Source organism: Burkholderia sp. MSMB2157WGS, from assembly GCF_001532755.1.
Classification (GTDB): domain Bacteria; phylum Pseudomonadota; class Gammaproteobacteria; order Burkholderiales; family Burkholderiaceae; genus Burkholderia.
The window spans coordinates 114,181-229,523 of sequence record NZ_LPJG01000017.1 but is presented as its reverse complement, the minus strand read 5'-3'; the positions used below and the strand labels follow the sequence as shown (position 1 = coordinate 229,523).

Genomic DNA, 115,343 nt, shown 5'->3' with positions numbered 1-115,343 from the left:
CGGCCGTTGGCCGGATCGCCGAAGCGGTCGGCCAGCGCCGCGCCGTACAACACGTACGCCTGCGGGCCGTCCGCGCAGATCCCCGGCGCGTTGCAGCCGAGATTCGCCTTCAGCGTCTGCACCACGGCCGTGCGCTGGCTGCGGTCGCGCAGCCAGATCAGCCCGACGTCGTCGGTCTGCACGAAGCCCGTGCCGACCAGGCCCGAACCGTCGTTCAGGTTGCCCGTCGCCGTGTTGTTCTGGCCGAAGTTGCCGTTCGGGTCGATGAAGTTGTTCGCTTCGAGCAGTTTCGTCAGCGTGTCGCCGTTCTTCACGAGCTTCGTGTGATCGGTCGGCGACTGGCCGTGCTTCGCCGTGACGATCACCGCCGTCGACGTGTACAGGTTGGCCTGCTTCAGCGCCGCGACGACATGGCCGATCGCGTCGTCGACGTACGTGATCGCGTTCGCGACTTGCCCGTTCGGCGTGAAGTCGGCGTCGAGATAGCCGCCGCCCTTCGCGACCGGCGCCTTCTGCGCGACGCTCAGCGTCTGGAAGTTCGCGCCGAACAGTGTCGGCACCGGCGCGCTCTTCGTGCCGGTCGAATCGCGGCCGCCGATCTGGTTGATCAGCGCCTGCACGTGCAGGTTGTCGAAGCGCGCGGTGTGCGAGTAGACGTCCGTATAGTCGGTGTTGGTCGCCGGGTCGATCGAATTGATCTCGGTGCGCATCAGATCGTCGACGCCGGTGCCCGACGGGCCGTTCAGCCAGTCGTAGCCCCACGCATGCTTGTCGGCCCACGCGGTGCGCGCATTCGGCACGCCGGCCTTCACGGCCTCGAACACCGTGTTGGTCTTCACGTAGTTGTGCGGGTAGACCGGCACGCACTGGCCGTTGACCTTCGCATGCGGGATCGCCTGCGGATTGAACGCGCCGCCGCCGTCGAGGTGCACGAGCGCGCCGCCATTGAACGCATCGATGCCGGTCGTCTCGTCGAACACGACGTTCCAGCCCTGCTTGCCCGAGCACGTCGTGTCGCTCGGCGCGTACAGGTTGCGGTCGTACGACACGTCGTAGAACAGGCCGGCCGTCTTCGGCGAGCCGCCCGTCACGAGCGCGGCGAGGCCCGGGAACGAATCCGACAGGCCCGGCGTGTACGCATTCGCGTACGTCACGCCGCTCTTCGCGAGCACCGCGATGTTCGGGCACGTATTCGCACCGATGCAGCGCGCGAGATCCTGTTCGTGCAGGCCGTCGATGCTCAGCAGCAGCACGTGCTTCACGACGCGGCTCGCCCGCCCGTTGCCCTCGCCGTGATCGTTGCCGTCCTGTTGCGCCGCATGCGCGCCCGCGCTGGCGAGCGCCAGCGCACCCGCCACCATCACCGCCATTTTCCGTTGCTTGATGAACCTGGAAATCATCACCCCACCTCACCGATTGATGTTGAACTACGCGACTTGCCGTCAGGCGCGCAAAATATCGCCGGATCGTGCGGCGGTCGGATGAAGCGGGGCTTTCTGTTCTCTGTCAAACGTAACCAATCGCAAATGACACGAAGCCGTCGCAATACGCGGCCTTCGCGTGCGCCGGCCCGCGCGGCCGGATTTTTTTTCGGCTTGGCCCGCGACTATTGGCGTGTGATAAAGGGTTTTCCCTGACCCGGAGCACGACTATGTCAACCCTGGAAGCTCTCCGGTTCGTGCTGGACGATGCACGTACCCCCGAAATCATTCGCCATCACGTCGTCGACGCGCTGCAGTACGCATTGCGCAACTACGGACAGGTGTTCACCGCGAAGGAAGTCGAATGGCTGACGCAGTGGGACGACGCGCGTCTGCCGCTGGCCGCGAGGAAGGAGCTGGACAAGCGCGAACCGGCGATCGCCGGGCGCTGACAAAACCGCCGCGCCCGGCGGGTGCGGGCGCGGCGGCGGATGGCGGCGACGCTTACTGCAGCCCGAAGTCGACGCGGGTCGTCGCGCCCTTGTCCGAGATGCCCTTCGCGTCGAGCTTCGGTGCGACGACGAACATGCGGCTCGAGTCGATCTTGCCGTCGAGATACTGGCGCACGACCTGCGCACGCTGCTGCGCGAGCGCACGCAGCGCGTTGTCGTCGGCCGGCGCGTGATCGGCGAGCGCCTGCTTCATGTCCGCATCGGGCAACGTCTTCTGCAGGCCGACGAGGTTGCGCGGCTTCTTGAAGTCGGCGGCCTTGTACGCGCGCGTCAGGTACTTCGAGTATTCGGCCTTGTCGACCTTCACCGACATCGGATCGACGCTCTCGCCCTGACCGACCACGTCCTTCAGCTTCTGCTGACGCACCAACCGCTCGACGTACGCGTCGCGCAGCCCCGGCGTGTCCTGCGCCGGGTCGACGCGGCCGATCAGGTCGAGGCGGATCGACGGCTTCTCGGTCAGCATCTTCACGACGGTGTCGAGCTTCTTCTGCTGCGCGTCGGTCAACGCGTACGAACCCGGCGCGAACTCGACGTAGCCGAGATCCTCGCCGCCGCTGCCGCCGAACGCACTCGCGAGCAGCGTGAACGGCGACGTGACGGCCTTCGCGATCAGGTTCAACACCGCGTGCCAGATCAGCCCGCCGACGCTGAACTCCGGATTCGACAGCGAGCCCGACACCGGCAGGTTCACGTCGATCTGGCCGCGCGTATTCTTCAGCAGCGAGATCGCGAGCTTCACCGGCAGCTTCGTCGCCGTGTCGTTCTCGACACGATCGCCGAACGTGAGCTGATCGATGAAGATGTGGTTGTTCGCCGACAGCTGGTCGTTCGCGAGCTGGTAGTGCAGATCGACGTTGAGCTTGCCCTTCGTGATCGGGTAGCCCGCGTACTTCGCCGAATACGGCGTCAGATTGGTCAGCTCGATGTCGTGCGCGATCGCCGTGAGGTCGAGCGCCGGTTTCTCGATCAGCGGGTTCACCGAGCCCTTGATCGAGATCGGCCCGTTGCCCGCGAGGTTCGCGGCGACGTCGACCGGCGCGGACGTCGTCGAATCCGTGCCGAACGCGCCGACCGTGCCCTTGATCGCGACGAGGTTCGCCGTGTAGTTCGGCTTGATGAAGTTGTCCGTGTACGTGACGCGGCCGTTCTGCAGCAGCAGTTCGCCGAAATGCATCCGCACCGGGTTCTGCGGCTGCGGCGCGGCCTTCACGACCACCGTCACCGACGCGGCGGCCGGCACGGACGCCTGCTGCGCGGCCGCGGCCGACGCGGCCTGCGCGGCGGCCGGCGGCGTCACGCCCGGCGACAGCGGCACCGGCTCGCCCTTGCTCGCGTCGCGCGTGAGCGACTGCGCGGGGCCCGTCTCCTTCGCGACCACGTCCTTCAGGTTCAGCCGCCCCTGCGCGTCGAGCAGCACGCGACCGTAGAAGTTCGAGAACGTCACGCGCGCGGCGTCGACGTCGGTGCCCTTCTCGTCGTAGTTCGCCTTCAGGTTCGACAGCGCGAGCGAGCGCCAGCCCGCGAACGGGTCGGAGGTCGCCTTGTCGAGCATCCGCACGTCGACCAGCGCGACGTCGCCGCGATAGGTCGCGCGCGGCGTGTCCTTCACCTGCGCGAACGTCAGGTTGCCTTGCGCGTTGAGCAGCGCGCTCGCGATCGTCGCGTTCAGCGCGCTGCCGAAGTACGGCTCGAACGCGGCCGCATCGAGACGGTTGCCGTTGATCTTCAGGCCGAGCTTCAGCGGCTGCGCGGTCACGTCGCCCGACACGTTCAGCGAGCCCTTGCGGTTCAGCGTCGCCTTCAGTTGCACGGGCAGCGGCTTCGTCAGGTCGTCGCTCACCTTCTGCACCGACAGCTCCAGCGGCTTGATCGCCAGCTTCACCGGACGCGGCGTCGACAGGTCGGTGAAGTTCGCGGACGCGTCCTTCACGTTCAACGCATCGATCCGGTAGTGCCACGACGGCGCGGCGGCCTGGGCCTTGCGCGCGACGGTGCGCTGCGGCACCGCCGCCTGCGCGGGTTCGGCCAGCGCCGCGAGGTCGATCTTGCCGTCCTTCAGGCGCTTCACGTCGAGCGCGAGCCCGCTCGCGTCGACGCTCGCGATCTCCGCGGTGCGCGCGGCGACGTCGACCTTCGCGATCTTCGCGCTCGCGTCGGGCAGCGCGATCGCGGGCGCCTTGTCGTTCGGCGCGGCGACCTTCAGCGACTTCAGGCTGATCGTGCTGTCCGCGACTTCCGCGGCGAGCGGCGTCTTGCCCCAGTCGGTCTTCGCGTTGACGGTCGCGCCGAGCGTGCCGTCGAGCACGCGCGCGCGCGTCGCCTCGCCCAGGTACGGCTGCAGCGCCGGCAGCGCGAGCGCGGCGACCGTCAGCTTCGTGTCGGCCTGCTTCGCGGCGAGATTGAACGCGCCTTCGGCCGTCACGTCGCCGCCGCGCGACAGCGACGTCGACAGCGTGTATTTCGCGGGTGTCTTGCCCTGCAGCGAAAAGCCGTCGAGCGTCGCGGCGAGCTTCGTCAGCGACATCGCGGTCGGCGTCGCCGGCACGCGGTCGTCGACGTTGATCGTGCCGCCGTCGATCGCGAAACGACGGATCGTCAGGTCGAGCGGCGGCGCTGCCTTCGCGGCGGCGCTGCCTTCGGCCTTCGCGCCGCTGGCCGCGGCGACGGTGGCTCCGGAAGCGCCGGCAACGGCGACGGCCGACGCGGCCGGCTTGCCGGCTTCGGCCTTCGGTGCGGCGGCCGGCTGCGCGACGAGCCTCTCGACGTTCAGCACGCCCTGCTTGTCGCGCGACAGGTCGACCACCGGCCGGTCGATCCGGATCTCGTCGAAGTGCATCGCGTTGCGCAGCGGCTCGAGGCCGGCCGCCGCGACGTGCACGCCGCGCGCGGCGAACAGCGGCGCCGACGCGCGGTCGGTCACCTTCGCGTCGTTCAGATCGACGGTGCCCGACACGCGCAGCGCGGGCGTCTCGCCGCTCATCACGAAATTGACCGTGAGGTCGCTGCTCAGCAGGCCGCTCGTTACGATCACCGGCAGCTTCGCCGGCGCGTACGAGATCAGCTTCGGCACGTCGAGGCGGTCGAATTTCAGCGCGATTTCCGATTCGCGCGACTGCGCGAACGGCTTGGTCTTGCCGTCGATCGAGAGCGGGCTGCCGTCGAAGCGCGCGCGCAGCTTCGGCTCGACGAAGATGTCGGTCTTCGAGGCCAGCGTCGCGATGTACGGAATGCCGAGCGTCCAGTTGTCGACGACGTGCTTTTCGTTCAGCAGGCGATCGTCGAAGTCGATCCGGCCGTCGTTGACCTGGATGTTCGACACCGAGAACTGCGCCGGCTTGCTGTCCGGTTGCGGCGACGGCGACGAGAACTTCTCGATCAGGTCGGTGAAATTGAAGCGCTGGGCGTCGTAGCGGACGATGTGAAAACGCGGCGAATCGAGCCGGATTTCGTTGACGATCGGCGCGCCGCGGAACAGCGACGACCACGACGGCCTCACGACGAGCTTGCCGATGTCGATGAAGTCGCCCTGGCCGCCGCGCTCGCCGAGGTGGATGCCGTCGGCTTCGAGGTTCAGCGTGTACGGGTTCAGTGCGATGCGCTGGATCGTGGCCGGACGGTCGAGCTGCTTGCTCAGTTGCTGTTCGGCGACATGGCGGATCAGTGGCGGCGCCGCGAAGAAGCCGAGCAGTCCGAATAAAACGACGAAGATCAGCACGCCGATGCCGATACGCCGGGTCCGGCGCGAGCGTGCAACGCCACCGAGGGCATGGAGGGTCGAGGGTACGGTTTCTTTGTCTGCGCTTGCCATGCTTGAATGTCTCGGAAATGGACGACGGACCGCACCGGAAAACCGGGCGGCCGCGCACGCTATCCCGAAAGTATAGGCTCAGGAAGTGACGGTACGGAGGTCGGGCGCCGCCGCCGCGCCCGCCGGTCGGACAGCGGCGGCGGTCAACCGTTCATTTCCGGACGACGACGGGCGGCATCCACGACCCGTCGCTCGCCTGCGGCTTCGGCGCGTACAGGCGCAACGCGAGCACGAAATCGGTACGCGGCGCCGGCAGCCAGTTGGCCGCATGCGTGCCGCCCGGCGACGCCGACACGACGATGTCGATCGAGCCGTCGCGGTTGCGGCGCAGCCGGTCGCGATCGCCGAGCGAACGACGCGCCGACCCGACGTCGGGCAGCGCGCCGTTGGTCGTGTACGGCGTGAGCGTCCAGAACGCGCGCACCGGCGGCAGCGCGCCCGGCGCGAAATGCAGCACATAGCGGTTCGCGCCGTTCAGCGAATGGCCGTCGCTGTCGACGCGGGTGATCGCGAGCGTCTCGTCGTCACGCGTCGCGGTGCCGAACTGCGTGTAGGCCGCGTACGCGCGCAGCGCGTAGTCCTGGCCATACTTGCCGGCCGTGTCGCCGATCCAGTTCCAGCCGTTCGCGTTCAGCAGGTTCGACGGCGGCGTCGCGAGCCGCGCGCGCGCCTCGGCGATGCCGGCCGTCGCGGCCGTGAGACGGTCGCCCGTCCACAGTACCGGGTAGCCGGCCTTCACGCCGATGTCGGCGAGCGATTCCTGGGCGTGCGCGTCGTCGGCCGGCGCCGGATTGTCCTGCAGCGCCTGCGCGAAGCGCGTGAAGAACGCCTTCGGGTCGAGCGCGGCCACCTGCTCGGCCGGCGTGCCGCCGCCCACCGCTTCGGACGGCGCGCTGCCCGCATGGACCGCGACCGACGCGCCGCGCTCGGCGCCCGTGTAGACCGACAGCGGCACCACGCGGATCGCGCGCTGCAGCTTCTTCACGTTCGTCAGGTCGCGCCCGCCGCTCGTCTGCAGCCGCACCTCGAGCCACGCATTGGCGGACGGCACGTCGACGCGCAGCACACCCTTCGGCAGCGTGCCCTGCCAGTCCTTGGCGGCGAAGGCAATCGTTTGCGACCGTCCGGCGCCACGGGCGCCGCGCGCTGCAACGCTCGACGACGACCACAGCACGTTCGTCCACATGTCGAGCGCGCGCGCGTCCCAGTAGCGGCCGCGCGTGTCGGGCAGCGTGACGATCACGGGTTCGGCGGCGACGTCGAGCCAGCCGGTCGAGTCGAGCGTGTCGACGCCCGGCAGCGGCGGATTGACCGCGCCGACGGGCGGCAGCGCCTGTGCGTGGCGCAGCGTGTTGAGCGGGGCCTGCCCCGGTTGCGCGCCGTCGCCGCCCGTCGCCGCTTCCTTCGCGACGTCCATCAGCACGAGCGGATACGCATAGATATAGGAGTCGGCGACTTCCGCACGCATCCAGCCGGTTTTCCGCTGGATCGCGTCCGGTTGCGACGCGCATCCCGCAAGCAACGCCGCAATGGCCAGCGACGCGCACGCGCGTCGCAGAGAAACTGATTCTCGCTGGTTTTCAATCATCGATTACTGGCCGAATTTCGTTCTTTTCAGTCAACACCCTGTTCGTCTCGCGAACGGCGAAAACAAGGCACCCCAGCGTGCCCGGATGACCGTTTCGCTACGATTCGTAACGGTGGGCGCTGATGTCAGGCCGGTATCATAGCGCCTAAGGGCATCCCCCAATATGCCGAATAACGGGTAGAACGCTAGCCGAACCGTTAAAAAATCCGAAATAGTCCACGGGATTCGGCAAAAATCCGGAACTGCACCGGGAGCATCAACCCGTCAACGCCTCGCGAGCGCCAAGCCTGGCGCCTCGGCGCGCGCCGGCTGTCCGTCTGGAAGCCGGGCGATCGCCTTTTCCGCATGGTGACAATCTGTGTGCATCGACATGCGGCGCATCGTCGCCGGCGCTTGACCTTACCATCATGGGAATGTTGATACTGGCACCATTCGCGGCACAAACCGCGCCTTTGGGGAATCCGACATGACTGAACCACTTGCCTCCGCGGCGCTGCAAACGATCGAACTGAGCGTCGACGGCATGCATTGCGGCGGCTGCACCGGCCGCGTGCAGCGCGCGCTGGTCGCCGTGCCGGGCGTCGTCGGCGTGGCGGTCGATCTCGATGCGCAGGCGGCAACCGTCACCGCGCAGGAAACGGTCGAACCCGGTCGGCTCGTGGACGCCGTCCGCGAGGCCGGCTACCGCGCAGCGGTGCGCGAAGCGGCGGTCGACGCCGTCGCGACCGCGCATTCGGCGCATGCGCCACGCCCCGCCACGCCGCCGGCGCCGGCTGCCGCCGCGACGATCGAACTCGACATCGACGGCATGACCTGCGCGTCCTGCGTGTCGCGCGTCGAGAAGGCGCTCGCGAAGGTGCCGGGCGTCACGCGCGCATCGGTCAACCTCGCGACCGAACGCGCGACGGTCGATGCGTCGGCAGGCGTGTCCGCCGCGCAACTGGCGGATGCCGTGAAGCAGGCCGGCTATGGCGCAACGCCGACGACGTCGGACACCGCCGCCACGGCCGCTGCCACTGCGTTGCCAGCCGCACCCGCAAGCATCGAACTCGACATCGACGGTATGACTTGCGCGTCGTGCGTGTCGCGCGTCGAGAAGGCGCTCGCGAAGGTGCCAGGCGTCACGCGCGCATCGGTCAATCTCGCGACCGAACGCGCGACGGTCGACGCCACGGCCGACGTGTCCGTCGCGCAGCTTGCCGAAGCGGTGAAACAGGCCGGCTATGACGCGACGCCGGCTGCCGTCGCCGCGCCTCCCGCCAGCGCCTCGGTCGCAGACGTCGAACTCGACATCGGCGGCATGACCTGCGCGTCCTGCGCCGGCCGCGTCGAAAAAGCGCTGGCCGCCGTGCCAGGCGTCGCGCGCGCGACGGTCAATCTCGCGACCGAACGCGCGTCGGTACACGGCGCCGGCGCACTCGATCCCGCTACGTTGATCGCGGCAGTCGCCACGGCCGGCTACCGTGCGTCGCTTCCCGCCGCCTCACCCGCAGCCGAAACGACCGGCACCGACTTACGACCGGCCAGTCCCGGGCACGACCCCGACGCACGCAAGCGCCGCGAAGCGATCCGCGAACGCAACCTGGTGATCGCGGCCGCCGTGCTGAGCGCGCCGCTCGTCGCGCCGATGCTCGCCGCACCGTTCGGCATCGACCTGATGCTGCCCGGGTGGTTCCAGCTCGTGCTCGCGTCGATCGTGCAATTCGGCTTCGGCGCGCGCTTCTACCGCGCGGCCTGGCATGCGGTGAAGGCGCGCACCGGCAACATGGATCTGCTCGTCGCGCTCGGCACGTCGGCCGCGTACGGGCTGAGCCTGTGGATGCTGCTGCGCGATCCCGCGCATCCCGGCCATCTGTATTTCGAAGCGTCGGCCGTCATCGTCACGCTCGTGCGCTTCGGCAAATGGCTCGAATCGCGCGCGAAGCGCCAGACCACCGAGGCGATCCGCGCGCTGAACGCGCTGCGCCCCGACCGCGCGCGCGTCGTCGAGCACGGCGTCGAACGCGACGTGCCGCTGTCGCAGGTGCGCGTCGGCACGCGCGTCGGGATTCGGCCCGGCGAGCGCGTGCCCGTCGACGGGCGGATCGTGTCGGGTCGCTCGCACATCGACGAATCGCTGATCACCGGCGAAAGCCTGCCCGTGCCGAAGGACGACGGCGACGCCGTCACGGCCGGCTCGATCAACGGCGAAGGCGCGCTCGTCGTCGAAACCACCGCGATCGGCGCGGAAACGACGCTCGCGCGCATCATCCGCCTCGTCGAATCCGCGCAGGCCGAGAAGGCACCGATCCAGCGGCTCGTCGATCGCGTCAGCGAGGTGTTCGTGCCGGCCATCCTCGGCATCGCCGTGCTGACGCTGGTCGGCTGGCTGATCGCCGGCGCCGGGATGGAGACCGCGATCCTCAACGCGGTCGCGGTGCTCGTGATCGCGTGCCCGTGTGCGCTCGGTCTCGCGACGCCCGCCGCGATCATGGCCGGCACGGGCGTCGCAGCCCGGCACGGCGTGCTGATCAAGGACGCGCAGGCGCTCGAGCTCGCGCAGCGCACGACCGTGATCGCGTTCGACAAGACCGGCACGCTGACCGAAGGCAAACCGTCCGTGACGGCGTTCGACGCCGTCGGCGTGCCGCACGGCGAAGCGCTCGCGCTCGCGGCGGCCGTGCAGCGCCAGAGCGATCATCCGCTCGCGCGTGCGGTGGTCGCCGCGCATGACGCGGACGTGGCCGCACATGGCGGCGGCGCCGGGTCGGTCGTCGCGACCGACGCGCGCGCCGTGGCCGGACGCGGCGTGGAAGCGCACGTCGGCGGGCAGCGGCTCGCGCTCGGCAGCACGCGCTGGCGCGACGAACTCGACATCGCGGTACCGCCGGCGCTCGACGCCCGTGCGGCGGAACTCGAGGGCGCCGGCAACACGATCTCGTGGCTGATGCGTGCCGACGCGCCGCGCGCGGTGCTCGCGCTGATCGCATTCGGCGACACCGTGAAGCCGGGCGCCCGCGACGCGATCGCGGCGTTGTCGGCGCGCGGCGTCGCGAGCGCGCTCGTGACGGGCGACAACCGCGGCAGCGCGGCGGCCGTCGCGGCGGCGCTCGGCATCGGCGAAGTGCACGCGCAGGTATTGCCCGACGACAAGGCGCGCGTCGTCGCCGAGCTGAAGCGCACGCACGGCGGGATCGTCGCGATGGTCGGCGACGGGATCAACGACGCGCCGGCGCTCGCCGCGGCGGACATCGGCATCGCGATGGCGACGGGCACGGACGTCGCGATGCACACGGCCGGCATCACGCTGATGCGCGGCGACCCGGCCCTCGTCGCCGACGCGATCGACATCTCCAGGCGCACGTACCGCAAGATCCAGCAGAACCTGTTCTGGGCGTTCGTGTACAACCTGGTCGGCGTGCCGCTCGCGGCGCTCGGGTTGCTGAACCCGGTGATCGCGGGCGCGGCGATGGCGTTTTCCAGCGTCAGCGTCGTGACCAACGCGTTGCTGCTGCGGAGATGGAAAGGCCGCGCGCGTTGATGCGGCAGGCGGTGAATGTCGGATGAGCGAACAGGTCGGCGCTCGACCTTCGACCGACAGGAACAGTCGGGAAGCGTGCCGACGTTGGTCGGCTACACGGCGTGCGGAACCGGCAGCCCGTCACGACGCATCGCCGCGTCGGCGGATTCAGTCCGACACGACCGGTTTGATCAACGTCGTGGTGATCGGCGCGAAGCCGCACGCGCGATACAGCGCACGCGCCGCCGCGTTGTGATTGAACACCGACAATCCGATCTCGGTGACGCCGTACCGGCGTGCCTCGGCGTCGAGCGCATCGAGCGCGCGCGTGGCCCAGCCCTGGCGACGCCGGGACGGGACGATGTCGAGGTCGTAGATGAACAGTGTGCGGTTCGGCCCTTCGGGGACGATCGCGTACCAGAGGTCGCCCACCGGATCGCCGCTGGCGCCGTCGATGAGCGTGACGAGGGTCTGGCCGGCGGTCAGCAGGCCGTCCGGCAGCAGCGTGTCGAAACAGGCGCGCGCACGATCGGCCGCGTCTTCGACAGCATTTTGCCCGGAGGAAACGAGATCGCTCGCGTAGCCGTCGATGGCTCGCGTGCGGTACGCGTGGAATTCGCCGGCCGTCATCGGCCGCATCTGCAGCATGGCCCGGTCGCCGTGAACGGAATCGAACTTCTAGTGTAGCGGGACGGGCGCACCGGCGCGCAATGCGGCGGTGGAAAGCGGGCAGGCAGGGAGGTGCGGCGGACGCCGCGCCGAATCAGCGAATCAGCGAATCAGCGAATCAGCGAATCAGCGAATCAGCGAATCAGCGAATCAGCGAATCAGCGACGATACAGAACGATCGGCACCAGGTTCGCACGGCGCACGCGCTCGGCCTCGGCGTGACGTGCGGCGTACGAGTATTCGGCGTCGAGCGGCAGGTGCGGGGACACGAACAGGTCGTCGATTTTTTGCAGCAGGGCGAAGATGAAGCTCATGTGAGACTCCTGACAGATATGGCTAGGGTTTTCCCTTAGATGTCGCCATTCTAAGGGTTTTCCCTAGATTCTGCCAGTGGGCTGCATCGGTTTGCCGCACGCGCACGACAGCCGACCGCCGCTGCGGAACGGCGATCCTTGCTCCATCACGCTTCCAGGATAGGGTCGAAACGATCAGCGCGTGCGACGCCCCCGCTTGGCGACGGCCGCGTCGCGGTTCGCGTTGCGCTGAAGCCGGTCGACTTGCGACAGGAGCGCTTCGTGGTGCTCCTCGAGCGTCATCAGCGTGGCCTGCTGCGTCGACAGATCGGCCGCGAGGCGATCGATCCGTTGCTGCTTGGCGGCCACGTCCTGCTTCAGGTGCGCGATCTGCCGCGTTTGCAGCACCAGCGCGACGAGCCCCGCCAGCACGACGACGGCCAGCGCGAGCAGCAAGCGGTTGACGCGGCGCATCTCGCGATCGGCCGAGCGCGTCAAGCCGTCCACGTCGGACTGCAACGCGGCGATCCGGTCGGTCAGCGGGCGCAGGTGCGTGTCCGGATCGAAGGCTGGCGCGGCCGGCTGCGTACGCTCCGATGATGGTTTCGTCACGAAGGACGCGGCGGATGCCACCGCCTGCGCACCCGGCGGCGAAGCGTCGGGCCGCCGGGCCGTGTCGCGCAGCTTCGCGGAATGCGGGGCGATCGCAGGCTCGGGCGAACGTGCCGGTTGTGCCGGCGTCTGCGGCTCGACCGGCGCGGCGGCGACGGGCGGTGGGTCCAATTCAACCGCTTCCGGCTTCGAGTCGACGCTCGTCGCAACCGCTACGGTTTGCGTCGCCGTCGCTTCGTTGACTCCGGCAGCCGCCCGGCGCTTGCCGCTCGACGACGCGCGGCGCTCCTTCGCGGCGTCGCCCGAAGATTTCCCTTCTCGGGATGATTTGACGACCGCCGCCTCGACGACAGGTTGCGCGACTTCGCCATCTACCGCTTGCGATTCGACCGCCTGCGCCGCGACGCCATCGGCGGCTGGCCGCTTCGTCTCCACACTCGCAGCGCCGTCGACCGCGTGCGCATCGATCGTCGTTACGCCGCCATCGCCCGCAGGCGATTCGGCTGCCTTCGTTGCAAGACCTGCCGCAGATGCGCCGTCGACGTTCGCGGCCATATCGTCTTCAGGCGTCGGAACGGCTGCGCTCTCCCCAGCCGTCGTCGCCGTCCCTTCGGTTTCCGCATGCGTTGCCGCATCCGCAGGCGGGATGAAACCGTCGAGCGTGGCTTGTCGTCCGTCGTCGGCGCCGGTCGTCGCATCGGCTTCCACGATCGCTTCATCGCGCGCCGCAACCGACATGCGCTCGCCCGGCTCCAGCACCGGATCGCCGAACAGGTCGAGCGTCCGTTCGTCGCGCGGCGCGTCGCCGGCCGGTGCGCCGCCGGATCGTGTCGTCGCTCTTGCGGACGTGCTGCCTGCGGCAGCAGCCGAGCGGGAGCGAGAACGGGCCGACGAGCGGGTGGAACGGGAGCGTGGCGTGGAAACGGATTCGGTCATGTCTGACAGATTATTCTCTAAAAACATCCATCAAAATCCAATCATCTTCAAACAAATCAATAAATTAAATCATCAACCCATCCAATTTACCCCAACACCGCTCAGCCTCGTCCAGTGACGCTCGATGGACTGCATGATGGGCCGAACGGCGATGCTAACCGAGAAACCAGCCTTCGACGGAAACGTGACAGGGCTACTGCTGGCCGCGATCCGGCCGAGCTGCAAATGGACCTGCGCTTCACCAGCCCCGTAACCGGCACGAGACGTAGCGCCGCCCTAGACGCCCGCCCCGAAATCTCTATCGCCGACGCGCATGAGAAAGCGCCTGCGATGCGCAAGCGCAAACAAATCGATAACGGCGAAGCCCCGATCAAACAGCGCAATCGGGATCGACAAGCCGGTCTTCACGTTCGAGAAAGGCAACGTCGCGGCCACCCGATGACGAGACGGTGACGGTATCGGAATGGACGACCGCGGATGGAGGCGTCAGTGCGCCCCGGCAATTTCCCTGCCCACCACCTGTTCACGAAGAGGGCAGAACATACGCATGCGATTCCGTCAAAGCGCGGCAAGGCCGGACGGCGGGTCGGGGGTTCGAGTTCGTTCGCCTCGGCTACAGAAAACAAGGGGTTACACGTCAAAAACGTGTAACCCCTTTTTCATTTCAGACACCATGCTGACCGGCTCGGTGCGGATCAACCGATCTCGATCCTTCCCGGCCGCTTGAAACTCACATCATCTCGTCATCGCGGCGCCATCCATCGACACCCAGACTTGAAGCCGCCGTAAGCACGTCAGTTCGACTCCGCGACCGCACGCGCGCCGCCCGTGCGTTGCTTCGCGGACCGGCTCAGCCGGCCCTCATCGCCCGGATGACTCACCATGAAAAAAGAACCGCTTTCACGGCGGGCAGCACAGCCGCAGACAGTTCATTTGACGAGCGAATACAACAGCGTCCCGGAGAACAGAACCAGCAGCACCGACGCGGAACGCAGCAGCGCCGTGATATGCCGCGGGCCGGATGCCAGTATGCTGGTCACGCGCCCCAGGCTCGCCCAGCCGGTCCCGATGGGCATGAGGATCAGCAGAAACACACAGAACGCGACGGCGCCGCTGTTGGCATCATGAAACGCGTTAAGCGGAAACGCCGTGCTGGCAAGCAGAAAGGCCTTGGGATTCAACAGAGTCGCGATGAACAGATTCCACCGCGTCACCGCCTTCGGACGCCGATCTTCTTCCAGTCTGCCCCGCGCCCACATTTTTGCGGCCAACAGCAGCAAGTACGACGCACAGGTTGCCTTGATCACGCTCAAAACTTGAGGATGCTGCGCCGCGAATGCCAGCAGCGCAATCCCCCAAATGGAGATGGCAACGACGTAGCCTGTCGCCTCCGCAAGCACGAGCGGCAGTGTTCGCGCCAACCCCACGCTAATTCCCGATGAAAACAGCAGCGTGTTCGTCGGCCCTGGCACGATCAACACCAGCACCGCGTAAAAACACATCGTCATCAATTGATGAGTATCCAACTTAGCCTCGCCCGCGGTAGTAACCAGCCTTCTCAACGTCGTTCGCCATGAAGCGACGCCAGATACGACGACGCATCGGCTTGCTCGCTGAACTCGAACTTCGTCGCCTCCAGTGCACCGTACAGCCGAGCTGCATCGACGCGGCCGCAGCGAATCCCGATCAGTACGCGCCCGTAGTCGAACCCCTCGTTACGATAGTGAAACAGGCTGATATCCCATGCATCCGCGAGTGTCCGCAGGAACTCCAGCAAGGCGCCGCGGCGCTCCGGAAACATCACCTGAAAGAGCTTCTCGTTCTCGAGGCGGAACGCGTCTGCACCGACGAGTTGATGCGCATGGGCCCGCCATAAAGTACTCCCGCCGAGATCCGTGGCATGGTAGCCAGCCGCCTCCAGGTCCCGCACGATCTTTCGGGCCCCTTCGGCACCCGGCGTCTGCACCCCGACAAACACTTGTGCGTCACCGCCTGTCGTGCGGCGGTAGTCGAATGCAGTCACCACACAATCGCCGAGCCGCTCGATGAGTGCGCGAAAGCTTCCGGGACGCTCCGCGATCGAGACGGCGAAACGCGCCTCCCTGTTTTCACCGACCGCCGAACGCTCGGCGATATAGCGCAGTTGATCGAAATTCATGTTGGCCCCGGATGCAATGGCAACCAGCGTCGCGCCCTGTTGCTCGCGCGATTGCCAGGCCTTCAATCCGGCGAGTGCCAGGGCGCCCGACGGCTCGAGAATCGAACGCGTATCGACAAAAACGTCCTTGATCGCCGCGCAGACTTCGTCGTTGTCTACCCGCACGATGCCGTCGAGATACTGCTTGCACAACTCGAAGCTGTACGCCCCGACCTGACGTACTGCCACACCGTCGCAAAAACGGCCCACGTGTGCCAGCCGCACCGGTGCGCCGCCCTCCAGAGCCTCATACATGCTGTCGGCGTCGTTCGGCTCCACGCCGAAAATCCTGATCTGCGGCTTCACCCGCTTGACGTACGCGCAAATGCCGGCGGCCAGCCCGCCACCGCCGATCGGTACGAAAATCGCGTCAAGCCGGGTCGTTTGCTGGAGAATTTCCATCCCGACGGTACCTTGGCCTGCAATCACGTGCGGATGATCGAAAGGCGGCACGAACGTACTCTTGCGATCGCGTGCGTCGGCCAGCGCAGCATCGCAGGCATCGTCAAAATTGTCGCCGTACAGCACCACCTCGGCACCATAGCGCTTGACGGCTTGTATCTTGATCTCGGGCGTCGTGTGGGGCATGAACACTCGCGCATTGCAGTCGAGCGTGTGCGCCGCAAGCGCCACGCCTTGCGCATGATTGCCGGCGGAGGCGGTCACCACCCCGCGGGCCAGCACCTCGCCGGACAGCCGAGCCATGAGCGTATACGCGCCCCGGACCTTGAAACTGAAACTCGGCTGCATGTCCTCGCGCTTGAGCAATATGCGACGATCAAAACGTTCGGAGAGCCGGGACAGGCATTCGAGCGGCGTCTTGACGGCCACGTCGTAGACGGGGGCATTCAGGATACTGGTCAGATAGTTGAAATCTTCGTGCATGGTGTGATCGGTTGTGAACTGAATCACGGCAGCCTCAACGTGCGTCACGCTCTGCTACCGCCGCTGACCACGGAGACGAGACGAACGCTCCCCCCGTCAACTGCCGGGTTCCTGCATCGCGCAGGACAACATTAGGGCACCCGAACAAATTGGGAGCAATCAGGTTAGCGGCGTGTCGGACTTCGCGGGTCGCTCCGATCGCATGCGAAACGGATGCGTCGAGTCGCTCGTCCAACGTCACCCACGGGTCGCCGCTCACATCCAAGCGCGGGAAATGAATCGCGTCTTCGATGGACATCCCGCAATCGATCAGATACGAAATGAGCTGCATAACGGCCGGCATTATCCGCCGGCCGCCGGATGCGCCGAGCGCAAGCACGTCACCTGTTGCGCGCTTGATCACCGTCGGGCACATGTTCGACAGCGGTACCGCACCGGGCTTGATCGAGTTGGCTTTCCCCGGTCGCGGATCGAACCACATGATCGCATTGTTCATGACGATACCCGTATGCGGCAAGGTCACTTTCGAGCCGAACATCGACAAGAGCGTTTGCGTCAACGCTACCGCGTTGCCGTGCCGGTCGACAACACTGATATGTGTCGTGCACGTCCCGCGTCGTGCGTCGGCGGCGGGCGCCGTGCCGTCGATACGCTCGGCATAGGTCTGCGTCAGCGCGTCTGCAATTCGCGAGAAGAATCGCGCGTCCGGGCATGTAACCCCGTCGACGGCCGATTGCCCCGCGAACAGCGACAGCGCGCGCGCCAGCGCCGGCCCTGCCGTGAGCGCCGATGAAGTCAGGATATCTGCATCACGGTAGTGCAGCGCTTCAATCGGCGCGATTTCGGCGCGATAGGCGGCGAGATCGTCACGGCTCAGGCGCGATCCCACGGTCGCGAACCCGACGGCAATCCGGCGGGCAAGCTCGCCCCGGTAAAAGTCGTCGCCGCCACGCTCGGCAAGCAGCTCCAGCGTGGCAGCCTGATCCTCGAGCAGAATGGGCGACGCCGCGCCCGACCAGTCCGATGCGGGCGCATGCCCATCCCGCAAATAACATGCACTGCTCGCCGGATAACGCGCGAGCCCGGCGGCGGCGGACGCGATCTTCAACGTCAGATACCAATCGACTTCGAGTCCCTCCCGGGCGCAGCGAACCGCCGGCTCCAGTAGCCGCCGCCAAGGCAGCGAGCCGAATTCGCGATGTGCCAGCGTCATGCCGGCGACCTGCCCCGGGACACCGATCGAAAACGGGCCTTCGAGATTTCGGTCGTCGATTACCGCGGGCCACCCGAACATGCCGCGCGCGGGCTCGCCGGTCAGGCGATAGTCTTCGGCTTCGAGCGCCAACGGAGCCCGCGCCGCGAAGTCGATGCTGAATGCGGTTCCGTCGGCCGGAGAGACGACCATATGCCCGACGCCACCCAGCCCGCTTTGCCAGGGCTCGAGCACCCCGATTGCGAAACTCGCGGCTATCGCGGCATCGATGGCGTTGCCGCCGTCCTCCAGCACCGCTGCGCCGATCTTCGATGCCTTGTAGTGCTGGCTGACGACGATGCCGCCCGATGCCGAAATCGCGGGCTTGCGGATCTGCCAATTCTCGAAATGACTCACTTCGTACCTCTGTCGTTATCCGTGGCATACATGCTGCACCCCGGCGGCACCACGTTGTCGCGACGAGGCGCCAGTGAACGCTGGACGATCGCGGCCAGATGATCCAGCACGGCCTGCGTTGCCGAATGGATAAAGAAATGTCCGCCGTCGAAGCGTCGGGTCGAAAACTCCACCGACGTGAACACCTGCCAGGCTAGCGCGTCCGTTTCCGATACCAGCGCGTCGTTCGCGCCGGTCAGCACGTGAACAGGTATGCCAAGATCACGTGGCGTGCTCCGCCATGTTTCCCTGCACTGCAGGTCCGCACGAATGGTCGGCATGAAGGTGTCAAGGAAGTCCCTGCGCTCGCGCGCGACTGCCGGCAACCCGTCGAGACGTATCAATGCATCGATCAATGCATCGCGCGGCAGCAAATGCAGTACGTGCTCGCGTCGAATCGGCAGGTGTGGCGCGGCGCATGCCGACGCGACGAGTGCGATTGGACGGCACCCCTGATCGACGAGCCGACGTGCCAGTTCCACCGCAACGACGGCCCCCATGCTGTGGCCGAACAACGCGAACGGCGCGGGTGGACAGTCGCCGACGATGCGAACCAGTTCGTCGACGACCACATCCATGTGCGTCAGCGCGGCTTCGGAAAACCGGCTGCCGCGCCCCGGTAATTCGATCGCGCACACCTCGAGATTCGCAGGCAACGCACGCTGCCAGCCGGCGAAGACCGAAGCACTGCCGCCCGCGTAAGGCAAACAGAAAATCCGTGCGTCCGGGTGCCCGTTGGTGGAGAAAGACACGAGGCCACGGGGAAGCGTGGTGATTTCCGGCATGGCGGACATACTCGATCGAGCCTATTTCCAGAACAGCAACGGCACGCATGCGAGCAGCAGCAACGCCATCGAACGGTTGTAGATCACCCGCGCACGCTCGGTTTGCAGCAGAGCCTGCATCCCGACGCCCAGTGCCGCCCACGCCGACACGGCGGGAAAGTTGATCACGACCATTAATATGCAGATCCCGATCACCGACGAAACAAAGCCTTGGCCATCGACCGAAAACAGAATGATCAGATTCGCGGCCATCAGCCACGTCTTCGGATTGACGAACTGGAACATGGCGGCCTGAATGAACGAAAACGGCTTCGTCTCCGCGTCTTTGGCAGCAGGCCGCCCTGCGTTCGCGATCTTGTAGGCGAGGTACGCCAGATAGAGGGCGCCGACGACGAACAATGCCAGTCTTGCGGCCGGATACTCGATGAACACGACGCCGAGCCCCGTCGCGCTCAACACCACCAGAACGGTTGCACCCACCGTAATGCCGAGCAAATGGGGTAACGTGCGCACGAATCCGAAGTTCGCGCCCGACGCGGCCAGCATGACGTTATTCGGCCCTGGCGTAATCGACAGCGCGAGAATGTACGCAGCGACCGCAAGTGGCTTGAATTGGTCGATTCCTGATGCGAGAGCAAACGACATGGGATTCTCCTGACGGATATTGGCAATGGTGCTCCAGTGACAGCGAACGCTGGCGGCTAATCGTGGTCAGCCCGCTGTCGATTTGATGAACTCCGCGATGCCGTCCAGTTCGTGGCGCAACACGCGATAGCTGACCGTTTTCACGGGATTGCGAAGCATCGGCATGTCGATGACGCCTTCGCCCTGCGGCACGATCCCGAGCTTGCTTTTGACGGCTTGTGCCGACGCATTGTCGGCCGGCGTCTCGAAGCGGATGCTTTGTAAATCGAATCGATCGAAAAAGATGCGCATGGCCGCCAGATACGACACCGGTCCGATGCCGATGCCACGGTAGCGGGCCTGCCAGATATGGGCGTGCATGATGGCACTGAGTCCCGGTTCGAGGTGCGTCAGTTCGTGGACGCCGATCGCATCGCCCATGTGGCGAATCGCCAAGATCGGTGCACGTGCGATGCCGCCGTGTGCCCGCTGCACCAGAATCGTCAGCAACTCCCGCATGCGTTGCTCGCTCGGCAACTTGCCGACGTCGACGTTCATCGACTCCATGAGGGTCGAGGGCGAGCGATACCAGTAGTCAAGACACGGGATGATGTCCTGCTCTGCGAAATCATCCACGTGGATATCCGACAAATGAATCCGGTTCATGATGGCGCCACAATGAAATCGATAATCGATTGATTCACGTCGCCCGACTTTTCAAGGTGCAGGAAATGCCCCGCTCCCTCGACGATCTCGCGCGTCAGCGCCGCGGAAAAATACGCCGGCACGCCGTCGCCCGTAAATGCTTCGAGGCGTCCTTCGCGGTCGTGGGTACCATGCATCAGAAGCGTCGGCACGGTTACCGGCCCGGCGGCAATGCGTGCCTGCTGGTCACGGCGCTCCGGGTCACGCAACTCGACATGACGGCAGCGGTATTGAGCAAGCGCCGCCTCGAGCACGCCCGGCTGGCGAAAAGTGGCCTTGACCGATTCGATCGTGTCCCGCGGCACGTCCCAGTTTCTGGATGCGTCGCGCCACCACGCCTCGATGAAAGCAAAATCGTCATGGGCCAGCACCTGCTCGGCTAATGGCGATTGAAAAAAGAACGTATGCCAAATTCCCTTCAGGTAGTCGTAGTGCAATCGCTGTGCCGCGTCAGGACGACTCCATCCAAGCGCGACGAGCTTGGCGACCCGCTCCGGAAACAGAATGGCCGCTGCGATGGACGCTTGCGCCCCCCAGTCGTGCCCGACCAGAATTGCTTGTTCGAAACCAAGCTCGTCGATCAACGCTTTCAGGTCACACGCCATGTAGCAGGTGTGGTACTGATCCGGCGGAGCGGCGCTCGACGGCGCGTAGCCACGCAAATACGGCGCGACCGCGGTGAACCCTGCTTCCGCCAGTTCGGCGACCAAGGGCAGGAAGGAGCCGGCATGGTCGGGAAAGCCGTGCGAGCAGATGACCAAAGGGCCGCTGCCTTGCCGCAGGTAATGGATCTCGACGCCGTTCGCGTCGAACACGCCGCGCGTCACGTCCATGGTGTTCGATGAGCAGGCGGCACGGTTCATGCGACGTTGCTCAGGCGCTGTTCAACGATACCGGCGAAACCATCGACCGTTGCATGATTCATGAAGTCCAGCAGCGATACTTCGATGCCGCACGCCTGCTCGATCTTCGTCACCAGCACCGCTGCCGCCAGCGATCCGCCACCGAGCACGAAAAAATCCGCATCGGAAGCGACGTGCTCAACACCGAGCGCTTCGGAGAAAAGGCGCTTCACGATTGCCCTGGTTGCTTGCATGTTCACTCCATCGCGTGAATCGGATCGCCACCATCATCGCGCCGTTCGCGGACGGTGACGATCCGGAGATCGCTCGTATCGGACAGTCAGCCGCGGTTGTCGAAATCGAACGGCAGCCCTCTCACATTGCTGTGGACACGCTTGTTGTGCCCGTAATGGTCCTGGCCCGATACCAGCACGACGCCATACTTGTCGAGCGAAATGGAGCTGCCGTACTCCTCGACCACATTCGTATCCGGATACACCTTCACACCGGTCGGAACGTAGCGACTCGCATATCCGAGTCGTGTCGTATCGGTCGTCGTATTCGGAAACGACGAATGCATGAGCGTGGACCAGAAGATCACACACTCCCCTGCCTGCATCGTCAGCGACACCGCCTGCGATTCGTCCGGCTTCCACGACGGATCCTTCTGGAGAGAACGGTAGTCGTAACCGAAAAATCCGCGCTTGATCCCGTCCTTCTCCTGAGTGTTGATCTTCGAAGCGTCGTAGGCCATCTTCTTCGACTCGTCGTAGAACATCTCTTCGTGCGTGCCGGGAATGAAGCGAAGACAACCGTTCTCCTCGGTCGCGTCGGTAAACGCAGTCCAGGCGGTAATCGCCCCGCCGAACCGGCTCTCACCTGGCCAGACGATCTGCGGCGCGCCCGATGCATGCGCGAACGTGTCGGCTTGATGCCAGTCCGTCCCCTCGTCGCCGGGATACTTCGGAAACATCTCCGATCGCCAACACAACAAGTCCGGGCCCAGCATGCTAGCGACGCGTTCGACGATCTCGCGCTTGCAGATATGCTCGCTGAGCAGGTTCACATCGAGGTGGCGATCATAATTGGCGATAGGACTCGTCGCCGGCAGATCGTAGATGGCGTGTTCCCTGTCGAAAAGCTCCGCTCGAATTACCCGGTAGCGTTTGCGCGCCTCTTCGGGCGAATACACGCGAAACGGTCCAAAGAAGCCCTGAGCACGGAATTGGGCGAGTTCGTCTGGAGTCAGTGAAAACTGCGTCATGTCGATCCTCACGGTTGAATCACTTGGTGCTATTTCTCTACGACCGCCGCAACCGCGGCTGCCGCTCGATAAAGTTCTGTCCAGCCGGACAACGTCGGCGCCAGCATCAGCTTGGCCGTGGGTACGGTTACACCCAGGTCCTCTTCGATCTTGACTTGCAGTTCGACGATCGACAGCGAGCTGGCGCCCAGGTCGAAGAAGTCGTCGTCGTCACCGATCTCGCGATCTTTCAATAGCCCCGCCAGCCGTTTCCGAATGGATTCCTTGAATTGCAACGATTCGCTCATGTTCCTCTCCAGTGTTGCGGTTCTCCTGCGAACTCATCAGTTTCTTTCTGTTGACCTTGCCATTGACGGTCAACGGCAGTGCGACCTGCACTTCGATAATGTCGGGGATCATGTAGCTCGCCAGACGCTGCCCGAGGTGCTCCCGAACGCTCACCCGCACCTTGGCGGGTTCCTGCGATGACTGCACAAACGCGACGAGGCGCTTTTCTCCCAGTTCGTCGCGGCCGATCTCGACAACCGCGTCCTCGACGCCATCGGCCGTCGCGAGAACCTGCTGCACTTGTTCTATCGATACGCGATAACCGCGGATCTTCACTTGCCTGTCGAGGCGGCCGATGAATTCATAGGCGCCGTCAGGGCCTTCCAGCACGAGATCGCCCGTTCGATACAGCTTGCTCCCCTCGCAGTGCGGATCGTCGACGAAGGCCGCGCTGGTTTTCTCCGGATCGTTCAGATAGCCGAGTGCGAGGCCGACCCCTCCCGTATACAGTTCACCCGCCTCGCCCCGGCGTACCGGTTGACCGCTCCTGTCGAGGACGCGCACCGTCGTCCCCGTGATCGGTGTGCCGATGGGTACCGTTGCTCCCGGTGGCGTAGCAGCCGTCATCACGTGGCAACAGGTGAACGTCGTGTTTTCGGTCGGCCCGTATCCATTGATGACTGTCAGCGACGGAAAGGCGCCGAGCACGCGCCTGACCGATTCGGGCTGAAGCACATCGCCGCCCGCCAGAAGCACGCGAAGTCCCGACAGCAACGTGAGCCGGTTGCGAACCACGAGGTGGAAAAGCGCAGCCGTCAACCACATGACCGTGACGCGTTCTTCGCGCACGAGGCGGCCCATCGCGTTCAGATCGAGCACGGGCGATTCCTCGATCACCAGCGTCGCGCCGTTGAGCAATGCCCCCCATATTTCGAATGTCGATGCGTCAAACGTAATCGGCGCCATCTGCAGGACGCGATCGCGCGAATTCAGCGCGATGTAGTTCGTTTCGACGACCAGGCGCTGAATTGCCTGATGCGGCACCAGCACGCCTTTGGGCTTGCCGGTGCTGCCCGATGTGAACATTGCATAGGCCACGGAGATCGGCGTCGCCGGCTGCGCGAGCGCGATCATTCCGGCATCATCGTTCCGGGCCGGCAGAACCCCGTCCCGACCGATCTCGACAAGCGCGATGCGTGCGAGATCCGAATCGAACTTCAAGTGCGCGACGTTCTCGGACAACGTCAGTGCAACGCGTGCGCCGAGTTCCTGCAGATGCTCGTTCAGCACCGCTGCCGGGCCGGCCGGGTCGACCGGCACATAGTAGGCGCCGACCTTCAACACACCGATCATCGCGATCACCGCGCCGGGCGATCGCGGCAGAAGCAGCACAACGGGCGAGCCCGCGAGAACGCCCGACCTGACGAGGCGAGCCGCCAACAGATCGGAAAGCTCGTCGAGTTGCGCGTAGGTATACCGCGCGCTGTCCGCGGCGAGCGCCGTATGCGTGGCATGACGCCGGACCATCTGTCCGAATCGCTCGAGTATGCTCATCTCCCACCCCGCTGGATCGACACAAAACGGACGCTCGGATCACCGAGCGCCCTGAAGTGAATCGGAACGCACACCGTCATGCTGCCCCCCTGCCGCCGAAGAACTCGACGATAGAATCGTTCACGGCGTTCCTTCCCCGCAGGATTTCGTAGTGGTCTCCCGGCACCACGACGTGTTGCTCGGCGTTGCGCAACAGCGCGGCAATGACCTGCGAACTGGCGGCACTGACCTGCTCGTCGCGATCGGTCGAGATCAAGCGCGTCGGGTGCGGTACGCCGCCGGCCAGCGCCATGAAGTCGGTACCGCGATAGGATAGGTAGTTCAGCCCGTGGCGGTACAGACGCGCCGCCGACGAAAACGGCATGCGTACCTCGTCATCGAATTCGGTCCTGGGTGACGCACGCACGCGGCTCGCTGCGAGCTTCTCGCATAAGGCGGCCGCGTAGTTGATACCTTCCGCCGCCAACGGCAACAGACTGTCGACCTCCCTTTGAAAATTCGATTGCGGGCACACCGCGGGACTGAGCATGTACTCTCCGCAAACCAGCGCAAGGCGATCGATTCGACTCCCCTCGATGGTCGCGGCTACAAGTGCGATGCCGGCGCCCGAGCAAAATCCGACAACCCCCGTCTTGCGCACACCGAGCGCGTCCAGCACCGAACACATGTCTCGCACATGCGCCTCGGGCGTCAATCCACTCTCGTGCGGACCGGGAGGCTGATCGCATAGCGACCGCCCTTGCCAGGTGACCACGTTGAATTCGCTCGCCAACAGCGAGCAAAGCGTTCGGGCGGCATCGACACGAAGCCCGAACGGAAGTATCAACGTCAGGAACGGATTAGTTTCAAGCCAATCGCCATGAAGCGCGCGCAGCTTCTTTCCGTCAGACGCCGTAACGGACAATTCGTACATAGGCAAGGGTTTCGAACGAAACGGGATGTCTCTCGTGGCCAACGACCAGTGCGATGGATGTCGCCTAGGCTAGTGCAGCAGCTTCCAGCCCGCCTCGTGATACACCAGGAACGTACCGATCGTGCGACGCATCGACGAGCACCGCTCGACCGCGTGCAGATTGCGGCTATTGAATATGCACAGCTGACCGCTCCTTGGCCGCACGGTCAGCGCATCGACGCCATCAAGCACGCCCAGCGTCTTGTTCATCGCATACTCTTCAGCCCACTGGTCGAGCTGCCGACGCGATTCCGGGCGGATGTTCCACAGCACGAAGCCCGCCTCGTTCTCGGCCTTCTGTATCGTGATGAATGCGCCCAGTTGCTCGAGATTGAGCCGAAACGGCCACCGCTCGGCGTCACGCCCGAAGTCGATGCAGTCGCAGTGCGGCGCAAAGCTGAACGGATCGCCTTCAAAAGGAGGATATTCACGCTTCGTGGCCAGCATGAATTGACTCCAGTTCCCGAATTGCAGGGTTTCCGCACCCAGCTCCCGCATGAACAACTGAATGAAGCGCGTCTCGCGCATGTTGATGTTCGCGACACCGGCATGACCGAAGTACTCGGCGACATTGTTCACCAGGGCCTCGGAATTCGAACGCTGAAGCTGACCGAGCGTGATACCCGTGGCATTCAGCGCGCGGTGGTACTGATGATTGCGCAAATCGGGAAAGCCACGATCGTTCCACCATGCATCGATTTCGCCAGGCTCGACCACGTCCAGCAATGCCACGGCAACTTCCCGATCGCGCACGCATTCGGCGGCCTCGCGTAATGTCATGGGCCTGCGGACGTCATACCCGTCAAATGTCATGAATCGGCCACCGAACACCGTTTCCATTTCGCATTTCCAGAATAGTTGAATGACTTTCGCACACCAGCAAACCGGCGGGTCTTGACTTGAAAATCAAAACGCGTCGATGCATACATGCCGGTATAAGCAGCTTTAGTGCTATTGAATCGGACTACTACACAACACGACGATTCATCGATCCGTTTTCAGTCGCATGTCATGCCGGATTCGCCGTGGCAAGGGCAGTGACGGAGAAGCACACTCCGTTGCCCGCCGGCCCGGCACACCCTCTTCGTGGTGGAAATACTCTATCTCGGGCCAGCTGCATGAGTAAAGTGCGGCGACGCCCGCTCAACCACGCAGTTCAGTTGGTATCGCTGCGCGACGGCACGCCATCGATAGGCGTGGTCGACACGCGGCCCGTTCGGCCGCAAACCCATACACGACGGGAATCCAGCGCCTTTCATCACCATTTTTCGTGAGCGGGAACCCGGTCCGATCCACGCTGCTTTTCGACCGGTCTTGCTCACACCGGCCACTCGCAGCTGAGCAAAATTTCGATACTAGTGCGCAATTTTCGTAAAGAAGCGGACGAACGGCCATCGCTATGCTTCACAGCTCGACACCACGATTTGCCTTCATTTTCGAGAGGGGAAAATGGACGTTCTCTCAGAGCAAGACAATGCGCTACGAAACGACGAATTCCTTTCACTCTTTCCGAGAGGCGAATGCCACGGGACATTCGGCGAACTGATGCAAGGTGTCCTGCCGGACAATCGGCACTTTCTGGTCACGTTGCCGGTCAATCTGAAGAGCGTCGTCGAATTCGAGATCACGGGCTCCGATCACGTCGCCGTGGATGTCAGATTCAAGACCAAGGCCTGTCGCGCGGTTCAGGATTACCTGCGCCTTCACGATCTTCCGCCAGGCGGCATGCTGCATTTCAAGTCGATGTTCGCCGTGGGCAAGGGGCTGGCGAGTTCGTCGGCCGACATGGTCGCGGCAGTCCGTGCCGCCGCATACGCGTATGGCCGAACGCCGGCACCCGAGACCATCGAGTCGATCCTTCGTTTCATCGAACCGACGGACGGCGTGATGTACGACGGCATCGTCTCGTTCTTCCACCGTGAAGTGAAACTCGACGAGCGGCTCGGCAAGACTCCCCCGCTCGTGATCGTCAGCGCGGATCGCGGCGGCGAATGCGACACGATCGAATTCAACCGGAAGAGGCGCGATCCGTCCGCGGAAGTGTGCGACGAATACAGCAGAATGCTGGCGCGCATGAAAACGGCGGTTCGCGACCTCGATCTACCCCAGCTCGGCGAGATCGCGACTCGCAGTTGCGAGTTGTCGCAGTCGTTCAATCCCCACCCACACATCGGCATCCTGCGCACGCTGCGCAACGAGACCAACGCGCTCGGTCTAGTCGCCACCCATTCGGGAACGTGCGTGGGGTTGCTCTACGACGCCAACGCCGCCGAGACGGGAGCATCGGCAGCGCATGCACAGGCGCGGCTGCACGCACATCGAATCGAATCCATTCAATACACAACGGTATAGGAATCGCACATGCTTCAATACGAATCGTCGCTCGATGCAATGCAGGACGCCGTGCTGTTTCCAATCGAACGCGCCCTGCACATGTTGTCTTTCAAGGCGATGAAGATCGTGCCGGCCAATTACATCATCAGCAAGGCGCGCACGCGCGGCGAATTGCAGCCGGGAAAAACCGTCGTGGAGACATCGAGCGGTAATTTCGCCCTCGGAATGGCCATCGTATGCAACCGCTTGAATCACCCCTTCGTGGCAATCGGCGATCCCGTGATCGACCCGACATTCAAACGCCAGCTCGAAATGCTGGGCGGCCGGGTGGAAATCGTCACGGACAAGAAAGGCAGCCAAGGATATCAGAAGGCACGACTGGATCGGCTGCATGAAATTCTCGCTGCCGAGCCGGGAGCCTTCTGGTGCCGCCAGTACGACAACGAGAACAACGCGCTCGCTTATGCCAACATCGCGCACGAACTGCTCGACACGATCGGCCCCCGCCTGATTCTCGTCGCACCGGTTGGCTCCGGCGGATCAAGCTGCGGTATCACGACAGCACTGCGCGCGGCAGGCGCCGACTGCACGCTCGTCGGTGTCGACACTTTCAACAGCGTCCTGTTCGGCCAGATCGACGGCCCCCGCAAGCTGCGCGGTCTCGGCAACACGATCATGCCCGGCAATCTGAAGCATGCGCTGTTCGACGACGTGCATTGGGTCAGCGCGGAACTTGCCGATCATTTCACGCGCAAACTCTACAAGTCCACCGGACATTTTCGCGGGCCGACCACCGGCGCCGCATTTGCCGTGGTCCGATTCGTGCGCAACCGATATCCGGACACGCCGATCGTCTTTCTGAGCCCGGACGACGGTTCCCGCTATGTCGACTCGACTTTCGCCAGCAACGACGACAGCCCTGCATACGATCAGCTCCGGCCGGTCCAGATCGAGCAACCGACTGCTTACGACGCCGATACGGAATGGGCGTGGATGAAATGGAATCGCGCGGACATTCACCGGTTTCAATGAATCATGGCGATCGTCTACATCGAATCGAACACCACCGGGTTCGGGCAGAGCTTGCTCGATGTGTCGTTGAACTACGACGAAACCTGTTTCCTCGTGCGCGACCGTGCACGCTATGCTTTTCTCGACCGATTGTCGCCGGACGTTCGCGTGATCGATTGCGACACGCAGTCTGTCGACACGCTCGAGCGTATCGTCGGCGATCTTCCCGACGTGCGTTATGTCGCGTCGACGAGTGATGGATTCATCGAGAACGTCGCACGATTGTCCGAGCGTCTCGGCCTGCCCGGCAATTCGGAGGCGGCCGTCGCCTTGTGCCGGGACAAGTTGCGGCTTCAAGATACGTTACGCGACCATGGCGTCCCGTACCCGTACACCGCGGAAATCGAATCGGCGAATGCTGCGCGCAAGCTAACCTATCCGGTCATCGTGAAGCCCAGACAGGGCACGGGCAGCATCGGCGTGCGCCTGGTCGAACGGGAGCAGGATTTTCCGGACATATCCGATAGCGCGTTCATTTGCCAGCGCTTCGTCCCGGGGGTGGAGTTCTCCGTCGAATCGTTCAGCGACGCCGACGGCCATCATGTGCTCGCGGTGACACGCAAGTTCCTGACCAAGCCGCCGCATTTCCTCGAACTGGCGCACGTCCTGCCGGCGAACCTCGATGCGGCCACCCACGCCCGCATCGTCGATACCGTCCGTCGCGCGCTTCACGCCGTCGGTTATATGTTCGGTCCCGCGCATACGGAACTGAAGGTTCACGGCGACACAATCACCATCATCGAAATCAATGCGCGCCTGGCAGGGGGCATGATTCCCCGTTTGATGGAGCGTGCCTATGGATGGTCGATCGCAGATCTGTACGTACGCAGCCATCTCTCGAGTCGCAGCCAGTTTGTCGTGCCGACACCCGCGCTGCACAGCGCCGTCGCGTTCGTCGTGCCGGAAGTCGGGCGCCGCTATGTTGGTATCGATTTCCCGGACGATTGCGCCGATGCGGGACTGTTTCGCGAGGAAGGCGTCAACGCAGGCAAGTTCGACTTTTCGGATCGCGCCGGCTACGTGATTTCATTCGGACCCAGCGCCGGCTCCGTGCTCCGGAACGCATTGTCGCTACGGAGGCGTTCACGCGTACTGTACGACGATCCGGACCGGGAGATGCCGGACCGCGACACGATTCACGACATCGTCTACGAACACTCCCCCCCATGCTTCGGCAAGCTTACGGTTAATCTTCTCGCGATCGAAAAAGCCCATCTGATCATGCTGCGGGAACAGTCGATCCTGAGCGCGGAGCAGTTCCACTCGCTGCGAGAAGCGGTGATGGCGCTGGAAGCGAATCCGGCGTTGCTGCGGGAACACGTTTCCGGTCGCGGAGATTACTTCGACTACGAGCAGTACGTGATCAGCCGTTGCGGACGAGACACGGGCGGCATGGTTCAGGCGGCGCGCTCGCGCAACGACATCAATGGCACGCACCTTCTGCTGACCATCCGTCAGGCGCTGTCGCAAGTCACGCGCCGGGCCATTGATCTCGGCGAGGCGCTCGCACGACGCGCTGCGGAGTCAGCCGACGTTCCGCTGCCGATCTATAGCCAGTACCAGACCGCCATGCCAGGGTCGGCAGCACACTATCTCGTCGCACAGTGCGATATCTTGCTCGGGACGCTCGACGCGCTGTCCTCGCTGCGCGACGGGTTGACATCCTCTCCGCTTGGCGCCTGCGCGGGTGCGGGCACGACGTTTACCACCGACCCGCGACGCACGGCGAACCTGCTGGGTTTTTCGACGGGGCCGCTCAATTCGCTGAGCGCGATCACCGACAAGAATCCGGCACTGCGCTGCGCCTGTCTGCTAACCGAGCTGAGTAGCAATCTGAACCGTATCGCCACCGACCTGCAGCTCTGGTCGATGCGTGAAATCGGGATTGTCACGTTGCCCGACGGCATGTACGGCGGGTCGTCCAACATGCCGCAAAAGCGCAATCCGTATCTGCTCGAATGGTTGCGCCTTGGTCACGACCGGATCGCCGGACATTGCGCCGGGGCACTGTCATCACTGTCGCATTTGCCGACCGGTAACTCCTATCAGGCAAGTCGCACCGCGGTGGAAGCGGTCAGCGCGATGAGCGGACTCGTCATCGACATGCTGAAGGTGCTCGTCTATGCGATAAACGAAATCCAGTTCGACGCCAACGCCGCGCGCCGCGCAATCGACATGGGCAATGCGGGCGCGACACTCGTTGCAGAATCGCTTGTGCAGCAACACATGGCATCGTTCAGGGACGCCCACGCGGCTGTGAGCCGTGCGCTGTCAAACACGCCTGATGCTACGCAGGATGTGCTCGACACCGCCGCGGGCACAATGCTCGACCGCCTCCATGTCGAACTGGAAAGCGCAACCGTATTCGATCGCCTCGACAGCGGCGGCGGGCCGTCGACGCGGAACACGCGCGCCGCACTGGCGACGCTCGCCACGCGTTTGCTGGATCAGCGTAGACGTCAGCGATTGCGCGAGTCGCGCGCTGCTGCGGCGAAGCAAGCGCTCGATCACCGCTTCATGAGTATCCGCGCATGACCGACATCACACTGCTTTGCTCGGATGGCCCGCATCATTTGTACCTTGCCACGGAAATACTGAACGCGTTCGGACAGGTTCGCGTCATCGTCGAGCCCGGGCGCGAACAGGCATCGCGCCTGCTTCGCAAGGGCCACTATCGCGCGTATTTCTGGACACGTTACCACGAATGGCGACGCAAGCTATTCGGCTATGACACTTACCGCCGCCGCTACTTTCTTCGCGACGACGGGCCGCAAACATGGGACGCGCTTCGACGGCAGGCCGGCGTGCGGTATCTGGAAACGTCGTGGATCAACGACACGATCGTGCTCGACGCACTGCGCGAGAAAATCTCCGATGTCTATATCGTGATGGGTACCAAGAAAATCGGCACGGCCGTGCTGTCGCTTGTCCCGTCCGATCGCATCGTCAATATCCACGGTGGTCATTTGCCGTACTACCGCGGCAACCACTGCTTCTTCTTCGCGCTGCATCACGGCGAACTCGACAAGCTGAGCACGACGATTCATCGGGTGTCCGCAGGTCTCGACACTGGCGCCATCATTAGCCGTCATTCGGTTCGGCTCTCTCCGGACGACAATTCGGAAACGCTCTATTCGCGTGCCGAGCGTGCCGCGGTGGACAGCCTCGTTGCCCGCCTGAAGCGGGATTCCGATATCGCCACATGGAACAGCGAACCTCAGCCGGACATCGGTTCGACCTATCGCATGCGCGATCGCGGCCCGCTGGTCGAACTCGTACATCACCTCAGCGCCGTCCGCCGGCGGCTTGCGGCGGGCGCGAATCGCGGCAAGGAGACCGGCTAGATGAACGTTGACGACGCGCTGGTCGGCAAGCTGCTCCAGATCATGCTGTTTTCGATCCCGCTGATCATCTCTCCGGGGCCGAACAACCTGATGACGACCGCCAACTGCGCGCAATTCGGATACCGGCGCACATTGCCGTCGCTGACCGGCATCTCGTTCGGCGTGTTCGTATTGTTCATGGTCGTCGCGCTCGGGTTGTTCAGCGTGATGAACCGTTACCCATTGCTGCACCCGGCGCTGAAAGTGATTGGTTCCGCGTACATCCTGTACCTGGCCTACAAGCTCTACACGTCGCAGTCGGACAATGCCGAAAGTCGTTCGATCGAACATCCCATTACGTTCGGTGAGGCTGCCCTGCTCCAGGTCGTGAACCCGAAAATCTGGCTGCTCGGCGCCAGCGCGACGTCGACGTTCCTGCCGCTGACGGGCAACGTCTACATCGACGCGACGCTCCTGTCGCTCACCCTCGGGCTCGTCTTCTTCCCATGCAACTCGCTGTGGGCGGTAGGGGGCCTCGTGATGTGCCACGTCCTGAACGGCAAGACGCTCCAGCGCATCCTGGCGCTGCTGTCCGCCTCTTCGATCGCGTTCCTGCTTTTCTGAAGGCGGCCGCACCACCCCATTTTGGAGACGCTCACCCGTGAAGCACATCGTCCTGGCTTTCTGCACGAATCTCGACAAGGATCCGGTATCGGCGCGCGTGCTGGCGCGACTTCTTGCGGTCGGCATCGACTGGCAAGTCGAAGGCACCGTGGACGGACGTCCGATACTGCACACGCAATCCGGAGGCGTACGCTACGACCTGTTGCAACTCGACGACGTGTTCAGTCACAACTATCGACGCTACGCTCCGCTGGTAAACACCGGCTTCGGCGATGCGGACGCGATCGTGATCGTCAACTGGCACGAAGGGAAAAACGCGCCTGATCGCATCTTCACGATTCAGACGACCGGCGACATGGAAAGCGGTACGTTCAGCCCGGTCGATCCCGCCATTGCACGCAGCCTGTTTCTGACGGTCGAACACGAGCGCCGGCAAGCGGGCCTGGATTCGTACTCGACGTGGATGGAAGCCACGCACTGGTCCGGGCCGCTCTACGGCGCCCAGCCCGGCAGCCTCGTCTCCGCCGTCACGCCGTCGGTCATCGATCTGGAAATCGGCAGCACCGAGGACGCGTGGACGTGCCCGGACGCCGTCGACGTGCTCGCGCGCGCGTTGCTGACGGTGGGCGAGCGAATCGTCCAACCGGCGATCTCGCTACTCTGCATCGGCGGTGTCCACTTCGAGCCCGGCTTCACGCAACTGCTGCGCGACTACGGCGACACGCAAGGACTCGCACTGTCGCACGTGCTCCCGAATCACTGGCTGGTCGCGCACGGCTACGACGCGCCCGAACGGCTTACGGACCTCGTCGCGTGCGCCCGATCGATCAAGGGCGGCGTGGACGCGATCGCTTTTCACGACAACCTGAAGGGCGCCCACAAGCAGCAGGTGCGCACTCTTGCGAACGAACTGCACGTTCCCGCCCTCTCGCATCGGAAGTTGCGGTCACCCGACCTGGCCGGTTTGATTCGCGACGCGAAAGCCTCCCCTTGACCCGGGCGAGGTCACTTTCCGCGCACGGCGCCGGGAGAATAGCCGTAATGTCGCTTGAACGCGGTAGAAAACCGGCTGTGCTGCGCGTAGCCGCACTCGAGTGCGATGCTCATGATCTTCTGATTGGTGTGTTTCAGCATGTCATGCGCGCGGCGCATCCGCAGCTCGGTCAGAAACGCGTGCGGAGACTGGTCGAACGTGTTCTTGAACTTGCGCAGGAAGTGATAGCGGCTGAGATTCACCAGATCCGCCAAATGTTCGAGCCGCACGATCTCACCGAGGTTGGCGTTGCAATACTCGCGGATCTGGTCGGCCTGCTTCATCGACAGACGGCCGCGCGCATCCACGGGTTCCAGCTCGGCCTCGGCATATCCGCGAATCGCATTGAGCAGAATCCAGCTCATCAGGCTGTCGATGCCTAGCGACAGCGTGTCGTCGCCCCAATCGGCCTGCGCGATGCTGTTCGCCGCCGCACTGATGACGGGGGACGCTTCCTGGAATACCTCGCGGAACCGGTAGGCCTCCGGCGGCTGTCGCAAGGACCGGATCAGGCTGGGCTCCAAACTGGGCAGGTCGAAGTAAATGTGCAGAAAATTGAGGCGCTCGGTAATCCGCCACTGCGATTCGCCTTCGCCAATCGGGAACAGGCAGACCGCGCTCTTAAATCCTCGGCGTACGATGCGCCGCCCATCGACCTGCGCGCAATTTTCACCGCCGGACAAATAGATACTCAGCACATTCTCCGTTGAGCGCTTATATTCGGTCAGCGTATTATGACCTGTCCATTCTGACAGGATTATGCCCGACGGCAATTGCATGGATCGAACGGCTTCGGCTCCCGCCGAATTCAATGCACCCCGAACCGTAATTGAATTTGAGCAAGACATGTGTCGCAATCGCAAGTTGTGAATGTGGGTGCGAAAAGACGGATTACCCACTGGAGAGGGGTGCCGCATACGCTTTCTGGGATACGTCGCACCACTCCGGGGAAGCATCCGCCGCCAATACCCGAAGCCAGTCTGTCCCTTTCGGCCAGTGCGGTCATGCCTCGTTAGCTTACCTGAAGTCCACCGGAAGCGGCCGGACAATACATGTCGAATTCGGGCTGAAGTGTCCGGCCTGTCGCGGACACTCGACGGAGTCGTCCGACGAGTGCATTATGGCGATCGGTCCACACTCTATGCACCAGACGCGGCTCTCCGTATGAAATCTTGCCCGTTTTAAAATCGCCGCGCAACGACATAGGTTTTCAATGACGCGAATAATGAGCGATTCGATCCGCCCACTTTCGAACGGATGGGATCGATGACAATTCGATTGCGGATATCTTGAAAAAGCGCCGGCATCGGCGTTAATCGCGTCTCGAAGACACAAAATCTCCGTGACTTCCTGGAACGCGTGATACTGTTCGCGGCTGATCCGCAACCGTGGCGAAAGAGTCACGTTTTCAATACCGCGCCGCTCGTACTCGGCGCATTCGGCGTTGCGTAGGCCGAGTCGCTCGACAGCACGTTCGACCGGTCGAAACGCTGCGGTGATCAGGGGGCGAGTGGGGCTTGACGCAGAATTTCACCTGGACTTCATTGGACAAGGTCTTTTACCAGCTTATCGGGGGCAGCTACTTCGCGGATCGTCCTCGCGACCAAGCAATGCAAAGCGCTGCCGAGCGCCACACTCCGAATAACAGAGCCAGCCTGCGCGCACTCCGCCAATAGGCCTGGTGGTGCCTCCAATTCGCCACTTCATGGAAATCGAATAGCCGGCCCCACAGGCGCGCCCCCTGATATCGAACGAAATCGGCGATCCACCATTGCCGCACGCCCCGCCACCCATTCACGCTATTCATCCCCCGCGAGCCCGTTCCCGCCGTCGAAGCGCGTGACGCCCGGCAGCGCGCGCAGCTTGTCGCAAATCGCCTTGTATTCGAGTTCCGACACCCGCGCCAGTGCGATGCGCACTTCGTCCTGCTCGCCCGTGTCGTCGGCACGCTGCACGATGAACTGCTTCACGCGCGCACTGTCGGGGCCGAGTGCCGCGTGCAGCGAATCGAACGTCAGCGTGCCGCTCGCAACCGTCAACGCAAGCTGGCGCCGTTGACGCACCGTGAAATAGCGCCGCTCCAGCGGCTTGATGCCGGCCAGAATGATCAGGATGATGATCGTCGCCGACACCGACGCGACATAGAGCCCGCCCCCCACCGCAAGGCCGATCGCGGCGACCGACCAGAGGCTCGCGGCCGTCGTCAGCCCGCGCACGATCTCGCCGCGCAGCAGGATCGAGCCCGCGCCGAGGAAGCCGATGCCCGACACGACCTGCGCGGCGATCCGCGACGGATCGAGCACGACGTGGTCGCTGGTGCCGAGCACGTCGGCGAAACCGAACGCCGACACGATCATGATCAGCGTCGAGCCGACGCACACGAGCATGTGCGTGCGCAGGCCGGCCGCCCACGACAGGCGCTCGCGCTCGAAGCCGATGACGCTGCCGAGCGCCGCCGCGAGCACGAGCCGCATCACGAGTTCCAGGTTGTTGAGCATCCGATTTCTCTCCTTTTTTGGTGCCGGCCGCGCGGAATGTTTTATCCTTGGCCCCGGCCGCGCCGATTCCCGGGCCGCGCCGACACGTTTTCGATCCAAGCGCTCAACCCCGCCATGTCCGTTTCCGACTCCGCTTCCGCCCAGGCCGCCCAACTGCGCCACCATTTCGCGCACGTCGTCTTGCCGATCTGGCGGGGTTCAGGGTTCGACCCGGCATTGCACCTGCCGTTCGAGGCCGTGGATCCGGCCACCCACGCGCCGCTGCCCGTGACCCGTTATCGCGCAATGGCGTGCGCGAGGCAACTGTTCGTGTTCGCGCGGGCCGGCGACCCGGCGCACGCGGCCACGCTGTTCGACGCGCTGTGCCGGCACTTTCGCGACCCGCGTCATGGCGGCTGGATCTACAGCGTCGACGCGCAGGGCGCGCCGCTCGATACGACCAAGGATCTCTATACGCACGCGTTCGTCGTGTTCGCGTGCGCCGCATGGCATGCGGCGTCGCGCGACGCCGCCGCGCGCACGGTGGCGGAAGAAACCGCCGCGCTGATCCAGGACCGCTTCGCGCCGCGCCACGGCGACGCGTTGCTCGATGCCGCGCGCCACGCCGATTTCTCGTCATCCGGCAGCGGCGCGCTGCAGAATCCGCTGATGCATCTGACCGAAGCGTGGCTCGCGGCCGCCGACGCATTCGGCGACCCGGCGTTCGACGATGCGCTCGCGCGCACCGCGCAGGCCGTCGAGCGCACGTTCGTCGATGCGGCGACCGGCTGCGTGGCCGAGTTGCCGCTCGGGGCGGCCGACAATCGTTTCGAGCCCGGCCATCAGTTCGAGTGGTTCTATCTGGTCGACGCGGCCGGCGCGCGGCTCGCGCAGACCGGGCTTCCCGCCGCGCTGTCGCGCGCGTTCGCGTTCGCCGAGCAATACGGCGTCGATCCGCAGACGGGCGGCGTGTGCGCGGCGCTCGACGCGCAAGGCGCATGCATCGACGGCACGCAGCGGATCTGGGCGCAGACCGAATACCTGCGCGCGCTCGCGACGCACGGCGGCACGCCGGCCTCGGCGCCGCTCGCGCGCCAGATCGAGCGGTTCGCCGCGCGCTTCCTGCATCCGCGCGGCTGGTTCGAGTGCAAGACGGCGGAGGGCCAGGTGTCGCGCGCCGACATGCCGTCGACGACGCCCTACCACCTCGCGACCGCCTACGCGGCGCTGCCGGCCGGTTCGTAGCCCGTCGCGGCGAACGACGGCGCCGCGCGGCCGCCCGGTGCGGCGCGTCCGTCGCCCAGCTCGAACACCGACACCGCCTGCATCAGGTGTGCGGTCTGGTCGTTCAGCGATGCGGCGGCGGCCGCGACTTCCTCGACCAGCGCCGCGTTCTGCTGCGTGAGCTGATCCATCTGCGTGACGGCCTGGTTGACCTGCTCGATCCCGACGCTCTGCTCGACCGACGCCGCCGTGATCTCCGCCATCGTCTGCACGACCCGCGTGATCGACGCCGACACCGAGCGCATCGCATCGCCGGCGCGCTCGACGAGTTCCGCTCCGCCGTTGATCTGCGCGACCGAATCCTCGATCAGCGCCTTGATCTCCTTCGCCGATTGCGCGCTGCGCTGGGCGAGCGAGCGCACTTCGCCCGCGACCACCGCGAAGCCGCGCCCCTGTTCGCCGGCCCGTGCGGCCTCGACCGCCGCGTTCAGCGCGAGGATGTTGGTCTGGAACGCGATGCCGTCGATCACCGAGATGATTTCCGCGATCCGCCCCGAGCTCTGCGCGATGCCGCGCATCCGGTCGATCACGCTGTCGACCACGCCGCCGCCATGGCTCGTGGCTTCGAGCGCCGCGTCGGCCAGCGCGCTCGCCGCACGGGCGCTGTCGGTGTTCTGCCGGACGGTCGCGGTCAGTTCCTCCATGCTCGCGGCGGTTTCCTCGAGCGATGCGGCCTGCGTGCCCGTACGCGCCGACAGGTCGGCGTTGCCGCCCGCGATCTCGCCCGCGCCGAGGTGGATCGCATCGGACGCGTGGCGCACCGTGCGCACGGTGCCCGCGATGCTCGTCTGCATCGCGGCGAGGCCGCGCAGCATCCGGTCGATCTCGAACACGCCGCCCGCCTGCACGGCTTCGTCGAGACGGCCCTGCGCGATCCGCTCGAAATGACGGCCGGCCTGCTCCAGCGGCGCGACGACCGCGCGCCGCGCGGCCGCGTAGATCGCGGCGCTCGCCGCGAGCATCGCCACCAGCAGCACGATGCCGACCGACTTGAACCACAGCATGCCGCCGTCGATGGTGTCGAGCGCCGCGCGGCTCGAGGTGCCGCCATAGTCGGTGAAGCGATGCAGTTCGGCGATGTACGCGTCCTGGAAGCCCTGGGTCGGCTGGTCGAGGAACGCCTGGATGTTGTCGGCGTCGAGGAACTGCACGAGCTCGCCCAGCGCGCCGCGCAGCGCACGATAGCGTTCGGCGAGCGCCGCGACGCGTGCGCGGTTGGTGTCGTCGACCGGCTGCGCGGCCGTCAGCACGGCGAACGCCTTGTCCGCTTCCGCGAGCGACGCGCCCGCGTGGCGGATGATGTCTTCGGGCTTCGGGCCGCCGCGCACCATCCGCGTGCCGGCACGCGACAGGTTGATGCGTGCGTCGAGCAATTGCTCGGTCGCCCGGCTGGCCGCGTCGACCTGCGCGATCGCGACGTTCGACAGATCGTCGACACCGCTGCGCGTCGACGCGAGCGTCCAGAAGCCGAGCGCTTCGATCGCGAACAGGAAGAGACAGAACACGGTCAACACGCCGAGCAGACCCGACGCGAGCTTGATTTTTCCGAACATGGAGGATTTCCTGGAGAGCGGACGATGAGGCAATGCCCCGGCATTAGCGGCATTTCTTCGTCGGACTTTAGGCGGATTGCCGGCAACGCAGGTCAATCGCGCGCTTCGCACGCGCATTCGCGTCGAATCGCCCGCAAACGCGGAAGATCTTGGGTATTCGGCGCAATAATCGCGTCGCATCGCACCGGAATTTGCCCGAAACGCGAACGAATTTCCTTGCTTATCCGCAGCCCCCTTCCTAGAGTTCAGCGCAAGCGGGCACTCATTTGGAAGGAAGTTCGATGACCGACATCACGGACCACGCGCGCGGCGCATTGCGCGCGCAACCGTTCAGCATGCTGCTGGGCACGGAGCTGATGCATATCGGCGACAACGAAGTGTCGCTGTGTCTGCCCGTACGCGAGGAACTGCGGCAGCAGCACGGCTTCGTGCACGGCGGCGTCATCAGCTATCTCGCGGACAATGCGCTGACGTTCGCCGGCGCGCTCGTGCTCGGCCCGCGCGTGATCACCGCCGAATACAAGATCAACTACCTGCGGCCGGCCGTGAACGGCACGCTCGTTGCCCGCGCGAAGCTCGTCTACGCGGGCCGGCACCAGGCGACCTGTCAGTGTCACGTGTTCGTCATCGACGGCGATCACGAGCGGCTCGTCGCGATCGCGCAAGGCACGATCAACCGCGTCGGCGACGGCAAGGCGCCGGACAGGCCGGAGGAAACGGCGTGAGACGACGCCCGTCGCGAGGTCAATGAAAGAACGCCGAACACGCAGCGCGTGTCGCGCTAGCGCTTCATCGCGGCGAGATAGCCCGCATCGCGCTCGCGACGCCCCACCGCGACTACCAGTACGACGACTTCCGCATCGCGCACTTCGTACACGAGGCGATAACCGATACTGCGCAGCTTGATCTTGTAGCGGTCCGGATGACCGTGCAGCTTCGCCGAAGGAATGCGAGGGTTCTCGAGCCGTTCGACGAGTCTGGCCTTGAACTGATCGCGAATGGTGCGATCAAGCTTCCTCCACTCCTTCAACGCAGGTTCGAGAAAGGCGAGCTCAAAGGTCATTCAACTTGACCTTGACGGCTTTCTCCTTGGCGCGCGAGTCGGCCAGCACGTTGTCTTCGATATCTTCGAGACGTTCGACCATCGCCTCCCATGTCTTCGCCGGAATGCAATAGAACGCGGGTTCGTTGTGATTCAGGATCGCGACCGGGAACCCCTCTCCCGCCGCCACGGTTCCCATCGGGTTCCGCTTCAGCTCCGAGACGCTCGCCGTCACGCTAGCCAGGATGGTATGGGGCATGTCTGCTCCTTTTTCGATCGAATTTACATTGTACTTTATTTGACACTATATTTAGTGCGATTTTTGGTGCCAAACAGGCGGTACCGAATTCGCTCTCGACCCGTGAAGTTTGATACCCCTACTCGTCCCCGCCGCCCGCCAGCGGCATAAACCGCGGCGCCACCCGCGCCCGGACGTTGCCGTGCTCGTCCGTCCGATAGATCCCGCGCGCCGCGTTGTGCGGATGCACGGCCGCGTCGGCCACGCTCAGCACCGGCGCGAAACACGCGTCGGTGCCTTCGAGCAGCGCGCGCCAGTGCGCAGACGGCTGCCCGGCGAACACCTGCGCGAAACGCGCCTTCAGCGCGGGCCAGCGCGTCCGGTCGTACTGCGACGCGGGATCGACGTCGGTCAGCCCGAGCCGTTCAATCAGCAGCGCGTAGAACGGCGGCTCGAGCGCGCCGATCGTCACGCATTCGCCGTCCGCGCAGCGATACACGTCGTAGAACGGCGCATCGTGGAACAGGCTCGGCTGCGCGCCGTCGAGCTGCCCGCTCGCGCGTGCCCACAGCGCCAGCGACCCGAGCATCGACACGATGTCGACGATCGCGCCGTCGACCACGCGCCCCGGCCCGCCGCCGCGCACGTCGAGCAACGCGCAGACGATCCCGAACGCGAGCCCGAGCGCGCCGCCCGCATCGCCGACGACGGTCGGCGGCACGCCCGGCCGGCCGTCGCGCGGCGCGGACAGCGACAGCAGCCCGGTCAGCGCGACGTAATTCAGGTCGTGCCCGGCCGCGGCCGCGAGCGGGCCGTGCTGGCCCCAGCCCGTCATGCGTCCGTAGACGAGTGTCGGGTTGCGGTGCGCACAAGCGTCGGGCCCGAGGCCGAGCCGCTCCATCACACCGGGCCGCAGCCCTTCGATCAACGCATCGGCCTGCGCGATCAGGTCGAGCGCGGCGTCACGCCCGGCCGGCGTCTTCAGGTCGAGTTCGACGATCGTCTTGCCTTCGCGCAGCAGGTCGCCATCGCGGGCCCGCAGCGCGTCCGGCGCGCTCGTGCGGCCGGACGGGCGTGCGACCAGCGTGATGCGTGCACCCATACCGGCGAGCATCCAGCCCGCGAGCGGGCCGGGGCCAAGGCCCTCGAACTCGACGATGTGGATGCCGGAAAGCGGCGCGTTCAATGGCATGGCGACCTCGCTGAAATGCAGCCGGGACAGGAACGGCGAAACGTTCCGATTCTATGCGAATGGATGCACGCGCCGGCTTCACGCGGCCAGGGCCCGATCGCGGTAATCACGGGCTTGCGCTGGCCCCCCGAACGAACTTCTCCGAACAGAGGGGCGTGAACGCGCCCTAGCGAGGCCCGTCGCCCGCGCGCTCGGCCAGCGCCGCCCGCATCGCGCGCACGATCGCGTCCCGATGCGGGTCGATCCGCTCGACGGGCCCGGCCACGCCCATCGCCAGCGGCAATCCGTTCCAGCCGTCCGCGATCACCATCGAGATCATCGCGGCGCCCTGCGTGACGGTATGCGCCGAATAGGAATAACCGAGCCGGCGGGTCTGTTCGACCTTGTCGAGCACGACGTCCTCGTCGATCGTCCTGCCCGACTTCCCGATCCGGCGGATGCTGCGCGACACGAGCCGGCGGATCGTGCTGTCCGGCTGAATGCTCAGCAGCGCCCAGCCGAGTCCCGACATGCAGATCTCGCGACGCGTGCCGATCGGCGCATAGAACTGCACCGGAATCGAGTGCGAGCCTTCGACCGCATCGATGTACTGCACGTACAGGTCGCTCTGCACCGCGATCACGACCGCCTCGTGCGTGCGCGCCGCCACCCGCTTCGCGACGGCATGCCAGTGCCGCCGGCTGCCGGCCGCCGAATCGACCAGCGCTTCGCCGAGATTGACGAGCCGCGCGGTAGGCGCATACGCGTGCGTCGCGTCGTCGTACGCGAGGTAGCCGAGCGTCTTCATGCTGGTCAGCAACGCCGCCGCGCTCGACCCCGGATACCCGCAGCGCGTGGCGATCTCGCGCACGCTCAGCGGCCGCTGCAAGGTGCTGAAGAGTTCCAGCACCTCGAACACGCGCGCCGCGCTCTTGACCACGTTTCCGCTCATCCCGCCTCTCCGCAGCGACCGGCGCGGGCCTTCCACGTATGTGGAACGGAATTTCCCGCCGCCAACCGTCGTGACGATACTAGGCTTCGGCCCGCGGCGTGAAGCCCCGCGGCACCGAACACACGGAGACACCATGGCAGCCTTTTTGATCCGTGAACGGCAGGGCGCGATCCTGACCGTCACGATGAACCGTCCCGACACCCGCAACGCCATTTCGGACACCGACGCGATCGACGCGCTGACCGACTGCTGCGACGAAGCGAACCGCGACGAATCGATCCGCGTGCTGATCCTGACCGGCGCCGGCACGACGTTCTCGTCGGGCGGCAACGTGAAGGCGATGCGCGCGTTCGCGGAAGCGGGCCCGCACGATCCCGCCGCGATCCGCACCGGCTATCGCCGCGGCATCCAGCGGCTCGCGCACGCATTCCAGCACCTCGAAGTGCCGGCCATCGCGGCGGTCAACGGCCCGGCCATCGGCGCCGGCACCGATCTCGCGTGCATGTGCGACATCCGCATCGCCGCCGAGCGCGCACGCTTCGCGGAAAGTTTCATCGCGCTCGGCCTCGTGCCGGGCGACGGCGGCGCGTGGTTCCTGCCGCGGATCGTCGGCGCGGCGGTCGCCGCGGAAATGTCGTTCACCGGCGACGCGCTGGACGCGCAGGCCGCACTGCGCTGCGGGCTCGTGTCGCGCGTCGTGCCCGATGGCGACCTCCTCGCGCATGCGCACGAACTGGCCGGCCGCATCGCCCGTCATTCCGGCACCGCGCTGCGCCTGACCAAGCGGCTGCTGCGCGAAGGCCGCCACGCGAGCCTCGACTCGCTGCTCGACCTGTCGGCGTCGTACCAGGCGTTCGCGCACGCCAGCCCCGAACATCGCGCGGCGGTGAACGCGCTGTTCGCCGCGCGCGGCTGAACCCGCGACGCATCGCGGCCGTGCAGCCGGCGCATGCCGGCTGGCCCGTCGAATCCATATCGAAGGAGACATCGTCATGACCAGCAACAACGAGGGCGCACTCGCAGGCGTGCGCGTGGTGGACCTGAGCCGCGTCTATGCGGGGCCGTTCTGCGCACAGACGCTCGCCGACCACGGCGCGGACGTCGTCAAGATCGAGCCGCCGCAAGGCGACGAAACGCGCGACTGGGGGCCGGCGATGCCGAGCGGCATCTCCAGCTACTACTGGGGTCTCAACCGCAACAAGCGCAATCTCGCGCTCGACCTGTCGCATCCCGACGGGCGCGACGTGCTGTTCCGCATGCTCGAGACGGCCGACGTGCTGATCGACAACTTCAAGCAGGGCACGCTCGAACGCTGGGGCATCGGCTACGAAGACTGCCTGCGCGCGCGCTTTCCGCGCCTCGTCCACTGCTCGATCTCCGGATACGGCACCGACGGCCCGCTCGCGCGGTTTCCGGGCTACGACGCCGTCGCGCAGGGCCTCGCCGGTTTCATGTCGATCAACGGCGAGCCGGGCGGCATGCCGCTCAAGGTGCCGTTTCCGGTCGTCGATTACGCGGCCGGCCTGAGCGCCGTCTCCACCATCCTGATCGCGCTCGTCGAGCGGACGCGCTCCGGCCTGGGGCAACACGTCGACATCGACTTGTTCAGCACCGCGCTGTCGATGCTGCATCCGGTCAGCACGAGCTGGATGGCGACCGGCGACGTGCCCGTCGCGACCGGCAACGTGTACGGCGCGATCGCGCCGTACGGCGTCTATCCGTGCAAGGACAAGCCGGTCGCGACCGGCGCCGGCAACAACCGTACGTTCGCGCGCCTCGTCGAGGCGCTCGGCGTGCCCGAGCTGGCGCGCGATCCGCGCTTCGCCACCAATGCACAGCGCGTCGCGCATCGCGAAGCGCTCGACACGCTGCTCGGCCGGTTGACCGCCGAACTGCATGCCGACGACGTCGTCGAGCGACTGCTGCACGCTGGCGTCGCGACGGGGCCGGTCAACACCGTGGCCGATGCGTTCGGCCATCCACAGGCGGCGCGCAACGCGATGTTCGTCGATACCGATACGTACACCGGCGCGGGCATCCCCGCCAAGCTGTCCCGCACGCCCGGCGCGATCCGCCGGCCGCCCCGGCCGTTCGCCGCCGACACCGACGCCGTGCTCGACGCGTTCGGGATCGATGCGGCGCACCGCGACGCGTTGCGGCGGGCGCGCGTGCTGCACGACACGCGGGCGGACGCCGCCGGGAGCGCGTCATGACCACCCCGCGCTCGTACTCCTCGCCGACCGGCGACGATGCCCCGTCGATTCTGCGCGACGACGCCAGCGGCATCGCATGGCTGACGATCCATCGCCCGCACGTCGCCAATGCACTGTCCGCCGAAGCGATCCGTCGCCTGTGCGACGAGCTCGTCACGCTCGACGACAACCCGTCGATCCGCGTCATCGTGATCCGCGGCGCGGGCGAACGCGCGTTCAGCGCCGGCGTCGACCTCGGCGATCCCGAGATACGCGGGATGCAGCCGATGCGCGGGCTCGCGCGCAACGTGCACGAGCTGATCCTGGAGCTGCGCAAGCCGACCATCGCGGCCATCAACGGCTACGCCATCGGCGGCGGCTGCGAAATCGCCCTCGCGTGCGATCTGCGAATCGCCGCCGATCACGCGACCTTCGCGCTGCCCGAAGCGCGGGTCGGCATGGGCGCGAACTTCGCGAGCGTGCTGCTGCCGCGCATGTTGCCGCGCGCGATCGCGATGGAGCTGCTGTTCACGGGCCGCCGCTTCGATGCGGACGAAGCGCGGCGCACCGGCCTGCTGAACCGCGTCGTGCCCGGCGCCGCGCTCGACGACACCGTGCGCGAACTGGCGCTGACGATCGCCGCGAACGCGCCGCTCACGATCCGCCGCATCAAGGAAACCGCGACGCGCAGCCAGGGGCTGCCGGTGGCCGCCGCGCTGCGGCTGGACGTCGGCCCCGACGTCTACGCGAGCGAGGACCGGATCGAGGGCGCCCGCGCGTTTCTCGAAAAGCGCAAGCCGGTGTTCAAGGGACGCTGAGCCCGGCACGGCATCGCGGCCCCTCCGCGCGCACCGCTCCCAGAACGCGGGCGCGCCCAAAAAACATGGACGGAGACACCCTCATGCAACGGAAAGCATTCCTGGTCGGCGCGTGCGTGCTGTGCGCCGCGTCAGCGCACGCGTCGTCGGTCACGCTGTACGGGATCGTCGACAGCTACGTCGAATTCGATCGCATCGGCAGCCTGTCGAGCGTGCGGCAAAGCGGCGGCGGCTCGTCGACGAGCCGCTTTGGACTGACGGGCGTCGAGGATCTCGGCGGCGGCACGTCGACGAAATTCGTGCTGGAAAGCGGCTTCTCGCCGGCCGACGGATCGTTCCAGGGCGGCACGCTGTTCTACCGGCAGGCGTACGTGTCGCTGCGGAACACGCGCTACGGCGACCTGCGGCTCGGCCGGCAATACACGCCCGCGTTCTACGTCGTGTACGACGGCGATCCGTTCGGGCTCAACGAACGGATGTCGCCGCTCGCGCTGCTCGCGACGTCGACCGACACGATCACGAGCAACACGACCCCGCCGATTCCGCGCTTCAACCAGGCGGCGTCGTATCTGAGCCCCGACTGGAACGGCCTGCGCGTGATGGCCACGTACGGCTTTCCGACGCCGAATGCGCTATCGACGCAGGCCGGACGCAACTACGGCGCCGGGCTTCAGTACCGGATCGGCGGCCTCTACGTCGGCGCCGGCTTCCAGGGCGATACGTCGGCCGGCAACCTGGCGCCCGTCGTCGCCCCGTCGACGACCCGCCACTACGTGTTCGCGGCCAATTACGCGTTCGCGCGGGTCAAGCTGTACGCCGCGTTCCTGTACGGCGTCGGCACGGCGGCGCGGCTGCCCGCGTTCTCGACCGCGAGTGTCGGCGCGTCGATCGACGTCGGCGCCCTCGATCGCATGCTGGTGTCGCTCGTGCGCCGCGACGTGAAGGGCTCGGCGAACGATGCGACCGCGCTCGGCGTCGGCTACGACCATCCGCTGTCGAAGCGGACGTCGCTCTACGCACGCTATCTCTACATGAAAAACGGCGGCGACGCTCGCAACACCGTCGTCGCCGGTCTGCAACCGCGTCCGGGCGGCACCGAGCAGGTGTTCGCGCTCGGCATCGCCCACCGCTTCTGACGGAGTGCCCATGACCCCGACCCTTTCGACCCGCCCGAGCGCCGTCGACGACGGTGCGCCGCAGGCGCTCTACCGCCGGATCTCGCGTCGGCTGCTGCCGTTCCTGATCCTCTGCTACACGCTGTCGTTCATCGACCGCATCAACATCGGCTTCGCGCACGCGCAAATGGCCGCCGAACTGCACTTCTCCGATGCCGTCTACGGGCTCGGCGCGGGCATCTTCTTCATCGGCTACATGGCGTTCGAGATTCCGAGCAACGCGTGGCTCGCGCGGATCGGCGCGCGCCGGACGATCGCCCGGATCATGGTGCTGTGGGGCCTCGGCTCGGCCGCGACGATGTTCGTCGCGACGCCCGCACAGTTCTACGCGTGCCGCTTCCTGCTGGGCGTGTTCGAGGCCGGCTTCTTCCCCGGCATCCTGTTCTATCTCGGCGCGTGGTATCCGCCGCGGCAACGCGCGAAGGCGTTCGCGCTGTTCATGACCGCGCTGTACCTCGCGGGGCTGATCGCCGGCCCCGTGTCGGGCGCGATCCTGTCGTACTTCGACGGCGTGGCCGGCCTGAGCGGCTGGCAATGGCTGTTCGTCGTGGAAGGGCTGCCGAGCAGCGCGCTCGGCCTCGTCGCGCTGCGCTTTCTCGACGACCGGCCGGACGACGCACGCTGGCTGTCCGACGCCGACAAGGCCGCGCTGCGCGCCGCGCATGCGCAGGCCGAAGCCGGTACGCCGGCCGCGCACGCGGCGCGGCCGTTGCTCGCGCATCGCGATTTCTGGCTGCTGTGCACGGCCAATTTCGCGATCGCGGCCGCCGGCTACGCGCTCGTGTTCTGGATGCCCGTGATCCTGCATCGCGGCGGCCTGCATGGCGCGATGCAGATCGGGCTGCTGTCCGCGCTCCCGTACCTGTGCGGCATCGTCGGCATGCTCGCGATGGGCTGGCGCACCGAGCGCCGGCGCGAATGGCGCAAGCACGGCGCCGTCGCGATGCTCGCGTGCGCGGCGGCGCTCGCCGCTCTCGCGACCAGCGCCGGCACGTCGCATCTGATGATCGCGCTGTGCATCGCGGTCGCCACGCACGCCGCGGCGCTGCCCGCGTTCTGGGTGCTGCCGGGGCTCGCGCTGCCCAAGCGCGCGATGGCCGTCGCGATCGCGGCGATCACGATGACCGGCGCGATCGGCGGGTTCGCGAGCCCGTTCCTGATGGGCGTGCTCAACACGGCCACCGGGTCGATGCGCAGCGGGCTCTATTTCAATGCCGCGCTGCTGGCGGTCGGCGCGCTCGCCTTGCTCGGCACGCTGCGCGCCCGCGCGGCGGCGCACGCGAACGCCAGCTGACGGCGCGACTTCTTCCTCCCCTGTACGGACCCACTCTGATGAATTTCGAACTCGAACTCGAACACCGGATGATCCGCGACCTCGTCGCACGTTTCGTGAAGGACGAGCTGATTCCGCTCGAAGCGGCGGTGATGGCGCGCGAGGCCGACGGCCAACGCTTCGGGCTGCTCGCCGACGAGCGCGCGCACCTCGACGCGCGCTCCCGGCAACTCGGCCTGTGGGGACTCGACGCACCGCTCGACGCGGGCGGCTCGGATCTGCCGGCCGTCGCGATGGTCGGCGTGAACGAGGCGATCGGCACGACCGTCACCCCGTACATCCTGCCGCCCGATTCGCCGAACCTGCGAATGCTGTGCGACGCGGCCGACGATGCGCAACGCACGCGCTATCTCGAACCGTACGCACGCGGCGCCACGCGTGCGGCGATGGCGATCTCCGAGCCCGGCGCCGGCTCCGATCCGGGCGCGCTGTCGACGACGGCCGTGCGCGACGGCGACGGCTGGGTGCTGAACGGCCGGAAGATCTGGATCAGCCACGCGGCCGAAGCCGACTGGACGATCGTGATGGCGCTGACCGATCGCAACAAGGGCAAGCGCGGCGGCATGTCGGCGTTCATCGTCGATCGCGGTACGCCGGGCTTCGTCATCGAGCGCCGGATTCCGATGATCGGCGGGCTGTCGACCTACGAGATCGTGCTCGAAGACTGCCGCATTCCCGCGGTGCAACTGCTGGGCCGGGAAGGCGTCGGCTTCGCGCCGATGCAGGCCCGGCTCGCGAACCGGCGGCTGGAGATGGCCGCATGGTGCATCGGCCGCGCCGAGCGCGCGGTGGCGCTGCTGTGCGACCATGCGAAGCAGCGCACGACCTTCGGCGTGCCGCTCGCGGAGCGTCAGGCGGTCCAGTGGTGGGTCGCCGACGCGCTCACGCAGATCCACGCATGCCGCCTGATGACCTACGAAGCGGCCGCGCGCGTGGATGCCGGGCAGGATGCCCGCACGCAGATCTCGATGGTCAAGGTGTTCGCGACCGAAATGGCGTGGACCGTCATCGATCATGCGATGCAGACGCTCGGCGCGATGGGCATGACGAAGGAAATGCCGTTGCAGCAGATGGCCACCGAGGCGCGACTGATGCGCATCTTCGAAGGCCCGACCGAGGTGCACCGCTGGGTCGTCGCACGTAGCGTGCTGTGACCGCCGCGCGCCGCCCACTTCCACGATGGAGCCTGCATTGAAGACCCTGCATCTCGTCGATCCCGAAATCCGCCCGCTGCTCGAGACCTGGCCGACCGTCACGCTCGACGCCGACAACCTCGCGCAGTCGCGCCAGCGCGTGCTGCCGCTGCCGCCGCCCGACCCGGCCGGCAGCACGCTCGATCGCCGCACGGTGCCCGGCCCCGCCGGCGCGCCGGACGTCCCGGTCCTCGTCTATCTGCCCGACGGCCACGCGCGCCCGCTGCCGGCGATCGTCCACCTGCACGGCGGCGGCTTCGTGCGCGGCGCGGCGAAGGATCTCGAAGCGGTGCACCGGTCGCTCGTGACGCAGCTCGGCTGCGCGCTGATCTCGGTCGACTACCGCCTCGCGCCGGAAACCGTGTTTCCCGGCGCGATCGAGGACTGCTATGCGGCGCTCGCGTGGGTGTTCCGTCACGCCGACACGCTCGGCCTCGACGCCGCGCGGATCGGCGTGGCCGGCGAAAGCGCGGGCGGCGGGCTCGCCGCCGCGCTGGCGCTGCTGGCGCGCGACCGCGGCGAATTCCCGCTCGCGTTCCAGCACCTGATCTATCCGATGCTCGACGATCGCACCTGCACGCGCACGCCGCATCCGCATGCCGGCGAATTCATCTGGCATGCGGCCAACAACCGGTTCGGCTGGACCGCGCTGCTCGGTCATGCGCCGGGCATCGACGGCGTGTCGCCGTACGCGGCGGCCGCGCGCGCCACGCGGCTCGACGGCCTGCCGCCCACGTTCCTGTCGGTCGGCTCGCTGGACCTGTTCCTCGACGAGAATCTCGACTACGCGCAGCGCCTGCTCCGCGCGGGCGTGCCGACCGAGCTGCACGTGCTGCCCGGCGGCGTACACGGGTTCGACATCGTGCCCGGCGCGCGCATCTCGGAAACGGCGCGCCGCCTGAGCCACGACGCGCTGCGCCGCTTCCTGCACGGCTGACGAAAACGACGCGGGCGGCCGAAGCCGCCCGCATCCGCGCCGGTACCGACGACGATCAGAACGCGTCGCCCGGCACGCGCACCCAGCCTTCCATCAGCACGCGCGCGCTGCGACTCATGATCGCCTTCGTGACGGTCCACTCGCCGTTTTCCCGTTTCGCTTCCGCACCGACGCGCAACGTGCCCGACGGATGGCCGAAGCGCACCGCGTTGCGTTCGCCGCCGCCCGCCGCGAGATTGACGAGCGTGCCCGGAATCGCCGCGGCCGTGCCGATCGCGACCGCCGCGGTGCCCATCATCGCGTGATGCAGCTTGCCCATCGACATCGCGCGCACCAGCAGGTCGACGTCGCCCGCGTTCACGCGCTTGCCGCTCGAGGCGACGTAATCGGCCGGCTTCGCGACGAACGCGATCTTCGGCGTGTGCTGTCGCGTCGCGATTTCGTCGAGCGTGTCGATCAAGCCCATGCGCAACGCGCCGTGCGCACGGATCGTCTCGAACTTCGAGAGCGCCTTCGCGTCGCCGTTGATCGCGTCCTGCAGCTCGGTGCCCGTATAGCCGATCGCTTCGGCGTCGACGAAGATCGTCGGGATGCCCGCGTTGATCATCGTCGCCTTCAGCGTGCCGACGCCCGGCACGGCCAGATCGTCGACGAGATTGCCGGTCGGGAACATCGAGCCGCCCGCGCCTTCTTCCTCGGCGGCCGGGTCCATGAATTCGAGCTGCACTTCGGCGGCCGGGAACGTGACGCCGTCCAGCTCGAAGTCGCCCGTCTCCTGCACCGCGCCGTTCACGATCGGCACGTGAGCGACGATCGTCTTGCCGATGTTCGCCTGCCAGATCCGCACGGTCGCGACGCCGTCGCGCGGCACGCGCGCCGGATCGACGAGGCCGCCGGCGATCGCGAACGGGCCGACGGCCGCCGACAGGTTGCCGCAGTTGCCGGTCCAGTCGACGAACGCGCGGTCGATCGCGACCTGCCCGAACAGGTAGTCGACGTCGTGACCGGGCCGCGTGCTCTTCGACACGATCACCGTCTTGCTGGTGGACGACGTCGCGCCGCCCATCCCGTCGATCTGCTTGCCGTACGGATCGGGGCTGCCGATCACGCGCAAGAGCAACGCGTCGCGCGCGGCGCCGGGCGCCTGCGCGGCATCCGGCAGATCCTGCAGCCGGAAGAACACGCCCTTGCTGGTGCCGCCGCGCATGTAGGTGGCGGGAATCCTGATTTGAGGAATATGAGCCATGTCTGTGTTCTCAATGTGCGTCGTTCAGGCGGCCTGCGACGATTCGAGGAAGTCCTGCGCGAAACGCTGCAGCACGCCGCCGGCCTCGTAGATCGACACTTCCTCGGCCGTATCCAGCCGGCACGTCATCGGCACCTCGACACGCTCGCCGTTCCTGCGGTGAATCACGAGCGTCAGGTCGGCGCGCGGCGTGCGCTCGCCGATCACGTCGAAGGTCTCGGTGCCGTCGATGCCGAGCGTCGTCCGGTTGGTGCCCGGCTTGAACTCGAGCGGCAGCACGCCCATCCCGATCAGGTTGGTGCGGTGGATCCGCTCGAAGCCTTCGGCGGCGATCGCCTCGACGCCCGCGAGCCGCACGCCCTTCGCGGCCCAGTCGCGCGACGAGCCCTGGCCGTAGTCGGCGCCGGCGATCACGATCAGCGGCTGCTTGCGATTCATGTACGTCTCGATCGCTTCCCACATCCGCATGACCTTGCCTTCCGGCTCGACGCGCGCGAGCGAGCCCTTCTTCACCGCGCCGTCGACGACCGCCATCTCGTTGATCAGCGTCGGGTTCGCGAAAGTCGCGCGCTGCGCGGTCAGGTGGTCTCCCCGGTGCGTCGCGTACGAGTTGAAGTCTTCTTCCGGCAGGCCCATCTTCGCGAGGTACTCGCCGGCCGCGCTGTTCGGCAGAATCGCGTTCGACGGCGACAGGTGGTCGGTCGTGATGTTGTCGCCGAGCACCGCGAGCGGGCGCATGCCCTTCAACGTGCGCTCGCCGGCCAGCGCCCCTTCCCAGTACGGCGGGCGGCGGATGTACGTGCTCTGCGCGCGCCAGTCGTAGAGCGGCGCCGCGCGCTCGCCGGCGTCGACGCCGCGCGCGAACATCGGCTCGTAGACCTTGCGGAACTGCTCGGGCTTCACGCTCGACGCGACGATCGCATCGATCTCCTCGTCGCTCGGCCAGATGTCCTTCAGCGTGACGGGCTGGCCGTCCTGGTCGTGGCCGAGCACGTCCTTCTCGATGTCGAAGCGGATCGTGCCGGCGATCGCATACGCGACCACGAGCGGCGGCGACGCGAGGAACGCCTGCTTCGCATACGGATGAATGCGGCCGTCGAAGTTGCGGTTGCCGGACAGCACGGCCGTCGCGTACAGGTCGCGATCGACGATCTCCTGCTGGATCTTCGGGTCGAGCGCGCCCGACATCCCGTTGCAGGTCGTGCACGCGAACGCGACGATGCCGAAGCCGAGCTTCTCGAGTTCCGGCAGCAGGTTCGCTTCTTCCAGATACAGTTCGACCGCCTTCGAGCCGGGCGCGAGCGAACTCTTCACCCACGGTTTGCGTGTGAGGCCCTTCGCATTCGCGTTGCGCGCGAGCAAGGCCGCCGCGATCACGTTGCGCGGGTTGCTGGTGTTCGTGCAGCTCGTGATCGCGGCGATGATCACCGCGCCGTCTGGCATCTGGCCCGGCTGCTCTTCCCACTGGCCGGCAATGCCGCGCGCGGCGAGATCGGACGTCGGCAGCCGCTTGTGCGGGTTCGACGGGCCGGCCATGTTGCGCACGACGCTCGACAGGTCGAACGTCAGCGTGCGCTCGTATTGCGCGTTGCTCAGCGTGTCGGCCCACAGGCCCGCCGTCTTCGCATACGTCTCGACCAGCTTCACCTGCTCGTCGCTACGGCCGGTGAGGCGCAGGTAGTCGATCGTCTGGCCGTCGATGAAGAACATCGCGGCCGTCGCGCCGTATTCGGGCGCCATGTTCGAAATCGTCGCGCGATCGCCGAGCGTCAGGCTCGCCGCGCCTTCGCCGCGGAACTCCAGGTACGCGCCGACCACCTTTTCCTTGCGCAGGAACTCGGTCAGCGCGAGCACCACGTCGGTCGCGGTGATGCCGGGCTGGCGCTTGCCGGTCAACTCGACGCCGACGATGTCGGGCAGGCGCATCCACGACGCGCGGCCGAGCATCACGTTCTCGGCTTCGAGGCCGCCGACGCCGATCGCAATCACGCCGAGCGCATCGACGTGCGGCGTGTGGCTGTCGGTGCCGACGCAGGTGTCCGGGAACGCGACGCCATCCTGCGCCTGGATCACCGGCGACATTTTCTCGAGATTGATCTGGTGCATGATGCCGTTGCCCGGCGGGATCACGTCGACGTTCTCGAACGCCTTCTTCGTCCACTCGATGAAGTGGAAGCGATCCTCGTTGCGGCGATCCTCGATCGCGCGGTTCTTCGCGAACGCGTCCGGATCGAAGCCGCCGCATTCGACGGCGAGCGAGTGGTCGACGATCAGTTGCACCGGCACGACCGGGTTCACCTTCGCCGGGTCGCCGCCGCCGTCCGCGATCGCGTCGCGCAGGCCGGCGAGATCGACGAGCGCCGTCTGCCCGAGGATGTCGTGGCACACCACGCGCGCCGGGAACCACGGGAAATCGCGTTCGCGCTTGCGCTCGACGATCTGCTTCAGCGACTCGGCGAGGATCGCCGGATCGCAGCGGCGCACGAGATTTTCGGCGAGCACGCGCGACGTGTACGGCAGCGTGTCGTACGCGCCGGGCGCGATCGCGTCGACCGCGGCACGCGCGTCGAAATAGTCCAGCGACGTGCCGGGCAGGGGTTTGCGGTTGGCGGTATTCATGATGTGGGGCGGGAATTCGGGGTATGACGCACCGCGCGCGCCAGCCGCCCGCCTCGCGGGCGCCGGTGCGCGCGGCGGACGTGTCAGCGCTTCTCGATCGGCACGAACTGCAGGTCTTCCGGGCCCGTGTAGTTCGCGCTCGGGCGGATGATCTTGTTGTCGATGCGCTGCTCGATGATGTGCGCGCTCCAGCCCGACGTGCGCGAGATCACGAACAGCGGCGTGAACATCGCGGTCGGCACGCCCATCATGTGATACGACACAGCGCTGAACCAGTCGAGGTTCGGGAACATCTTCTTCGCGTCCCACATCACCGATTCCAGGCGCTCGGCGATGTCGTACAACTTCAGGTCGCCCGCTTCCTTCGACAGCTTGTGCGCGACGCCCTTGATCACCTTGTTGCGCGGATCGGAGATCGTGTAGACCGGGTGGCCGAAGCCGATCACGACTTCCTTGTTCTCGACGCGGCGGCGGATGTCGGCTTCGGCGTCGTCCGGCGAGCTGTAGCGGCTCTGGATCTCGTACGCGACTTCGTTCGCGCCGCCGTGCTTCGGACCGCGCAGCGCGCCGATCGCGCCGGTGATCGCCGAGTAGATGTCCGAGCCCGTGCCCGCGATCACGCGGCCGGTGAACGTCGACGCGTTGAATTCGTGCTCCGCGTACAGGATCAGCGACGTGTGCATCGCCTCGACCCACGACTTCGACGGCGTCTTGCCGTGCAGCAGGTGCAGGAAGTGGCCGCCGATCGAGTCGTCGTCGGTTTCGGTCTCGATGCGCTTGCCGTTGTGCGAGAAGTGATACCAGTACAGCAGCATCGAGCCGAGCGACGCCATCAGGCGGTCGGCGATGTCGCGCGCGCCCGGCAGGTTGTGGTCGTCCTTCTCCGGCAGCACGGTGCCGAGCACCGACACGCCCGTGCGCATCACGTCCATCGGGTGGGCCGACGCCGGAATCTGTTCGAGTGCGGCCTTCAGCGCGCTCGGCAGGCCGCGCAGCGCACGCAGCTTGGCCTTGTAGGCAGCCAGTTCGGTCAGGTTCGGCAGCGTGCCGTGCACGAGCAGGTGCGCGATTTCCTCGAATTCGCACGATTCGGCGACGTCGAGAATGTCGTAGCCGCGATAGTGCAGGTCGTTGCCGGTCTTGCCGACCGTGCACAGCGCGGTGTTGCCGGCCGTCACGCCCGACAGCGCCACCGACTTCTTCGGCTTGAATGCGCCTGCGGCGGCCGGTGCTGCTGCGTCTTTCGTCTCGCTCATGTTTCCGTTCTCCAATGGGGATCTGTCTCGGCCGGGGCCGGCGCTGCGGCGCGCCCCGACTTCATGCAATGCGTTCCGGGAACCGCGTCCCGGCGCGCGGGCGCATTACTTCTTGCCCTGCGCGAACAGTTCGTCGAGCTTGCGCTCGTATTCGTGATAGCCGAGGAAGTCGTACAGCTCGGCGCGCGTCTGCATCGTCGGCACGGCTGCCTTCTGCGTGCCGTCGCGGCGCAGCGTTTCGTAGAAATTCAGCGCGGCCTTGTTCATCGCGCGATACGCGCCGCAGCAGTACAGCGCGATGTCGACGTTCGCCTCGCGCAGTTCGTCGACCGTGAACAGCGGCGTCGAGCCGAATTCGGTCAGGTTCGCGAGGATCGGCACCTTCACGGCCGCCTTGAAGCGACGGTAGTCGTCGAGCGTCTTCATCGCTTCCGGGAAGATCATGTCCGCGCCGGCTTCGACGTACGCGACCGCGCGCTCGATCGCCGAATCGATCCCTTCGGCGGCGGCCGCATCGGTGCGCGCCATGATCACGAACTGGTCGTCGGTACGCGCATCGACCGCGGCCTTCACGCGATCGACCATTTCCTCGGTCGGCACGACTTCCTTGCCCGGGCGATGGCCGCAGCGCTTCTGGCCGACCTGGTCCTCGAGGTGCACGGCCGCGACGCCGGCGTTGATGAACGAGCGGATCGTGCGCGCGATGTTGAAGGCGCCGCCCCAGCCCGTGTCGATGTCGACCAGCAGCGGCAGGTCGGTCGCGTTGGTGATCCGGGTCGCGTCGATCAGCACGTCTTCCATCGTGCTGATGCCGAGGTCGGGGATGCCGAGCGAGTTCGCCGCGACGCCGCCGCCCGACAGGTACACGGCCTTGAAGCCGACGGCCTGCGCCATCTTGGCCGCGTACGCGGTGATCGCGCCGACCACCTGCAGCGGCTGCTCCGCCGCGACTGCCGCGCGGAACTTCGCGCCGGCGCTCTGAAGATGCGTATTGCTCATGAACGGCCTCCTGATGGAATGCCCGATAACAGCAAGGACCGGGCCAGCGCGCGAAACGTCGCTAACCCACTGATTCTTAAGCAACCGCCGAGGGCGTTGCATCGGTCGCCCATTTCAATTCGGCAATTTCATGTTTCAAAAATGAAATCGCGCGCGCATAATCGGCCGTCATGGACCTCACTTCGACCAAGCCCGTCGGCCCGGCCGACCGCACCGTGCGCCCGCGCATCTGGGCGATGGGCATCAGCCGCCTGCGCGACCTGTTTCGCGAGATCGCCGGCGAATTCGACGAACGCGCCGACGTGCGCATCGTGACGCGCGCGTACGAGGACGCGCTGAGCGCGATCGCCGAGGCCGGCGCCGCGCGGCCCGACGTGATCGTCGCGGCCGGCTCGAACGGCGGCTTCCTGAAAACGCGCGCGCAGGTGCCGGTGGTGGTCGTGTCGCCGACCGGCTTCGACGTGATGCAGGCGCTCGCGCGCGCGCGGCGCGATGCCGCGCGGATCGCGCTCGTCAGCGCCGGCGAAACGCCGCCCGAGGTGCGCCGCTTCGTCGCCGCGTACGGCCTCGACGTGCAGTTTGCGTCATATCAGTCCGCGCAGGAAGCGGAAGCCTGCGTGCACGACCTGCGCGATCGCGGCATCGAGACGATCGTCGGCCCGGGCCTCGTCACCGACCTCGCGGCGAGTGCCGGCATGGGCGCGGTGTTCCTGTATTCGCATGCGTCGGTGCGCAAGGCGGTCGAGACGGCGCTCGAAGTCGCATATGCGACGCACGCCGAGGCATTCCGCCGCCAGCGGCTCGACACGCTGCTGCAGCACCTGCGCGACGGCGTGGTCGCGCTCGACGCGCACGGCCGCGTCGAGGCGATCAACGAACGGCTCGCGTCGGCGCTCGGGGTCGAACCGGCGGCGGCTGTCGGTCGCGCGCTCGTCGACCTGCGGCCCGAGCTGCGCACACTGCGCGGCGAAGACGGCGACGCGCTCGCGACGATACGCGGCGTGCGCTACGTCGTGCATCGCGGGCCGCTGGTCGATCGCGGCGTCACGTCGGGCAGCGTGCTGACGTTCCAGGAATCGCGTGCGGTCGAACGGCTCGATCGCGCGTTGCGTTCGCAACCGACCACGCAGCAGTTCGCCGCACGCTACGCGCTCGACGACGTGGTCGGCGCATCGGCGCCGATGACGCGCGTGCGCGACCTCGTGCGCCGCTACGCGAAATCCGACGCGACCGTGCTCGTGCTCGGCGAAAGCGGCACCGGCAAGGAAATGATCGCGCAGAGCCTGCACGCGCTGTCCGCGCGGCGCAACTATCCGTTCGTCGCGGTCAACTGCGGCGCGTTTCCGGAAGCGCTGCTCGAGAGCGAACTATTCGGCTATGAAGAAGGCGCGTTCACCGGCGCGCGGCGCGGCGGCAAGACCGGCCTGTTCGAGGCCGCGCACCGCGGCACGCTGTTTCTCGACGAGATCGGCGAGATGCCGCCGTCGCTGCAGAGCCGGCTGCTGCGCGTGCTGCAGGAGCGCGAGGTGATCCGCCTCGGCTCGACCGAGCCGATCCGCATCGACGTGCGCGTGATCGCCGCGACGCACCGGCCGCTGCTCGCGGCCGTCGAGGCCGGCACGTTCCGCGCGGATCTCTATTACCGGCTCAACATCCTGAACGTGGGCCTGCCGCCGCTGCGAGAGCGCGCAGCCGACATTCCCGCGCTCGCGGCGACGCTGCTCGTGCAGGCCGCGCGGCGCGAGCCGCGTCTCGCCGAACGCGTGCGCGACACCGACGACGCGCTGCGCGTGCTCGACGCGACGCAGGCGACGCTCGCGCGCTACCGCTGGCCCGGCAATGTCCGCGAACTGCAGAACGTGGTCGAGCGGATCGCGGTGGAGCTGGCCGAGGAAGTCGACGAAAGCGATCCGGGCGCCGCGTGCGCGGCGCTCGCCCCCGGCGCGCTGCAGGCGATCGCGCCCGAGCTGTTCGCCGCGCCGCCCGACACGGCCGACGCCGACGACGCGCAAACGCTACATGCGCGCCGCCGTCGCGCGGAAGCCGACGAGATCCGCGCGGTGCTCGACGCGTGCGGCGGCGACCGCGACCGCGCGTGCGCGATGCTCGGCATCAGCAAGACGACGCTGTGGCGGAAGTTGTCGGCGAAATAGGTTCGGGCCGCCCGGTCATTCGGCCTTGTGATAGTGGCGATACGCCTTCGCACGATTGCCGCACGACGACATCGAGCACCAGCGTCGGCTGCCGTTCTTGCTGTCGTCGATGAACAGCCACTGGCATGCATCGTTCGCACAGCGCTTGACCTTCGCGAGCCGCGTGCCGCCGAGCAGGTCGATCGCCGACCACAGCACCGGACTCAACAGCCCCGCGAGCGTGGCGCCCGACGCGTCGATCCGCCACGCATAGCGACCGTCGACGCGCGCCAGCGCAACGCGCGGCGACGCTTCCGCCAGAAAGCCGCCGAGCAGCGCGAGATCGGCATCCTGCGGCTCGCGCTGCTCCGCCTGGGCGTGAAATAGCCGGTATAGCGCCTCGCGCAACGCGAGCGCCCGCGCGAGCATCGTCGGCGCGTCGCCCGTCTCTTTCCCTTCGCCGGGCACGCGACATGCGTCGGCCAGCCCGGCCGGTACGCCGGCCTGTTCGCGGCACCACGCCAGCAGGTCGTCCAGCGTGCCGAAGGTTTCCGTCGGCGGATCGCTGCCGCGCCAGTACAGCGTGTTCGCGAAATCGAGGCTCAGCGTTTCGGGCGGCGCCGGGATCAGGCAGTCCGTCGTGACGGAAGGTTGCGTTTTTCTCATGACGCGATCGTATCTAACCACCATGCCGGTTGACAAGCGCCCGAGCGATTTCTAACATAACCGGCATGGTGGTTAAAAACAGGTTGACTGCACCGACGCCCCTTCGACTCAAGGAGACACAGATGATCGATCGTCTTTCGTTCAGCGTTATCCACAAGCCCACCGGCCGCACGTACGACGACATCACGCTCGGCACGCTTCGCTACAAGCGGCTGGCGTGGTGTCTGTAAGCAGGTTTGCCGCACTGACGTCCCCCCTCGGTTCAAAGGAGCCACAGATGATCGATCACCTTTCGTTCGGCGTTGCACACATCGACCGCAGCCGCACCTTCTACGACAGCGCGCTCGGCGCACTCGGCTACAAGCGTCTGTATAGCGACGACGGCGCCATCGGGTACGGCACGACCGAGCCCGAACTGTGGTTGCAGCACGCGGCTCGCCCCGTCGTCGCCGATCCCGATTCGGGGTTGCACCTGTCGTTCAAGGCCGCGTCGCCGGTCGAGGTCGACGCGTTCTACCGTGCCGCGCTCGAGCACGGCGGCAAGGACAACGGCGGGCCCGGCAAGCGCGAGCACTACGGCCCCGGCTATTACGCGGCGTTCGTCGTCGATCCCGACGGGTATCGGCTCGAAGCGCATTGCGAGCTCGACAACGTGGTCTGATCCGCTTCGTCCGGCCCCGGACGAGCGACAAAGGCCCGATTCCGCATCGCGCGGAACCGGGCCCATGGTTTCGGTTACCTCGTCGTTCGGTGCGCGCCGGTCGCGCCGGCGGTCATGCCGACGGGTCGAGTAGCATGACCGGCGCGCGGGTGGCGGCATGCTCCAGCCGCCCGCGCCGCTCACGCGCTCATTGCGCGTTGCGCGTGCTCTGCAACTGCTCGCCGAGCCCTTCGATCCCGAGGCGCACCGTCTGGCCGGCCTTCAGGAACACCGGCGACGGCTTGATGCCCATGCCGACGCCCGGCGGCGTACCGGTCGTGATCACGTCGCCCGGCTGCAGCGTCATGCAGGTCGACAGATACGCGATCAGTTGCGCGACCGTAAACACCATCGTGCGCGTGTTGCCGCTCTGATAACGGTGGCCGTCGACTTCGAGCCACAGGTCGAGACGCTGCGGATCCGGCACTTCGTCGCGCGTGACGAGCCACGGGCCGAGCGGGCCGAACGTGTCGAAGCCCTTGCCCTTGTCCCACTGGCCGCCGCGCTCGAGCTGCCATTCGCGCTCGGACACGTCGTTGACCACGCAATAGCCCGCGACGTAATCGAGCGCGCGCGCTTCTCCGACGTCCTTGCACGTCGCGCCGATCACCACACCCAGCTCCACTTCCCAGTCGGTCTTGACCGAACCCTTCGGGATGTCGATGCCGTCGTTCGGGCCGCAGATCGAACTCGTCCACTTGCCGAACACGACCGGCTCCTTCGGCACCGCCATGCCGGCTTCGGCCGCATGGTCGGCATAGTTCAGGCCGATGCCGATGAACTTGCCGACGCGGCCGACGCACGCGCCGATGCGCGGCTCCCCGGACACGAGCGGCAGCGTGGCGGGATCGAGCGCGCGCAGCCGCGCGAGACCCGCGTCGGACAGCACATCGCCGGCAAGATCCGGCACGTGCGCGGACAAGTCGCGAATCCGGCCGGCCGCGTCGAGGATGCCGGGCTTTTCCTGGCCGGACGGGCCATAGCGAAGCAGTTTCATCGTGCTTAACCTCTGTTGTCGAATGGGACAGGATACCGGCCGACGCGGCCTTTCGCGGCCGCGCCGGACGGGTCGTCGATCGTCGAGTGCACGCGTCGGCGCCGCCTGCGGCATGCCGTCGACGCGCGAGCGTCGCGCGGGCGCAGCGATCGCGGCGCCGTACGACGGTACGGCGCGCATCGAACGGGCGGCCGCCGGTCTGCGCATCGGCGACGACGGCCCGACATCCGCGACGCGTGCCGGCCCATGCCGGCCGGCTGCACGCGCGGCCGCGCCGTCGCTGGCCCGCAAGCCTTTGTACCATCGGCCGCGCGCCGTGAAATGACGCGCGACGGATACCGACTATTGGTGCGTCTGCCGACACTGCGGCGCAGCACCCGCTGCACCGCGTCGATCGATCGGCCGCCGTTCGCGGCAGCGTCTGCCATCGGAGCATGAATACTGGCTATTCGGGGTGCCCCTGTCATCGAAAACGTTTGCCCATCCGTTCTTGTTCGGTAACGATCGGTAAAAAGACGCTGCATTGCACACTGTATGTTTATTGCTAAGCTCGCACGGATGGCTTCCATGGCCATCCGCGCGGCCGCCCTATACGCGTGCAGAACCGGCCAGCGTGCGTCGCCAACCGATCGACGGTAATCCCCCAACCTCACACCGACAATGCAGACAACCAACGACCCGCTTCCCGGCAGCGACGCACGGGAATCGATGGCCGCTATCGACCGCTATCGCGCACCCGCGCTCGACAAGGGCCTCGACATTCTCGAACTCCTGTCCGAGCAGAAGGAAGGACTCACCCGCACCGAAATCACGAAGGAGCTCGGCCGTAACGCGAGCGAAATCTATCGGATGCTCGAACGCCTCGTCGCGCGCCGCTATGTGATGCGCTCGACCGGCGGCGACCGCTACACGCTCAGCCTCAAGCTGTTCGCGCTTGCGCACCGGCATCCGCCGATGAACCGGCTGATCGCCGAGGCGCTGCCGCCGATGCAGCGCTTTGCCGATGCGGCCGAGCAGTCGTGCCACCTGTCCGTCTACGATCGCGGCAACCTGCTCGTGATCGCGCAGGTGGACGGGCCCGGCCCGTGGGGCGTGTCGGTCCGGCTCGGCTCGCGCGTCGGCCTCGCCGATACGGCGTCGGGCTGCATGATGCTGGCGTACCAGGGCCCCGAGCAACGCGCGCACATGCTGGCCGAGCACTGCAAGGTCAAGGGCGAGGCGCCGCTGAACGAGCAGGAGCTCGCGAATGCGTGTCAGTCGATCCGGCAGTCCGGCTATCTGCGCCAGGACAGCCGGCAAGCGTACGGCGTGACCGACCTGACCGTGCCGATCCTCGGGCCGGCCGGCCACGCGATCGCGGTGCTGACGTGTCCGTACATGCGCCGGATCGATGCGCACATGGCGCCGTCCGTCGACGTGGTCGTCGACGCACTGCGCGATACGGCCGCTTATCTGTCGATGTGCCGCACCGAGACCTGCTGACGCGCGGATTACCCGGCAAAATGCACGGGGCACGGCGCGGCGGCGCCGGCTCCGGGTGTGCGCGACGCCCGTGCGGTGCCCGATGCGCGATGTCGCATCGGGTGCCCGCGGCGCTACGCTAGAATAGCGGCCCTCTCAAAAACTACGGCGGCCGGTTGTCGCGACCGTCGTGTCCGATGGATGTCATGGCCAAACTTCTGAACGATCAAGAATTCCAGCGTTTCTCCGAACTTCAGCAGAAGCAGGCAAGCTTCACGATCACGCCCGAGGAAGCGGACGAGTTGCGCGATATCGTCGCGCGCGCGCAGAAAAAGCGCGACGATCGTGCCACCGCAATGCAGGCGATCGAAAACTACATCGAGCAGTTCGACATCACGCCCGACGAACTCTTCTCGCCGGAGCAGATCGGCGACGCGGCGCGCACCTACGGGCTCATCACGGCGACCAAGAAGGAACGCACGCTGCCGCCGTCGATCACGTTCAACGGCAAGCCGTACCAGTGGACCAAGACGCTTCCGGACGACGTGCGCGGCGCACTGTTCGACGCGTTCACGTCCGGCGAGTCGGTCAAGCGCTTCATCGCGATGCCGAAAGACACCGCGCGCTGTGCGCTCACGATCGCGCGCCTCGAGCGCGAAACCGGTGCTGTCTATGCCGATGCGCACCTCGAGGAACTCGCGATTTCGCGCGACCAGGTAAACGACGCGGCGGCGAAACTCGCTGCGTGAAAGTAATCGCGGGCACGGTTCCTGCGTGCCCGCACCCGCGCGTCACGCCGGCACGAGCCGGCGCCGCGCCCACGGGAGCCGCGCGTTCGCATGCTCCCGAAAAAGCTCACCTGAGCATCCCGCAAGCGCTCACCACGGTCTCCCGAAAAGCCTCACCCGAGACTCGCGAAACGCTCACTGATGGCTCCCGAACGTCCTCACCCATCGCTCCCGCAAGTGCTCACCGAAGCCTCCCGGAAAGGCTCACCGGCCTCTCCCGTAGGTGCTCACCGGCCGTTCCCGGGATAGCTCACCGAACGCTCCCGTATCGGCTCACCATGCTGCCCCGGAAAAGCTCACTCGCCGCTCCCGAAAAGTCTCACCTTGGAGGCGGCGTTGAAAACGCGAAGCCGGAGTGCGATAGCGAAGGCTTGCAGGCGCATCGGTGGAAACGGCTGCAGCGGACGAATATCGCAGCACGCTGCGAGCATCGCCGGACACCGTACTTGCGTTGCGGTATCGCTGCGACCGACTGGTCCGACACGTTGCCAGACGCCTTGCTTCAACGCCGGCTCAAACGATTTGCATTCCTTATTTATCGCGCGACTTGACGAAATGTTCGGACGCGTCGACGCTCTGCGCTGCCCTAAGCGCCAGACCTGAGACCGACGCCGACGCCTACGGCTGCAACTTCATCCTGAAACCCACGACGCCAGGCTCCTCCGTCGTCGACACCGCAAACCCGCACGATTTCGCGAGCGAGATCATCGCCGAATTCTCGCGCAGCGCCTCGCCGACCATCCAGGCGGTGCCGCGCGAGCGCGCGTAGTCGATGATGCGGGTCATCATCAGCCGGCCGAGCCCCTTGCCCTTTTGATCGGGCCGTACCGCGATCGCGAATTCCGCCGTCTCGTTGTCGGGATCGGCGACCGCCCGCGCGACCGCGAGCGTGTGGTCGCGCCCCGACACATCGGTGAAGGACACGATGAAAGCCATCTCACGGTCGTAGTCGATCTGCGTCATGCGCGCCACCTGCGAATGATCGAAGCTGCGCACCGCGCCGAAGAAACGCATCCGCAGATCTTCCGGCGTCATCGCGCCGAGCAGCTCGTTGTGAGCGGCCTCGTCTTCCGGACGGATCGGACGGATCGTCACCGTCTCGCCACGCCACTCGAGCGTCTGCTCGAGGTGCCGCGGATACGGCATGATCGCGAGCCGGCTGCGCCCCGAAGCCAGCGTGATGCGCGGCGCGACCACCCATGTGCGGTCGGGCAGCACGCGCAGCGTGACCGACATCGCAACGACTTCGCGCACGTCGCACACGACTTGCGACAGTGCCGTCAGCGCGTCGAGCGTCGGCTCGACGGGCGTGCTGCGCGCATACGGCGAACGCTCCATCACTGCGCGGGCGAGCACAGTGTTCAGCGGCGGCAGGCCGTAGACGACGAACGGCGCCGATACGCCGTCGGCCGGTGGCACCGCATAGCGAAACACCGGACCGAAGTTCGAATCGTCGTACATGTCGACCGTGATGTCGACGACCTTCTTGCCGGCCGGTTCGTCGGGCGGCTCGCCTTGCAGACCGAAACGGGACAGCCAGTGCAGCGCGGCTTCGCCCGCCAGTTCATGCTGACCGGCTTCGACCATGCGGCGTGCGGCGGCCTGGGCGGACGCCACGCACTCGGCCGGCTGCGGCGGCGTGCCCTCCGGCGTCTGCATCAGCAACTGGCGCCCGAGGTTGTAGTCGACGAGACGCGCATAGGCGCGTGCGAGCCGCTGCGGCGTCGTGTGCACCGGAATGCCGTTCGCGTGCAGCGCGTCGCGCGTCGCCGCGTCGACCGCACCGAAGAAACACGCGAGGATGCCGCGAGGCGCATGCTGCCGCGCGTCGATCAGCGTACGCGCGACCGAATCGGCCGGCGCGCTGTGCGAAGTGGAATGAACGACGAACAGCGTGCCCGTCTGCGGAAACGGGGCGAGCGCCTTGATTGCCGCGGCAAAGTGCTCGGGGCGCGCATCGTCGCCCAGCGTGAGCGGATTGCCGGGCGCCGCGAGGTGCGGCAGCGCAGCCGCGACGGCCGACGTTGCCGCGGGCGACCAGTCGGTCAGCACGTCACGCACTTCGGCAACCGCATCGACCGCGAGTTTCGCCACGCCCGCATCGCTCGTCACGAGCGTCGCCGCGCCCCGCGCGGTGACACGGCCGACGCCGAGCGTCTCGATTTCGTCGAGCAGATCGTCGAGCGCATCGACGCGCACCATGCCCGCGCGCTGGAACGCCGCCGTGTAGAGCGCATCGCCGGGGTCGGCACGGCCGGTGCGCAACGCGAGCACCGGCTTGTTGCGTGCGGCCGCGCGCGCCGCCGACATGAACTTGCGCGCGGCGCGCACGGTATCGAGCTCGAGCAGGATCGCGCGCGTGCCGGGATCGCTCGCCAGATAGTCGAGGACGTCGCCCGCATCGACATCGGATTCGCTGCCGAGCGCGACGACATGCGAAAAGCCGAGGCCCCGCGCATCGGCCCAGCCCAGCACCGCGTTCGTCAGCGCATTCGATTGCGACACCCAGGCGACACCGCCCGATCGCGCCGTATAGGCAGGCGCGCCGAAATGCGCATGCCGCGCGGGCGACGACACGCCGAGACTGCCGGGCCCGACGATACGGAGCACGAACGGCTTCGCCGCCTTCAGCGTGCGATCGACCGCAGCGCGATCGGCCTCGGTGCGCGCCTCGCCGACGATCACCGCCACGCGCGTGCCGAGCTCGCCCAGCTTGCGCACGATGCCGGCCCAGGTCGCGGGCGGCGTGCAGATCACGGCAACCGACGGCGGCGTGGGCAGCCGGTCGACATCGGAGACGACCGCATGCCCGTCCAGCTCGCGATATTTCGGATTGACCGGCCACACGGGCCCCTGGAACGCGCCGTCGAGCACACGCGACCACACCATCGCGCCGATACTGCCCGCGCGCGACGACGCGCCGACGATCGCCACGGACCTGGGCTGGAACAACGCATCGAGATGGCGAACGGTCACATCGGCTCCCTGCGGTGACGAAAGACGACACGATCGGCGTGCGGCCATGCAGGCCGTGCGCCGATCGACGCGAACTCCAAGCATAGGCGAAGCGCCCGCGACTGCCTATATGCCGAACGGCCGACTATTCGACGGACGTCAATGCTCGCACCATGGACGGCAACCCACGCTGCCCGGCGTCGCAGCGCCAGTTCTTCGCGCGATGCATGCAGCGCGGCACGTCACGCGGCACGACGCTGCAGCCGCTTCTCAAAGGTGAGGATTTACAGGAGCCATGGTGAGTATCTTCGGGATTCACACGACACACTGCGCCAGCATGCGAAAGGTGATGAAAATCCGTGTCGGGCAGGCACCGCGAAAAGCGCGAACGACAATGCGCATGCATTGCGCCATTACGCGGGTGTTTACGGAAATTCGCCGCAATATGCGGCCGGATCGCGGCGAATTCGCAAAACGGGATCCGTTAATTGCGCGACGTTGTACTTCAATTCGCCGGGGAAAAGCACATGACGATTGCGCCCAAACAAAACGGTGCGAAGGCCGCATGGCCGTTCGCACCGTCGGTCGGCACGCGAAAGGTGAGGATTTTCGGGAGTCAGTCCTTGATCAGGAAACGCCCGCGGTTCTTGCCCAGCCATGCCGGCGCCCGCCCGCGGCCGCTCCAGGTTTCGCCCGTCTTCGGGTTCAGGTACTTCGGCGGCAAGGTTCGCTTGGGCTTCGCGGCGGTAGCGGCGGCAGCCGATTTTGCCGGAAGAAAACCGAGCTCTTCCGGCGTAATGTCGTATTCGTCGATTTTCGCGCGGATATGCGCAATCGCGTCGGCAACCGCCTTTTCACGTTCCTTGTCGATTTTTTGCTGAAGCCGTTCGAGCTGCGCGCTCAGTTGCCTGTAGGTCGCCATATGGATGGGACTCCATGAGTGTTATTCGTGAAAAACAAGTGACTCAAAGCAAACGGAAAAGCGCTTCGCCCGATCGTGATCTCCTCAGCCGGTCATTTCGGGATCAATAACCGCTCTTCTTCTTGCATGCGAAGAGAAGATTTCGCACGGCGTCATCCGTCGATTGCTGGATCACGTCGAAATCGCCGTTGCACATGGCCCGGGCATTGTCGGTGCAATTGCTCCAGTCGCTGCCGGTGCATTGCACCTGAGTGGTCGGACGCCCGTCCGACGTGAACAGCGGAGCACTGCCACCGCACCCGCCGAGCCCGGCAACCAGAACCCCCATCACGGCCGCCCGAGGCCACCGACAGACCGACGCAAGCATGTGTTTCATCGTTCTTCCCGTCAACCTTTTTTTGAATGTCGCGAGTATGCCATGGGCAGCCCTTCGGCCGTCAGTCCGGCGTGCGCTCGGGTTGCCCGCGCACCTTGTACGGCAAGCGCTTGCGCGGATCGTCGGTGATGCGAACGAAAACCTGCTCGACGTCCGGAAGCGCCTCGAATTCGCGTTGCAGCGCCTGACGATCGAGCGTCGTATCCGCGCATCCTTCGACGTAGATGAAACGTCGCTGCACGGTGATCCACAGGCTCGTGCCGCGCAGACGATCCGAGCCGGCGAAGTGCGCCTTCGCCGCATCGGCGATCGACGCGTCATACATATACGAGTTCGGTTTCGTGCAGCGATGGGCGAGCCAGCAGGTCGTGCCGCGTTCGGCGCGGTAGTGCGCATCGTCCGTCATCTCGGCGCGTGTCATCCACGGGCCGAGCGGCAATGGGCATTCGGCCACGTCCTGCGACAGCGCGACGAACGGATCGCCGTACCAGTTGCGCCGCGCGTCGGGCGCATCGGCGTCGCCGGCCTGCGCGAGTGCGGCGCTCGCGAGCAACATGGTGAGCCATCCTGCAATGCCGATCCGCTTCATCGCGATCTCCCGTTCGATGCGTTACGTCGAGCCGCATCGGCATCGCCGATCGGCCTACCGGTCGATACCGAGCGCCGCCAGTTTCTTGTACAGCGTCGCGCGACCGATCCCGATACGCGCGGCCGCTTCGACCACTTTCCCGTCGCAGGCCGCCAGCGCATCGGTCAGAAACTGGCGCTCCCACGCCGCCAGCGCATCGGCATACGAGGCGGCCGGCGCACCGGATGCCGTCGACGCATCGCCCGCGCGCTGCTCGGCCGGCGCCGCGGCGACTCGCTGCACCGGCGCGGCACCCTCCGGCGAGATGCGCACCGGCCCGAGAAACGGCGCGAGCGCACGCGCATCGATCACCGAACGGTCCGACAGCATCAGCGCGCGTTCGAGCGTATTGCGCAACTCGCGCACGTTGCCGGGCCACGGATACGCGCACAGCATCCGCAGCGCATCGTCGGTCAGCTCGCAGTGCGCGGCGCGCCCGTGCTGAGCCGCCAGTTCCTCGAGCGTCGCGTAGACGAGCGCGGCGATGTCCGATGCGCGCTCGCGCAACGGCGGCGCATGGATCGTCAGCACGTTCAGCCGGTAATAGAGATCCGCGCGAAACCGCCCGGCTGCCACGAGCGCCGGCAGGTCGGCCGACGTGGCGGCAATGATGCGCACGTCCGCGCGCACGATCCGGTTCGAGCCGACCGGCTCGAACTCCTTGTCCTGCAGCACGCGCAGCAGCTTGCCCTGCAACGGCAGCGGCATGTCGCCGATCTCGTCGAGAAACAGCGTGCCGCGATCGGCCAGCTCGAATTTTCCGACGCGCCCCTTGCGATCGGCGCCGGTGTACGCGCCGGGCGCCGCGCCGAAGAATTCGGTTTCGAGCAGCGTGTCGGGAATCGCGGCGACGTTGACGGTCACGAGCGGCTGGAGCGCACGCGCCGATGCCGCGTGTATCGCGTGGGCGAGCAGCTCCTTGCCGGTGCCCGTCTCGCCGAGCAGCAGCACCGGCGAGTCGACCTGCGCGGCGCGGCGCGCCTGGCGCTTGGTCTCGAGGCTCGCGGCACTCGTGCCGACGAAGCTCGCGAACGTGTATTTCGCGCGGCGCGCCTGGGCGAGCGAGCGCTGCGTCGCGATCAGTTGCTGCTGAAGCTGCGCGTAGCGGGAAAAAATCGGCGTGAGCGTCTTCAACTGGTCGAACAGCGCGAAGCCGATCGCGCCGACCGTCTCGCCGGCCTCGTTCTTCAACGGCAGGCGCGTGACGACGAGTGGCTCGCGGCCCGTCTCCATGATGTCGAGCAGGATCGGCTGCCCGGTCGACACGACCTCGCGCATCAGGCTGTTCGGAATCACGGCCTCGCAATCGAGGCCGACGGCCTGCTGCGGATCGGCGAAACCGAAGCGCGCCGCGTAACGCTCGTTCATCCACACGACGCGCGCGTCGCGATCGACGACCACCGTGCCCGCGCTCGAATCCTCGAAGGTCCGGAACAGCGACTCGGCAGCGCGCCGCAGCACGTCGCCGTAGTTGACGGGCAGGCGGGCCCAGTCGTTCATCATCGTGTCTTCGTCTCCGTTTATCGTCGGCCGGACGTCTCCGGAACGAGACGGATTATCTCATTCCGGAGACACGCCGCAACGCGTTGTCCGGGAAAGCCCTGCACGATGTCGACGGTCGACCGGATGGCCAAAACGTCTCCGGATGGAGACGTTTTATGTAGAATCGTCAGACCTACGCCGGCGCGGGCCCGCCGGCCGCCGGCGGACCCATGTCCGGCGGCGCAATCCGGCCGATGGCACGAAACCTGCACGAACCTGAGCCGGTCCGCGGCGCACCGCGCGATCGAACAACAACCAAAGCCATTAGGAGACTCCCTTGTCTTTCGTGATCGTCCTCGCCGCGCTGGCGTTCCTGATGTTTGCCGCGTATCGCGGCTACAGCGTGATCCTGTTCGCGCCGATCGCCGCGCTCGGTGCGGTGCTGCTGACCGACCCCGCCGCCGTCGCACCGGTCTTCTCCGGCATCTTCATGGAGAAGATGGTCGGCTTCGTCAAACTGTATTTCCCGGTCTTCATGCTCGGCGCCGTATTCGGCAAGGTGATCGAACTGTCCGGGTTCTCCGAGTCGATCGTCCACGCGGCGATCCGCTACATCGGCCGCTCGCGCGCGAATGCGGTGATCGTCGCGGTGTGCGCGCTGCTCACCTATGGCGGCGTATCGCTGTTCGTCGTGGTGTTCGCGGTCTATCCGTTCGCGGCCGAACTCTATCGTCAGAGCAACATCCCGAAACGGCTGATGCCCGGCGCGATTGCACTCGGCGCGTTCTCGTTCACGATGGATTCGCTGCCCGGCACGCCGCAGATCCAGAACATCATCCCGACCACGTTCTTCAAGACGACTGCCTGGGCCGCGCCCGCGCTCGGCACGATCGGCTCGCTGTTCATCATCGTCGTCGGCCTCGCGTATCTCGAATGGCGTCGCCGTTCGGCGATGGCGAAGGGCGAAGGCTACGGCACGTCGCTCGTCAACGAGCCGGAGCGCGTCGAGGCAACGGCGCTGCCGCATCCCGCGCTGGCGATCCTGCCGCTGATCCTCGTCGGCGTGTCGAACTTCGCGTTCACGAAGCTGATCCCGCAGTGGTACGGCGCCGCATCGTACACGGTCGCGCCGGAAGTGCTGCCGGGCGTGCACGCGCCGGTCACGACGTCGATCAAGACGGTCGTCGCGATCTGGTCGGTCGAGGCCGCGCTGCTGCTCGGGATCGTGCTGGTCTTGCTGACCGCATTCAAGCGCGTCAGCGGTCGCTTCGCGGCCGGCTCGAAGGCCGCCGTCGCCGGCGCGCTGCTCGCCGCGATGAACACCGCGTCGGAATACGGCTTCGGCGGCGTGATCGCCGCGCTGCCGGGCTTCCTCGTCGTCAGCGATGCGCTGAAGAGCATCCCGAACCCGCTCGTCAACGCAGCCGTGTCGGTCAGCTCGCTCGCGGGCATCACGGGCTCCGCGTCGGGCGGCATGAGCATCGCGCTCGCCGCGATGTCGGACCTGTTCATCAAGGGCGCGCAGGCGGCCAACATCCCGATGGACGTGCTGCACCGGGTCGTCGCGATGGCGAGTGGCGGCATGGACACGCTGCCGCACAACGGCGCGGTCATCACGCTGCTCGCCGTCACGGGCCTCACGCACCGCGAGTCGTATCGCGACATCTTCGCGGTCACCGTCATCAAGACGCTCGCGGTGTTCTTCGTGATCGCCGTGTACTACGCGACGGGGCTCGTGTAAGTCTCGGCATCAAGGCGGCGTTTCGTGCGCCGCCGTCTCGCTTTCAGGATCGGACCGCATGCGCACCGGAACGGATTCCGGCAAGCGCATCCGGTCCGATTTTCATTTCCCTACGCCAAATCGACACGCCGGCAGTCGTCCGGGCCATCGCTCGCCTGCCCCCACGCATTGTTACCCGCAGCAAAACACTGCGTTGGGCGCGATCGCATTTTTCAGGCGCCCGCCCCGGCCTACACTGGTTTCAACGTCTCGCGGCGCTTCGACGAACGAAGCGCCGCGATTCCCCGGAAATCGTGGAGGTCCCCATCATGAAGCGCCTGATCCCAGCCATTGCCGTCGTCCTGGCCGTGTCGGCCCCGTTCGCCGCGCACGCCCAGTCGAACCAGCCGCTCACGCGCGCGCAGGTCCACGCCGAAGTCAAGGCGCTCAAGCAGGCCGGCTTCCAGTCGAGCGACTGGTTCTATCCGGCCAGCATCGTCTCCGCCGAAGCGAAGATCGCCCGTCAGCACGACGCCGGATACGGAAGCGATCGCGGCGCGTCGTCGGAGTCGGGCCGGTAATCGTCGGCCCGCCCGGCGATCCCTCCGCGCGCCGTTACGCCTTCACGGGCTGGATCAGCTTCGCGCACGCCGCCGCCTGGGGATCGCCCGCCGGCAACTTGCCGCACACGCCGTCGAACTGCTTCACGACCGACCTGACCGACGCATCGTGCGCGCCGCTGCCGCGCCAGCGGTTCAGTTGCGTGACGACCTTGGTCAGCGCGCGCAGGTTCGCGCCGTAGAACGCGTCCCGGGTCTTGTCGGCCTGCGCGAGCACACTCGCTGCAATCCCTTCGATGCGCGCCGAATCGTCCGGCGCCAGTTCGACCGCATTCGCAAAGTAGGTCGCGCCCCAGCGCAGCTTCGTCGCCGGCCCGCTCGCCGCGTCGTACGCCTTGCGATACCAGTCGAGCGCGGCCGCCTTGTCGCCGCGCGCCTTCGCGTTCGCGGCCAGCCCCGACATGAAGTAGTACGGCGTGGACGAACGCGGCAACTCGGCCTTCAGCAACGCATCCGATTCGTCGTACAGCCCAGCGTCGGTCAGCGTGTCCGCGCCTTCGCTGACGAGCGCCTGCCGCTCGTACGCGTTCGCCGCGCGCTGCACCGATGCGGCGATCTGTTTGCGCGCGGTGTCGGCCAGCGCCGGTGCGGCGGGCGGTGCGCCCTTGCGCGCGTCGCCGCGCGCGAGCAGCACGCGGCCGTGCAGCGCCATCAGCCTGTCGATCGACGACAGCGTGCCGTCGGTCGACAGGCGCGCCAGCGCCGCGTCGTACGCGCCGCGCAACTTCGTGCGCTGCGCATCGTCGCCGCCGAGATACGCGACCACGCGCGCGGGCGCCGCGACCAGCACGTCCGAATCGGCCCGCGACAGCGCCGGATCGCGCAGCACCGTGCGCAGCGAATCGGCAAGCGCGGCCTTGTCGAGCGCACCGGCCTGCGCCGGGTCGTCCGACGCGGCGACCACCGCCGACTTCAGCGCGAAGCGCGCCGATTCGGCTTTCGCACCGGCCGCCCGGGCGCGTTGCGCGAGCGACTGCAGCGTCTCGGCGACGCGATCGGCCGGCACCGGCAACGCGCCGTCGGTATCCCATGAATAGTCGGCCAGCAGGCGCCATTCGTCCGGCGTCAACGACGCGCCGTTCTTCAGCGCCGTCGCAAGCGTCTGCCGCACCGGATGCGCGGCCGTCATCCCGAGCGACAGCGCCTGCATGTAGCGGTCGAGATCGGCTTCGCCCGGCAACCGCGTCACTTCGGTGCCGTCGGGGCGGAACAGGATCATCGTCGGATAGCCGTGCACCTTGAAACGCTCGCCGAGCTTCTGCGCGCTTTCGGTGTCGCCGTCGAGATACACGGGCACGAAGAACGATGAACGCGTCTTGAATGCCTGCTGGCTGAAGATCGTCGACTTCACCTGGTTGCACGACGGACACCATACCGCGCCCCAGTACAGCAGCAGCGGCTTGCCCTCGCGCTTCGCGAGCGCGAACGCGGCATCGACGTCGCCGTGTTGCCACGCGATGCCGGGCGGCAGATGCGCGCCGTCGGGCGACGCGTTCGCCACCGGAGCGCCGGCGGGCGCGGCAGCGGCAAGCGCGGCACTGGCGGCAGCGAACAGACAGGCGGCGGTGAGATTGCGAAGAACGGTTTTCATCGAAGCGGGTTCCGTTGAAAAGGACGGTTTCAGGGGGATGCCGCGCGCACAACGAGGGCCGCGATGCGATGGCGATGAAGCCGCCCGACCTGCAGCGCCGCGCATGCATCGATACGGAAAAACGAAGCCGGCCGCGGCGACCGGCAAATCGTTCGACGATACGACGGGTACAGCCGAAGGAAAACCAACGAATTCTCGATTGAATATGACGTGCGGCGTCGTGCCCGCGTGCCGTCACGTCCGCGACGGCCGGCCCTTCATTGCCGCGTCCTGATGCGAGCCATGTGATACACGGACGCATGCACGCCGTCGCGCAACGCGTAATCCGGCGATTCGCCCTCGATGCGGAAACCGTGTTGCTCGTAGAGTGCGATCGCCGCACGGTTGTCGGTAAACACGGTCAGTTCGAGACGCGTGATGTTCAGCCAGTTCTCCGCGAGATCGATCGCGGCCGCGAGCAGCCGGCCGCCGATGCCGCGCCCGTGATGGGCCGCGTCGACCATCATGCCGAGCGCCGCCGCGTGGCGCCGGCGCGGATTCGGCTCGGGATGCAGGCCGAGATGGCCGACCACCGTGCCGTCGATTTCGGCAACGAGGCTCACGCCGTGCTCGCGCACGTCGTCGAGCCGCTTCCGCCATTTTTCGAGCGACGGAAATGGCTGCTGCAACGTATTCGTGTACACCGCGGGATGCGCGGCGATCTGCCGGATCGCGTCGACGTCGTGCGTCTCGCTGTGCCGGATCCTGATATCGGTCATGGGTGGGCCGGTTCCGAAAAGTCGCGCCGAACGCGCGGACTGCGCACGTGCGCAGCAACGCATCGAGCTTAGCCGATTTCACGCATTTGAAACATGGGCGCCACGCCGTCGCGCGTCAGGTTGTATCCGCAACGAAGCGAGTGCATGCCATCCCCGCGAAATCCGGAAAATTCTGACCGGTCGCACCGGCGACGACCGGTAATTTCTTACCGTTTTCGATCTCGCATTCGCGCGTGAACGAATCGTTGCGCACGCAACGTCACGCACGCGACACGCGATGTCATTTCTTCATCACGTCGACGTCATGTCGCGCCCCTAGACTGGGCGCCGCCCCAGCCTGGCGTGCGTCGGGCCGGTGTGTGCCGATACTGCCCCGCGCATCACGCGCATCACGCGCGCGCGGAGCGCAGGATCGCGACGGCGAGGCCGCGGCATCCGCGCGACGTCGCGCGTCGGGCGCGATACGCGCCGCGACGCACGGCCGATACCCCAGGCACGCACGCATCGCGGATCGTCCCGGGGCGGGACGCCGCGCGGGCACCGCCGGACGAACTCACGAACGCTCCCACCCTCACAGGATCCGAACGCCATGACGTCACGCCGCAAATTCCTTCAGCAGACCGCCGGCTCCGGCCTCGCCGCCGCCGCGCTGTCCGCGTTTCCGCCGAGCATTCGCCGCGCGCTCGCCATTCCCGCCTTCCACGAAACGGGGACCATCCAGGACGTCAAGCACGTCGTGCTGCTGATGATGGAGAACCGCGCGTTCGACAGCTACTTCGGCACGTTCAAGGGCGTGCGCGGCTATGGCGACCGCTTCGCGGTGCCGTCGCCGAACGGCCGCGACGTGTTCTATCAGACGTACACGAAGGCGGCGCCCGCCGCGACCGTGACGCCGTATCACCTCGACGCGCGCCAGGGCAACGCGCAGCGCGCGGGCGGCACGCCGCACACGTGGGCCGACGCGCAGGCCGCGTGGGATCACGGCCGGATGAACCGCTGGCCCGACGCGAAGACGCCGCTGTCGATGGGCTATTACGACGCGGCCGAAGTGCCGTTCCAGCGCGCGCTCGCCGATGCGTTCACGCTGTGCGACCACTATCACTGCGGGATGCACACGGGCACGATCGCGAACCGCCTGTTCTACTGGAGCGGCACCAACGGCCCGAACGGCATCAGCCCGGCCGACGGCAGCCGCGTGAAGATCGCCGCGCTGAACAACCAGTTCAACGGCGGCAACGACATCGGCCCGTCGAGCCAGGGCTGGACCTGGACGACCTATGCCGACCGGCTGCAACGGGCGGGCGTGAGCTGGAAGGTCTACCAGAGCCTGATCGACAATTTCGGCTGCAACGAGATGATGAGCTTCCGCCACTGGCGTGCGGCGATCGAGCAGATGCCGGCCGCGCGCCGGCCCGCGTACGTCGCGTCGACCGATATCACGCAGCCGGTCACGGCGGCCGGCGCGTTCTACGACCCCGCGATCGACGATCCGCTGAGCCCGCTCGCGAAGGGCTTCGGCAACACGATGCCGTACGGCTTTCTCGAAACGTTCCGCGACGACATCCGCAGCGGCAAGCTGCCGGAAGTGTCGTGGATCATCCCGCCGTCCGCGTACAGCGAGCACCCGGGGCCGTCGAGCCCCGCGCAGGGCGGCTGGTACGTGCAGACCGTGCTCGACGCGCTGACGGCGAACCCGGAGGTCTGGAGCAAGACCGTGCTGCTGGTCAACTACGACGAGAACGACGGCTTCTTCGATCACATGCCGTCGCCGGCCGTGCCGTCGCGCAACGCCGACGGCACGCTCGCGGGCGGCCATACGCTGTCGGCCGCCGACGTCGCGGTCGAATACCACGACTTCACGCCGGCGACGTCGAGCCAGCCGGCAATCGACGGCCGTCCGTACGGCCCGGGCCCGCGCGTGCCGATGTGGATCGTGTCGCCGTGGAGCCGCGGCGGCTGGGTCAACTCGCAGGTGTTCGACCATACGTCGACGCTGCGCTTCCTCGAGACGCGCTTCGGCGTCGCGGAGCCGCAGATCGGTGCGTACCGCCGCGCGGTGTGCGGCGACCTGACGAGCGCGTTCAATTTCCGCACGCCGAACAACGAGCCGCTGCCGACGCTCGCGGGCCGGACGACGAAAAGCCAAGTCGACGCACTGAGCGCCGCGCAGCAAACCGCGCCGAAGATCGTGCCGCCCGCGACGCCCGCGCTGCCCGCACAGGCGACCGGCGTGCGTCCGTCGCGCGCGTTGCCGTACGAACTGCACGCGAGCGCGCGCACCGATGCCGGCGCCGGCACGGTCACGCTGAAGTTCGCGAACACCGGCCGCGCCGCCGCCGTGTTTCACGTCTATGACAAGCTGCACCTCGACCGGCTGCCGCGGCGCTACGTCGTCGAGCCCGGCAAGACGCTGCGCGGCGACTGGGCCGCGCGCACCGACGATGGCGGTAAATATGACCTGTGGGTGCTCGGCCCGAACGGCTATCACCGCCGCTTCACCGGCGACCTGAGTCGCCTGGCCGGCGCGCGCGCGCCGCAACCGGAAGTACGCGTCGGCTATGCGGGCGCGAGCGGCAACCTCCACCTGCGGCTGCGCAACGACGGCGGCGGCACGGTACGCTTCACGGTGAAGTCGAACCAGGTCTACGGGCCGCTGCCAGGACACGGCGGAAACGACGACCACGGTCATGGCCGCGACAACGAAAACGGTCACGGCTCGGGTCGGGGCAACGGCCATGGCGCCGGCACCACGTGGACCGTCACGGTGCGCGCCGGCGACCAGTCCGAACTGCACTGGAAGCTCGACTCGACCGGCTACTGGTACGACTTCATCGTCACCGCCGACAGCGACGCGAGCTTCTCGCGCCGCGTGGCCGGCCGCGTGGAAACCGGCCGGCACTCGGTCAGCGACCCGGCGATGGGGCTCGCCGACCGCTTCTGACGCCACCGCGGCGACGCGCGGCGCGTGTCGCCGCCCGCGTCGGCGTGGCCGCGAATGCCGCTCGGGCACCGGTTCCCGCCGGTGCCCGATCCAGCGCAGACGCCCGCCCGGCGCGGCTCAAACATCAGAAGGATCGGTGGTTCAGCCCTCATTTCACCCCCACGAAAATGCTCCGTGTTGCGGCCCGTTCGCGTTAAACTGCATCAAGCCGTATTCAACAAAGACATCTTTGCCGCCAAGGCATCCACGACACGAGGATAGGTTCGATGCGCACTACCGGCTCATCCGGGGCAATGACCCTGCTCACCGAACACGACGCGGCCGACGGCCGCGAACTGCGCTCGCTCCGGCTCGAAGCGACCGGCGACGGCAAGAGCGTGCTGCTGATCGAGATCGACGAACGCAAGCCCGGCATCCACCGCGAAGTCCGCTACGAGATCACCCCGGCCGAACTGATCGCGGCGATCCGCTCGCACGGCGCCGAGCTGCCCGGCGAAAACCACGGCGCCGCATCGCTCGCCCGCACGCCCTCCTGATTCCGAACGGTGAGCCGCGCGCAATGCGTCGGCTCACCCGCATCCCCCTGCCGCCGTCAGGCGCTTTGCATCATTCCCGCCGCTGCGTTGAAAAAGGCCGATAATCGGCCCATCTGCATTTCCCGCCCACGCGTTTCCTTTTCGGCCAGCCGTCATGCTCCTACGTGACCTCGTCGCCCAGTACGGGCCGCTTCTCGTGTTCGCCAACGTGCTCGCGGCGGCCATCGGCCTGCCGGTGCCCGCGATGCCGACGCTCGTGCTGTTCGGCGCGATGTCGGCGATGCATCCGGCGATGATCGGCTCGCAGCTCGTGACGGTCGTGGTGCTGTCGGTGCTCGGCGCGCTGATCGGCGACACGGTCTGGTACGTCGCCGGGCGGCGTTACGGCGGCACGACGCTGAAGACGATCTGTCGGCTGTCGCTGTCGCGCGATACTTGCGTGAAAAAGACCGAACGCTTCTTCGGCCGCTACGGCGTGCGCGTGCTCGCGGTCGCGCGCTTCATTCCCGGATTGTCGCTGGTGTCGGTGCCGATGGCCGGTGCGCTCGGCACGCGCTATCGCACGTTCGCCGGCTACGACGCGCTCGGCGCCGCGCTGTGGACGATCGTCGGGCTGATCGCCGGCCTCGTGTTCTACCGGCAGATCGACTGGCTGTTCGCCGGCGCGAGCCGTCTCGGCCGCGCGGCGCTGCTCGTCATCGTCGCGCTGCTCGCCATCTATGCGGCCGTGCGCTGGATGCGCCGCCGCGCGCTGATCCGCCAGCTCGCGAACGCGCGGATCGGCGTCGACGAGCTCGACGTGCTGCTGCGCGACACCGCCGCCCCGGTGGTGCTCGACGTCCGCTCGCCCGAGCACCGCAAGCTCGACCCGTTCGCGATTCCCGGCGCGCAGTTCGCCGACGAGCGCCAGATCGGCGACATCGTCGCGCGCTACCCGCTCACGCAGAAGTTCGTCGTGTATTGCTCGTGCCCGAACGAAGTGACGGCCGCGCTGATGGCGAAGCGCCTGCTCGATGCAGGCTTCACCGACGCACTCGCGCTGCGCGGCGGCCTCGACGCATGGCGCGATACGGGCCGCCAGCTCACGTCGCTCGTGGAAGAGGTGCCCGCCGCGAACGATTCCGTCGCGGGATGGCACAAGCCGGCCTGATCGCGTCGATCGCGGGCCGGCCGTGCGAGACAGGGGGCCTTGCGCCCCCTTCCATCAGAACGCGTGCAGCGGCAGGTTCACGACCAGACGGTACTCGGTGTTCGACGCGTCCGAGTAGTGCGCCGAGCCGTTGTGCCACATCGCGATGAACGTGACCTTCGTGTTCTTCAGCTTGCCGCTCTGGAACGTGTACGACGGGATGAAGCCGAACTCGTGGTGACGGCCCTGCACCGGCGCGCCGTTGCTCCAGTAGATGCTCGACTTGCTCGGGTCGTTCGCCGCGCCCGCGCTGCCGTCCGCCCCCCAGCCCGTCACGCCCCACACCATCGCCTTGAAGCCCGGCAGGCCCGCTTCCTTGCCGTAGAACGTGTAACGCAGCTGCAGCGATTTCTCGTGCGGGGCGTTGTAGTCGACGTCCATCGAGTTGGTCAGGAAGATGCCGTTCGTTTCGTTCAGGTAGTCGAAGAACTGGTCGCCGAGCACTTGCTGGAAGCCGAGCAGCAGTTCGTGCGGGCCATGCTGGGCCGCCAGCGACAGGCTGTACGCGTTGTTGTTGATCTTGCCTTGCAGCGCATCGCCCGTGTCGTGCGTCGAGTAGACGTTGCCGAAGCCGGTCCACTTGATCGTCTGCGGGCTGCCGATGCTGTGCTTCACCGACGCGTAGTACTGGTGCCACACGTCGTCGGCCTGGTTCGCGTACAGCGCGACTTCGCCGTTCGGCGAGTAGTCCCACGTGCCGCCGACATAGGTCAGGCGATTGATGCGCGTGCCGCCGTATTGCGTCGTCAGGTTGGTGAGCGTCGTATGGCCGCGCGCGTCGGTCTTCGTGAAGCTGCCGGCCTCGAGCATCACGTTCTTGAATTCATTGCTGACGAGCGTCGCGCCGAGGAACGTCGGCGGCAGCGCACGGTTGTCGTGCTGCTCCATGAACGGGTTGTCGACGGCCTGCAAACCGTACTTGACCACCGTGTTCGAAATGCGCGCCTTGACGTCGTAGATGCCCGGGTAGGCCCACGCGAGCTGGTTGCCGCCGCCGCCGCCCTTCGCGATGTGCACCATGCTGCCGGCGCCCTGACCGCCGTCGAGCTTCAGCGCCGCATACAGCGACGCGTCGAAGCCGATCCCGATCAGGCCGGTCGTATAGCCCGACTCGAAGTTCGCCATCGCGCCCTGGACCCACGCATGGCGATGCGGCCCGCCCTTGGCGTCGAGCACGTCCGCATAGTTGCGGAACAGGAAGTCGAGATGGCTGTCGGCGATGAAGCCGTTCGATTTCGACTGCGCCGACGGCTCGTCGGGCGGCGTGACGGCCTGGGTCGCCTCGGCGTTGACAATGGCGTTCGGAGTCGTTGCCTGCGCAACGGTTGCGCCGGTACCTGAAGCCGGCGCGGCCTGCGCGACCGTCAGCGGCGCGCTCGCCGCGTCGTCGGCGTGCGCGACGCCCGTCAGCGAGACGCCGGCGAGCGCCGGCAGTCCCCATGCGAGCAGCATCTTCGATGCCGTCGCGATCGTCTTCTGCTTTTTCATCGTAATAATTCTCGTCTTGTGTTGATATCGTCCACACCGGTTGCGATCCGCTCCCGGCCCCCCGGCGAGCCCGGCTAAGGGCGCGCCTGTACCCGCGGCGCGAAGATCGTTCGCGCCGCACCTACCCCTGTTGACCTGCCTTGGTTATGTTTGCTGCGTCACTTCACATCACGCCGCGCCCGCACGGATGCACGCGACGCGCGCCGCCGACCCCTGCCGCACTTCCGGCAGCGGCACGTCCTGCGCGCACGCGTCGATCGCGACCGGGCAGCGCGTGCGGAACGCGCAGCCGGACGGCGGGTTGAGCGGCGAGGGCATCTCGCCCGCCAGCAGCATCGGACGGCGAGCACGCTCGCGCGCCGGCTCCGGCGTCGGCGCCGCATCGAGCAGCGCCTTCGTGTACGGGTGTTGCGGCACGCCGTACACGTCATGCCGCGTGCCGAACTCCATCACGCGGCCGAGATACATCACGAGCACGCGCTGGCTGATGGCCTTCACCACCGCCAGGTCGTGCGCGACGAACAGATAGGACAACGACAGTTCGCGTTGCAGATCGCGCAGCAGGTTCACGATCTGCGCCTGGATCGACACGTCGAGCGCCGAGACGGGCTCGTCGCAGATCACGAGCTGCGGCTCGCCGATCAGCGCGCGCGCAATGCCGACGCGCTGGCACTGCCCGCCGGAAAATTCATGCGGATAACGCAGCAGGTGATGCGCGTTCAGGCCGACGCGTTCGAGCATCGCGATCACGCGGCGGCGCACTTCGGTACGGCCGAGGCCGGGCTGATGCGTGACGAGCGGCTCCGCGACGACCTGCTCGATCGTCATGCGCGGGTCGAGCGACGCGAGCGGATCCTGGAAGATCATCTGCACTTCGCGCCTCATCGCGGTGCCGCGCAGGTGATCGGACGCGACGGCCTGGCCGCGCCATTTCACGGTGCCGGCCGTCATCGGCACGAGGCCGATCAACGCGCGCGCGAGCGTCGATTTCCCGCAGCCCGATTCGCCGACGAGCCCGACCGTCTCGCCACGCCTGACGTCGAACGACACGCCGTCGACCGCGCGCAGCGTGCCCTTCGGCGACCACGGATAGCCGCCGAGCGGCACGCGAAAATGCACCTTCAGATTCTCGACGGACAGCAACGTGTCGTCCGTCGCGCCGGCTTGGCGACGTTCATCGACGCTCATCGCAGACCTCCCGTCAGATCGGCCACCGGGCGGTGGCACGCGCGCACCGCGCCCGCGGCGCCATAGGTTTCGAGCGCCGGACGTGCGGCGGCGCAGCGTTCTTCCGCATACGTGCAGCGCTTCGCGAACGCACAGCCGGCCGGCGCGGCGCCGGGCATCGGCGGGTTGCCGGGAATCGCGACGAGCGGCGCATCGTCCGCGTCGGTCAGCCGCGGCAGCGCGTTGAGCAGCCCGATCGTGTACGGATGCGACGGCGCCGCGAAGATCGATTCGGCCGGCGCGTATTCGACGGTGCGGCCCGCGTACATGACCATCACGTCGTCGGCGAGGCCGGCGACCACGCCCATGTCGTGCGTGATCAGCACGATCGCGGTACCGCGCTCGCGGTTCAACTCGCGCAGCAGGTCGATGATCTGCGCCTGCACGGTCACGTCGAGCGCGGTGGTCGGTTCGTCCGCGATCAGGATTTCCGGCTCGGACAAGAGCGCCATCGCGATCATCACGCGCTGGCGCATGCCGCCCGAGAACTCGTGCGGATACATGCGGATGCGGCGCGCCGCATCGGGAATGCGCACCGATTCGAGCGCCTCGATCGCGCGCTTGATCGCGGCCTTGCGCGACAGCTTGCGATGCAGCTGCAGCGTCTCCGTCATCTGCCGCTCGATCGTCAGGAACGGGTTGAGCGACGTCATCGGATCCTGGAAGATCATCGCGATCCGGTCGCCGCGCACCGCGTTCAGCGCGCGCGTATTCATGTCGAGCAGGTTCTCGCCGCGGTAGCGCGCGGCGCCGGTCGTCGTGCCGTTGCCGGCCAGGAGGCCGAGCAGCGCCATCACGGTCTGGCTCTTGCCCGAGCCCGATTCGCCGACGATGCCGAGCGTCTTGCCGGCTTCGAGCGAGAACGACACGCCGTTCACGGCGTCGATCGGCGGCGCGTCCTTGCGCGTGAAGCGCACGCCGAGGTTTTCAACTTCCAGCAGTACAGCCATTTCAGCGATCCTTCGGGTCGAGCGCGTCACGCAGGCCGTCGCCGACGAAGTTCACGCAGTAGAGCGTCACGCACAGCATGACGGCCGGGGCCAGCAGCAGCCACGGCATCGATTCCAGTTTCTGCGCGCCGTCCTGGATCAGCACGCCCCAGCTCGTCATCGGCTCCTGCACGCCGAGGCCGAGGAACGACAGCACCGATTCGGTCAGCACGATATTGGGCACCGAGACCGTCGCGTACACGACGACCACGCCGAGCAGGTTCGGCACGACGTGACGCAGCACGATCGACGCCGGCGACACGCCGATCGCGCGCGCCGCATCGACGAACTCGCGGTTGCGCAGCGACAGCGTCTGGCCGCGCACGACACGCGCCATGTCGATCCACGAGAACGCGCTGATGGTCAGCACGACCAGCATGAACGAGCGGCCGAACAGGGTCATCATCAGGATCGCGATCAGCAGGTACGGGATCGCGTACATCATGTCGACGATGCGCATCATCACGGAGTCGACGCGGCCGCCCGCGAAGCCCGCGGTCGCGCCCCATGCGACGCCGAACAGGCCCGACACGAGCGTGCCGAGCAAGCCGACCTCGATCGATACGCGGCCGCCGATCAGCGTGCGCACGAGCAGGTCGCGGCCGAGCTCGTCGGTGCCGAACCAGTGCTGGTTCGTCCAGGTGGGCGGCAGGCTGATCGAGGCCCAGTCGCTCGCGGCGGGATCGGCTGCGAGCAGCCACGGGCCGGCGAAACAGGCGAGCGTGATCAACGCGAGCAGCACGAGGCTGAACACGGCCGCGCGGTTGTGAAGGAAGCGCGCGAACGCCAGCTCGAGCGGCGAGCGCGAACGCGGCGGCGAATCGGTCTGCACGGGCAGGCCGACGACGGGAGTGGTCGGGGTCATCGCTGTGCCTCGCTCAATAACGGATGCGCGGATCGAGCCACGCGTACGCGAGGTCGACCAGCAGGTTGAACAGCACCGCGAAAACGGTCGTCAGCACGACGAGGCCGAGCACCAGCGTGTAGTCGCGGTTGATGGCGCCGTTCACGACGAGTTGCCCGAGACCCGGCAGCGCGAACACCGATTCGGTGACGACGGCCGCCGTGATCGACGTGATGCAGACCGTGCCGAACAGCGACACGACCGGCATCAGCGCAGGCTTGAGCGCGTGGCGCAGCACGATCGTCGAGCCCGGCAGGCCCTTCGCGCGCGCGGTGCGGATGTAGTTGCTCGACAGCGTCTCGATCATCGAGCCGCGCATCACGCGCGCGAGCAGCGACACGTTGATGAAGGTGAGCAGCACGATCGGCAGCAGCCGGTACCGCCAGCCGCCGTCGCCCCAGCCGCCTGCCGGCAGCCAGCCGTTGCCGGCCGACGTCTTCAGCAGGATCGCGAAGATCCACACCAGCACCGGGCCGAGCACGAACGGCGGCACGACGTTGCCGAAGTTGCCGATCAGCATCACGAAGCGATCGATCACGCTGTCGCGGCGCACGGCCGCGACGGTGCCGAGCAGCACGCCGAGCACGATCGAGATCGGGATCGACACGCCGCCCACGCCGAGGCTCACGGGCAGCGCCTTCTTCACGAGATCGTTCACCGACCAGTCGACGTAGCGGAACGACGGGCCGAGATCGCCGTGCATCAGCGAGCCGAGATACAGCAGGTACTGCTTCCACAGCGGCTCGTCGAGATGGTACTTCGCGTTCAGGTTCGCGAGCGTCGCGGCGGACAGCTGCTTCTCCGTATCGAACGGGCCGCCGGGCGTGAAATGCAGCAGCAGGTAGCAGACGGTGATGACCGCGAGGATCGTCGGCACCGCCCACAACGTGCGCCTCAATGCGTAGGCCAGCATGATCGCTCCGCTCAGTGCTTGATCAGGTACATGTCCTGCGAAGCACGCATGTCGATCACGTTCTTCAGCGAATAGCCGCCCACGTAGGGCTTCACGAGACGGTCGGCCGAATACTGGAACAGCGGCACCATCGGCGTGTCGTTCATCGCCATGTCGTGCGCCTGCGTGAGCAGCGCGGCGCGCGCCTTGTCGTCGAGCTTCTGGTTGCCTTCGTCGACGAGCGCGTCCATCTGCTTGTTGCAATAGCCGACGGTGTTCTGCGAGCTGCCGCAGCGGATCAGGTCGAAGAAGGTCATCGCATCGTTGTAGTCGGCGAACCAGCCGTCGCGCGCGATCTGTACCTTGCCGTCATGCCGCTGCTTCATCAGCACCTTGAACTCGACGTTCTCGAGCTTCGTGGTGACGCCGAGCTTCGTGCGCCATTCCGATGCGGTGAACAGTGCGACCTTCTTGTGCAGGTCGTTGGTGTTGTACGTGAGCGTGAACGACAGCGGCTTCGCGTCCGAATAGCCGGCCTGCTTCAGCAGGTCCTTCGCGGTCGCGATGCGCTTGGCCATCGGCCACGACGCCCATTCCGGCGTGAACGGCTGCACGCCCTTCGTGCCGTTCGGCATCAGCCCGTACATCGGCTTCTCGCCGGCCTGCGTGAGCTTCGACGTCAGCACGTCGCGATCGATCACCATCGACAGCGCCTGGCGTACGCGCTTGTCCTTCAGCGCCGCGTCGCTGTTGTTCAGGTAGTAGTAGTAGGTCGCGAGTTGCAGGCCCGGGCGCAGTTCGCTGCCGAACTGCTTGCTCACCTGCTGGAAGATGCCCGACGGAATCGAGTAGCTGTAGTCGATCTGGCCGGCCTGGTACATGCGCATCGCGGTTTCGTCGCTTTCGATCGGCAGGTACGTGACCTTGTTGATCACGACCTTCGACGCGTTCCAGTACTTCGCGTCCTTCGTCGCCACGATGCGGTTGTTCGGCTGCCAGTCGACGAGCTGGTACGCGCCGTTGCTGACGATGTTGCCCGGGCGCGTCCATGCATCGCCGAATTTCGCGACCACGTCCTTGTTCACCGGCGCGAGCGGCGCCATCGCGGTCAGTTCGGGGAAGAACGCGACCGGCACGTCGGTCGTCACCTCGAGCGTGTACGGATCGACCGCGCGCACGCCGAGCGTCGACGGCGCGGCCTTGCCGGCGATGATGTCCTTCGAGTTCTTGATGAACTCGACGAGGATCGTGTATTTCGAGCCCGTCTTCGGATCGACGAGGCGCTGCCACGAATAGACGAAATCGGCGGCCGTCACCGGCTGGCCGTTGCTCCACTTCGCGTCGTGGCGAAGCTTGAAGATCCACGTCTGCGGCGTCTTGCGTTCCCACGACAGCGCGACGCCCGGCACGACCTGGCCGGCCGCGTCGATGCGCGCAAGCCCTTCGAACAGGTCGAGGCCGATCGTGTTGCCGGTCCACGATTCGATGTGCGCCGGGTCGAGCGATTCGACTTCGGCCGGCACCTGACGCGTCAGGTCCTGTTGCGCGGCGAGCGCGACGTTCGACGGAACGGTTACGGCGTGGGCGACGGGCGTCGTCAGGGCGAGCGCGGCCAGCACGGCCGACATGGCATGCAAGGATTTCATCGTGGCAGTCTTGAGAAGGTGGTTCGGTGGGCGTCGCGCGGCGGATGCCGCGGCTTACGCGTGAGACGCTGACGGGGACAGCGATCGAGGAGGCCCGTGGTTCTCGTATTGCATGTTAGTATTCCTTACATTTCTTTCGACGGGCATCCCGTCGAAGAAACGAAGGAATACCCGTGCGTTAGAACAGTCGCGGCGTACCGACCCAGACCACCACCGACTCGATCTTCGCGGTGTTGACCCAGCTGTGCGGGACCGTCGACTGATAGTGCGAACTGTCGCCGGCCTGCAGGACGAACGTCTTGCCTTCCAGCGTCAGCGACACTTCCCCTTCGATCACGTACAGGAACTCCTCTCCTGCATGTGTCGTCACCTCCGACCGTTTCTGCCCCGGCGGCATCCTCACGAGGATCGCCTCCAGCTGGCGCCCTTCGGACACGTTCGTCAGCCTCGCGAACAGGTTCGCCGAATCGGCAAACCCGAAGAAGCGCAACTGATCGCCTCGGCAAACCGAGCGTTCCTCGCTCGGCGTATCCACGAAGTACTGCACCGTCACACCGAGCGCATGCGCGATACCGGCCAGCGACGTCAGCGACGGCGACGCGAGCCCGCGCTCGACTTGAGACAGAAACGGCTTCGAAATCCCCGCGGCGGTAGCGGTGTCGTCGAGCGTGCGCTTCAGACGTTGGCGCAACGCGCGAATCTTGCTGCCGAGTGCGACAGCGTCTGCCGATCGCGAGTTTTCAGTGGGGGGAACCATAGCAGGCCGAAAAGTGGTCGTCAAAAAATGTTTGATGGAAAGTAACTAAGTTAATACGAGATGGCTTAATCTTCGGGTTCGCACACGCCTTCGGCGTTGAGCCCGGTGCACTAAACAGGGCCCGAAGCGAGCGAAACGACGCGCTATCTTGCCAGACTCGCCGGCTTCACAGGCAAGCTGCAAGCGGCTCTCCGGGAATCTGCGGAGAACGCGCGCCAAGCTTACAAGTAGATGATGAGACAAATGTTCCTGAAAGCTGCTGCCACATCGGGAGTTTCCCTAAGTGGCGCGGACCTGACGCACCGGACCGGCAAACGTTACCATTCGCGCGCCGGTCGGGGCCGCGCTCCGCCTTCCCGGGCGGAGTCCGACCCCGGCCCGGGCCAACCGCCCGACTGCTCCATCGCCGACGCAAGCCTACCCGGCCCCAGTGCTCCGGCGCCAGTTCGACCCTCAAGGCGACGCGCGATCCGCGCCGTCCGTTTCAAACGAGATTGATGATGCACGCACCTGTTTCACAGACCCGATCGTTTACGACGGTCTTCCTCATCGAAATGTGGGAGCGCTTCGGCTACTACGGCATGGCCGCGCTCCTGGTCCTCTTCATGGTCGACCGCCTCGGCTTCACCGACAGCCACGCGAACCTGACCTGGGGTGCCTTCACCGCACTCGTCTACGCCGCGCCGTCCATCGGCGGCTGGATCGGCGACAAGGTGCTCGGCGCGCGCCGCACGATGATCATCGGCGCGTGCGTGCTGTGCGCCGGCTACCTGATGCTCGCGGTGCCGAACGATCGCCTGACGTACATGTACGCGTCGCTCGGCGTGATCGTCGTCGGCAACGGCCTGTTCAAGGCCAACGCGGCAAACCTCGTGCGCCGCATCTACGAAGGCGACGACGCGCGCATCGACAGCGCGTTCACGATCTATTACATGGCGGTCAACATCGGCTCGACGGTATCGATGCTCGCGACGCCGTGGATCAAGGATCACTGGGGCTGGCACACCGCGTTCGCGGTCTGCTGCGGCGGCATGCTGCTCGCGATCCTCAACTTCATGCTGATGCACCGTACGCTCGCGCACGTCGGCTCGCAGCCGGACGACGAACCGATCCGCTGGAAGCGCCTCGGCGCGGTCGCGGCCGGCGGCGTCGCGCTCGCGCTGATCACGCTGTACGTGCTGCAGCACAAGCAGCTCGCGGTCGCCAGCGTGTGGACGGCCGCGTTCGCGATCCTCGCGATCTTCGCGTACATGATCGCGAAGTCGGAGCGCTCGGAACGCGCGGGCCTGATCGCGGCGCTCGTGCTGATCGGCCAGGTGATCCTGTTCTTCATCTTCTACGTGCAGATGTCGACGTCGCTGACGCTGTTCGCGCTGCGCAACGTCGATCCGCGCTTCATGCTGTTCGGCACGACGCTGTTCACGTGGAGCGCCGCGCAGTTCCAGGCGCTGAACCCGATCTGGATCATGCTGCTGAGCCCGGTGCTCGTGTGGGTCTACAACGCCGTCGCAAAGGGCGGCCGCGACCTGCCGGTCGCCGCGAAGTACGCGCTCGGTTTCGGCGCGGTGGCCGCGGGCTACCTGGTGTTCACGATCAGCGGCCGCTACGCCGTCGACGGCCGCGTGTCGTCGTGGTTCATGGTGTGGGGCTACGGCCTGTACTCGCTCGGCGAGCTGCTGGTGAGCGGCCTCGGCCTCGCGATGATCGCCCGCTACGTGCCGGCGCGCATGAGCGGCTTCATGATGGGCGCGTATTTCGTCGCGACGGGCGTGTCGCAGTATCTGGGCAGCGTCGTCGCGAACTTCGCGCAGATGCCGTCGCACGAACTGCCGGCCACCGAATCGCTGCCGCTCTACCTGTCGCTGTTCGAGAAGCTCGGCTGGCTCGCCGCGATCGGCATGCTGCTCGCGCTGCTGCTGCTGCCGCTGATGAACCGCCTGTCGCGCCAACATCAGCGCTGCGCGGAAGAGCGCCGCGAGGAAGCGCTGCAGACGCAGGTCGCCGCCGCGCAGTAAGTACTATCCCTCGGCGTGCGGCTTGCACGCCACATTCTCCCGCCAGGTGCGCGAACGCGTCCTACACTGGTTGCAGGCAATGCATCCGCTTCGCGAGATGCGCACGGGTGGGAGAGCACGATGAAAAGCAAGACGACGCGGCTTTTGAGGATCCTGTCGGACATCCGGCACGCGCAGCGCTGCACCGCGATGCGCGCCGCCCGGGCCGCGGCCGAAGCCGACGCGGTCCTCGCGGAGCGCGACGACCCGGCGCAGGACGAACGCGACGACGCCGAAGCCGACGACGCAACCGCCCCGCCCCGCTCCCGTATCGGCTCACCTCACTGACGCCGCGCGGCGCCTGCCGCGCCGCATGCCCCCTCACGCGCGCCTACGCCGCCGCGCCGCGCCATCGCGCGATCCACGTTCCCGAACCGGCCACCGCCATCATCAGCCCGAGCGCGCACGCGTCGGCCACGAGGCCCACGCCGACATGCCGCAGATCGGCGCCGCGCACGACCGGGTGCAGCAGCGAGTCGATCACGAGCGAGATCGCCGCACCCGCGACGAAGCAGATCAGCCCGCGCTGGCCGACCGCCACGACGGGCCGCACGCCCTGCGCGATCCGCGCGATCCAGCCGAAGCGCACGCAATCGGCCATCAGCCACGCGACGGCCGCGAAGCTCACGACGCGCGGCAGCGCGAGATCGCGCTTGAGCACGCCTTCGGGCACCGGCAGCCCCGAGAACAGCTTGTAGCTCGCACAGCCGAGCACGATCGCGCACGCGAGCCCGGTTGCCGCGGCGCCCCAGCGGCCGAGCGCGATGCGCCGGTAGAACGGCTGGCAGCGCGCGAGCACGCCGGCGACGAACATCAGTTGCCACGCGAACGGGTTGAAGCTCCAGCGAAAGCCGTCGGTGTCGAGCAGCTCCGGGCCGAGCCAGCCCGCCGCGAGCCACGACGCGGCGCTGATCGCGACGAGCAGCCACGGATGGCGCCGCGCGAACGGCACCAGCACCGGCGACGCCAGCGCGAACAGCACGTACATCGGCAGCACCGACGCGAGATACGGCTGGCGCTGGAACGTCAGCAGCTCGGCTGCGCCCGTGAGCGGCGACGCGAGCATCACGCTGACGTCGTCGAGCGCGAGGTTCGGCGCCTCGATGCCGTAGTGGTCGAGCACGGCCGACACGACGAGCATCAGCGTCGACGTCGCGAGAAACGCGCGGTAGATCTGCATCGCGCGCCGCACGAAACGCCGTTGCGCGGCGCGCGCGCCGTGCCGCTCTGCAATCGCGCCGTATGCGCTCGCGGTCGCGAAGCCGCCGAGGAACACGAACACCTCGGCCGCATCGCACAGCGCGAACGCGTGCAGCGTCACGCGCGACAGCACGCTCGCGCCGATGTGATCGACGACGATCATCAACAACACGAGCCCGCGGAAGAAATCGACTTCGATGAGGCGGCCGCTGCGCGACGACGGCACCGTGGCGGAATGCAACGGCCTCAACGACATGAGCGCACCTGTGCGGCGGCGGTGCGACGCGCACCGGAGAAGGGATCGGAAAAAAGCAGGCGAGCGCGATCGGCGGCGATACGCGTATGCTCGCATCGCGCCAACCCGGCCGGCCCGGCACGGAGATGACCGTTCATTGAAAAGCCGCATACGAAGGGAAGTCGGTCAGATCAGTTTAATGACCGATCAGGGGAGACCCTAAGTAACAAAGTGCAACCGAATCTTCTCTTCGATTACAAGCGCGCGTGTTGCGCGGCGAAGCAGGCAGCGTCGCCAGATTCGCGTCAGCGCGGCGCCAGTCGGCGGTCAGTATCGAGGGATTCGGCGGAGCAACGAGCACGACTCGGCGGTCGACGATGCACGCGATGCGCGCCACGTTCCGCACGGCCGGCGCATCGTGACGACGCGCTTATCCGCGCGCGGGCAGGCGCCGCATCAGCATCGCGCTGTGCCAAGCGGTCAGCGCGACGGCGACCCAGATCGGTCCGTACGTCGCGAGCTGCGCGACGCTGAGCGTCTCGCCGAGCAGCAGCAGCGACACCACGACGAGCAGCACGGGCTCGACGTAGCCGAGAATGCCGAACAGCGCCATCGGCAGCATCCGGCTCGCCTTCAGATAGCTCGCGAGCGCGAGCGTGCTGAGAATGCCGAGCCCCGGCAGCAACGCGGCCCACAGCGTCGGATGGCCGGCGACACGCGTCGTGCTCGTCGCGACCATCGCCAACGCGATCGGGCACAGCAGCACGATCTCGATCGCGAAGGCGGCCAGCGAATCGGCGTTGATGCGCCGGCGCAGCACGAAATACGGCGGATAGCCGAGCGCGACGACCAGCGTCGGCCATGCGAACGCGCGCGTCGCCCACACCTCGTGCGCGACGCCGAGCGCCGCGCACGCGACCGCCGCCCATTGCAGCGGGTCGAGCCGTTCGCGATAGTAGAAGCGGCCGACGAGCACCATCGTCAGCGGCAGCAGGAAATAGCCGAGCGACACTTCGAGCATGCGCCCGTGCAGCGGCGCCCACAGGAACAGCCACAGCTGCACGCCGAGCAACGCCGCGCTCGCCGGCAGCGCGATCAGCAGGCGCCAGTCGCGCGCACCGCGCCGCGCAAGCTCGGCGAGCGCCGGCCAGCGGCCGCGCAGCGCGATCAGCGCAAGCGCGCCCGGCGCGGTCCACACGACGCGCCACGCGAAGATGTCGAGCCCCGTGAGCGGCGCGAGCAGTTTCGCGTAAGCCGACATCAGCGCGAACAGCGTCGACGCCATCACCGACAGCATGAGGCCGCGCCCGGCTTCCGGATACCCCGTCATGATCCGTGCCGCTTACTGCTGCTGAAAGCGCTCGAAGCGCCGCTCGGTCTGGCGTTCCTCGAAGGTCACCTCGGTCACGCGCGCGGCGGGCGGCCCGTGACGCAGCCATGCGAGCATCCGGTCGATCTGCGCGCCCGGCCCCTGGATCATCGCCTCGACGGTGCCGTCCTCGAGATTCGCGACCCAGCCGCGCAGCTTCAGCGCATGCGCCTCGCGCACCGTCGCATGACGAAAGCCGACGCCCTGCACGACGCCGCGCACCCGCACGTAGTAGGTCTCGATCCGTTCGTCCAGTTCATTGCGGCTCATCGCGTCGCCCTCCCGTTGCGTTCAAGCCCGGCATTGTAGTCGCGTCGGCCGCTTCGCACACGCGCCGGCCGGGCGTCGCCGCGCACGCCGACCACGTACAATCTCGCCGATGCCCAACCGCCGCGCCGCCCGCGCGGCCCTGAAGGAAACGCATGACTGATACTTCCCGCGATCTCGTTCTCGTCACCGGCGCGTCCGGTTTCGTCGGCTCGGCCGTCGCGCGCATCGCGCAGCAGAAAGGCTATGCGGTGCGCGTGCTCGTGCGCCCGACCAGCCCGCGCACGAACGTCGCGGATCTCGATGCCGAGATCGTCACCGGCGACATGCGCGACGAGGCGTCGATGCGCGCCGCGCTGCGCGGCGTGCGCTACCTGCTGCACGTGGCGGCCGACTACCGGCTGTGGGCGCCCGACCCCGACGAGATCGAGCGCGCGAACCTCGAAGGCGCGGTCGCGACGATGCGCGCCGCCCGCGCGGAAGGCGTCGAGCGGATCGTCTACACGAGCAGCGTCGCGACGCTGAAGGTGACGAGCGCCGGCGACCCGTCCGACGAGAACCGGCCGCTCACGGCCGAGCAGGCGATCGGCGTCTACAAGCGCAGCAAGGTGCTCGCGGAGCGCGCGGTCGAGCGGATGATCGCCGACGAAGGGCTGCCCGCCGTGATCGTCAATCCGTCGACGCCGATCGGCCCGCGCGACGTCAAGCCGACGCCGACCGGCCGCATCATCGTCGAGGCCGCGCTCGGCAAGATTCCCGCGTTCGTCGACACGGGGCTGAACCTCGTGCACGTCGACGACGTCGCGCACGGCCACTTCCTCGCGCTCGAGCGCGGCCGGATCGGCGAGCGCTACATCCTCGGCGGCGAGAACCTGCCGCTGCAGCAGATGCTCGCCGACATCGCGCAGATGACGGGCCGCAAGGCGCCGACGATCGCGCTGCCGCGCTGGCCGCTGTACCCGCTCGCGGTCGGCGCCGAAGCGGTCGCGAAGTTCACGAAGAAGGAGCCGTTCGTCACAGTGGACGGGCTGCGGATGTCGAAGAACAAGATGTATTTCACGTCCGCGAAGGCCGAGCGCGAGCTCGGCTACCGTGCGCGCCCGTACCGCGAGGGGCTGCGCGATGCGCTGGACTGGTTCGGCTCGGCGGGCTACCTGAAGTAACACAAAGCGGCGCACCTCGCGCCGCTTCGCGCACTTTGTTACACGTCGCGCACGGACCGGTATCGGCGCAGCGGTTAAAATCGCGGGTCTTACGCAGAGAAGACACGCATGAACCTGAACGATCAGATCGCTTCGCTCGCCACGGGCGTCGATCAGCTCCTCCACGATCACCACGCCGCCCAGCAGGCGGCCCGCAGCGCGGAAGCCTTCGCGCGCGCCGCGGCGGCGGAAGCCCGGGCCGCGGCCGAGCGCCACGCGGCGGCGGAAGCCGAAGCGCAGGCCGCCGCGCAGCGCCACACGGCCGCTGCCGCCGATGCCGAAGCCGCGCAGCGGCGCCACGCCGACGCCACCGCCGCCGCCGAAGCGGCTGCCCAACGTCATACGGATGCAGCCGCGCAAGCCGAAGCCGCTTCCCAGCGCCATGCGGAAGCCACCGCGCTGACCGAAGCGCTCGCGCAACGTCACGCGGATGCCGAAGCCGCATCGCAGCGCCACGCGGCGGCGATCGCCGAAGCCGAGGCCGCCGCGCAGCGCCATCACGCCGCCGCGACCGAAGCCGAAGCGGCTGCGCAACGCCATGCCGCGGCGACCGCCGAAGCCGAATCCGCCGCGAAGCGCCACGCGGAAGCGACCGCCGAAGCCGAGGCCGCCGCGCAACGCCACGCGGCCGCGATCGCCGAGGCCGAGGCGCTCGCCCAGCGTCACGCGCAGGCGCTCGCCGACACGCAGGCGGCCGCCCAGCGCCACGCCGAAGCCACCGCCGAGGCCGAAGCGATCACGCGGCGTCACGCCGAAGCGATCGCGCAGGCCGAAGCCGCCGCGCAACGCCACGCCGAAGCAACCGCCGAAGCCGAAGCCATCACGCGGCGCCATACCGAAGCGATCGCCCAGGCCGAAGCGGCCGCGCAGCACCACGCGAAGGCCATCGCCGACGCCGAAGCGCTGGTCGAGGCCGTCGTCACGGAAGCCGCGACGAGCGCGGTTACCGCCTCGGCCGCGACAGCCGACGTCGTCGAGCCGGCAGCGGCGGCACAAGCGCCCGTGAGCCCGGCCGCGCCGGCTGTGGTTGATGCGGTCGAAGCGGTCGAAGCAGCCGACGCCCCCGCCGATACCGAAACCGCACCGATCCCGGCGGCACAAGCCGAAACCGCGGTTGAAGGCGGCATCGCTGCTGCGCCGGCCGACAAGGCGACGCTGCACGTCGCGCGCCCGTCCCAGAATGAACTCACGCTGACCATCAACGGCGAATCGATCACGCTGCATCCAGAGCAACTGGGCCAATTGATCGAAGAACTCGCGCACGCGCGCGCGTCGATGCAGCCGGAGCCGCCGCCCGGCATTCCGGCCGGCTGGCGTTTCGTGACGACGAAGAACCCGATGATGGCCGTGCAGAAGCAGTCGAACGGCGACCGCCTGCTGGTCGCCCGCCATACGGGCTACGGCTGGGTGCCGTTCACGTTCTCGCCGGACGTCGTGATCCAGATGTACATGATGCTGACGCAGCGGTAAGCGTGCGCATCGGCCGGAAGCCGGCCGGAAAGCAAACAGCCCGAATCGGCTTGCGTCGATCCGGGCTGTTTGCTTTCAGGGTTCCGGTTGATCGGGACGGCCGGTATCCGCCGGCGCAGGTCAGCGCTCCACCGGCGCCTGCACGCGCGCCTTCCACTGGCCGCCCTTGCCGCGCCAGTAACGCCACGCGGACGCGAACGTCGCGCCGACGTAGAACAGCGCGACGAGCGGCAGCGCGGGCGCCCACAGCGGCGAGCGACGGTAGTAGCGCAGCATCGGCGCATACGCGGCGCACATCGATGCCCACGCGAGCCACGCCGGCCACGCGCGCGCGCCGTAGGCGAGCGCGGCGACGGGCGGCACCAGGTAGATGATCGTCATCCCGAGCAGCGTGCCGGCCAGCAGCAGCGGCGAATAGTGGAGCTGCGTGAACGCGGTGCGCGCGATCATGTTCCAGATGTCGCGCCAGCTGTCGTACGGGCGCAGCGACACGCTGCGATCGGCGAGATCGAGCCGGATCGGATGGTGGCCGCTGCCGCGATGCTTGATCTGCGCGGCGAGGCTGCAGTCGTCGATCAGCGCGCCGCGAATCGATTCGATGCCGCCCGCTTCCTCGAGCGCCGTGCGCTTCACGAGCATGCAGCCGCCGGCCGCGCCGGCCGTCCGGTTGCGCGGGTTGTTGATCCACGAGAACGGATACAGCTTCGCGAAGAAGAACACGAACGCCGGGATCAGAGCCTTTTCCCAGAACGAGTCGCAGCGCAGCCGCACCATCAGCGACACGAGATCGCGATTCTCGGCCTGCGCGCGCGTGACGAGCTGCGCGACGGCGTCGGCCGGATGACCGATGTCGGCATCCGTCAGCAGCAGGTAGTCGGCCGGCAGGCCGAGCGTCTGCACCGCCGCGATCCCCTGCGACTGCGCCCACACCTTGCCCGACCAGCCGGCCGGCAGCGGCTTCGCGCTCAGCACCGTCAGCCGGTCGGCGCGGTTGATCGCGAGCGCGGCCGCGCGGGCCGCGTCGGCGGTGCCGTCGTCGCTGTGGTCGTCGACGATGATCAGATGGAACGCGCCCGGATAATCCTGCTCGAGCAGCGAAGTCGCCGCGCGGGCAATCACGTCGGCTTCGTTGCGCGCCGGCACGACCGCCACGACGGCCGGCCAGCCGGCTTCGGCCGCGGCGCCGCGGGCGTCGGGCGGCAGCGGCCGCGCGGGCTGCGCGCGCCAGAAGCCGCCGCGCGCGACGAGCAGCACGATCCAGATCGCCAGCGACAGGCCGGACACCAGGAAAGCGATCGCCAGCATCATCGGCCTGCCTCCTGCCGGGCGCCGGCTTCGGCGGCGTGAATAAGGGTCGGAAACGAAACGCCCAAATCCGCATGGGCGGACGGGCAATACGCGTAAGAATCGACGGTCATCGAATGGCCTTGAAATGAGCGCGATGGCGGGCAGCCGGAGCGGCCGACCGCGAAACCGCGCAGTTTACCGGGTTCCGCGCGGGCCAGCGCCGACGCCGCTCTCCCGCAATTGCAACGGTTCGACACGGCACCAAAGCAAGGACGGCGCGATAGGGTTAAAATGCGCGATTAATTCGGGGTTCCGGGGCCTGGCCGGCCGGTTCGTTCCTGCCTTCATAACACCAAGCCGGGGCGAGCAAGCGTGTGCCAGCGCCTCGACCCCGGCGTCTGTCGTCGGAGTTCGCTCACTTATGCGAGTCATCCTTGCCCAGCCCCGCGGCTTCTGTGCGGGGGTTGTCCGTGCGATCGAGATCGTCGATCGCGCGCTGCAACAGCACGGTGCGCCGGTCTATGTGCGTCACGAGATCGTGCATAACCGGCATGTCGTCGAAAATCTGCGTAATAAAGGGGCACGATTCGTTGAGGAACTCGACGAGGTGCCGCACGGCGCCGTCGCGATCTTCAGCGCGCACGGTGTCGCCCAGACGGTCGAGCACGACGCGCAAGCGCGCGGGCTCGACGTGCTCGACGCGACCTGCCCGCTCGTCACGAAAGTGCACGTGCAGGGCCGCCAGTACGTCGCGGCGGGCCGCCGGCTGATCCTGATCGGCCACGCGGGCCACCCGGAAGTCGAGGGCACGATCGGCCAGATTCCGGCCGAGGTGATCCTCGTGCAGAGCGAAGCCGAAGTCGATACGCTGACGCTGCCCGTCGATACGCCGGTCGCGTACATCACGCAGACCACGCTGTCGGTCGACGACACGCGCGGCATCATCGAAGCGCTGCAGCGCCGGTTCACCGACCTCGTCGGCCCGGACACGCGCGACATCTGCTATGCCACGCAGAATCGCCAGGCCGCCGTGCGCGAGCTGAGCGAACAGGTTGACGTGCTGCTCGTCGTCGGTGCGACGAACAGCTCGAACTCGAACCGCCTGCGCGAGATCGGCACCGAAAGCGGTGTGCCGAGCTATCTCGTCGCCGACGGCTCGGAAGTGAAGCCCGAATGGTTCGCGGGCGTGCAGACGGTCGGCCTGACCGCCGGTGCGTCGGCGCCCGAGGAAATGGTCGAGGATGTAATCGGCGCGCTGCGCGCGCTGGGGCCCGTCGATGTCGCGACGATGGCGGGCCGTGAAGAAAAAGTCGAATTCAAGTTGCCGGCGAAGCTCACGCAAGCTGTCGCCCGCGAAGTTTAAGGAGGACATCCCTTGTCTATTCCGCTGCTCCAGCAAGTCCGTGTCGGCGCCTACATCGTGCGCCAGCACCTGTCCGGCAACAAACGCTATCCGCTCGCGCTGATGCTCGAGCCGCTGTTCCGCTGCAACCTCGCGTGCAACGGCTGCGGCAAGATCGACTATCCGGATCCGATCCTGAACCAGCGCCTGTCCGTCGAGGAATGCCTGCAGGCCGTCGACGAGTGCGGCGCGCCCGTCGTGTCGATCGCCGGCGGCGAGCCGCTGCTCCACAAGGAGATGCCGGAAATCGTCAAGGGCATCATGAAGCGCAAGAAGTTCGTGTACCTGTGCACGAACGCGCTCCTGATGGAAAAGAAGATGGACGACTACCAGCCGAGCCCGTATTTCGTCTGGTCGGTCCACCTCGACGGCGACAAGGACATGCACGACCATTCCGTGTCGCAGGAAGGCGTGTACGACAAGGCGGTCGCGGCGATCAAGGAAGCGAAGCGCCGCGGCTTCCGCGTGAACATCAACTGCACGCTGTTCAACGATGCGATCCCCGAGCGCGTCGCGAAGTTCTTCGACACGCTGGGCCCGATCGGCGTCGACGGCATTACCGTGTCGCCGGGCTATGCATACGAGCGCGCGCCGGATCAGCAGCACTTCCTGAACCGCGACAAGACGAAGAACCTGTTCCGCGAAATCCTGAAGCGCGGCGAAGGCGGCAAGCGCTGGTCGTTCAGCCAGTCGTCGCTGTTCCTCGACTTCCTGGCCGGCAACCAGACGTACAAGTGCACGCCGTGGGGCAACCCGGCGCGTACGGTGTTCGGCTGGCAGAAGCCGTGCTATCTGGTCGGCGAAGGTTACGTGAAGACCTTCAAGGAACTGATGGAAACGACCGAGTGGGACAACTACGGCGTCGGCAACTACGAGAAGTGCGCGGACTGCATGGTCCACTGCGGCTTCGAGGCCACGGCCGTGATGGACACGATCTCCAACCCGCTGAAGGCGCTGCGCGTGAGCCGCAAGGGCATCAAGACCGACGGCCCGTTCGCACCGGACATCTCGATCGCGAAGCAGCGTCCGGCCGAGTACGTGTTCTCGCGCCACGTCGAGATCAAGCTCGAGGAAATCCAGCGCGCCGGCAAGGGCAAGCTGCAGAAGCCGGCGAAGTCGGCGACGGCCGCTTAAGCGCGCCGCGCCGTGCGAAGGTTCGCGCCTTCGCAGCGGCCACGCATCGAAAAGCGCCACGGAGTTCGCTCCGTGGCGCTTTTTGTTTTGACGGACGCCGAGTGACGCATTGCGCTTGCGCGGCCGCGTGCGGCGGCTGCCGTCGATTGCCTAGCTTCGCGACTCCGCCGCGGCGATCAGTTGCCACGCGGTCGGCCCCGGATCGAGCAGCGGGTCGGACGGCGGATCGAGATCGTGCGGATGCGCCTCCTCGGACGGCAACGTCTGCGCTTTCGCAATACCGATCTCGTCGCCGCACACGGTGCATCGATAGATGCCCGCCACCGTCACCTTGCTGCCCGGCGGCAGGTTCTCGCTGAATGCGCGGCCACTTCCGCACGTGAAGTAGCCGCCGCTCCTGTATAGCGCCATCGCTCCTCCTGACTGAAACGAATGCGTTCGCGTCGACACGCACGTTCGTCGCCAACGCGAGGATGGATCGTCGTCGCCCGGCTCGCCGGGGTTCCAGTCATGTCATTAGACGGCGCGCGGCCGCGCGAAGGAATCAGACGCGTATGAAACACGGCCCGCGGGCCGCCACTCAATGCAGAACGGCCGGTTCCCGCATCTTCGCCGCGGCCTGCGCGACCAGCCCCGGCTGTTCGGCCGTAGCGAACGTGCAGACATGACGCCACAGCTCCGCCAGCCGATGCCGCGTGAGCGTCGCGACGCATGCGTCGTTCGCGGCGAGCACGCGTTCGAGCACCGCGCATTCGTCGTCGTGCAGCGTCCACGCACCGCTTTGCGCGGCGCGCGCCACGCTCGCGTCCAGCGCGCGCTCCGCGTCGACGCACAGGTCGACGGTCGCATCGGGACAGACCGCATCGTCGAGCGCGAGGAACACCAGATACACGCTCGTGCGCAGCCGCATCAGCAACGTTTCGCTACCGTGCTCGCCGCGCAGCGCGACCAACGCCATGTGGCATTTCAGCGAGATGTCGCGTGCATGCGCGGGCGGCAGCGGCAGCAGCCATTCGCGCGTCAACGGCGGATGGCGACGGCCTTTTCGGGCAGCCTTCATGATTCGCCCTCGCGCGCGGACGCGCCGCCCTCCGCCGACCCGCGCCACGCGCTGCGGCACGCGACGGCGCCGCGGCTCGCGTCGCGCAGGGTGCTCGCCCGGCGTCGCACGTCGTGCACATCGGCGCGCCGTCGCGTCGCGCACGCTTGCGGCAGCTTGCGTATCGCCGACGCACGCAACACGCCGCACCATCGGTCGGGGCATGCCATGTTCGTCTCCTGCGTCAAAACGTGTTCTCGCCCTTCAGGTAGTACGCAGTTTTCACGAAGAACGCCTTCACCGGATGGCCGCTCTGCGCGTCGCGGGCCGCCCGCGCTTCCATCGCGGCCTTTTCGTCGCGCCACCGGTCGGGCATCGGGTTGTTCACGCGCTCGAGCGCCCGCTGCATCGCGAGCGGATAGTTCTGGTTGCCGACCGTCGTCGCGCGATAGCCGGCACGCGTCATCTGCATCAGTTGCACGTCGGTTTCGGCACGTGCCGCCGACCAGGTCAACGGCGCGGCATGCGGCGTGTCGCCGGCGCCGATCGACTGCGCGAAGCCGACGGCCGGCAGCGCAGCGAGTGCGCAGGAAAGAACGGTAACGGGAACGAGGGATCGCATAGTGGCCTCCAGATGGTTGTCCCCGCATCGATCCATCATCGATGCGTTGAAATCATCGTATGTCGGGGCGCATGTCGCTTGAATAGCCGAATCCGCAATTGTTATTTTCAGCCGCGCATTCGGCGTGCGGACGGCGTCGCTCGCGAATCCCGTCGAAATGGAATTTCTTTATTTCATTCAATGATCTGATCGGATCTTTACCGGCGATTCGGCGGGTGCTCATTCCGCTCTTTCGATTTCGGAAATGACGTGTTGCCGGTGCGATTCCGGCCGGCGCGCCTGCCCGCAAGGCTGCGGCGTGCTATCGCGCACGCGGATACCGCGGAGACGACCTCATCGGATCAGCCGATTCTTCGATATAGGACAAATCATCTGCATCGGCTTGCAGGATCGAGACACGACGCAATCGGCAAGGACGCGCGATAATCACGCATCGGCCGTTTCGCACGGCATCTCCGGCATTTCCCTTTTTAATCGAGTCTCTCCATGGCCGCCCTCGACACTACCGCCATCGACAGCTGGCACGCGCACGTCTATTTCGATGCGGCGAGCCGCGACGCGGCCTGGGCGTTTCGCCAGGTCGTCGACGCGCGGTTCGGCGCGGCCATCGAACTCGGCCGCTTTCACGAACGCCTCGTCGGCCCGCATCCGGCCTGGTCGTACCAGATCGCGTTCAGCGCCGCGCGATTCGACGACATCGTGCCGTGGCTCGTGCTGAACCACGGCGCGCTCGACATCTTCCTGCATCCGAATACCGGCGACGACCTGCGCGATCATCGCGATTGCGCGGTGTGGATCGGCAAGTCGCACGAGCTGAACCTCGGCGCGCTGGGCGGCTGACGTCCGGACCGATCTGCGACGCGAGGGACTTGCGGGCGGCACGATCGTGTCCGGCACATGCGGCATCCACGTTTCGGCCCGCGCTGAAACGTCCGGCGGCATCGCGCCGATACAGTGGTTCCGTTATCCACGCGTGCCGCCACCGCCATGACCCTCGCCGACCACACCGATGCGCACCGCATTCATCAGAACTGGCACGCCGCCGTCGTCGCGCGCGATCTCGACGCGCTGATGTCGCTCTACGCGGACGACGCGATACTCGAAACGCCGCTGATCGTCGTCGCGCTGCCCGGCCACGGCTCCGGCATGCTGCGCGGCAAGCCCGCAATCGGCGAATTCTTCGCGGCCGGCCTGCGCGATCCGGGAAACCGGCTCGGACGCTGGTACCGCACCGGCGTGTTCTTTTCGAACGGACGGCAACTGACGTGGGAATATCCGCGCGAAACGCCGGAAGGCGATCAAGTGGATCTCGTCGAGGTGATGGATCTGCGCGACGGGTTGATCGCGCATCATCGCGTGTACTGGGGATGGGTCGGGTTCAACGTGCTGCGCGGCGCAGCATCGACAGCCGAGCGCGCATGACCGCCGCCGCGCCGAAGCGCTCGCCCATGCGGCACCGCGCGCTGCTCACGCGACATACATCGCGACGCTGACGAACTGGCACAGGCTGCCGGCCAGCACGAACAGATGCCAGATGCCGTGCCCGTGGCGAATGCGTTCGTCGTTGATGAAGAAGTAGATCCCCGCGCTGTAGATCACGCCGCCGGCCACGAGCCATGCGGTGCCGATCGGCGGCAGCGCATGGATCAGCGGCCGCACGGCGACGAGCGCGAGCCAGCCCATCAGCACGTACAGGATCATCGACAGCAGGCGCGTGCGACGCCCGAGCGTGAGTTCCTGCACGATGCCGAACACGGCGAGCCCCCAGCTCACGCCGAACAGCGACCAGCCCCACGGGCCGCGCAGCGTAACCAGCGTGAACGGCGTGTAGCTGCCGGCGATCAGCAGGTAGATCGCCGAATGGTCGCATTTCTGCAGGATCGCCTTCAGGCGCGGGTTGCGCACGCTGTGATACGCCGTCGAGATCGCGTAGAGCAGGATCAGCATCGCGCCGTACACGCTGAAGCTCACCACCTTGTACGGATCGCCTTCGAGCGCGCCCATCGTCACGAGCGCGACGAGACCTGCCACCGACAGCACCGCGCCGACGAGATGGGAAATGCTGTTGAAACGCTCACCGACATGCACGACCAGGTTCTCCTGCACGGTTGATCGGAACAAAGGACTGCCATGATACCGGTGCGCGCGCGATACCGTGACGCGGGCATGCACGCAACCTGCCGACGCGCAATAACGCCATCATCCGCGGGCCGGCGCCGTTCCCTTCGACGCATTCGATGCGAATCTCCCGCGCCCGGCTGCATGCGCTTCCCCCTTCGCTCCGTTCCGCTTCGCGCCTCACGTCGCCGACTCGACGACCGCCTTCCCGACACGCGCGGCCGATCGCGATTACGATCGGGTCGACCGATAATTTACAAATTCCATCACATCGAACATATACTTCGCTTTATATTTCCTGACTCGACCCGCCGCCGACCGCGGCGAAAGACCCTGCCGCACCCAGATGAGCACACCCTCCGCGTTGTCCGCCGACGCGCAGCCGCCGCTGCCGTCCCAAGCCGCGATCGATTACGAGCGGACCGTCCTGAGCTGGTCGACCGACATCCCGCCGGACGTCGTCGTGACCCGCGATCTGCGCTACGGTCCCGATCCGCAGCACCGCTACGACGTGTTCAGTACCGATCGCCTGAAGAACGCGCCGATCCTGGTGTTCTGGCACGGCGGCGGCTGGACGAACGGGTATAAGGAATACGTATCGTTTCTTGCATCCGCCGTGGTCCGTATCGGCATGGTGCTGGTCGCGCCGACTTACCGGCTCGCGCCGCGGCATCGACTGCCGGCCGCGTTCGACGATGCCGCGGCGTTGCTCGCCCATCTGGCCGGCCCGGCGCATGGATGGGGCGGCAATCCCGACCGCCTGTATCTGGCAGGACATTCGGCGGGAGGCGCGATCGCCGCGATGGCGGCATTGCGCACGCCCGCGCTGCGGGCCGCCGGCGGATCGCCGGCCGCCGTGCGGGCCTGCCTGCCGATCAGCGGCGTGATGGATCTGTGTCATCCGAGCCCGTTGCCCGGCAGCCTGGAAGAACGCGTCTATACGATGCTGCTCGATCGCCCCGACAGCGACGCCGCGATGAGCGCATTGTGCTGGGCGGCAACGTCCGCCGTGCCGATGGTGCTGAGCTACGGGCAAAACGACAGCGAACGCGTGATCCGCTCGAACCGGCGCATGCATGCGCTGCTCGCGCACGCCGATCCGCGCGGCCTGCTTCGCTGCGACGAGCATCCCGGCGAAGATCATTTTCAGACGCATACCGCATTGCGCGATCCATCGCATCCATGGTTCGCAACGCTTGGCCGTCTGGTCGAGGAGACGTCGAAATGAAACAAGCCGTGGACATCGGATTGCCGCAGCCGGCGCAGCCGTTCTCATGGGCGATCAAGGCCGCGGGCCTGCTCTTCACCGCGCACGGGCCGGTGCGCAGCGACGGTTCGCTCGAGACCGGCGATATCGCCACGCAAGCGCGCATCACGTTTCGGAATCTGAAGGCCGCGGCCGAAGCCGCCGGTGCGGATCTGTCGTGCGTTGCGCAAGTGCTGATCACGCTGCTAGATGTCGACGACGTGCCGGTCGTCGACCGTGTCTATCGGGAATTCTTCACGCCACCGTATCCGAACCGGTCGACGGTAATCGCCGGCGCGCTGGTGGCGCCGGCCATGCGGATCGAAATCGTCGCGTATGTCGCGTTGCCGCCCGCCCGCGCGTAGTCGGGCGGCGCGGCGCGCGGCCGTCAGTCGCCGAAGCGCTTCAGCAGTGCTTCGACGGTGCCCATCAGGTGCTGCCGCAGCAGCTCCAGCGCCTTCGCGGTGTTGCGGTCCAGCACCGCTTCCATCAAATCCCTGTGTTCCTTCAGCACGTCGTCGGCGAGTTTTTTCGTGGACCGTGGGTAGGCCAGCCGGATTCGTCGATAGCGTTCCGAATGATCGACGAGTTGCTCGTCCATCCGCAGCAGCCATGTCGACGTTGCCGCCGCCACCAGCGAGAAATGAAACCGGCGGTGCGCAGCTTCCCATAGCTCGATCGCGGTGACGTCCGACGCGTCGGTAGGCAAACGCGCCTTCGTGAGCTTGTAATACGCGGCCGTGATGTCGGCACCCCAATCGTCGTCACCCTGCGCGATCGAATCTGCGAGCAACTGCTGCTCGATCGCGATGCGCGCGCTCGTCAGGTCGAGCAGATCGGCCCTGGACAACGGCGCGACGCTGAAGCCGCGCTGACCTTCATTGGTCACGAGCTCGTCGCCGCACAACAGCATCAGCGCCTCGCGGATCGGGCTGACGCCGAGTTCGTAGCGCGTCTGCAGCGATTGCAGCCGCAACTTTTCGCCCGGCGCCAGACGTCCCGCGATGATGTCCGCACGAAGCAGCTTGTAAGCCTTCTCCGAAATGGTCTGCGACACCGCGGAATCGGTGGACGGCGCGTGACGTGAAGCGCGGGTAGGCGACGAGATCATGGGCGTGCGTGAAGCGTCGGATTGAGGACGGGGAGGAATTGCGTTACGCGAAATCTTATACCACCCGGCCAGCTTTATAAATTCCGCGTACCGCTACAACACTGTGTCGGCACGCGCATGCGCTTGTACCTATAGGCCGCCTGAACGGCAAGGACGGATGCGCGCGCCGATGCCCCGCACGCTCCGTCGCCGCCTGCGCCGCACCCGGTACGCGCGCACGGCCGGCGCTAGGGTATACACAGAGTTTCTTTGATCGGCAAAAATTTATAATTTCTCACGTTCAATGCACGAAACGTTGTTCCGCATATGAAACGCGATCGTGCATGCCGTCGACGCGATGCCGATACGGCGAACAGCGTCGTACGCGTTCGGCACGCGCCCCACGAACGGACGGGAAATCAATGAATCGAGCGGCAATCAACGTGGTCGGCATCGCGGCAATCGCGTGCGCGGTATGCGTAACGGCCCGCGCACAGAGCCGGGACGACGCGATCGACTTCTACGGCATCGTGGACGTCGGCATCGTGCACGAGTCCGGCGCCGCGGCAGGCGCGGTCACGCGACAAACCGGCGGCGTCATGAGCGGATCCCGCTGGGGCCTGCGCGGCCGGAAAAACCTCGGCGGCGGGCTGTCCGCGATATTCACGCTCGAGGGCGGCTTCCTGACCCATAGCGGCGCGGCCGGGCAAGGCGGTCTGCTGTTCGGACGCCAGGCGTACGTCGGCGTCGACTCCACTCGATTCGGACGACTCACGTTCGGCCGCCAGTACACGACGCTCGCGATCGCGCAGGTGACGATGGATCCGTTCGGCACCGGGCTCGCCGGCACGTCGGCGAACCTGATTTCGGCGGGTGGGCACGGCGGCAGCAACCGGATGAACAACGCAATCAAATACGCGCTGCCGAAAACGCCCGGCCGGCCGTATGGCGAGATGTCGTACAGCGTCGGCGGCGTGCCCGGATCGATCGTCGCGAACAGCCAGTTCGGCGCATCGCTCGGCTACAGCACGGGCAAGCTCGACACGATCGTCGCGTATGCCGACGCCAGGAATGCCGACGGCCGCGGGGACGATGCGCGCGAAGTGTTTTTCGGCGCCAAATACGACTTCGACGTCGTGACCGCCTACCTGAACTACGTGCTCAACCGCGGCGCGATCGTGCCGGGCACCGTCAATCACCGGTCGCAAGACTTCCTGGTCGGCACGAGCGTTCGCGTCGGCACCGACTACGTGCTCGCGTCGTGCATCTACAAGGACGACCGCACGGCCGCCCGCAACGACGCGCGGCAATTCGCGCTCGGCTACGTGCACAACCTGTCGAAACGCACGAGCCTGTACGCGTCGTACGCGTACATCTGGAACCGCGCATCGAACACCGAGACGTCGGGCTTCTACCGCGTATGGAACGCGGCCGACGTCGGCAACCCCGCGGCAGGCAATTCCGCATTCAACGTCGGCATCAACCACCGCTTCTAGAAGGAACCGTCATGCTCCCCGATCTGGAAAACACTGTCGTCAGGAAAGTCACCCGAAGGCTGGTGCCGCTGCTGTTCGCCATCTATTTCGTCAATTTCCTGGACCGCGTGAACATCGGTTTCGCCGCGCTGCAGATGAACGACGAGCTGGGGCTGAAGCCGGCGATGTACGGTCTCGCGGCGGGCATCTTCTATGCGGGCTACATCCTGTTCGAAATTCCGAGCAACCTGCTTCTGCAACGCTTCGGCGGCCGCACGTGGCTCGCGCGGATCATCGTCACGTGGGGCGTGATCTCGATCGCGCAGGCCGCGATCACCACCCCGCACCATCTGTACGGCATTCGCTTTCTGCTCGGCATCGCCGAAGCCGGCTTCTTTCCGGGGCTGATCTATTACCTGACCTGCTGGTATCCGCAAGCGCACCGCGCGAAGGCGATCGGGAAAGTCTATTCGGCCAACACGATCGCCGTGATCGTCGGCGCGCCGCTGTCCGGATTGCTGATGTCGTCGATGCACGGGCTCGGCGGACTGTCCGGATGGAAATGGATGTTCATCGTCGAAGGCATTCCGGCCGTCGTGCTCGGCATCGCGGCGTTCCTTTACCTGACCGATGCACCTTCGAAAGCGACGTGGTTGTCCGACGCGGAACGCACGTGGTTGACGGAAAAAATGAAGCGCGAAGACCGCGCCGCCGCAAACGTCGGCACGTCGGAATTGCTGCCGGCGCTGACGAGCCCGATCGTGTGGCTGCTGGGCCTGCTTTATTTCTCGCTCGGAATCGGCTTCAACGGCATCACGATGTGGCTGCCGCAGTTGATCAAGCAGTTGTCCGGGCTGTCGATCGCCGCGATCGGCCTCGTCAGCGCGATCCCGTTCGTCGTCGGCACCGCGGCGATGCTCGTCAACGCGAAGCATTCGGACAAAACGCGGGAGCGCAGATGGCATCTGGCCGTCCCGCTGGCCGTCGGCGCGATCGGGATGATCGCGAGCGCCGCGTCGTGGTCGCACCCGGTCGTCGCGTTCGTGTTCCTGTGCATCGCGACCGCCGGGCTGATGGGCGGCCTCAGCGTGTTCTGGTCGATTCCGTCGGCGTTTCTCAGCGGCGCGGCCGCAGCGGGCGGCCTCGCGCTCGTCAACACGATCGGCAGCGTGTCCGGACTGTCCGCGCCTTATCTGATCGGCCTCATCCGCGACCGGACCGCGGATTTTTCGTCGCCGATCTATTTCATGGCTTCCGGTATCGCAGTCGCCGCCGTCCTGGCAGCGGTGCTGCCGTTCCCGGATCGGTTCGAACCGGCCCGCGCGTCGGTTCATTGACGCGTTTTCAGAAGGAGATCAACGATGAGCAATTCGAATGCCGCGCAATTGCGCGCCGCGTTGTCCGGCGTCCTCGACGAAGCGGGCTTCATCGACGGCCGCGAAGCCGGAGCGCGCTACTGCGAGGACTTCAGCGGCGGTCGCGGCGAACCGGTCGCGGTCCTGCGGCCCAAAACGCCGGCCGACGTCGCCGCGGTCATGAAGATTCTCCACGCGCTGAACCAGCCCGTCGTGGTTCAAGGCGGGATGACCGGCCTCGTCGGCGCGTGCGTGCCGCAGCCCGGCGAAGCGGTGATGTCGCTCGAGCGGCTGAACCGGATCGAGGAGATCGATGCGGTCGGCTGCACGATGGTGGTTCAGGCCGGCGTCTGCCTGGAATCCGTTCACGCGGCCGCGGCCGCGAGCAACCTGCTGTTCCCGGTCGACATCGGCAGCCGCGGCTCGTGTCAGATCGGCGGAATGATCGCGACCAACGCCGGCGGAAACCGCGTGCTGCGTTACGGGATGATGCGCAACGCGGTGCTCGGGCTCGAGGCCGTGCTGGCCGACGGCACCGTGATCTCGCGGATGGGCAAGGTGCTCAAGGACAACGCCGGCTACGACCTGAAGCATCTGTTCATCGGCAGCGAAGGCACGCTGGGCGTCGTGACGCGCGCGGTGCTGTCGCTGCAGCCGCTGCCGGCGTCGCGCCGCACGGCACTCGTGTCGGTGAACGGCTTCGGCGAAGTGATCGCACTGCTGCAAGCATGCCGCCGACGGCTCGGCGCGTCGCTGACCAGCTTCGAAGTGATGTGGCGTGACTATTACGACACCGTCACGCAGGAACTGAAGATCGGCAAGCCGGCGTTCGCGCGTCCGGGCTCTCATCTGATCGTCGTCGAAACGATGGGCGCGCAGCCCGACGACGACGATGCGCCGTTGACCGACGTGCTCGGCGACTTTCTCGAAGCCTCCGACGGAGCGGACGCGATCATCGCGTGCTCGCTCGCCGAGGCCGACGCATTGTGGGCGCTGCGCGAGGCGTCCGGCGAAGCCGCGAACGCGATCGCACCGTGGGCCAGCTTCGACGTCAGCCTGCCGATTGCCGACATGGAACGGTGGGTGATCGACATTCATGCGCAGTTGCGCGCGCTCGGCACGGTCCGGATGCAGACCTACGGCCACCTCGGCGACGGCAACCTGCATCTGGTGGCCGGCGGCACACCGGACGACGCCGGCTTCGCGGCACGCGTGTCGCCGTGCGTGCATCGCTCGGTCGGCGCGCTCGGCGGCTCGGTGTCCGGCGAGCACGGGATCGGATTGTCGAAGAAGCCGTATCTGCGCGACAGCCGCTCCGCCGACGAAGTCGCGCTGATGGCCGCACTGAAGAAAACGCTGGATCCGAAGTCGCTGTTGAATCGCAGCCGCGTCGTCGATATCCCGGCATAGGAATCGCAACCATTTCTTCGAGTACACGACATGACCATCCTGATCACCGGAGCCGGCCTGATCGGCCGCCTCACCGCAGCGCGCCTGCACGCGCAACACGAATCCGTCGTCCTCGCAGACGTGCGGATGCCGGACGAAAGCACACGCCGGAACCTTCACGTCGTGCCGTGCGACGTCACCGATTTCGACGCGCTATCGGCGCTGATCGATCGCCATCGCGTGCGCGCGATCGTGCACACGGCCGCGCTGCTGTCGACCGCGATTCGCCGCGATCCGCTCGCGGGCATCAAGGTCAACACGCTCGGCACCGCGAACGTGCTGGAAGCCGCACGGCGACATCGGCTCGACCGGATCGTCATCGCCAGCTCGACGACGGTCGCGTATACGGCGTTCGGCACGTTACCGGCCGACCCGATCGCCGAGGACTTCGTCAGCCACAGCGTCAGCGAAGCGCCGGCGAGTCTCTATGCGGCGACGAAGGTCGCCGGCGAGCACCTCGCGCTCGCGTATGCGTCGCTGTACGGGCTGAGCGTCGTCGTGCTCCGCTACGGCGCCGTGCTCGGCACCGGGCCGGAAGCGGCGACGAGCGTGCCCGGGCGGCTGCTGCACTGCCTGCTCGATGCCGGACGGCGCGGCGTTCCGGCCGAGCTCGACGATCCGGTGCTGTTGTGGAACGGGCGCGAAGAGTTCGTCGACGCACGCGACTGCGCCGACGCGAACGTCGCCGCACTACGCGCCACAGCGCCGACGCAGCGCGTTTACAACGTCGCGACCGGCGCATGGTGGACGGTCGAAGCATTCGTCGACGTCGTGCGCGCGCAGCTTCCGGCGCTGAGTATCGGCGCCATGCGGCTTCCGGACGGCGGCTTTGCCGGTTTCCCGCACCGCCGCCCGGCGCCGTCGGATGTGCGCGCGGCACAACGCGAACTGGGATTCACCGCAGCGTGCTCGCTGGCCGATTCGGTTGCGCATTTCGCGCGCGACGCCGGCCGGTGATCGATCCGCGGCGCCGCGGCACGCGGACGAACCGGCAGCGGCAGGGCGACGCAAAGCGCCGCCGGTCGCCCCCTCTCCGAAACGAGGAACCCGATGACGCATTCCCAACTTGATGCACTCGCATCGAGCGGCAGTCGAGAACACGACGTCGAACACGCGACGATCCGGCAAGTGACGCGGCGGCTGGTTCCGCTCGTTTTCGTCGCGTGGTTCGTCAACTATCTGGACCGCGCGAACATCGGCTTCGCCGCGCTGCAGATGAACCAGGAGCTCGGTCTGGGCCCGGAGATGTTCGGCTTCGCGGCCGGCATCTTCTATCTCGGCTACATCGGCTTCGAGGTACCGAGCAACATGATCATGCATCGCGTCGGCGCGCGGAGATGGCTCGCGCGCATCATGGTCACGTGGGGCATCGTGTCGGCCGCGACCGCGTTCGTGCAGACCCCCGAACAGCTGTACGCGGCGCGCCTGCTGCTCGGCGTCGCGGAGGCCGGCTTCTTTCCGGCCGTGCTGTACTACCTCGCGACCTGGTATCCGAAGCAGCATCTCGGGCGCGCGATCGGCCAAGTCTATTCGGCCAACATCTGTTCGCTGATCTTCGGCGGCCCGCTGTCGACGCTGCTGATCGCGCACTTCCATCAGTCGGCCGGCTTTTCCGGCTGGCGGTGGATGATGTTGCTCGAAGGGTTGCCGGCCTTCGCGCTGGGCGTGCTCGCATGGTTCGTACTCGTCGACCGGCCGGCCGACGCGAAATGGCTGGACGCCGCGCAACGCGACTGGCTGACGTCCACGCTCGCGCGCGAACAAGCCGCGGCCGCGCAAACCGGCACCGCGCGCTTCCGCGACGCGATGCTGTCGCCGCTCGTCTGGCTGATGGGCTTGCTTTACTTCTGCATCGGCATCGGCTTTTTCGGCATTTCGACGTGGCTGCCGCAGGTCATTCGGCAGATGAGCCGGCTGTCGATCGTCGAGATCGGCGTCGTCAGCGCGATTCCGTTCGTGCTCGGCGCAATCTCGATGCTCGCCAACGCGCGGCATTCCGATCGCCGGATGGAACGTCGATGGCATCTTGCCGGCGCGTTGATCGTCGGCACGATCGGCCTCGCCGGCAGCGGTCTGACGTCCGGATCGCCGCTGCTGTCGTTCGTGTGCATTTGCATTGCCGCCGCGGGCATCGTCGGCTCGCTGAGCGTGTTCTGGACGATTCCGCCGACGTTTCTCGCGGGCGCGGGCGCAGCCGGCGGGATGGCGCTGATCAACTCGATCAGCGGGCTCGCCGGCTTCTTTTCGCCGTGGCTCGTGGGCGTGGCGCGCACCCGCTCGCCGGATTTTTCGCTCGCGCTGTACTGTCTGGCCGCAGGCGTCGCAGTCGCCGCACTGCTGGCCATCGTCGCGCCGTACGACGCGCGGCGCTCGCGGCACGCGGCGCCCCATTGATGCCCGCATCGGCCCGGCACGCGGCTCGCCGAGCCGAGCACGCTGCGTACGATCCATTCGCGATCGTTCGAATCGCTCCCGCGCGCGCTTTGACGAATCCGGGATGCATTCCGCGCCGCCACGAAAAAAAAGCGCCATGACCTATGTCATGGCGCTTTTGCATCGACCGCGCGTATCACGCGCTCAACAACACTTCCCCGCCCCCGACCCGTACCGCGCATTCTGACGCTCGCGGAAGAATTCCTCGTACGTCATCGGCTCGCGGTCCGGATGGGTGTCGCGCATGTGCGCGACGTAGGTGTCGTAGTCGGGCAGGCCGACCATCAGCCGCAACGCCTGCCCGAGGTAACGCCCCGCGCTGCGCAGGTCGCTGCCAAGATCGGTGAACATCGCGGCCTCCCGTTATCGTCCGCTGCCGAGCGCCTGCGCGGCCGGCATCGCTTCGTACGGCGTCTCGCGCACGGTCGGCTTCGCTTCACGGCGCGCGCGCAGCACGGCGATCAGCCCGTACACCGCGATGCTGACCACGACGAAGATGAACAGCCCGGCCAGCGCCGCATCGATGTAGTCGTTGAAGATGATGCGCTTCATCTGCGCGATCGACTTCGCCGGCGCGAGCACCTTGCCTTCGTCTACCGCGGCCTGCAGCTTCGCGGCGTGCGCGAGGAAGCTGACCTTCGGGTTCGCGTCGAAAATCTTCTGCCAGCCGGCCGTCAGCGTGCAGATCAGCAGCCATGCGGTCGGCACGATCGTCACCCACGCATAGCGCTCGCGCTTCATCTTGAACAGCACGACGGTGCCGAGCACCAGCGCGATCGCGGCGAGCATCTGGTTCGAGATGCCGAACAGCGGCCACAGCGTGTTGATGCCGCCGAGCGGATCGACCACGCCCTGGTACAGGAAGTAGCCCCACGCGGCCACGCACAGCGCGGTGGCGACGAGGTTCGCCGGCAGCGATTCGGTGCGCTTGAGCGCCGGGTGGAACGTGCCGAGCAGATCCTGCAGCATGAAGCGGCCCGCACGCGTACCCGCATCGACCGCCGTCAGGATGAACAGCGCCTCGAACAGGATCGCGAAGTGATACCAGAACGCCATCATCGCTTCGCCGCCGATCACCTGGTGCAGGATGTGCGCCATGCCGACGGCCAGCGTCGGCGCGCCGCCCGCGCGCGCGATGATCGTCGTTTCGCCGACGGCCTTCGCGGTCTCCGTGAGCATGTCGGGCGTCAGCACGAAGCCCCATTGCGTGACGGTGTTCGCGACGGCTTCCGGCGTCGAGCCGAGCACGGCGGCCGGTGCGTTCATCGCGAAGTAGATGCCCGGCTCGATCACGCACGCGGCCACCAGCGCCATGATCGCGACGAACGATTCCATCAGCATCGCGCCATAACCGATGAAGCGCGCGTTGGTTTCGTTGTCGATCAGCTTCGGCGTCGTGCCCGACGAGATCAGCGCGTGGAAGCCCGACACCGCGCCGCACGCGATCGTGATGAACAGGAACGGGAACAGGTTGCCCGACCACACGGGGCCGGTGCCGTCGACGAACTTCGTCAGCGCGGGCATCTTCAGTTCCGGTGCGACGACCAGGATGCCGATCGCAAGGCCGAGGATCGTGCCGATCTTCAGGAACGTCGACAGGTAGTCGCGCGGCGCGAGCAGCAGCCACACCGGCAGCACCGACGCGACGAAGCCGTAGCCGATCAGGATCCACGTGAGCTGCGTGCCGCTGAACGTGAACCACGCGGCGAGGGTCGGCGAATCGTGCACGTGCTGACCGAACGCGATCGACGCCATCAGCAGCACGAAGCCGATGATCGACACTTCGCCGATGCGGCCCGGACGGATGAAGCGCGTATAGACGCCCATGAACAGCGCGATCGGAATCGTCGCGGCGACGGTGAACGTACCCCACGGCGAATTGGTCAGCGCCTTCACGACGATCAGCGCGAGCACCGCGAGGATGATCACCATGATCAGGAACGCGCCGAACAGCGCGATCACGCCGGGCACCGTGCCGAGCTCCATCTTGACGAGGTCGCCGAGCGAGCGGCCGTCGCGGCGCGTCGAGATGAACAGCACGATGAAGTCCTGCACCGCGCCGGCGAACACGACGCCGGCCAGGATCCACAGCATGCCGGGCGTGTAGCCCATCTGCGCGGCGAGCACGGGGCCGACCAGCGGCCCGGCGCCGGCGATCGCGGCGAAGTGATGGCCGAACAGCACGTACTTGTTGGTCGGCACGTAGTCGAGGCCGTCGTTGTACTTGACCGCCGGCGTCATCCGCAGCCCGTCGAGCTGCATGACCTTGCTGGCGATGAAACGGCTGTAGAAGCGATACGCGATCAGATACACGCAGACTGCGGCGATCACGATCCAGAGGGCACTGACGCGCTCGCCGTGTGCAAGCGCGATCGTGCCGAATGCGAACGCGCCGAGCAGCGCGACCGCGATCCAGAGCAGGGTACTGGAAGCCCGATTCATGGCGTCTCCTGGTCTCCAATGTGTTTTTGAGTGGATGCGGCGAGAGGCCGAACCCGCGTGACGTCGATGCGTCGTGCCGCGGCCTCGCAGAGACCGCGGCGATGGGCCGTAGTATTCCGCGCGACGGGGGCCCCTTACAAGCGGATAACTACGTATGAGGATCTACGTAGAATTACGTAGATGCGTGGCGCCTGCATGCCGTCAGGCCGCGATTGCCCGCGACCGGCGAGCCACGTACAGTATTTGCCTGCCTCCATTCCGGAACCGCCATGCCGATCGGATTTCAGAAGATGAACGCGAATGGCGATGACTTCGTCATCGTCGACCTGCGCGGCCGGGAACACGATCCGGCGCAACGCATCGATCGCGACCTCGTGCGGCGCATGGGCGATCGGCGTCGCGGCATCGGCTTCAACCAGCTCGCGGCGATCTCGAACGACGACGACGCAGCCGCGCGCGTCGCGTTCTGGAATCCCGACGGCTCGGCGCTCGATACCTGCGGCAGCGCGACGCGCGGCGTCGCATGGAAGCTGATGCGGGAAACCGGCGCGGCGTCGGTCGTGCTGCGCACGAATCGCGGGCGCCTGCACTGTGCGCAGGGGGCGGATGGGCTGATCGAGGTCGAAATGGGCGCGCCGCGGCTCGGCTGGCAGGACGTGCCGCTCTCGGAAGCCGTCGACACGCTCGCGCTGCCGCTGCCCGGTGCACCGGCCGCCTGCAGCATGGGCAATCCGCACTGCACGTTCTTCGTCGACGACGTCGCTGCGCTCGACATCGAAGCGCTCGGCCCGCCGATCGAAGCGCATCCGCTGTTTCCGCTGAAGACCAACGTCCATTTCGTGCAGGTCCTCAGCCGCACGCATGTCCGTCTACGTATCTGGGAACGCGGCGGCGGCGTGCCGCTCGGCTCCGGCTCGTGTTCGTGCGGTGCGGTGGTCAACGGCATCCGGCGCGGGCTGCTCGACGACACCGTGCGGGTGACGTGCGACAGCGGCGACGTCACCGTTCGATGGGACGGCGCAGGCAGCGCGTTCCTGAGCGGGCCGGTGACGTTCGGGTTCGACGGAGTGTGGCTGTGACGCCCGACGACGCACGAACTTTCCACGCGCTGCGCCCGCGCCTGCAGAAGATCGCGTACCGGATGCTCGGTTCCGTCGCGGATGCCGAGGACATCGTGCAGGACGTGTGGCTGCGCTGGCACGACGCGGCGCGCGACAGCATCGAGAACGCCGAGGCGTGGCTCGTCGCGGTCACGACGCGGACGTCGATCGATCGCCTGCGCGCGGCGAAGCTCCGGCGCGAGCACTATACGGGTATCTGGCTGCCCGAACCGGAGCTCGGCGAATCGCCCGCGACGCCCGAGGAAATGACGGAGCGCGCGAACGACGTGTCGGTGGCGTACCTGCTGTTGCTCGAACGGCTGACGCCGGAAGCGCGCGCGGCGTTCCTGCTGCATGAAATCTTCGAGTTCGACTACGACCGGATCGCCGACGCGATCGGCAAGACCGAAGCCGCGTGCCGGCAGCTCGTCAGCCGGGCCCGGGCGCGGCTGCGCGACGATACCCTGCCGCGGCATGCGGTGCCGCACGAAACGCATCGCCGGCTGCTGCAGACGTTCACGCAGGCGCTGGCACGAGGCGACTTCCCGTCGATCCAGGCGCTGCTCGCCGAAGATGCGATGCTGATCGGCGACGGCGGCGGTCACGTCCAGAGCTTCCCGAAACCGATGGTCGGCGGCCGGCGCATCGCCCAACTGTTCTATGCGACGTGGTTGCGCTGCGGCAGCGGTGTCGAGATGCGGCCGGTCGTGCTCAACGGCCAGTGGGCGCTGCTGCGCTTCATCGACGGGCGGCTCGAAGCGGCGATGGCGTTCGAGACCGACGGTACGCGCATCGGCCGGATTCTCGTGCAGCGCAACCCCGACAAGCTCGCCCGGATCGCGGCTGCCTGCGCCGCCGGCTGACGCGTGCATCGCGCGCCGGCCGCGGTCGAGCGCGGATTGGTGCAGCGCGCGCAACACGATGCGTCCCCGTGCGTGGCTACCGCCCGCCGGCGCACACTCCTAAGATGATTTCGCGCGGCGCCCAGCCGCCCACGACACCCGCGCAGCGCGGGCCAGCCTCTTCGTCGCCAGGAGAAATCATGACGCAGCGTA

At 66.7% G+C, this 115,343-nt stretch carries 102 protein-coding genes (2 of these 102 only partly in view); 44 read left to right on the top strand and 58 right to left on the bottom strand.

Annotation, left to right across the window (positions count from 1 at the left end; translation table 11 throughout):
- On the bottom strand, positions 1-1,400 hold the 5' portion of the coding sequence (locus tag WT53_RS12045) for an alkaline phosphatase family protein (protein WP_060259945.1). It extends 277 nt beyond the left edge of the window; only the first 1,400 of its 1,677 coding nucleotides appear in the window; the start codon lies at positions 1,398-1,400; the stop codon falls past the left edge of the window.
- A 251-nt stretch (positions 1,401-1,651) separates the two neighbouring features.
- On the opposite strand from WT53_RS12045, the gene WT53_RS12040 reads away from it, so the two are divergent.
- Positions 1,652-1,873 carry a hypothetical protein gene (locus tag WT53_RS12040; protein ID WP_011548933.1) on the top strand — a complete coding sequence of 74 codons (222 nt, stop codon included), beginning with the start codon at positions 1,652-1,654 and terminating at the stop codon, positions 1,871-1,873.
- A 52-nt stretch (positions 1,874-1,925) separates the two neighbouring features.
- On the opposite strand, the gene WT53_RS12035 is transcribed toward WT53_RS12040, so the two are convergent.
- Together WT53_RS12035 and WT53_RS12030 are read right to left on the bottom strand one after the other, a co-directional pair.
- The gene (locus WT53_RS12035) at positions 1,926-5,744 is read right to left on the bottom strand and encodes a DUF748 domain-containing protein (protein WP_060259942.1); all 3,819 of its coding nucleotides are present in this window, start codon (positions 5,742-5,744) and stop codon (positions 1,926-1,928) included.
- A gap of 151 nt (positions 5,745-5,895) precedes the next feature.
- A complete protein-coding gene (locus WT53_RS12030; protein ID WP_060259939.1) occupies positions 5,896-7,332 on the bottom strand; it encodes a DUF1254 domain-containing protein in 1,437 nt (478 codons plus the stop codon).
- 466 nt (positions 7,333-7,798) lie between these two features.
- On the opposite strand from WT53_RS12030, the gene WT53_RS12025 reads away from it, so the two are divergent.
- Entirely contained in the window at positions 7,799-10,852 is a 3,054-nt protein-coding gene (locus tag WT53_RS12025; protein ID WP_082727492.1) for a heavy metal translocating P-type ATPase, read from the top strand.
- Between the two features lie 147 nt (positions 10,853-10,999).
- On the opposite strand, the gene WT53_RS12020 is transcribed toward WT53_RS12025, so the two are convergent.
- The 16 genes from WT53_RS12020 to WT53_RS11950 form a co-directional block, all read right to left on the bottom strand.
- Positions 11,000-11,479: a GNAT family N-acetyltransferase gene (locus WT53_RS12020; protein WP_059780107.1), complete on the bottom strand. Its 480-nt coding sequence runs from the start codon at positions 11,477-11,479 to the stop codon at positions 11,000-11,002.
- A gap of 179 nt (positions 11,480-11,658) precedes the next feature.
- Positions 11,659-11,814, bottom strand: a complete 156-nt coding sequence (locus WT53_RS33830) for a hypothetical protein (RefSeq protein ID WP_011548928.1) — start codon at positions 11,812-11,814, stop codon at positions 11,659-11,661.
- A 174-nt stretch (positions 11,815-11,988) separates the two neighbouring features.
- Positions 11,989-13,341, bottom strand: a complete 1,353-nt coding sequence (locus tag WT53_RS12015; protein ID WP_060259936.1) for a hypothetical protein — start codon at positions 13,339-13,341, stop codon at positions 11,989-11,991.
- A 929-nt stretch (positions 13,342-14,270) separates the two neighbouring features.
- Positions 14,271-14,849, bottom strand: a complete 579-nt coding sequence (locus WT53_RS12010; RefSeq protein WP_034205968.1) for a LysE family translocator — start codon at positions 14,847-14,849, stop codon at positions 14,271-14,273.
- A gap of 50 nt (positions 14,850-14,899) precedes the next feature.
- Positions 14,900-16,423: a threonine ammonia-lyase, biosynthetic gene (gene ilvA / locus WT53_RS12005; protein ID WP_034205967.1), complete on the bottom strand. Its 1,524-nt coding sequence runs from the start codon at positions 16,421-16,423 to the stop codon at positions 14,900-14,902.
- A 34-nt stretch (positions 16,424-16,457) separates the two neighbouring features.
- Entirely contained in the window at positions 16,458-18,032 is a 1,575-nt protein-coding gene (locus tag WT53_RS12000; protein ID WP_034205966.1) for a gamma-glutamyltransferase family protein, read from the bottom strand.
- A complete protein-coding gene (locus tag WT53_RS11995; RefSeq protein ID WP_230624867.1) occupies positions 18,029-18,856 on the bottom strand; it encodes a thioesterase II family protein in 828 nt (275 codons plus the stop codon). Before WT53_RS11995 ends, WT53_RS12000 begins: the two co-directional genes overlap by 4 nt.
- Before the next feature lie 21 nt (positions 18,857-18,877).
- Entirely contained in the window at positions 18,878-19,501 is a 624-nt protein-coding gene (locus WT53_RS11990) for a LysE family translocator (protein WP_052100175.1), read from the bottom strand.
- Positions 19,502-19,567: 66 nt separating this feature from the next.
- A complete protein-coding gene (locus WT53_RS11985) occupies positions 19,568-20,146 on the bottom strand; it encodes a GNAT family protein (protein ID WP_034205965.1) in 579 nt (192 codons plus the stop codon).
- On the bottom strand, positions 20,143-21,048 hold the full coding sequence (locus tag WT53_RS11980; RefSeq protein WP_034205964.1) for an alpha/beta fold hydrolase: 906 nt from the start codon (positions 21,046-21,048) through the stop codon (positions 20,143-20,145). The genes WT53_RS11985 and WT53_RS11980 overlap by 4 nt, the downstream gene beginning before the upstream one ends.
- Positions 21,045-21,281, bottom strand: coding sequence for a phosphopantetheine-binding protein (locus tag WT53_RS11975; RefSeq protein ID WP_034205963.1), 237 nt, complete (start codon positions 21,279-21,281; stop codon positions 21,045-21,047). Before WT53_RS11975 ends, WT53_RS11980 begins: the two co-directional genes overlap by 4 nt.
- An 86-nt stretch (positions 21,282-21,367) precedes the next feature.
- Positions 21,368-22,291 carry a chlorinating enzyme gene (locus WT53_RS11970; RefSeq protein ID WP_034205962.1) on the bottom strand — a complete coding sequence of 308 codons (924 nt, stop codon included), beginning with the start codon at positions 22,289-22,291 and terminating at the stop codon, positions 21,368-21,370.
- A 29-nt stretch (positions 22,292-22,320) separates the two neighbouring features.
- Entirely contained in the window at positions 22,321-22,578 is a 258-nt protein-coding gene (locus tag WT53_RS11965) for an acyl carrier protein (RefSeq protein WP_034205961.1), read from the bottom strand.
- Positions 22,502-24,112 (bottom strand): amino acid adenylation domain-containing protein, encoded by a 1,611-nt coding sequence (locus tag WT53_RS11960; protein WP_034205960.1) that lies wholly within the window; start codon positions 24,110-24,112, stop codon positions 22,502-22,504. The genes WT53_RS11965 and WT53_RS11960 overlap by 77 nt, the downstream gene beginning before the upstream one ends.
- A 76-nt stretch (positions 24,113-24,188) precedes the next feature.
- Complete coding sequence (locus WT53_RS11955; protein ID WP_034205959.1) at positions 24,189-25,025, bottom strand: alpha/beta fold hydrolase; 837 nt, start codon at positions 25,023-25,025, stop codon at positions 24,189-24,191.
- A 69-nt stretch (positions 25,026-25,094) separates the two neighbouring features.
- A complete protein-coding gene (locus WT53_RS11950; RefSeq protein ID WP_034205958.1) occupies positions 25,095-25,904 on the bottom strand; it encodes a hypothetical protein in 810 nt (269 codons plus the stop codon).
- A gap of 609 nt (positions 25,905-26,513) precedes the next feature.
- Between WT53_RS11950 and WT53_RS11945 the strand changes: the two genes are divergently transcribed.
- Genes WT53_RS11945 through WT53_RS11920 form a run of 6 tightly spaced genes read left to right on the top strand, consistent with a single transcriptional unit; the run spans position 26,514 to position 33,410 of the window.
- Complete coding sequence (locus WT53_RS11945; protein WP_034205957.1) at positions 26,514-27,416, top strand: GHMP kinase; 903 nt, start codon at positions 26,514-26,516, stop codon at positions 27,414-27,416.
- Between the two features lie 9 nt (positions 27,417-27,425).
- The gene (locus WT53_RS11940) at positions 27,426-28,430 is read left to right on the top strand and encodes a PLP-dependent cysteine synthase family protein (protein WP_034205956.1); all 1,005 of its coding nucleotides are present in this window, start codon (positions 27,426-27,428) and stop codon (positions 28,428-28,430) included.
- 3 nt (positions 28,431-28,433) lie between these two features.
- A complete protein-coding gene (locus tag WT53_RS11935; RefSeq protein ID WP_034205955.1) occupies positions 28,434-31,004 on the top strand; it encodes a lyase family protein in 2,571 nt (856 codons plus the stop codon).
- Complete coding sequence (locus tag WT53_RS11930) at positions 31,001-31,813, top strand: formyl transferase (protein WP_034205954.1); 813 nt, start codon at positions 31,001-31,003, stop codon at positions 31,811-31,813. Before WT53_RS11935 ends, WT53_RS11930 begins: the two co-directional genes overlap by 4 nt.
- The gene (locus WT53_RS11925) at positions 31,814-32,416 is read left to right on the top strand and encodes a LysE family translocator (RefSeq protein WP_059834254.1); all 603 of its coding nucleotides are present in this window, start codon (positions 31,814-31,816) and stop codon (positions 32,414-32,416) included.
- 37 nt (positions 32,417-32,453) lie between these two features.
- Positions 32,454-33,410, top strand: coding sequence for a D-aminoacyl-tRNA deacylase (locus WT53_RS11920; RefSeq protein WP_034205952.1), 957 nt, complete (start codon positions 32,454-32,456; stop codon positions 33,408-33,410).
- Positions 33,411-33,421: 11 nt separating this feature from the next.
- Here WT53_RS11920 and WT53_RS11915 read toward each other — a convergent pair whose 3' ends face one another.
- Both WT53_RS11915 and WT53_RS11910 read right to left on the bottom strand, forming a co-directional pair.
- Positions 33,422-34,228: an AraC family transcriptional regulator gene (locus tag WT53_RS11915; protein ID WP_230624866.1), complete on the bottom strand. Its 807-nt coding sequence runs from the start codon at positions 34,226-34,228 to the stop codon at positions 33,422-33,424.
- A 1,020-nt stretch (positions 34,229-35,248) separates the two neighbouring features.
- Positions 35,249-35,947: an MgtC/SapB family protein gene (locus tag WT53_RS11910; RefSeq protein ID WP_034205950.1), complete on the bottom strand. Its 699-nt coding sequence runs from the start codon at positions 35,945-35,947 to the stop codon at positions 35,249-35,251.
- A gap of 114 nt (positions 35,948-36,061) precedes the next feature.
- On the opposite strand from WT53_RS11910, the gene WT53_RS11905 reads away from it, so the two are divergent.
- The gene (locus tag WT53_RS11905; RefSeq protein WP_060259933.1) at positions 36,062-37,171 is read left to right on the top strand and encodes an AGE family epimerase/isomerase; all 1,110 of its coding nucleotides are present in this window, start codon (positions 36,062-36,064) and stop codon (positions 37,169-37,171) included.
- On the opposite strand, the gene WT53_RS11900 is transcribed toward WT53_RS11905, so the two are convergent.
- Positions 37,144-38,763, bottom strand: coding sequence for a methyl-accepting chemotaxis protein (locus tag WT53_RS11900; protein WP_034205948.1), 1,620 nt, complete (start codon positions 38,761-38,763; stop codon positions 37,144-37,146). The genes WT53_RS11905 and WT53_RS11900 overlap by 28 nt on opposite strands.
- Before the next feature lie 281 nt (positions 38,764-39,044).
- On the opposite strand from WT53_RS11900, the gene WT53_RS11895 reads away from it, so the two are divergent.
- On the top strand, positions 39,045-39,488 hold the full coding sequence (locus WT53_RS11895; RefSeq protein WP_034205947.1) for a PaaI family thioesterase: 444 nt from the start codon (positions 39,045-39,047) through the stop codon (positions 39,486-39,488).
- Between the two features lie 56 nt (positions 39,489-39,544).
- Here WT53_RS11895 and WT53_RS11890 read toward each other — a convergent pair whose 3' ends face one another.
- The 4 genes from WT53_RS11890 to WT53_RS11875 form a co-directional block, all read right to left on the bottom strand.
- Positions 39,545-39,826 carry a type II toxin-antitoxin system RelE/ParE family toxin gene (locus WT53_RS11890; protein ID WP_034205946.1) on the bottom strand — a complete coding sequence of 94 codons (282 nt, stop codon included), beginning with the start codon at positions 39,824-39,826 and terminating at the stop codon, positions 39,545-39,547.
- A complete protein-coding gene (locus WT53_RS11885) occupies positions 39,816-40,064 on the bottom strand; it encodes a type II toxin-antitoxin system Phd/YefM family antitoxin (protein ID WP_034205945.1) in 249 nt (82 codons plus the stop codon). The genes WT53_RS11890 and WT53_RS11885 overlap by 11 nt, the downstream gene beginning before the upstream one ends.
- 118 nt (positions 40,065-40,182) lie before the next feature.
- A complete protein-coding gene (locus WT53_RS11880; protein WP_034205944.1) occupies positions 40,183-41,235 on the bottom strand; it encodes a CaiB/BaiF CoA-transferase family protein in 1,053 nt (350 codons plus the stop codon).
- 166 nt (positions 41,236-41,401) lie between these two features.
- Complete coding sequence (locus WT53_RS11875; RefSeq protein WP_034205943.1) at positions 41,402-42,166, bottom strand: IclR family transcriptional regulator; 765 nt, start codon at positions 42,164-42,166, stop codon at positions 41,402-41,404.
- 133 nt (positions 42,167-42,299) lie between these two features.
- Between WT53_RS11875 and WT53_RS11870 the strand changes: the two genes are divergently transcribed.
- From WT53_RS11870 to WT53_RS11840, 7 genes are all read left to right on the top strand, one after another.
- Positions 42,300-43,082, top strand: a complete 783-nt coding sequence (locus WT53_RS11870) for a crotonase/enoyl-CoA hydratase family protein (RefSeq protein ID WP_034205942.1) — start codon at positions 42,300-42,302, stop codon at positions 43,080-43,082.
- A gap of 76 nt (positions 43,083-43,158) precedes the next feature.
- Entirely contained in the window at positions 43,159-44,379 is a 1,221-nt protein-coding gene (locus tag WT53_RS11865; RefSeq protein ID WP_034205941.1) for a CaiB/BaiF CoA-transferase family protein, read from the top strand.
- Positions 44,376-45,176, top strand: coding sequence for an enoyl-CoA hydratase/isomerase family protein (locus WT53_RS11860; protein WP_080747696.1), 801 nt, complete (start codon positions 44,376-44,378; stop codon positions 45,174-45,176). Before WT53_RS11865 ends, WT53_RS11860 begins: the two co-directional genes overlap by 4 nt.
- Positions 45,177-45,259: 83 nt before the next feature.
- Positions 45,260-46,312 carry a porin gene (locus WT53_RS11855; RefSeq protein ID WP_034205940.1) on the top strand — a complete coding sequence of 351 codons (1,053 nt, stop codon included), beginning with the start codon at positions 45,260-45,262 and terminating at the stop codon, positions 46,310-46,312.
- 10 nt (positions 46,313-46,322) lie between these two features.
- A complete protein-coding gene (locus tag WT53_RS11850) occupies positions 46,323-47,645 on the top strand; it encodes an MFS transporter (protein ID WP_034205939.1) in 1,323 nt (440 codons plus the stop codon).
- Positions 47,646-47,683: 38 nt separating this feature from the next.
- On the top strand, positions 47,684-48,838 hold the full coding sequence (locus WT53_RS11845; RefSeq protein ID WP_034205938.1) for an acyl-CoA dehydrogenase family protein: 1,155 nt from the start codon (positions 47,684-47,686) through the stop codon (positions 48,836-48,838).
- Positions 48,839-48,875: 37 nt separating this feature from the next.
- Complete coding sequence (locus tag WT53_RS11840; protein WP_034205937.1) at positions 48,876-49,814, top strand: alpha/beta hydrolase; 939 nt, start codon at positions 48,876-48,878, stop codon at positions 49,812-49,814.
- A 55-nt stretch (positions 49,815-49,869) separates the two neighbouring features.
- On the opposite strand, the gene prpF is transcribed toward WT53_RS11840, so the two are convergent.
- The 4 genes from prpF to prpB all read right to left on the bottom strand — a co-directional run bounded on the left by prpF (position 49,870) and on the right by prpB (position 55,934).
- On the bottom strand, positions 49,870-51,060 hold the full coding sequence (gene prpF / locus WT53_RS11835) for a 2-methylaconitate cis-trans isomerase PrpF (RefSeq protein ID WP_060259930.1): 1,191 nt from the start codon (positions 51,058-51,060) through the stop codon (positions 49,870-49,872).
- 24 nt (positions 51,061-51,084) lie between these two features.
- On the bottom strand, positions 51,085-53,679 hold the full coding sequence (gene acnD, locus WT53_RS11830; protein WP_034205935.1) for a Fe/S-dependent 2-methylisocitrate dehydratase AcnD: 2,595 nt from the start codon (positions 53,677-53,679) through the stop codon (positions 51,085-51,087).
- An 83-nt stretch (positions 53,680-53,762) separates the two neighbouring features.
- Entirely contained in the window at positions 53,763-54,935 is a 1,173-nt protein-coding gene (gene prpC, locus WT53_RS11825; RefSeq protein WP_034205934.1) for a 2-methylcitrate synthase, read from the bottom strand.
- A 105-nt stretch (positions 54,936-55,040) separates the two neighbouring features.
- Entirely contained in the window at positions 55,041-55,934 is an 894-nt protein-coding gene (gene prpB, locus WT53_RS11820; protein WP_034205933.1) for a methylisocitrate lyase, read from the bottom strand.
- Between the two features lie 170 nt (positions 55,935-56,104).
- On the opposite strand from prpB, the gene prpR reads away from it, so the two are divergent.
- On the top strand, positions 56,105-58,087 hold the full coding sequence (gene prpR, locus WT53_RS11815; protein ID WP_059780135.1) for a propionate catabolism operon regulatory protein PrpR: 1,983 nt from the start codon (positions 56,105-56,107) through the stop codon (positions 58,085-58,087).
- A gap of 15 nt (positions 58,088-58,102) precedes the next feature.
- Here prpR and WT53_RS11810 read toward each other — a convergent pair whose 3' ends face one another.
- The gene (locus WT53_RS11810) at positions 58,103-58,756 is read right to left on the bottom strand and encodes an ABATE domain-containing protein (RefSeq protein ID WP_059780136.1); all 654 of its coding nucleotides are present in this window, start codon (positions 58,754-58,756) and stop codon (positions 58,103-58,105) included.
- A 253-nt stretch (positions 58,757-59,009) separates the two neighbouring features.
- Between WT53_RS11810 and WT53_RS11805 the strand changes: the two genes are divergently transcribed.
- Entirely contained in the window at positions 59,010-59,393 is a 384-nt protein-coding gene (locus WT53_RS11805) for a VOC family protein (RefSeq protein WP_034205930.1), read from the top strand.
- Between the two features lie 187 nt (positions 59,394-59,580).
- Here WT53_RS11805 and WT53_RS11800 read toward each other — a convergent pair whose 3' ends face one another.
- Positions 59,581-60,429 carry an ureidoglycolate lyase gene (locus WT53_RS11800; protein ID WP_059780137.1) on the bottom strand — a complete coding sequence of 283 codons (849 nt, stop codon included), beginning with the start codon at positions 60,427-60,429 and terminating at the stop codon, positions 59,581-59,583.
- A 660-nt stretch (positions 60,430-61,089) separates the two neighbouring features.
- Here WT53_RS11800 and WT53_RS11790 point away from each other — a divergent pair.
- On the top strand, positions 61,090-61,911 hold the full coding sequence (locus WT53_RS11790) for an IclR family transcriptional regulator (protein WP_034205927.1): 822 nt from the start codon (positions 61,090-61,092) through the stop codon (positions 61,909-61,911).
- A 176-nt stretch (positions 61,912-62,087) separates the two neighbouring features.
- Positions 62,088-62,639 carry a hypothetical protein gene (locus tag WT53_RS11785; RefSeq protein WP_060259923.1) on the top strand — a complete coding sequence of 184 codons (552 nt, stop codon included), beginning with the start codon at positions 62,088-62,090 and terminating at the stop codon, positions 62,637-62,639.
- Between the two features lie 657 nt (positions 62,640-63,296).
- Here WT53_RS11785 and WT53_RS11780 read toward each other — a convergent pair.
- The 5 genes from WT53_RS11780 to WT53_RS11760 all read right to left on the bottom strand — a co-directional run bounded on the left by WT53_RS11780 (position 63,297) and on the right by WT53_RS11760 (position 69,062).
- A complete protein-coding gene (locus tag WT53_RS11780) occupies positions 63,297-65,654 on the bottom strand; it encodes a GNAT family N-acetyltransferase (RefSeq protein WP_060259920.1) in 2,358 nt (785 codons plus the stop codon).
- A gap of 595 nt (positions 65,655-66,249) precedes the next feature.
- A complete protein-coding gene (locus WT53_RS11775) occupies positions 66,250-66,555 on the bottom strand; it encodes an H-NS family nucleoid-associated regulatory protein (RefSeq protein ID WP_034205924.1) in 306 nt (101 codons plus the stop codon).
- Between the two features lie 103 nt (positions 66,556-66,658).
- Complete coding sequence (locus tag WT53_RS11770; protein ID WP_052100172.1) at positions 66,659-66,931, bottom strand: hypothetical protein; 273 nt, start codon at positions 66,929-66,931, stop codon at positions 66,659-66,661.
- Positions 66,932-66,992: 61 nt separating this feature from the next.
- Positions 66,993-67,520 carry a BON domain-containing protein gene (locus WT53_RS11765; protein ID WP_034205923.1) on the bottom strand — a complete coding sequence of 176 codons (528 nt, stop codon included), beginning with the start codon at positions 67,518-67,520 and terminating at the stop codon, positions 66,993-66,995.
- 54 nt (positions 67,521-67,574) lie between these two features.
- Complete coding sequence (locus WT53_RS11760; RefSeq protein ID WP_034205922.1) at positions 67,575-69,062, bottom strand: sigma-54-dependent Fis family transcriptional regulator; 1,488 nt, start codon at positions 69,060-69,062, stop codon at positions 67,575-67,577.
- Positions 69,063-69,378: 316 nt separating this feature from the next.
- On the opposite strand from WT53_RS11760, the gene WT53_RS11755 reads away from it, so the two are divergent.
- Both WT53_RS11755 and WT53_RS11750 read left to right on the top strand, forming a co-directional pair.
- Positions 69,379-70,782 (top strand): GntP family permease, encoded by a 1,404-nt coding sequence (locus WT53_RS11755; protein ID WP_034205921.1) that lies wholly within the window; start codon positions 69,379-69,381, stop codon positions 70,780-70,782.
- Positions 70,783-71,090: 308 nt separating this feature from the next.
- Positions 71,091-71,342, top strand: a complete 252-nt coding sequence (locus WT53_RS11750; RefSeq protein WP_034205920.1) for a DUF4148 domain-containing protein — start codon at positions 71,091-71,093, stop codon at positions 71,340-71,342.
- Between the two features lie 34 nt (positions 71,343-71,376).
- On the opposite strand, the gene WT53_RS11745 is transcribed toward WT53_RS11750, so the two are convergent.
- A complete protein-coding gene (locus WT53_RS11745) occupies positions 71,377-72,972 on the bottom strand; it encodes a thioredoxin family protein (RefSeq protein WP_034205919.1) in 1,596 nt (531 codons plus the stop codon).
- A 257-nt stretch (positions 72,973-73,229) separates the two neighbouring features.
- Positions 73,230-73,730 (bottom strand): GNAT family N-acetyltransferase, encoded by a 501-nt coding sequence (locus WT53_RS11740; protein ID WP_034205918.1) that lies wholly within the window; start codon positions 73,728-73,730, stop codon positions 73,230-73,232.
- 589 nt (positions 73,731-74,319) lie between these two features.
- Between WT53_RS11740 and WT53_RS11735 the strand changes: the two genes are divergently transcribed.
- The 3 genes from WT53_RS11735 (at position 74,320) to WT53_RS11725 (ending at position 78,357) form a co-directional block, all read left to right on the top strand.
- Entirely contained in the window at positions 74,320-76,671 is a 2,352-nt protein-coding gene (locus WT53_RS11735) for a phosphocholine-specific phospholipase C (protein WP_060259917.1), read from the top strand.
- A 266-nt stretch (positions 76,672-76,937) separates the two neighbouring features.
- A complete protein-coding gene (locus WT53_RS11730) occupies positions 76,938-77,207 on the top strand; it encodes a hypothetical protein (protein ID WP_006480304.1) in 270 nt (89 codons plus the stop codon).
- A 154-nt stretch (positions 77,208-77,361) separates the two neighbouring features.
- Entirely contained in the window at positions 77,362-78,357 is a 996-nt protein-coding gene (locus WT53_RS11725; RefSeq protein ID WP_059826258.1) for a DedA family protein/thiosulfate sulfurtransferase GlpE, read from the top strand.
- Between the two features lie 54 nt (positions 78,358-78,411).
- On the opposite strand, the gene WT53_RS11720 is transcribed toward WT53_RS11725, so the two are convergent.
- The 7 genes from WT53_RS11720 to WT53_RS11690 form a co-directional block, all read right to left on the bottom strand.
- Positions 78,412-79,884 (bottom strand): OprD family porin, encoded by a 1,473-nt coding sequence (locus WT53_RS11720; RefSeq protein WP_059780144.1) that lies wholly within the window; start codon positions 79,882-79,884, stop codon positions 78,412-78,414.
- 168 nt (positions 79,885-80,052) lie between these two features.
- On the bottom strand, positions 80,053-81,072 hold the full coding sequence (locus WT53_RS11715) for an ABC transporter ATP-binding protein (RefSeq protein WP_060259914.1): 1,020 nt from the start codon (positions 81,070-81,072) through the stop codon (positions 80,053-80,055).
- A complete protein-coding gene (locus tag WT53_RS11710; protein ID WP_060259911.1) occupies positions 81,069-82,061 on the bottom strand; it encodes an ABC transporter ATP-binding protein in 993 nt (330 codons plus the stop codon). The genes WT53_RS11715 and WT53_RS11710 overlap by 4 nt, the downstream gene beginning before the upstream one ends.
- A gap of 1 nt (position 82,062) precedes the next feature.
- Entirely contained in the window at positions 82,063-82,965 is a 903-nt protein-coding gene (locus WT53_RS11705; protein ID WP_060259909.1) for an ABC transporter permease, read from the bottom strand.
- A 13-nt stretch (positions 82,966-82,978) separates the two neighbouring features.
- Positions 82,979-83,917 (bottom strand): ABC transporter permease subunit, encoded by a 939-nt coding sequence (locus tag WT53_RS11700; protein ID WP_060259906.1) that lies wholly within the window; start codon positions 83,915-83,917, stop codon positions 82,979-82,981.
- Positions 83,918-83,928: 11 nt separating this feature from the next.
- Positions 83,929-85,542, bottom strand: coding sequence for a peptide ABC transporter substrate-binding protein (locus WT53_RS11695; RefSeq protein ID WP_034205911.1), 1,614 nt, complete (start codon positions 85,540-85,542; stop codon positions 83,929-83,931).
- Positions 85,543-85,720: 178 nt separating this feature from the next.
- Positions 85,721-86,299: a cupin domain-containing protein gene (locus WT53_RS11690; protein ID WP_011548888.1), complete on the bottom strand. Its 579-nt coding sequence runs from the start codon at positions 86,297-86,299 to the stop codon at positions 85,721-85,723.
- Between the two features lie 497 nt (positions 86,300-86,796).
- Here WT53_RS11690 and WT53_RS11685 point away from each other — a divergent pair, with 497 nt between their 5' ends.
- Together WT53_RS11685 and WT53_RS11680 are read left to right on the top strand one after the other, a co-directional pair.
- Positions 86,797-88,314 (top strand): peptide MFS transporter, encoded by a 1,518-nt coding sequence (locus tag WT53_RS11685; protein WP_034205910.1) that lies wholly within the window; start codon positions 86,797-86,799, stop codon positions 88,312-88,314.
- A gap of 120 nt (positions 88,315-88,434) precedes the next feature.
- Positions 88,435-88,641 carry a hypothetical protein gene (locus tag WT53_RS11680; protein ID WP_034205909.1) on the top strand — a complete coding sequence of 69 codons (207 nt, stop codon included), beginning with the start codon at positions 88,435-88,437 and terminating at the stop codon, positions 88,639-88,641.
- 43 nt (positions 88,642-88,684) lie between these two features.
- Here WT53_RS11680 and WT53_RS11675 read toward each other — a convergent pair whose 3' ends face one another.
- The 3 genes from WT53_RS11675 to WT53_RS11665 form a co-directional block, all read right to left on the bottom strand.
- Positions 88,685-89,809: an OpgC domain-containing protein gene (locus WT53_RS11675; protein WP_059780149.1), complete on the bottom strand. Its 1,125-nt coding sequence runs from the start codon at positions 89,807-89,809 to the stop codon at positions 88,685-88,687.
- A 409-nt stretch (positions 89,810-90,218) separates the two neighbouring features.
- On the bottom strand, positions 90,219-91,118 hold the full coding sequence (gene rarD, locus WT53_RS11670) for an EamA family transporter RarD (protein WP_034205907.1): 900 nt from the start codon (positions 91,116-91,118) through the stop codon (positions 90,219-90,221).
- Positions 91,119-91,130: 12 nt separating this feature from the next.
- The gene (locus WT53_RS11665) at positions 91,131-91,427 is read right to left on the bottom strand and encodes an acylphosphatase (RefSeq protein WP_034205906.1); all 297 of its coding nucleotides are present in this window, start codon (positions 91,425-91,427) and stop codon (positions 91,131-91,133) included.
- 152 nt (positions 91,428-91,579) lie between these two features.
- Between WT53_RS11665 and hpnA the strand changes: the two genes are divergently transcribed.
- Positions 91,580-92,587 carry a hopanoid-associated sugar epimerase gene (gene hpnA / locus WT53_RS11660; protein WP_011353724.1) on the top strand — a complete coding sequence of 336 codons (1,008 nt, stop codon included), beginning with the start codon at positions 91,580-91,582 and terminating at the stop codon, positions 92,585-92,587.
- 108 nt (positions 92,588-92,695) lie between these two features.
- On the top strand, positions 92,696-94,096 hold the full coding sequence (locus tag WT53_RS11655; protein ID WP_060259903.1) for a hypothetical protein: 1,401 nt from the start codon (positions 92,696-92,698) through the stop codon (positions 94,094-94,096).
- A gap of 120 nt (positions 94,097-94,216) precedes the next feature.
- On the opposite strand, the gene WT53_RS11650 is transcribed toward WT53_RS11655, so the two are convergent.
- Complete coding sequence (locus tag WT53_RS11650; RefSeq protein ID WP_059780152.1) at positions 94,217-95,404, bottom strand: glycosyltransferase; 1,188 nt, start codon at positions 95,402-95,404, stop codon at positions 94,217-94,219.
- Positions 95,405-95,804: 400 nt separating this feature from the next.
- Here WT53_RS11650 and ispH point away from each other — a divergent pair, with 400 nt between their 5' ends.
- Complete coding sequence (gene ispH, locus WT53_RS11645; protein WP_034205903.1) at positions 95,805-96,746, top strand: 4-hydroxy-3-methylbut-2-enyl diphosphate reductase; 942 nt, start codon at positions 95,805-95,807, stop codon at positions 96,744-96,746.
- A 12-nt stretch (positions 96,747-96,758) separates the two neighbouring features.
- Positions 96,759-97,919, top strand: a complete 1,161-nt coding sequence (hpnH, locus tag WT53_RS11640) for an adenosyl-hopene transferase HpnH (protein WP_006480287.1) — start codon at positions 96,759-96,761, stop codon at positions 97,917-97,919.
- A gap of 150 nt (positions 97,920-98,069) precedes the next feature.
- Here the strand turns inward: hpnH and WT53_RS11635 are convergent, their stop codons facing one another.
- From WT53_RS11635 to WT53_RS33465, 4 genes are all read right to left on the bottom strand, one after another.
- Positions 98,070-98,330 (bottom strand): hypothetical protein, encoded by a 261-nt coding sequence (locus tag WT53_RS11635; protein ID WP_006485063.1) that lies wholly within the window; start codon positions 98,328-98,330, stop codon positions 98,070-98,072.
- A gap of 169 nt (positions 98,331-98,499) precedes the next feature.
- Positions 98,500-98,979, bottom strand: coding sequence for a hypothetical protein (locus WT53_RS11630; RefSeq protein ID WP_034205902.1), 480 nt, complete (start codon positions 98,977-98,979; stop codon positions 98,500-98,502).
- Between the two features lie 223 nt (positions 98,980-99,202).
- Complete coding sequence (locus WT53_RS11620; protein ID WP_059780154.1) at positions 99,203-99,580, bottom strand: hypothetical protein; 378 nt, start codon at positions 99,578-99,580, stop codon at positions 99,203-99,205.
- A 52-nt stretch (positions 99,581-99,632) separates the two neighbouring features.
- On the bottom strand, positions 99,633-99,803 hold the full coding sequence (locus WT53_RS33465) for a hypothetical protein (RefSeq protein ID WP_155294403.1): 171 nt from the start codon (positions 99,801-99,803) through the stop codon (positions 99,633-99,635).
- A 263-nt stretch (positions 99,804-100,066) separates the two neighbouring features.
- Between WT53_RS33465 and WT53_RS11615 the strand changes: the two genes are divergently transcribed.
- Both WT53_RS11615 and WT53_RS11610 read left to right on the top strand, forming a co-directional pair.
- Positions 100,067-100,420 carry a DOPA 4,5-dioxygenase family protein gene (locus WT53_RS11615; protein WP_060259897.1) on the top strand — a complete coding sequence of 118 codons (354 nt, stop codon included), beginning with the start codon at positions 100,067-100,069 and terminating at the stop codon, positions 100,418-100,420.
- 147 nt (positions 100,421-100,567) lie between these two features.
- Positions 100,568-101,002: a nuclear transport factor 2 family protein gene (locus WT53_RS11610; protein WP_060259895.1), complete on the top strand. Its 435-nt coding sequence runs from the start codon at positions 100,568-100,570 to the stop codon at positions 101,000-101,002.
- A 45-nt stretch (positions 101,003-101,047) separates the two neighbouring features.
- Here the strand turns inward: WT53_RS11610 and WT53_RS11605 are convergent, their stop codons facing one another.
- Positions 101,048-101,668, bottom strand: a complete 621-nt coding sequence (locus tag WT53_RS11605) for a hemolysin III family protein (protein WP_059499534.1) — start codon at positions 101,666-101,668, stop codon at positions 101,048-101,050.
- Between the two features lie 376 nt (positions 101,669-102,044).
- On the opposite strand from WT53_RS11605, the gene WT53_RS11600 reads away from it, so the two are divergent.
- Together WT53_RS11600 and WT53_RS11595 are read left to right on the top strand one after the other, a co-directional pair.
- Positions 102,045-102,926 carry an alpha/beta hydrolase gene (locus WT53_RS11600; protein WP_082727490.1) on the top strand — a complete coding sequence of 294 codons (882 nt, stop codon included), beginning with the start codon at positions 102,045-102,047 and terminating at the stop codon, positions 102,924-102,926.
- Complete coding sequence (locus WT53_RS11595; RefSeq protein WP_060199923.1) at positions 102,923-103,309, top strand: RidA family protein; 387 nt, start codon at positions 102,923-102,925, stop codon at positions 103,307-103,309. Before WT53_RS11600 ends, WT53_RS11595 begins: the two co-directional genes overlap by 4 nt.
- 23 nt (positions 103,310-103,332) lie before the next feature.
- Here the strand turns inward: WT53_RS11595 and WT53_RS11590 are convergent, their stop codons facing one another.
- Positions 103,333-104,001: an FCD domain-containing protein gene (locus WT53_RS11590; RefSeq protein WP_257127831.1), complete on the bottom strand. Its 669-nt coding sequence runs from the start codon at positions 103,999-104,001 to the stop codon at positions 103,333-103,335.
- A gap of 455 nt (positions 104,002-104,456) precedes the next feature.
- Between WT53_RS11590 and WT53_RS11585 the strand changes: the two genes are divergently transcribed.
- From WT53_RS11585 to WT53_RS11565, 5 genes are all read left to right on the top strand, one after another.
- Entirely contained in the window at positions 104,457-105,530 is a 1,074-nt protein-coding gene (locus WT53_RS11585) for a porin (protein ID WP_179949011.1), read from the top strand.
- An 11-nt stretch (positions 105,531-105,541) separates the two neighbouring features.
- On the top strand, positions 105,542-106,846 hold the full coding sequence (locus WT53_RS11580) for an MFS transporter (RefSeq protein ID WP_060259883.1): 1,305 nt from the start codon (positions 105,542-105,544) through the stop codon (positions 106,844-106,846).
- A gap of 24 nt (positions 106,847-106,870) precedes the next feature.
- Complete coding sequence (locus tag WT53_RS11575; RefSeq protein WP_060259880.1) at positions 106,871-108,274, top strand: FAD-binding oxidoreductase; 1,404 nt, start codon at positions 106,871-106,873, stop codon at positions 108,272-108,274.
- Positions 108,275-108,304: 30 nt separating this feature from the next.
- Positions 108,305-109,270 (top strand): NAD(P)-dependent oxidoreductase, encoded by a 966-nt coding sequence (locus WT53_RS11570; protein ID WP_060259877.1) that lies wholly within the window; start codon positions 108,305-108,307, stop codon positions 109,268-109,270.
- 93 nt (positions 109,271-109,363) lie between these two features.
- Positions 109,364-110,707: an MFS transporter gene (locus WT53_RS11565; protein WP_082727488.1), complete on the top strand. Its 1,344-nt coding sequence runs from the start codon at positions 109,364-109,366 to the stop codon at positions 110,705-110,707.
- A 183-nt stretch (positions 110,708-110,890) separates the two neighbouring features.
- On the opposite strand, the gene WT53_RS11560 is transcribed toward WT53_RS11565, so the two are convergent.
- Together WT53_RS11560 and WT53_RS11555 are read right to left on the bottom strand one after the other, a co-directional pair.
- A complete protein-coding gene (locus tag WT53_RS11560; RefSeq protein ID WP_011881067.1) occupies positions 110,891-111,097 on the bottom strand; it encodes a YbdD/YjiX family protein in 207 nt (68 codons plus the stop codon).
- 12 nt (positions 111,098-111,109) lie between these two features.
- On the bottom strand, positions 111,110-113,188 hold the full coding sequence (locus tag WT53_RS11555; RefSeq protein WP_060259874.1) for a carbon starvation CstA family protein: 2,079 nt from the start codon (positions 113,186-113,188) through the stop codon (positions 111,110-111,112).
- Positions 113,189-113,457: 269 nt separating this feature from the next.
- Here WT53_RS11555 and dapF point away from each other — a divergent pair, with 269 nt between their 5' ends.
- The 3 genes from dapF to WT53_RS11540 form a co-directional block, all read left to right on the top strand.
- Positions 113,458-114,267, top strand: coding sequence for a diaminopimelate epimerase (gene dapF / locus WT53_RS11550; protein ID WP_060259871.1), 810 nt, complete (start codon positions 113,458-113,460; stop codon positions 114,265-114,267).
- Positions 114,264-115,151 carry an RNA polymerase sigma-70 factor gene (locus tag WT53_RS11545; RefSeq protein ID WP_034205894.1) on the top strand — a complete coding sequence of 296 codons (888 nt, stop codon included), beginning with the start codon at positions 114,264-114,266 and terminating at the stop codon, positions 115,149-115,151. The genes dapF and WT53_RS11545 overlap by 4 nt, the downstream gene beginning before the upstream one ends.
- 179 nt (positions 115,152-115,330) lie before the next feature.
- Positions 115,331-115,343 carry the 5' portion of a carboxymuconolactone decarboxylase family protein gene (locus tag WT53_RS11540; protein ID WP_060259868.1) on the top strand. It continues 467 nt past the right edge of the window, so only the first 13 of its 480 coding nucleotides appear in the window; it begins with the start codon at positions 115,331-115,333; its stop codon lies off the right edge, out of view.

Excerpts from the sequence above, each read along its gene's own strand:
- WT53_RS11850 (WP_034205939.1), top strand. The coding sequence starts at position 46,323 with ATGACCCCGACCCTTTCGACCCGCCCGAGCGCCGTCGACGACGGTGCG.
- WT53_RS11915 (WP_230624866.1), bottom strand. The coding sequence starts at position 34,228 with ATGCAATTGCCGTCGGGCATAATCCTGTCAGAATGGACAGGTCATAAT.
- WT53_RS11775 (WP_034205924.1), bottom strand. The coding sequence starts at position 66,555 with ATGGCGACCTACAGGCAACTGAGCGCGCAGCTCGAACGGCTTCAGCAA.
- WT53_RS11855 (WP_034205940.1), top strand. The coding sequence starts at position 45,260 with ATGCAACGGAAAGCATTCCTGGTCGGCGCGTGCGTGCTGTGCGCCGCG.
- WT53_RS11990 (WP_052100175.1), bottom strand. The coding sequence starts at position 19,501 with ATGTCGTTTGCTCTCGCATCAGGAATCGACCAATTCAAGCCACTTGCG.
- acnD (WP_034205935.1), bottom strand. The coding sequence starts at position 53,679 with ATGAATACCGCCAACCGCAAACCCCTGCCCGGCACGTCGCTGGACTAT.
- hpnA (WP_011353724.1), top strand. The coding sequence starts at position 91,580 with ATGACTGATACTTCCCGCGATCTCGTTCTCGTCACCGGCGCGTCCGGT.
- WT53_RS11880 (WP_034205944.1), bottom strand. The coding sequence starts at position 41,235 with ATGCCATTGAACGCGCCGCTTTCCGGCATCCACATCGTCGAGTTCGAG.
- rarD (WP_034205907.1), bottom strand. The coding sequence starts at position 91,118 with ATGACGGGGTATCCGGAAGCCGGGCGCGGCCTCATGCTGTCGGTGATG.
- WT53_RS11910 (WP_034205950.1), bottom strand. The coding sequence starts at position 35,947 with ATGCTCAACAACCTGGAACTCGTGATGCGGCTCGTGCTCGCGGCGGCG.
- WT53_RS11720 (WP_059780144.1), bottom strand. The coding sequence starts at position 79,884 with ATGAAAAAGCAGAAGACGATCGCGACGGCATCGAAGATGCTGCTCGCA.
- WT53_RS11580 (WP_060259883.1), top strand. The coding sequence starts at position 105,542 with ATGCTCCCCGATCTGGAAAACACTGTCGTCAGGAAAGTCACCCGAAGG.
- dapF (WP_060259871.1), top strand. The coding sequence starts at position 113,458 with ATGCCGATCGGATTTCAGAAGATGAACGCGAATGGCGATGACTTCGTC.
- WT53_RS11900 (WP_034205948.1), bottom strand. The coding sequence starts at position 38,763 with ATGTTCGGAAAAATCAAGCTCGCGTCGGGTCTGCTCGGCGTGTTGACC.
- WT53_RS11560 (WP_011881067.1), bottom strand. The coding sequence starts at position 111,097 with ATGTTCACCGATCTTGGCAGCGACCTGCGCAGCGCGGGGCGTTACCTC.
- WT53_RS11790 (WP_034205927.1), top strand. The coding sequence starts at position 61,090 with ATGCAGACAACCAACGACCCGCTTCCCGGCAGCGACGCACGGGAATCG.
- WT53_RS11730 (WP_006480304.1), top strand. The coding sequence starts at position 76,938 with ATGCGCACTACCGGCTCATCCGGGGCAATGACCCTGCTCACCGAACAC.
- WT53_RS11845 (WP_034205938.1), top strand. The coding sequence starts at position 47,684 with ATGAATTTCGAACTCGAACTCGAACACCGGATGATCCGCGACCTCGTC.
- WT53_RS11870 (WP_034205942.1), top strand. The coding sequence starts at position 42,300 with ATGGCAGCCTTTTTGATCCGTGAACGGCAGGGCGCGATCCTGACCGTC.
- WT53_RS11735 (WP_060259917.1), top strand. The coding sequence starts at position 74,320 with ATGACGTCACGCCGCAAATTCCTTCAGCAGACCGCCGGCTCCGGCCTC.
- WT53_RS11700 (WP_060259906.1), bottom strand. The coding sequence starts at position 83,917 with ATGCTGGCCTACGCATTGAGGCGCACGTTGTGGGCGGTGCCGACGATC.
- WT53_RS11585 (WP_179949011.1), top strand. The coding sequence starts at position 104,457 with ATGAATCGAGCGGCAATCAACGTGGTCGGCATCGCGGCAATCGCGTGC.
- WT53_RS11595 (WP_060199923.1), top strand. The coding sequence starts at position 102,923 with ATGAAACAAGCCGTGGACATCGGATTGCCGCAGCCGGCGCAGCCGTTC.
- WT53_RS11565 (WP_082727488.1), top strand. The coding sequence starts at position 109,364 with ATGACGCATTCCCAACTTGATGCACTCGCATCGAGCGGCAGTCGAGAA.
- WT53_RS12015 (WP_060259936.1), bottom strand. The coding sequence starts at position 13,341 with ATGACCGAATCCGTTTCCACGCCACGCTCCCGTTCCACCCGCTCGTCG.
- WT53_RS11890 (WP_034205946.1), bottom strand. The coding sequence starts at position 39,826 with ATGACCTTTGAGCTCGCCTTTCTCGAACCTGCGTTGAAGGAGTGGAGG.
- WT53_RS11630 (WP_034205902.1), bottom strand. The coding sequence starts at position 98,979 with ATGAAGGCTGCCCGAAAAGGCCGTCGCCATCCGCCGTTGACGCGCGAA.
- WT53_RS33830 (WP_011548928.1), bottom strand. The coding sequence starts at position 11,814 with ATGAGCTTCATCTTCGCCCTGCTGCAAAAAATCGACGACCTGTTCGTG.
- WT53_RS11575 (WP_060259880.1), top strand. The coding sequence starts at position 106,871 with ATGAGCAATTCGAATGCCGCGCAATTGCGCGCCGCGTTGTCCGGCGTC.
- prpR (WP_059780135.1), top strand. The coding sequence starts at position 56,105 with ATGGACCTCACTTCGACCAAGCCCGTCGGCCCGGCCGACCGCACCGTG.
- WT53_RS11885 (WP_034205945.1), bottom strand. The coding sequence starts at position 40,064 with ATGCCCCATACCATCCTGGCTAGCGTGACGGCGAGCGTCTCGGAGCTG.
- WT53_RS11710 (WP_060259911.1), bottom strand. The coding sequence starts at position 82,061 with ATGGCTGTACTGCTGGAAGTTGAAAACCTCGGCGTGCGCTTCACGCGC.
- WT53_RS11745 (WP_034205919.1), bottom strand. The coding sequence starts at position 72,972 with ATGAAAACCGTTCTTCGCAATCTCACCGCCGCCTGTCTGTTCGCTGCC.
- WT53_RS11650 (WP_059780152.1), bottom strand. The coding sequence starts at position 95,404 with ATGATGCTGGCGATCGCTTTCCTGGTGTCCGGCCTGTCGCTGGCGATC.
- WT53_RS12020 (WP_059780107.1), bottom strand. The coding sequence starts at position 11,479 with ATGCTGCAGATGCGGCCGATGACGGCCGGCGAATTCCACGCGTACCGC.
- WT53_RS11985 (WP_034205965.1), bottom strand. The coding sequence starts at position 20,146 with ATGAACCGGATTCATTTGTCGGATATCCACGTGGATGATTTCGCAGAG.
- prpC (WP_034205934.1), bottom strand. The coding sequence starts at position 54,935 with ATGAGCGAGACGAAAGACGCAGCAGCACCGGCCGCCGCAGGCGCATTC.
- WT53_RS12010 (WP_034205968.1), bottom strand. The coding sequence starts at position 14,849 with ATGACGATGTGTTTTTACGCGGTGCTGGTGTTGATCGTGCCAGGGCCG.
- WT53_RS11555 (WP_060259874.1), bottom strand. The coding sequence starts at position 113,188 with ATGAATCGGGCTTCCAGTACCCTGCTCTGGATCGCGGTCGCGCTGCTC.
- WT53_RS11765 (WP_034205923.1), bottom strand. The coding sequence starts at position 67,520 with ATGAAGCGGATCGGCATTGCAGGATGGCTCACCATGTTGCTCGCGAGC.
- WT53_RS11600 (WP_082727490.1), top strand. The coding sequence starts at position 102,045 with ATGAGCACACCCTCCGCGTTGTCCGCCGACGCGCAGCCGCCGCTGCCG.
- WT53_RS12040 (WP_011548933.1), top strand. The coding sequence starts at position 1,652 with ATGTCAACCCTGGAAGCTCTCCGGTTCGTGCTGGACGATGCACGTACC.
- ilvA (WP_034205967.1), bottom strand. The coding sequence starts at position 16,423 with ATGCACGAAGATTTCAACTATCTGACCAGTATCCTGAATGCCCCCGTC.
- WT53_RS11945 (WP_034205957.1), top strand. The coding sequence starts at position 26,514 with ATGGACGTTCTCTCAGAGCAAGACAATGCGCTACGAAACGACGAATTC.
- WT53_RS11655 (WP_060259903.1), top strand. The coding sequence starts at position 92,696 with ATGAACCTGAACGATCAGATCGCTTCGCTCGCCACGGGCGTCGATCAG.
- WT53_RS11975 (WP_034205963.1), bottom strand. The coding sequence starts at position 21,281 with ATGCAAGCAACCAGGGCAATCGTGAAGCGCCTTTTCTCCGAAGCGCTC.
- WT53_RS11905 (WP_060259933.1), top strand. The coding sequence starts at position 36,062 with ATGTCCGTTTCCGACTCCGCTTCCGCCCAGGCCGCCCAACTGCGCCAC.
- WT53_RS11800 (WP_059780137.1), bottom strand. The coding sequence starts at position 60,429 with ATGAAACTGCTTCGCTATGGCCCGTCCGGCCAGGAAAAGCCCGGCATC.
- WT53_RS11610 (WP_060259895.1), top strand. The coding sequence starts at position 100,568 with ATGACCCTCGCCGACCACACCGATGCGCACCGCATTCATCAGAACTGG.
- WT53_RS11980 (WP_034205964.1), bottom strand. The coding sequence starts at position 21,048 with ATGAACCGTGCCGCCTGCTCATCGAACACCATGGACGTGACGCGCGGC.
- WT53_RS11805 (WP_034205930.1), top strand. The coding sequence starts at position 59,010 with ATGATCGATCACCTTTCGTTCGGCGTTGCACACATCGACCGCAGCCGC.
- WT53_RS11785 (WP_060259923.1), top strand. The coding sequence starts at position 62,088 with ATGGATGTCATGGCCAAACTTCTGAACGATCAAGAATTCCAGCGTTTC.
- WT53_RS11705 (WP_060259909.1), bottom strand. The coding sequence starts at position 82,965 with ATGACCCCGACCACTCCCGTCGTCGGCCTGCCCGTGCAGACCGATTCG.
- WT53_RS11970 (WP_034205962.1), bottom strand. The coding sequence starts at position 22,291 with ATGACGCAGTTTTCACTGACTCCAGACGAACTCGCCCAATTCCGTGCT.
- WT53_RS11930 (WP_034205954.1), top strand. The coding sequence starts at position 31,001 with ATGACCGACATCACACTGCTTTGCTCGGATGGCCCGCATCATTTGTAC.
- WT53_RS11925 (WP_059834254.1), top strand. The coding sequence starts at position 31,814 with ATGAACGTTGACGACGCGCTGGTCGGCAAGCTGCTCCAGATCATGCTG.
- WT53_RS33465 (WP_155294403.1), bottom strand. The coding sequence starts at position 99,803 with ATGAGCACCCGCCGAATCGCCGGTAAAGATCCGATCAGATCATTGAAT.
- WT53_RS11570 (WP_060259877.1), top strand. The coding sequence starts at position 108,305 with ATGACCATCCTGATCACCGGAGCCGGCCTGATCGGCCGCCTCACCGCA.
- WT53_RS11860 (WP_080747696.1), top strand. The coding sequence starts at position 44,376 with ATGACCACCCCGCGCTCGTACTCCTCGCCGACCGGCGACGATGCCCCG.
- prpF (WP_060259930.1), bottom strand. The coding sequence starts at position 51,060 with ATGGCTCATATTCCTCAAATCAGGATTCCCGCCACCTACATGCGCGGC.
- WT53_RS11685 (WP_034205910.1), top strand. The coding sequence starts at position 86,797 with ATGATGCACGCACCTGTTTCACAGACCCGATCGTTTACGACGGTCTTC.
- WT53_RS11760 (WP_034205922.1), bottom strand. The coding sequence starts at position 69,062 with ATGATGAACGACTGGGCCCGCCTGCCCGTCAACTACGGCGACGTGCTG.
- WT53_RS11635 (WP_006485063.1), bottom strand. The coding sequence starts at position 98,330 with ATGGCGCTATACAGGAGCGGCGGCTACTTCACGTGCGGAAGTGGCCGC.
- WT53_RS11960 (WP_034205960.1), bottom strand. The coding sequence starts at position 24,112 with ATGAGCATACTCGAGCGATTCGGACAGATGGTCCGGCGTCATGCCACG.
- WT53_RS11770 (WP_052100172.1), bottom strand. The coding sequence starts at position 66,931 with ATGAAACACATGCTTGCGTCGGTCTGTCGGTGGCCTCGGGCGGCCGTG.
- WT53_RS11895 (WP_034205947.1), top strand. The coding sequence starts at position 39,045 with ATGACCGACATCACGGACCACGCGCGCGGCGCATTGCGCGCGCAACCG.
- ispH (WP_034205903.1), top strand. The coding sequence starts at position 95,805 with ATGCGAGTCATCCTTGCCCAGCCCCGCGGCTTCTGTGCGGGGGTTGTC.
- WT53_RS11715 (WP_060259914.1), bottom strand. The coding sequence starts at position 81,072 with ATGAGCGTCGATGAACGTCGCCAAGCCGGCGCGACGGACGACACGTTG.
- WT53_RS12030 (WP_060259939.1), bottom strand. The coding sequence starts at position 7,332 with ATGATTGAAAACCAGCGAGAATCAGTTTCTCTGCGACGCGCGTGCGCG.
- WT53_RS12025 (WP_082727492.1), top strand. The coding sequence starts at position 7,799 with ATGACTGAACCACTTGCCTCCGCGGCGCTGCAAACGATCGAACTGAGC.
- WT53_RS11955 (WP_034205959.1), bottom strand. The coding sequence starts at position 25,025 with ATGTACGAATTGTCCGTTACGGCGTCTGACGGAAAGAAGCTGCGCGCG.
- WT53_RS12035 (WP_060259942.1), bottom strand. The coding sequence starts at position 5,744 with ATGGCAAGCGCAGACAAAGAAACCGTACCCTCGACCCTCCATGCCCTC.
- WT53_RS11875 (WP_034205943.1), bottom strand. The coding sequence starts at position 42,166 with ATGAGCGGAAACGTGGTCAAGAGCGCGGCGCGCGTGTTCGAGGTGCTG.
- WT53_RS11965 (WP_034205961.1), bottom strand. The coding sequence starts at position 22,578 with ATGAGCGAATCGTTGCAATTCAAGGAATCCATTCGGAAACGGCTGGCG.
- prpB (WP_034205933.1), bottom strand. The coding sequence starts at position 55,934 with ATGAGCAATACGCATCTTCAGAGCGCCGGCGCGAAGTTCCGCGCGGCA.
- WT53_RS11725 (WP_059826258.1), top strand. The coding sequence starts at position 77,362 with ATGCTCCTACGTGACCTCGTCGCCCAGTACGGGCCGCTTCTCGTGTTC.
- WT53_RS11750 (WP_034205920.1), top strand. The coding sequence starts at position 71,091 with ATGAAGCGCCTGATCCCAGCCATTGCCGTCGTCCTGGCCGTGTCGGCC.
- WT53_RS11675 (WP_059780149.1), bottom strand. The coding sequence starts at position 89,809 with ATGTCGTTGAGGCCGTTGCATTCCGCCACGGTGCCGTCGTCGCGCAGC.
- WT53_RS11615 (WP_060259897.1), top strand. The coding sequence starts at position 100,067 with ATGGCCGCCCTCGACACTACCGCCATCGACAGCTGGCACGCGCACGTC.
- WT53_RS11680 (WP_034205909.1), top strand. The coding sequence starts at position 88,435 with ATGAAAAGCAAGACGACGCGGCTTTTGAGGATCCTGTCGGACATCCGG.
- WT53_RS11995 (WP_230624867.1), bottom strand. The coding sequence starts at position 18,856 with ATGCCGGAAATCACCACGCTTCCCCGTGGCCTCGTGTCTTTCTCCACC.
- WT53_RS11940 (WP_034205956.1), top strand. The coding sequence starts at position 27,426 with ATGCTTCAATACGAATCGTCGCTCGATGCAATGCAGGACGCCGTGCTG.
- WT53_RS11695 (WP_034205911.1), bottom strand. The coding sequence starts at position 85,542 with ATGAAATCCTTGCATGCCATGTCGGCCGTGCTGGCCGCGCTCGCCCTG.
- WT53_RS11950 (WP_034205958.1), bottom strand. The coding sequence starts at position 25,904 with ATGGAAACGGTGTTCGGTGGCCGATTCATGACATTTGACGGGTATGAC.
- WT53_RS11810 (WP_059780136.1), bottom strand. The coding sequence starts at position 58,756 with ATGGTGGTTAGATACGATCGCGTCATGAGAAAAACGCAACCTTCCGTC.
- WT53_RS11620 (WP_059780154.1), bottom strand. The coding sequence starts at position 99,580 with ATGCGATCCCTCGTTCCCGTTACCGTTCTTTCCTGCGCACTCGCTGCG.
- WT53_RS11690 (WP_011548888.1), bottom strand. The coding sequence starts at position 86,299 with ATGGTTCCCCCCACTGAAAACTCGCGATCGGCAGACGCTGTCGCACTC.
- WT53_RS11935 (WP_034205955.1), top strand. The coding sequence starts at position 28,434 with ATGGCGATCGTCTACATCGAATCGAACACCACCGGGTTCGGGCAGAGC.
- WT53_RS11740 (WP_034205918.1), bottom strand. The coding sequence starts at position 73,730 with ATGACCGATATCAGGATCCGGCACAGCGAGACGCACGACGTCGACGCG.
- WT53_RS11865 (WP_034205941.1), top strand. The coding sequence starts at position 43,159 with ATGACCAGCAACAACGAGGGCGCACTCGCAGGCGTGCGCGTGGTGGAC.
- WT53_RS11665 (WP_034205906.1), bottom strand. The coding sequence starts at position 91,427 with ATGAGCCGCAATGAACTGGACGAACGGATCGAGACCTACTACGTGCGG.